Annotated in this window: 114 protein-coding genes (1 of these 114 cut by a window edge); 48 read left to right on the top strand and 66 right to left on the bottom strand. The window is 60.5% G+C overall.

Annotation, left to right across the window (positions count from 1 at the left end):
* Positions 1–17 precede the first annotated feature (17 nt).
* Positions 18–212, top strand: coding sequence for a hypothetical protein (locus tag AC07TV_RS17275; RefSeq protein ID WP_494649597.1), 195 nt, complete (start codon positions 18–20; stop codon positions 210–212).
* Positions 213–330: 118 nt separating this feature from the next.
* Here AC07TV_RS17275 and AC07TV_RS17270 read toward each other — a convergent pair whose 3' ends face one another.
* Positions 331–1086 carry a hypothetical protein gene (locus AC07TV_RS17270; RefSeq protein ID WP_494649596.1) on the bottom strand — a complete coding sequence of 252 codons (756 nt, stop codon included), beginning with the start codon at positions 1084–1086 and terminating at the stop codon, positions 331–333.
* Positions 1087–1150: 64 nt separating this feature from the next.
* Here AC07TV_RS17270 and AC07TV_RS17265 point away from each other — a divergent pair, with 64 nt between their 5' ends.
* Positions 1151–2776: a hypothetical protein gene (locus AC07TV_RS17265; protein WP_494649595.1), complete on the top strand. Its 1626-nt coding sequence runs from the start codon at positions 1151–1153 to the stop codon at positions 2774–2776.
* Positions 2777–2828: 52 nt separating this feature from the next.
* Here AC07TV_RS17265 and AC07TV_RS17260 read toward each other — a convergent pair whose 3' ends face one another.
* The gene (locus tag AC07TV_RS17260) at positions 2829–3443 is read right to left on the bottom strand and encodes a DUF2202 domain-containing protein (RefSeq protein ID WP_494649594.1); all 615 of its coding nucleotides are present in this window, start codon (positions 3441–3443) and stop codon (positions 2829–2831) included.
* A gap of 234 nt (positions 3444–3677) precedes the next feature.
* Here AC07TV_RS17260 and AC07TV_RS17255 point away from each other — a divergent pair, with 234 nt between their 5' ends.
* A complete protein-coding gene (locus AC07TV_RS17255) occupies positions 3678–5087 on the top strand; it encodes an EAL and HDOD domain-containing protein (protein WP_494649593.1) in 1410 nt (469 codons plus the stop codon).
* Between the two features lie 15 nt (positions 5088–5102).
* Here the strand turns inward: AC07TV_RS17255 and AC07TV_RS17250 are convergent, their stop codons facing one another.
* The 4 genes from AC07TV_RS17250 to AC07TV_RS17235 form a co-directional block, all read right to left on the bottom strand.
* Entirely contained in the window at positions 5103–5915 is an 813-nt protein-coding gene (locus AC07TV_RS17250; protein WP_494649592.1) for a hypothetical protein, read from the bottom strand.
* A 184-nt stretch (positions 5916–6099) separates the two neighbouring features.
* Positions 6100–6597 carry a hypothetical protein gene (locus tag AC07TV_RS17245; protein ID WP_494649591.1) on the bottom strand — a complete coding sequence of 166 codons (498 nt, stop codon included), beginning with the start codon at positions 6595–6597 and terminating at the stop codon, positions 6100–6102.
* 13 nt (positions 6598–6610) lie between these two features.
* Positions 6611–7258: a toll/interleukin-1 receptor domain-containing protein gene (locus AC07TV_RS17240; protein WP_494649590.1), complete on the bottom strand. Its 648-nt coding sequence runs from the start codon at positions 7256–7258 to the stop codon at positions 6611–6613.
* A gap of 15 nt (positions 7259–7273) precedes the next feature.
* Positions 7274–8110: a hypothetical protein gene (locus AC07TV_RS17235; protein ID WP_494649589.1), complete on the bottom strand. Its 837-nt coding sequence runs from the start codon at positions 8108–8110 to the stop codon at positions 7274–7276.
* On the opposite strand from AC07TV_RS17235, the gene AC07TV_RS17230 reads away from it, so the two are divergent.
* A complete protein-coding gene (locus AC07TV_RS17230) occupies positions 8109–8333 on the top strand; it encodes a hypothetical protein (RefSeq protein WP_494649588.1) in 225 nt (74 codons plus the stop codon). The two genes, AC07TV_RS17235 and AC07TV_RS17230, sit on opposite strands and share 2 nt — an antisense overlap.
* 12 nt (positions 8334–8345) lie before the next feature.
* Here AC07TV_RS17230 and AC07TV_RS17225 read toward each other — a convergent pair whose 3' ends face one another.
* The 4 genes from AC07TV_RS17225 to AC07TV_RS17210 form a co-directional block, all read right to left on the bottom strand.
* On the bottom strand, positions 8346–11057 hold the full coding sequence (locus AC07TV_RS17225; protein WP_494649587.1) for a bifunctional diguanylate cyclase/phosphodiesterase: 2712 nt from the start codon (positions 11055–11057) through the stop codon (positions 8346–8348).
* A 36-nt stretch (positions 11058–11093) separates the two neighbouring features.
* Complete coding sequence (mutL, locus tag AC07TV_RS17220) at positions 11094–12941, bottom strand: DNA mismatch repair endonuclease MutL (protein ID WP_494649640.1); 1848 nt, start codon at positions 12939–12941, stop codon at positions 11094–11096.
* A gap of 139 nt (positions 12942–13080) precedes the next feature.
* The gene (locus AC07TV_RS17215) at positions 13081–13554 is read right to left on the bottom strand and encodes an RES family NAD+ phosphorylase (protein WP_494649586.1); all 474 of its coding nucleotides are present in this window, start codon (positions 13552–13554) and stop codon (positions 13081–13083) included.
* A complete protein-coding gene (locus AC07TV_RS17210) occupies positions 13551–14099 on the bottom strand; it encodes an Xre family toxin-antitoxin system antitoxin (RefSeq protein ID WP_494649585.1) in 549 nt (182 codons plus the stop codon). Before AC07TV_RS17210 ends, AC07TV_RS17215 begins: the two co-directional genes overlap by 4 nt.
* 168 nt (positions 14100–14267) lie before the next feature.
* Here AC07TV_RS17210 and AC07TV_RS17205 point away from each other — a divergent pair, with 168 nt between their 5' ends.
* Genes AC07TV_RS17205 through AC07TV_RS17180 form a run of 6 tightly spaced genes read left to right on the top strand, consistent with a single transcriptional unit; the run spans position 14268 to position 19783 of the window.
* Positions 14268–14909: a DedA family protein gene (locus AC07TV_RS17205; protein WP_494649584.1), complete on the top strand. Its 642-nt coding sequence runs from the start codon at positions 14268–14270 to the stop codon at positions 14907–14909.
* Positions 14909–15613, top strand: coding sequence for a hypothetical protein (locus tag AC07TV_RS17200; protein ID WP_494649583.1), 705 nt, complete (start codon positions 14909–14911; stop codon positions 15611–15613). The genes AC07TV_RS17205 and AC07TV_RS17200 overlap by 1 nt, the downstream gene beginning before the upstream one ends.
* A complete protein-coding gene (gene purN, locus AC07TV_RS17195; protein WP_494649582.1) occupies positions 15610–16257 on the top strand; it encodes a phosphoribosylglycinamide formyltransferase in 648 nt (215 codons plus the stop codon). The genes AC07TV_RS17200 and purN overlap by 4 nt, the downstream gene beginning before the upstream one ends.
* A gap of 6 nt (positions 16258–16263) precedes the next feature.
* The gene (locus AC07TV_RS17190; RefSeq protein ID WP_494649581.1) at positions 16264–17247 is read left to right on the top strand and encodes a DUF3108 domain-containing protein; all 984 of its coding nucleotides are present in this window, start codon (positions 16264–16266) and stop codon (positions 17245–17247) included.
* On the top strand, positions 17244–18506 hold the full coding sequence (locus AC07TV_RS17185; protein WP_494649580.1) for an RsmB/NOP family class I SAM-dependent RNA methyltransferase: 1263 nt from the start codon (positions 17244–17246) through the stop codon (positions 18504–18506). Before AC07TV_RS17190 ends, AC07TV_RS17185 begins: the two co-directional genes overlap by 4 nt.
* Positions 18503–19783, top strand: coding sequence for a mechanosensitive ion channel family protein (locus AC07TV_RS17180; RefSeq protein WP_494649579.1), 1281 nt, complete (start codon positions 18503–18505; stop codon positions 19781–19783). The genes AC07TV_RS17185 and AC07TV_RS17180 overlap by 4 nt, the downstream gene beginning before the upstream one ends.
* An 84-nt stretch (positions 19784–19867) precedes the next feature.
* Here AC07TV_RS17180 and AC07TV_RS17175 read toward each other — a convergent pair whose 3' ends face one another.
* From AC07TV_RS17175 to AC07TV_RS17165, 3 genes are all read right to left on the bottom strand, one after another.
* Positions 19868–20014 carry a hypothetical protein gene (locus AC07TV_RS17175; RefSeq protein ID WP_226497987.1) on the bottom strand — a complete coding sequence of 49 codons (147 nt, stop codon included), beginning with the start codon at positions 20012–20014 and terminating at the stop codon, positions 19868–19870.
* Positions 20015–20117: 103 nt separating this feature from the next.
* Complete coding sequence (locus AC07TV_RS17170; RefSeq protein ID WP_494649578.1) at positions 20118–20846, bottom strand: cytochrome c biogenesis CcdA family protein; 729 nt, start codon at positions 20844–20846, stop codon at positions 20118–20120.
* A gap of 5 nt (positions 20847–20851) precedes the next feature.
* The gene (locus tag AC07TV_RS17165) at positions 20852–21232 is read right to left on the bottom strand and encodes a thioredoxin family protein (protein WP_494649577.1); all 381 of its coding nucleotides are present in this window, start codon (positions 21230–21232) and stop codon (positions 20852–20854) included.
* Between the two features lie 336 nt (positions 21233–21568).
* Between AC07TV_RS17165 and AC07TV_RS17160 the strand changes: the two genes are divergently transcribed.
* The gene (locus AC07TV_RS17160; RefSeq protein WP_494649576.1) at positions 21569–22360 is read left to right on the top strand and encodes a PEP-CTERM sorting domain-containing protein; all 792 of its coding nucleotides are present in this window, start codon (positions 21569–21571) and stop codon (positions 22358–22360) included.
* A gap of 69 nt (positions 22361–22429) precedes the next feature.
* Here the strand turns inward: AC07TV_RS17160 and AC07TV_RS17155 are convergent, their stop codons facing one another.
* The 4 genes from AC07TV_RS17155 to AC07TV_RS17140 form a co-directional block, all read right to left on the bottom strand.
* Positions 22430–23194 (bottom strand): HvfC family RiPP maturation protein, encoded by a 765-nt coding sequence (locus tag AC07TV_RS17155; protein WP_494649575.1) that lies wholly within the window; start codon positions 23192–23194, stop codon positions 22430–22432.
* A complete protein-coding gene (locus tag AC07TV_RS17150) occupies positions 23191–24036 on the bottom strand; it encodes an HvfB family MNIO-type RiPP peptide maturase (protein WP_494649574.1) in 846 nt (281 codons plus the stop codon). Before AC07TV_RS17150 ends, AC07TV_RS17155 begins: the two co-directional genes overlap by 4 nt.
* Before the next feature lie 65 nt (positions 24037–24101).
* Positions 24102–24428, bottom strand: coding sequence for an HvfA family oxazolone/thioamide-modified RiPP metallophore (locus AC07TV_RS17145; protein ID WP_494649573.1), 327 nt, complete (start codon positions 24426–24428; stop codon positions 24102–24104).
* Between the two features lie 32 nt (positions 24429–24460).
* On the bottom strand, positions 24461–24640 hold the full coding sequence (locus tag AC07TV_RS17140; protein ID WP_494649572.1) for a zf-HC2 domain-containing protein: 180 nt from the start codon (positions 24638–24640) through the stop codon (positions 24461–24463).
* A gap of 118 nt (positions 24641–24758) precedes the next feature.
* Between AC07TV_RS17140 and AC07TV_RS17135 the strand changes: the two genes are divergently transcribed.
* Positions 24759–25328, top strand: a complete 570-nt coding sequence (locus AC07TV_RS17135; protein ID WP_226497994.1) for a sigma-70 family RNA polymerase sigma factor — start codon at positions 24759–24761, stop codon at positions 25326–25328.
* 23 nt (positions 25329–25351) lie between these two features.
* Here the strand turns inward: AC07TV_RS17135 and ovoA are convergent, their stop codons facing one another.
* The 4 genes from ovoA to AC07TV_RS17115 all read right to left on the bottom strand — a co-directional run bounded on the left by ovoA (position 25352) and on the right by AC07TV_RS17115 (position 30223).
* Positions 25352–27469 (bottom strand): 5-histidylcysteine sulfoxide synthase, encoded by a 2118-nt coding sequence (gene ovoA, locus AC07TV_RS17130; protein WP_494649571.1) that lies wholly within the window; start codon positions 27467–27469, stop codon positions 25352–25354.
* 182 nt (positions 27470–27651) lie between these two features.
* A complete protein-coding gene (locus AC07TV_RS17125) occupies positions 27652–27831 on the bottom strand; it encodes a hypothetical protein (RefSeq protein WP_494649570.1) in 180 nt (59 codons plus the stop codon).
* 261 nt (positions 27832–28092) lie between these two features.
* Positions 28093–29529 carry an ATP-binding protein gene (locus AC07TV_RS17120; RefSeq protein ID WP_494649569.1) on the bottom strand — a complete coding sequence of 479 codons (1437 nt, stop codon included), beginning with the start codon at positions 29527–29529 and terminating at the stop codon, positions 28093–28095.
* Positions 29516–30223 carry a winged helix-turn-helix domain-containing protein gene (locus AC07TV_RS17115; protein ID WP_494649568.1) on the bottom strand — a complete coding sequence of 236 codons (708 nt, stop codon included), beginning with the start codon at positions 30221–30223 and terminating at the stop codon, positions 29516–29518. Before AC07TV_RS17115 ends, AC07TV_RS17120 begins: the two co-directional genes overlap by 14 nt.
* 149 nt (positions 30224–30372) lie before the next feature.
* Here AC07TV_RS17115 and AC07TV_RS17110 point away from each other — a divergent pair, with 149 nt between their 5' ends.
* The gene (locus tag AC07TV_RS17110) at positions 30373–30870 is read left to right on the top strand and encodes a disulfide bond formation protein B (protein WP_494649567.1); all 498 of its coding nucleotides are present in this window, start codon (positions 30373–30375) and stop codon (positions 30868–30870) included.
* Between the two features lie 53 nt (positions 30871–30923).
* Here AC07TV_RS17110 and rpmG read toward each other — a convergent pair whose 3' ends face one another.
* From rpmG to radC, 3 genes are all read right to left on the bottom strand, one after another.
* Positions 30924–31091 carry a 50S ribosomal protein L33 gene (gene rpmG / locus AC07TV_RS17105; protein ID WP_226400983.1) on the bottom strand — a complete coding sequence of 56 codons (168 nt, stop codon included), beginning with the start codon at positions 31089–31091 and terminating at the stop codon, positions 30924–30926.
* Positions 31092–31109: 18 nt separating this feature from the next.
* Positions 31110–31343, bottom strand: coding sequence for a 50S ribosomal protein L28 (rpmB, locus tag AC07TV_RS17100; protein WP_226498001.1), 234 nt, complete (start codon positions 31341–31343; stop codon positions 31110–31112).
* Between the two features lie 81 nt (positions 31344–31424).
* Positions 31425–32105, bottom strand: a complete 681-nt coding sequence (radC, locus tag AC07TV_RS17095; protein WP_494649566.1) for a RadC family protein — start codon at positions 32103–32105, stop codon at positions 31425–31427.
* Positions 32106–32152: 47 nt separating this feature from the next.
* On the opposite strand from radC, the gene coaBC reads away from it, so the two are divergent.
* The 3 genes from coaBC to AC07TV_RS17080 all read left to right on the top strand — a co-directional run bounded on the left by coaBC (position 32153) and on the right by AC07TV_RS17080 (position 34474).
* Positions 32153–33343 (top strand): bifunctional phosphopantothenoylcysteine decarboxylase/phosphopantothenate--cysteine ligase CoaBC, encoded by a 1191-nt coding sequence (gene coaBC / locus AC07TV_RS17090; RefSeq protein ID WP_494649565.1) that lies wholly within the window; start codon positions 32153–32155, stop codon positions 33341–33343.
* A complete protein-coding gene (gene dut, locus AC07TV_RS17085) occupies positions 33343–33792 on the top strand; it encodes a dUTP diphosphatase (protein ID WP_494649564.1) in 450 nt (149 codons plus the stop codon). Before coaBC ends, dut begins: the two co-directional genes overlap by 1 nt.
* Before the next feature lie 67 nt (positions 33793–33859).
* Complete coding sequence (locus tag AC07TV_RS17080; protein ID WP_494649563.1) at positions 33860–34474, top strand: c-type cytochrome; 615 nt, start codon at positions 33860–33862, stop codon at positions 34472–34474.
* A gap of 245 nt (positions 34475–34719) precedes the next feature.
* Here AC07TV_RS17080 and AC07TV_RS17075 read toward each other — a convergent pair whose 3' ends face one another.
* From AC07TV_RS17075 to AC07TV_RS17065, 3 genes are all read right to left on the bottom strand, one after another.
* The gene (locus tag AC07TV_RS17075; protein ID WP_494649562.1) at positions 34720–35853 is read right to left on the bottom strand and encodes a response regulator; all 1134 of its coding nucleotides are present in this window, start codon (positions 35851–35853) and stop codon (positions 34720–34722) included.
* 195 nt (positions 35854–36048) lie between these two features.
* On the bottom strand, positions 36049–37326 hold the full coding sequence (locus AC07TV_RS17070) for an FCSD flavin-binding domain-containing protein (RefSeq protein ID WP_494649561.1): 1278 nt from the start codon (positions 37324–37326) through the stop codon (positions 36049–36051).
* 12 nt (positions 37327–37338) lie between these two features.
* A complete protein-coding gene (locus tag AC07TV_RS17065) occupies positions 37339–37644 on the bottom strand; it encodes a c-type cytochrome (protein ID WP_494649560.1) in 306 nt (101 codons plus the stop codon).
* A gap of 190 nt (positions 37645–37834) precedes the next feature.
* Between AC07TV_RS17065 and AC07TV_RS17060 the strand changes: the two genes are divergently transcribed.
* From AC07TV_RS17060 to AC07TV_RS17010, 11 genes are all read left to right on the top strand, one after another.
* Entirely contained in the window at positions 37835–38191 is a 357-nt protein-coding gene (locus AC07TV_RS17060) for an ArsR/SmtB family transcription factor (RefSeq protein WP_494649559.1), read from the top strand.
* Between the two features lie 18 nt (positions 38192–38209).
* The gene (gene soxC, locus AC07TV_RS17055) at positions 38210–39556 is read left to right on the top strand and encodes a sulfite dehydrogenase (RefSeq protein WP_494649558.1); all 1347 of its coding nucleotides are present in this window, start codon (positions 38210–38212) and stop codon (positions 39554–39556) included.
* Positions 39540–40586, top strand: a complete 1047-nt coding sequence (locus AC07TV_RS17050; RefSeq protein ID WP_494649557.1) for a c-type cytochrome — start codon at positions 39540–39542, stop codon at positions 40584–40586. The genes soxC and AC07TV_RS17050 overlap by 17 nt, the downstream gene beginning before the upstream one ends.
* 24 nt (positions 40587–40610) lie before the next feature.
* Entirely contained in the window at positions 40611–41078 is a 468-nt protein-coding gene (soxY, locus tag AC07TV_RS17045; RefSeq protein WP_494649556.1) for a thiosulfate oxidation carrier protein SoxY, read from the top strand.
* Between the two features lie 150 nt (positions 41079–41228).
* Positions 41229–41540, top strand: a complete 312-nt coding sequence (gene soxZ / locus AC07TV_RS17040; protein WP_494649555.1) for a thiosulfate oxidation carrier complex protein SoxZ — start codon at positions 41229–41231, stop codon at positions 41538–41540.
* 107 nt (positions 41541–41647) lie between these two features.
* Positions 41648–42463: a sulfur oxidation c-type cytochrome SoxA gene (gene soxA / locus AC07TV_RS17035; protein ID WP_494649554.1), complete on the top strand. Its 816-nt coding sequence runs from the start codon at positions 41648–41650 to the stop codon at positions 42461–42463.
* Positions 42464–42477: 14 nt separating this feature from the next.
* On the top strand, positions 42478–43125 hold the full coding sequence (soxX, locus tag AC07TV_RS17030) for a sulfur oxidation c-type cytochrome SoxX (RefSeq protein WP_494649553.1): 648 nt from the start codon (positions 42478–42480) through the stop codon (positions 43123–43125).
* 101 nt (positions 43126–43226) lie between these two features.
* A complete protein-coding gene (soxB, locus tag AC07TV_RS17025; protein ID WP_494649552.1) occupies positions 43227–44948 on the top strand; it encodes a thiosulfohydrolase SoxB in 1722 nt (573 codons plus the stop codon).
* A complete protein-coding gene (locus tag AC07TV_RS17020) occupies positions 44948–45559 on the top strand; it encodes a rhodanese-like domain-containing protein (protein ID WP_494649551.1) in 612 nt (203 codons plus the stop codon). Before soxB ends, AC07TV_RS17020 begins: the two co-directional genes overlap by 1 nt.
* Before the next feature lie 136 nt (positions 45560–45695).
* On the top strand, positions 45696–47048 hold the full coding sequence (locus tag AC07TV_RS17015; protein WP_494649550.1) for an NAD(P)/FAD-dependent oxidoreductase: 1353 nt from the start codon (positions 45696–45698) through the stop codon (positions 47046–47048).
* Positions 47049–47061: 13 nt separating this feature from the next.
* Positions 47062–47409, top strand: coding sequence for a DUF5368 domain-containing protein (locus AC07TV_RS17010; protein ID WP_494649549.1), 348 nt, complete (start codon positions 47062–47064; stop codon positions 47407–47409).
* A gap of 133 nt (positions 47410–47542) precedes the next feature.
* Here AC07TV_RS17010 and AC07TV_RS17005 read toward each other — a convergent pair whose 3' ends face one another.
* From AC07TV_RS17005 to aceK, 8 genes are all read right to left on the bottom strand, one after another.
* On the bottom strand, positions 47543–47902 hold the full coding sequence (locus AC07TV_RS17005; RefSeq protein WP_494649548.1) for a NifB/NifX family molybdenum-iron cluster-binding protein: 360 nt from the start codon (positions 47900–47902) through the stop codon (positions 47543–47545).
* Positions 47903–47992: 90 nt separating this feature from the next.
* Positions 47993–48778 (bottom strand): tRNA nucleotidyltransferase, encoded by a 786-nt coding sequence (locus AC07TV_RS17000; RefSeq protein ID WP_494649547.1) that lies wholly within the window; start codon positions 48776–48778, stop codon positions 47993–47995.
* A 109-nt stretch (positions 48779–48887) separates the two neighbouring features.
* Positions 48888–49985 carry a YeeE/YedE family protein gene (locus AC07TV_RS16995; RefSeq protein WP_494649546.1) on the bottom strand — a complete coding sequence of 366 codons (1098 nt, stop codon included), beginning with the start codon at positions 49983–49985 and terminating at the stop codon, positions 48888–48890.
* A 45-nt stretch (positions 49986–50030) separates the two neighbouring features.
* The gene (locus AC07TV_RS16990) at positions 50031–51251 is read right to left on the bottom strand and encodes a methyl-accepting chemotaxis protein (protein WP_494649545.1); all 1221 of its coding nucleotides are present in this window, start codon (positions 51249–51251) and stop codon (positions 50031–50033) included.
* A gap of 106 nt (positions 51252–51357) precedes the next feature.
* Positions 51358–52728, bottom strand: coding sequence for an NAD(P)(+) transhydrogenase (Re/Si-specific) subunit beta (locus tag AC07TV_RS16985; protein WP_494649544.1), 1371 nt, complete (start codon positions 52726–52728; stop codon positions 51358–51360).
* Positions 52729–52730: 2 nt separating this feature from the next.
* Positions 52731–53012 (bottom strand): NAD(P) transhydrogenase subunit alpha part 2, encoded by a 282-nt coding sequence (locus AC07TV_RS16980; RefSeq protein WP_226400950.1) that lies wholly within the window; start codon positions 53010–53012, stop codon positions 52731–52733.
* Positions 53012–54139 (bottom strand): NAD(P) transhydrogenase subunit alpha, encoded by a 1128-nt coding sequence (locus tag AC07TV_RS16975; protein WP_494649639.1) that lies wholly within the window; start codon positions 54137–54139, stop codon positions 53012–53014. Before AC07TV_RS16975 ends, AC07TV_RS16980 begins: the two co-directional genes overlap by 1 nt.
* Positions 54140–54306: 167 nt before the next feature.
* Positions 54307–56082: a bifunctional isocitrate dehydrogenase kinase/phosphatase gene (aceK, locus tag AC07TV_RS16970; RefSeq protein ID WP_494649543.1), complete on the bottom strand. Its 1776-nt coding sequence runs from the start codon at positions 56080–56082 to the stop codon at positions 54307–54309.
* 220 nt (positions 56083–56302) lie between these two features.
* Between aceK and AC07TV_RS16965 the strand changes: the two genes are divergently transcribed.
* Together AC07TV_RS16965 and icd are read left to right on the top strand one after the other, a co-directional pair.
* The gene (locus AC07TV_RS16965; RefSeq protein WP_494649542.1) at positions 56303–58540 is read left to right on the top strand and encodes an NADP-dependent isocitrate dehydrogenase; all 2238 of its coding nucleotides are present in this window, start codon (positions 56303–56305) and stop codon (positions 58538–58540) included.
* A 250-nt stretch (positions 58541–58790) separates the two neighbouring features.
* A complete protein-coding gene (gene icd, locus AC07TV_RS16960; protein ID WP_494649541.1) occupies positions 58791–60032 on the top strand; it encodes an NADP-dependent isocitrate dehydrogenase in 1242 nt (413 codons plus the stop codon).
* A 122-nt stretch (positions 60033–60154) separates the two neighbouring features.
* On the opposite strand, the gene AC07TV_RS16955 is transcribed toward icd, so the two are convergent.
* Positions 60155–60487 carry a hypothetical protein gene (locus tag AC07TV_RS16955; RefSeq protein WP_494649540.1) on the bottom strand — a complete coding sequence of 111 codons (333 nt, stop codon included), beginning with the start codon at positions 60485–60487 and terminating at the stop codon, positions 60155–60157.
* A gap of 24 nt (positions 60488–60511) precedes the next feature.
* Positions 60512–60823 (bottom strand): hypothetical protein, encoded by a 312-nt coding sequence (locus AC07TV_RS16950; protein ID WP_494649539.1) that lies wholly within the window; start codon positions 60821–60823, stop codon positions 60512–60514.
* 227 nt (positions 60824–61050) lie between these two features.
* Here AC07TV_RS16950 and AC07TV_RS16945 point away from each other — a divergent pair, with 227 nt between their 5' ends.
* From AC07TV_RS16945 to AC07TV_RS16925, 5 genes are all read left to right on the top strand, one after another.
* Positions 61051–61623, top strand: a complete 573-nt coding sequence (locus AC07TV_RS16945; RefSeq protein WP_494649538.1) for a hypothetical protein — start codon at positions 61051–61053, stop codon at positions 61621–61623.
* 27 nt (positions 61624–61650) lie between these two features.
* Positions 61651–62154, top strand: coding sequence for a hypothetical protein (locus tag AC07TV_RS16940; protein ID WP_494649537.1), 504 nt, complete (start codon positions 61651–61653; stop codon positions 62152–62154).
* A gap of 2 nt (positions 62155–62156) precedes the next feature.
* A complete protein-coding gene (locus AC07TV_RS16935; protein WP_494649536.1) occupies positions 62157–62651 on the top strand; it encodes an RNA methyltransferase in 495 nt (164 codons plus the stop codon).
* Between the two features lie 107 nt (positions 62652–62758).
* Positions 62759–63544, top strand: a complete 786-nt coding sequence (murI, locus tag AC07TV_RS16930) for a glutamate racemase (RefSeq protein WP_494649535.1) — start codon at positions 62759–62761, stop codon at positions 63542–63544.
* 1 nt (position 63545) lies between these two features.
* Entirely contained in the window at positions 63546–64760 is a 1215-nt protein-coding gene (locus AC07TV_RS16925; protein WP_494649534.1) for a CaiB/BaiF CoA transferase family protein, read from the top strand.
* Between the two features lie 112 nt (positions 64761–64872).
* Here AC07TV_RS16925 and AC07TV_RS16920 read toward each other — a convergent pair whose 3' ends face one another.
* The 5 genes from AC07TV_RS16920 to AC07TV_RS16900 all read right to left on the bottom strand — a co-directional run bounded on the left by AC07TV_RS16920 (position 64873) and on the right by AC07TV_RS16900 (position 71198).
* The gene (locus AC07TV_RS16920; protein WP_494649533.1) at positions 64873–65742 is read right to left on the bottom strand and encodes a pirin family protein; all 870 of its coding nucleotides are present in this window, start codon (positions 65740–65742) and stop codon (positions 64873–64875) included.
* A 21-nt stretch (positions 65743–65763) separates the two neighbouring features.
* Entirely contained in the window at positions 65764–67290 is a 1527-nt protein-coding gene (locus AC07TV_RS16915; protein WP_494649532.1) for a SpoVR family protein, read from the bottom strand.
* On the bottom strand, positions 67287–68552 hold the full coding sequence (locus tag AC07TV_RS16910; RefSeq protein ID WP_494649531.1) for a YeaH/YhbH family protein: 1266 nt from the start codon (positions 68550–68552) through the stop codon (positions 67287–67289). Before AC07TV_RS16910 ends, AC07TV_RS16915 begins: the two co-directional genes overlap by 4 nt.
* Positions 68553–68597: 45 nt before the next feature.
* On the bottom strand, positions 68598–70520 hold the full coding sequence (locus AC07TV_RS16905; RefSeq protein WP_494649530.1) for a PrkA family serine protein kinase: 1923 nt from the start codon (positions 70518–70520) through the stop codon (positions 68598–68600).
* Between the two features lie 141 nt (positions 70521–70661).
* The gene (locus tag AC07TV_RS16900) at positions 70662–71198 is read right to left on the bottom strand and encodes an energy transducer TonB (RefSeq protein WP_494649529.1); all 537 of its coding nucleotides are present in this window, start codon (positions 71196–71198) and stop codon (positions 70662–70664) included.
* A gap of 79 nt (positions 71199–71277) precedes the next feature.
* Between AC07TV_RS16900 and AC07TV_RS16895 the strand changes: the two genes are divergently transcribed.
* Together AC07TV_RS16895 and AC07TV_RS16890 are read left to right on the top strand one after the other, a co-directional pair.
* Complete coding sequence (locus AC07TV_RS16895) at positions 71278–72264, top strand: ankyrin repeat domain-containing protein (protein ID WP_494649528.1); 987 nt, start codon at positions 71278–71280, stop codon at positions 72262–72264.
* 77 nt (positions 72265–72341) lie between these two features.
* A complete protein-coding gene (locus AC07TV_RS16890) occupies positions 72342–72680 on the top strand; it encodes a hypothetical protein (RefSeq protein WP_494649527.1) in 339 nt (112 codons plus the stop codon).
* Between the two features lie 31 nt (positions 72681–72711).
* On the opposite strand, the gene AC07TV_RS16885 is transcribed toward AC07TV_RS16890, so the two are convergent.
* From AC07TV_RS16885 to AC07TV_RS16860, 6 genes are all read right to left on the bottom strand, one after another.
* Positions 72712–73320 carry a response regulator transcription factor gene (locus AC07TV_RS16885; RefSeq protein ID WP_494649526.1) on the bottom strand — a complete coding sequence of 203 codons (609 nt, stop codon included), beginning with the start codon at positions 73318–73320 and terminating at the stop codon, positions 72712–72714.
* Complete coding sequence (locus AC07TV_RS16880) at positions 73313–75676, bottom strand: PAS domain S-box protein (RefSeq protein ID WP_494649525.1); 2364 nt, start codon at positions 75674–75676, stop codon at positions 73313–73315. The genes AC07TV_RS16885 and AC07TV_RS16880 overlap by 8 nt, the downstream gene beginning before the upstream one ends.
* Positions 75677–75718: 42 nt before the next feature.
* On the bottom strand, positions 75719–76447 hold the full coding sequence (locus tag AC07TV_RS16875; protein ID WP_494649524.1) for an LrgB family protein: 729 nt from the start codon (positions 76445–76447) through the stop codon (positions 75719–75721).
* Positions 76444–76803 (bottom strand): CidA/LrgA family protein, encoded by a 360-nt coding sequence (locus AC07TV_RS16870; protein WP_494649523.1) that lies wholly within the window; start codon positions 76801–76803, stop codon positions 76444–76446. The genes AC07TV_RS16875 and AC07TV_RS16870 overlap by 4 nt, the downstream gene beginning before the upstream one ends.
* Positions 76804–76913: 110 nt before the next feature.
* A complete protein-coding gene (locus AC07TV_RS16865) occupies positions 76914–78776 on the bottom strand; it encodes a diguanylate cyclase (protein ID WP_494649522.1) in 1863 nt (620 codons plus the stop codon).
* A gap of 270 nt (positions 78777–79046) precedes the next feature.
* Positions 79047–79937 carry a LysR family transcriptional regulator gene (locus tag AC07TV_RS16860; RefSeq protein WP_494649521.1) on the bottom strand — a complete coding sequence of 297 codons (891 nt, stop codon included), beginning with the start codon at positions 79935–79937 and terminating at the stop codon, positions 79047–79049.
* 111 nt (positions 79938–80048) lie between these two features.
* Between AC07TV_RS16860 and AC07TV_RS16855 the strand changes: the two genes are divergently transcribed.
* Both AC07TV_RS16855 and AC07TV_RS16850 read left to right on the top strand, forming a co-directional pair.
* On the top strand, positions 80049–80816 hold the full coding sequence (locus AC07TV_RS16855; protein WP_494649520.1) for an SDR family NAD(P)-dependent oxidoreductase: 768 nt from the start codon (positions 80049–80051) through the stop codon (positions 80814–80816).
* A gap of 12 nt (positions 80817–80828) precedes the next feature.
* The gene (locus tag AC07TV_RS16850) at positions 80829–81824 is read left to right on the top strand and encodes an aldo/keto reductase (RefSeq protein WP_494649519.1); all 996 of its coding nucleotides are present in this window, start codon (positions 80829–80831) and stop codon (positions 81822–81824) included.
* A gap of 150 nt (positions 81825–81974) precedes the next feature.
* Here AC07TV_RS16850 and aceB read toward each other — a convergent pair whose 3' ends face one another.
* Positions 81975–83573 carry a malate synthase A gene (gene aceB / locus AC07TV_RS16845; RefSeq protein ID WP_494649518.1) on the bottom strand — a complete coding sequence of 533 codons (1599 nt, stop codon included), beginning with the start codon at positions 83571–83573 and terminating at the stop codon, positions 81975–81977.
* A gap of 113 nt (positions 83574–83686) precedes the next feature.
* Between aceB and AC07TV_RS16840 the strand changes: the two genes are divergently transcribed.
* Complete coding sequence (locus AC07TV_RS16840) at positions 83687–84589, top strand: LysR family transcriptional regulator (RefSeq protein WP_494649517.1); 903 nt, start codon at positions 83687–83689, stop codon at positions 84587–84589.
* A 7-nt stretch (positions 84590–84596) separates the two neighbouring features.
* The gene (locus AC07TV_RS16835; protein ID WP_494649516.1) at positions 84597–84950 is read left to right on the top strand and encodes a YbaN family protein; all 354 of its coding nucleotides are present in this window, start codon (positions 84597–84599) and stop codon (positions 84948–84950) included.
* 131 nt (positions 84951–85081) lie between these two features.
* On the opposite strand, the gene aceA is transcribed toward AC07TV_RS16835, so the two are convergent.
* Complete coding sequence (gene aceA, locus AC07TV_RS16830; RefSeq protein ID WP_494649515.1) at positions 85082–86380, bottom strand: isocitrate lyase; 1299 nt, start codon at positions 86378–86380, stop codon at positions 85082–85084.
* Between the two features lie 326 nt (positions 86381–86706).
* On the opposite strand from aceA, the gene AC07TV_RS16825 reads away from it, so the two are divergent.
* Complete coding sequence (locus AC07TV_RS16825) at positions 86707–88503, top strand: methyl-accepting chemotaxis protein (protein WP_494649514.1); 1797 nt, start codon at positions 86707–86709, stop codon at positions 88501–88503.
* 31 nt (positions 88504–88534) lie between these two features.
* On the opposite strand, the gene rraA is transcribed toward AC07TV_RS16825, so the two are convergent.
* The 3 genes from rraA to clpS all read right to left on the bottom strand — a co-directional run bounded on the left by rraA (position 88535) and on the right by clpS (position 91665).
* Positions 88535–89029, bottom strand: a complete 495-nt coding sequence (gene rraA / locus AC07TV_RS16820) for a ribonuclease E activity regulator RraA (protein ID WP_494649513.1) — start codon at positions 89027–89029, stop codon at positions 88535–88537.
* Between the two features lie 66 nt (positions 89030–89095).
* Entirely contained in the window at positions 89096–91357 is a 2262-nt protein-coding gene (clpA, locus tag AC07TV_RS16815) for an ATP-dependent Clp protease ATP-binding subunit ClpA (protein ID WP_494649512.1), read from the bottom strand.
* On the bottom strand, positions 91357–91665 hold the full coding sequence (gene clpS / locus AC07TV_RS16810) for an ATP-dependent Clp protease adapter ClpS (RefSeq protein ID WP_226498051.1): 309 nt from the start codon (positions 91663–91665) through the stop codon (positions 91357–91359). The genes clpA and clpS overlap by 1 nt, the downstream gene beginning before the upstream one ends.
* Positions 91666–91937: 272 nt before the next feature.
* Here clpS and AC07TV_RS16805 point away from each other — a divergent pair, with 272 nt between their 5' ends.
* Positions 91938–92141: a cold-shock protein gene (locus AC07TV_RS16805; RefSeq protein ID WP_066880803.1), complete on the top strand. Its 204-nt coding sequence runs from the start codon at positions 91938–91940 to the stop codon at positions 92139–92141.
* A 73-nt stretch (positions 92142–92214) separates the two neighbouring features.
* Here AC07TV_RS16805 and soxZ (AC07TV_RS16800) read toward each other — a convergent pair whose 3' ends face one another.
* The 3 genes from soxZ (AC07TV_RS16800) to moaC are packed head-to-tail and all read right to left on the bottom strand — an operon-like array spanning position 92215 to position 93501.
* Positions 92215–92526: a thiosulfate oxidation carrier complex protein SoxZ gene (gene soxZ, locus AC07TV_RS16800; RefSeq protein WP_494649511.1), complete on the bottom strand. Its 312-nt coding sequence runs from the start codon at positions 92524–92526 to the stop codon at positions 92215–92217.
* A gap of 2 nt (positions 92527–92528) precedes the next feature.
* Positions 92529–93002 carry a thiosulfate oxidation carrier protein SoxY gene (soxY, locus tag AC07TV_RS16795; RefSeq protein WP_494649510.1) on the bottom strand — a complete coding sequence of 158 codons (474 nt, stop codon included), beginning with the start codon at positions 93000–93002 and terminating at the stop codon, positions 92529–92531.
* 16 nt (positions 93003–93018) lie between these two features.
* Positions 93019–93501: a cyclic pyranopterin monophosphate synthase MoaC gene (gene moaC / locus AC07TV_RS16790; RefSeq protein ID WP_494649509.1), complete on the bottom strand. Its 483-nt coding sequence runs from the start codon at positions 93499–93501 to the stop codon at positions 93019–93021.
* A 64-nt stretch (positions 93502–93565) separates the two neighbouring features.
* On the opposite strand from moaC, the gene AC07TV_RS16785 reads away from it, so the two are divergent.
* The 3 genes from AC07TV_RS16785 to pabB all read left to right on the top strand — a co-directional run bounded on the left by AC07TV_RS16785 (position 93566) and on the right by pabB (position 97050).
* Complete coding sequence (locus AC07TV_RS16785; RefSeq protein ID WP_494649508.1) at positions 93566–95014, top strand: beta-barrel assembly-enhancing protease; 1449 nt, start codon at positions 93566–93568, stop codon at positions 95012–95014.
* Positions 95015–95056: 42 nt separating this feature from the next.
* Entirely contained in the window at positions 95057–95284 is a 228-nt protein-coding gene (locus tag AC07TV_RS16780) for a sulfurtransferase TusA family protein (RefSeq protein ID WP_226400887.1), read from the top strand.
* A 122-nt stretch (positions 95285–95406) separates the two neighbouring features.
* Entirely contained in the window at positions 95407–97050 is a 1644-nt protein-coding gene (gene pabB, locus AC07TV_RS16775; protein WP_494649507.1) for an aminodeoxychorismate synthase component I, read from the top strand.
* Positions 97051–97106: 56 nt separating this feature from the next.
* Here the strand turns inward: pabB and AC07TV_RS16770 are convergent, their stop codons facing one another.
* From AC07TV_RS16770 to AC07TV_RS16745, 6 genes are all read right to left on the bottom strand, one after another.
* Positions 97107–97586: a hypothetical protein gene (locus AC07TV_RS16770; protein WP_494649506.1), complete on the bottom strand. Its 480-nt coding sequence runs from the start codon at positions 97584–97586 to the stop codon at positions 97107–97109.
* Between the two features lie 11 nt (positions 97587–97597).
* Positions 97598–100432, bottom strand: coding sequence for a valine--tRNA ligase (locus AC07TV_RS16765; protein ID WP_494649505.1), 2835 nt, complete (start codon positions 100430–100432; stop codon positions 97598–97600).
* Between the two features lie 62 nt (positions 100433–100494).
* Entirely contained in the window at positions 100495–102036 is a 1542-nt protein-coding gene (locus tag AC07TV_RS16760) for a glycosyltransferase family 39 protein (RefSeq protein ID WP_494649504.1), read from the bottom strand.
* Positions 102037–102079: 43 nt separating this feature from the next.
* On the bottom strand, positions 102080–102460 hold the full coding sequence (locus AC07TV_RS16755; RefSeq protein ID WP_494649503.1) for a hypothetical protein: 381 nt from the start codon (positions 102458–102460) through the stop codon (positions 102080–102082).
* Between the two features lie 9 nt (positions 102461–102469).
* Positions 102470–102892, bottom strand: a complete 423-nt coding sequence (locus tag AC07TV_RS16750; protein ID WP_494649502.1) for a DNA polymerase III subunit chi — start codon at positions 102890–102892, stop codon at positions 102470–102472.
* On the bottom strand, positions 102889–104385 hold the full coding sequence (locus AC07TV_RS16745; protein WP_494649501.1) for a leucyl aminopeptidase: 1497 nt from the start codon (positions 104383–104385) through the stop codon (positions 102889–102891). Before AC07TV_RS16745 ends, AC07TV_RS16750 begins: the two co-directional genes overlap by 4 nt.
* 72 nt (positions 104386–104457) lie before the next feature.
* Between AC07TV_RS16745 and lptF the strand changes: the two genes are divergently transcribed.
* Both lptF and lptG read left to right on the top strand, forming a co-directional pair.
* Positions 104458–105534: an LPS export ABC transporter permease LptF gene (gene lptF / locus AC07TV_RS16740; RefSeq protein ID WP_494649500.1), complete on the top strand. Its 1077-nt coding sequence runs from the start codon at positions 104458–104460 to the stop codon at positions 105532–105534.
* A 4-nt stretch (positions 105535–105538) separates the two neighbouring features.
* Positions 105539–106624 carry an LPS export ABC transporter permease LptG gene (lptG, locus tag AC07TV_RS16735; RefSeq protein ID WP_494649499.1) on the top strand — a complete coding sequence of 362 codons (1086 nt, stop codon included), beginning with the start codon at positions 105539–105541 and terminating at the stop codon, positions 106622–106624.
* Here lptG and AC07TV_RS16730 read toward each other — a convergent pair whose 3' ends face one another.
* The 4 genes from AC07TV_RS16730 to AC07TV_RS16715 are packed head-to-tail and all read right to left on the bottom strand — an operon-like array spanning position 106625 to position 108508.
* On the bottom strand, positions 106625–107038 hold the full coding sequence (locus AC07TV_RS16730; protein WP_494649498.1) for an RDD family protein: 414 nt from the start codon (positions 107036–107038) through the stop codon (positions 106625–106627).
* Positions 107038–107595 (bottom strand): DUF3106 domain-containing protein, encoded by a 558-nt coding sequence (locus tag AC07TV_RS16725; RefSeq protein ID WP_494649497.1) that lies wholly within the window; start codon positions 107593–107595, stop codon positions 107038–107040. The genes AC07TV_RS16730 and AC07TV_RS16725 overlap by 1 nt, the downstream gene beginning before the upstream one ends.
* A complete protein-coding gene (locus tag AC07TV_RS16720) occupies positions 107565–107948 on the bottom strand; it encodes a DUF3619 family protein (RefSeq protein ID WP_494649496.1) in 384 nt (127 codons plus the stop codon). The genes AC07TV_RS16725 and AC07TV_RS16720 overlap by 31 nt, the downstream gene beginning before the upstream one ends.
* Entirely contained in the window at positions 107945–108508 is a 564-nt protein-coding gene (locus tag AC07TV_RS16715) for an RNA polymerase sigma factor (protein WP_494649638.1), read from the bottom strand. The genes AC07TV_RS16720 and AC07TV_RS16715 overlap by 4 nt, the downstream gene beginning before the upstream one ends.
* A gap of 117 nt (positions 108509–108625) precedes the next feature.
* Between AC07TV_RS16715 and ilvB the strand changes: the two genes are divergently transcribed.
* Positions 108626–110126, top strand: the 5' portion of a protein-coding gene (gene ilvB, locus AC07TV_RS16710) for a biosynthetic-type acetolactate synthase large subunit (RefSeq protein ID WP_494649495.1). The gene runs 200 nt beyond the window's last position; the window shows 1501 of its 1701 coding nt (coding positions 1–1501); its start codon is at positions 108626–108628; the stop codon falls past the right edge of the window.

The raw sequence follows: 110126 nt of genomic DNA, 5'->3' as shown, positions 1-110126 counted from the left end.
CATATCGGGGATATTCCATGCTACTCGTTCCATGCCGCGCCTGCGGTCATCAGGTCGATACGTTTTTTGTCACCTGCCCCGGTTGCCGGGCGATCAATCCCGGGCACAAGATGAGCAAGCAGCAGGCGGGTCTCAGCGTCCTGCTGATCCAGCTCATTGTCGGGCTGGTGCTGGGCGTGGGCGTGTGCATCTATGCCTGGAACACGGTCTGACCGATGGTCAAGACGCAACTGGCCAAGCCGGCGCGTTGGGGGGGGCTCGATACGGCATGGTCGGCCGATGCCACGGTCAACCGGAAAAAACGGCCAAAAATGAAATGTCACGCCGGGCTCAGGGCAAGGCGCTTTCCAGCCGGGCGGCCGCCGCCATGTAATCGCGACGGACTTCCTCCGGCGTTCCTCGCGCGGTACGGCTGAGCGGCCGCCACAACGCTTCGGGGATGCCGGCCAGTGTCGCGTGCATGCCGATCAACTGGGTGGCGGGAATCGGCATGACATCGCCGGGGGGCGATTCCAGTGCCGCGCTCATCGTGCCGACATGGGCAGCGAGCAGGAAAACATGGCGCAGGCGCGGCGAGCCCACTTGTTCGATGCGCCCGGCAACCCCGTCCGGATCGTCTTCAATGCGCTGGGTCAGACCGCTGAAATCGGCCGCTGTACGCACCGGCAAACGGCTGATCGGGGCGACACCGAGCTGAACGGCCGTTTCGTCGAGGCGGCGGATGTGTGCTTCGACCGGCCGCGACAACTGCGCCATGATGTCGGCCGGTTGTTGTCCGTAGCCGCCCAGCCACTGGCTCAGGTAGCCGTATTCGAAACCGAGTTGGAAGACGCGGCGGGGAAAGCGCGGGGCGAGCCCCTGCTCGCGTTCCCGGGATTTTTCCGCGATCGCGGCTGCTTCGTCGGCGTAGGTTCGGGTCGGGTCGTTGACCGTCCAGCCAACATGCGCCAGCTCAGCCGCACCCCACATCCAGAATGCCTGAATGCCGAGGTAAAGCAGGGTGATCGCCACGGTTGCCAGCAGGAAGCGGCGCGACTCGCGCCAGCGCGTGCGGCGGTCGGTTGTCTCGGGAAGCGAAGTGGTCATGACAGTTTCCTGAAAATGACATTGGCAGTAGGCTAGCACTGTTGTGGCCTGTCGGGAGCGAGCGATGCATGGCGGCGAACCGAGTGTGCATTTCATCAACAGCGTGCTGGTCACGGTCGTTGTCGCGCTGATCGTGCTCTGGCGTTACCGGCTGGCCATCCTGGGCGGGATGATGCAGGGCGATGGCGCTGTCTTGCCTCTCCCGACAGAGAAAGCGTCTGCTCAGAAAGTATTGATGGCCGGCAACCTGTTTGCCCGCGAGCGCTCGATGCGCCAGCGAATTGCTGCAGCCTGGTTGCTGACTACCGCCGTTTGCGGCCTGCCGATGGCCGTGCTCTACATGATTGCCGGGGAAATGAGCGCCTCGCCGACCTATGCCCTGGCGCTGACCTGCAGCTACATGATCGCCGCCTTGCCGATGATTGCCGTCTCCCTGGCCTGGCCGCCCTGGCGCATGGTTGTCGCCTTTGTCGTCATGATGCTGAGCTTCGCGGCGCTCTGCCTGCTCGCCGGCATCGTCGAACGCAGCCTGCTAGGCCGGCCCCTGAGCTGGAAGATTCTCGGCCTGGTCCCGCTGTTCTTCGACATCGCCTGGAACCAGCTGTGGATGGCCGGCCTGTTCTGGCTGATGTCCTGGCCGAGCCGGCTGCGCGGCGTCGTGCCGATCACCTTCGCCGCCGTGCTGGTCTTTGCCGCGGCGCCCTTTGCCGGCTCCCGCCTGACCGCCGTGCTCGCTGCCACCGAGGTCGGCACGCCATGGGTTTATACGCTGGGGCTGAATGGCGTATTCATGCTTATCGCCCTGCCGGTCGGCTGGCTGGCCTGGCTGCGTCTGCGCAAGTTGGCTGCCGATTACGAAGCCAAGCGCTTTTCCGACGCCCAGTTGCTGGCCCGTACTTGGTGGCTGATGCTCGTCGTCACCATCGGTTTCGACATCCTGGCCGGCCGCGAGCGCCCGATCTTTGCGCTGTTGCTGGTTGTGGGCGAGATTGTCCTCTTCCCGCTGGTCAACCATGGCGTCATGCGCTGGCTGGGTGTGGCCAAACTGGCTGCGGCCAAGCCTGCCCCGACGCTGCTCCTGCTCCGGGTGTTCGGCTACACCGCCCGCACCGAGCGTCTGTTCGACCGCGTCGCATCACGCTGGCGTCTGCTGGGTCCGGTCACCACGATCGCCGCACCTGACGTCACAGCCAGCACCATCGATGCCGGTGACTACCTGCGCTGGCTGACCGGGCGCATCGACGAGCTCTTCGTCACGACACGCGCCAGCCTCGACCACAAGCTGGCGACGCTCGATCTTGCCCCCGATCCCGACGGGCGTTTCCGCATCGGCGAATTCTGCTGCCGCGACTCGACCTGGCAGGCCACCGTCGTCGAACTGATGTTGCGCGCCGACGCCGTGATCATGGACGTGCGCGGCATCAGCGCAGGGCGGCTGGGTTGCGAATTCGAACTGGAGCAACTGGCAAAGCGCCTGCCGCCGCAACGGCTGGTGCTGGTTGTCGATGAAACGACGGACAGCAAGTGTCTGAAAGCGCTTTTCGGCCCTACTCTCGATCAGGTCAGGGTGATTGACATGCGCCGGCGCCGCGATGCTGACAGGGTTTTTAACGCGCTTGTCGATGCGGCTGGCGGGGCGGGGGCATCTCTCTGTTCTGCACCTGCCGAAAAAAATGACGGCGCTTACTAAGCCGCGCCATGGCCAGCTGCCCGCTGTCACGCGGCTGGCCATGGCTTCCGCCCTAAATTCGCTTGCTACGGCGTGCCATGCCCGCGACGATGGCGAGGCCGGCCAGCAGCATGGCGTAGGTTTCCGGTTCAGGGACTGCCGGTACAGGCGTCCTGGCCAGCCAGGTATTGAACGCATTCAGGTGGTTGTAGGAGGCATTCATCAGGCTTCCATAGGATGCGTAAAGGGCCGAGTCCGTTGGAATCAGAGCCCTGGCTGCAGTCAGGTCGGCGATGTCGAGCAGTTCGATATTCTTGCCGACGGTCAGCGCGGCAAAGCTCGAGGTGCTGCCTTGCGCCACCAGGTTCAGGTAGAGCGATTGCAGTGCCGGATTCTCGAACTGGCCGGCCGCCAGCGAGGTCAGGTCGCTGACATCAAGCCCGATGGCGTTGGCTTGACCAACCAGTGTGGCCACGTGCATGTCTTCTGATCGGGGGATATTCCTGAACGGCATGATTGTCGGGTAGAGGACGCCGAACGAGCGGTACACGTCGCCAGCCAGCTTTTCCTCCTCGATCATGTAGCGCAGGTTGTCGATTGCCTCGGGCGAATAGCTCTGGGCTTGTGCGACCGTGGTGCCGGTCATGTAAATGGCCAGCGCGGAAATCAGAAGCTTGAACGCGTTCAATGTGTTACTCCCTGATGATTTAATTATTGAAATGGCGCCTCAATGTTCCCGCACAGCCTGTCTGGCGAACTGGACGGGGTGCCAGGCCGGGTGATCATAAGGAAAATCTAATACTTTCGGAATGTGTCAAATTGCCGCATGTCATGGCGCTTGTCTGGCGCAGTGGCGGCGGAAAACGAAGGGAAAAGTAGCTAATTGCCGTGTCGCCGTTTGTCGGTCGATTTGATGAATATAATGTCTCTGTTAAATCGGCTTGTTCCGGGCAATACAGGCCTGGCCGCCGATTCCTTCATCTCGGGGCTTGGCATCATGTTCGGTTTCATCAAACGCGTTTTCGGTATGGGGGGCGAAGAAGCCGCACCCATCAAAGGCGGCAGTTCGTCGCCCGATGTCCAGGTTATTTCGGCACCAGTTGTCGCCGTTCGCAAGGCTTCGCCGGTGGTTCTGCTGCGAGACGAGATCATCGATGCCCGGACACGCATAGCCGGCTACCGTTTCTCAGCCCGCCGGCCGGATTCGGAGCAGGTCGCCGATGCCTCGGCGACGCTGGAAATCCTCACCGCCAACAACGTCGCGGCCTTCGCCGCACGGCGCCTGGCGCTGATTCCACTGAGCCAAGATGACTGGACGCAGCACGACTACACGCCGCTGATCGGCCCGATGACGACCTTTCTGCTCGCCCTGCCCGATGGCACCAAGGTATCCGACGACTGGAACGCAGTTGCCGCCGCCATTCATGGCGCCGGGGCGAGGATAGCGCTGGCCGCCGGCGACATCGTGACGCATCGGCAAACGATCCTCGAACACGCCGATTATCTACTCCTCGATTTTTCGGCGCTTTCCTTGTCCAGTCTTGAGGTTCTGCTGCGCTCCCTGCGCCAGGAAAAGCCCGGCCTTGAGCTGATTGCCGACAAGGTCAGGCGCTGGCCGGAGCATCGTTACTGCGTTTCGCATGGCATTGCCTATTGCCTTGGCTCATTCACCACCGAGCCGGACGAGGAGCTGCAGGCCAAGGAAATCGGCCAGAGCCAGCTGGTCCTCATTGAAATGCTCAACCAGCTGCGCAAGGACGCAGAGCTGGCCGACGTCGCCCAGATTGCCAAACGCGACCCCGGCGTCATCGTCAAGGTGATGGCCATGGCCAACTCGCCGATGGTTGGGTTGGCGCAGCCGGTGACCAGCATTGATCAGGCCATCATGGTGCTAGGCCGGGAACAGCTCTACCGCTGGCTGTCGATCGGCATGTTCCGCGCAGGCGCCGCCTCGCCGCGCGACGAGGTGTTGCTCGAACTCGCCCTGGCGCGCGGGCGTTTCCTCGAACTGCTCGGTAAGGAGAAGCACAGCAAGCTGGAGTGTGATGAATTCTTCCTGCTCGGCCTGCTTTCGCTGCTCGACAGCTTGCTCGGCCTGCCGATGAGTGCGGTGGTTGGCAAGCTCAATCTGCTGCCGGCGCTGAGCGAAGCTTTGCTCAACAGCAGTGGCCCGCTGGCGCGCTATCTGATGCTGAGCATCGCCGTCGAAAAGGGCCGTGTCCAGAACGTCGCGCGTCTGGCCGACGAGCTGGGCTATTCGCTCGAAGCCATCGAGTCGGCCTCGGTCGAAGCGATTGGCTGGGCGGAGGAAGCGGTCAATCTGACCAAGTGAGCCGGGCGGCGAGGCTCAGCAGGCCCGACCGCTGGCCCGGGTGAAGCCGAAGCCGCCTTCGCCGGAGCCGGCCGGATTGATGCAGATGCGCATGGTCAGCGAGCGGGCCGCCCTGTCGAGGTCGACCGGGAAGGGCGAGAAGGGGATGGAGCGTTCGACGACGGCCTTGACGAAGGCGATCTCGTCGGCCTGATCGCCGGCATTGATGACCTTGAAGGACTTCATAGTGCCGTCCGGATTGACCTTGAACTCGATGGAAGCCGGATGCATGCCCTTGGCGCGCGGGTCATTCTTGACGAAGCTGGCGCTGCGATTGAGGCGTCTAAGCATGCCTTCGAGGTACATTTCCAGACTGAACGGGTCGGGTGGGGTGGCGTTGGGGCGCAGGTCGAGCAGGGCGCTGCCGGCGGATTCTTCCCGCGCCTGCTTCCACGCTTCCTCGCGCGCCATGGCTTTTGAACGCTGGGCCAGTGTCGGCTTGGGGGCGGATTTGGCGTTGTTGTCGAGCTCGTCGAGAAAGCGGTTCATGTCCGTTTTCTCTGCCGCCGTCCATTGCGGCGCACTGGCCACCGAGGTTTTGTTCCGCTTGTTGGTGGTCAGCAACCGTGGGCGTTCCGGCTTGATTTTCGCCGGCTTCTGGCGCGCCTCGGGAGCGCTCGCCGTTTCGGTCGATACCGGCTTGCGCAGGCGGGCTTCCATGCGCGGTGGACTTGAGGCTTCGTCCGGATCATGCCGGGGGATCATCAGGATCAGGGCATGAATCAGGAGCGAGGCAGCAAACGCGAAAAGCGGTGCTCGCCGGGCCGGAGAGGGATGGGACACGAACATCGCCGGTATTTTAGGCGGCGCAGCCGATGATTGGCTGTAACGATGTGTGGTTTTGTGCGCTGTCAGCGCTTGTTTTGCGGTGGCGCCGGTTGGCGCGAGCAGGGTGGTACTGGTTATTGCTGGCCGTCAGACCTTTCAATTTTGGCCAAAATTTCCGGTCGACCGTGGGATTCCCTGGCTGGCGTCATTTCTCGCAGCCTTTGCGCCATTTGGTGGCCAGCAGGTATAGGGCCCCGGTCATGAAATTGGCGATCAGCAACCATTTGCCGGTCGCCACCAGGCCGGCGATCAGGTAGACGGCCGGGGCGTGGCTTGTCGTATCGGAAATCAACTGGAGGTGAAGCAGGTTTTCGATGGCATCGAGCACTGCGGCACCTGGCATGGTCCAGCTCGAAAGGCGCCGGGTCGCCTGGTCGAGTTGCCGGAAAAGGCAACCGTAGCGGACGAGCAGGTAGCCGAAGAGGCCGTAGCTGGCGAGCACCGGAAAGTCGATGCGCAAATGGCGGCGGAAAAGCTCGATACCATCCGGGCCCCACTGGGCAAGAATGGCCTTGAAGGCCGCCTCGTCAAAGGTGAATTGCAGCGCCGGAATGCCCGGTGACAATGGCGCCGAGTGGACGGCCATGGCGATGAACAGGCCGATGGTCAGCGCGCCGGACAGCCAGAGCAAAATGGACGCCATTTGCCTCGTCAAATTACGTCACCCGCTTTTTGCGTTTCCACCACAGGAAACCTTCGACGCCGGTATAGAGCGCCAGCAGGCTGACGATGACGCCACGCGCCAGTTCAAGCTGGTTGTCGGCGTTCGGGGCCAGGGCGCCGATGGCGTATTTGGTGGCCACCACCGCCGCGACAATGAAAATCAAGGCGCGCAGCATCAGCCGCCGCCAGTCGTAGGGACGGCCGATGGCGTCGGCGAGGCGGCCGGCATCGGCGATCCACGCCTCGTCGCGCAGGTTGATGGCTTGGCGATTGACGAGGGCGCGCAGATCGTCGGGCAGGGACGCCGCACTCGGCAATTCGGCGCCCTGGAGCAAAACCGGGATGACCCGCTTGCCGAGTTTTAGCGCGGTGGCGATCTCGATGCGCACGAAGTCAGGGTTTGGCTGGTTGAGTCGGTGGTTCAGTTCGGCCAACCATTTCTTGCCGATGAGGACGACGGTGACCTCGGTCCCGGCCAGTTCGCGCTGCAAAAAGACCTCGAAATCCTCGCCGGCCGGAATATCGTCGGCATCGCGAAAGACGCAGGCCGCGCCGAGCAGGTTTTCGAGCGAATCGGCCAGCCGCCCGGCCTCACCCGTCGTGTCGCTGCGCCGGTAGCTGATGAAGACGGGATTAGCCATGTGCGCGCTCTACGTTCAAAGGATGCTCAGGGGTTCCCAGATGCCCCCCTTGTCGAGATGGGCTTCTCCGGAAACCGGGCTGGGCAGCAGGGTTTTCGCCGGGCCGGATTCGCCCTTCTCGAACTCGTAGATAAGGGCGCGGGCGCGATAGTCAGCGCCATACGGCAAGGCGCCGATGGACGCCGGCAGCGCGTGCGCTCCGCCACCGGCCCAGCTCCTGATCTGTTCATCACTCGGAACTGTGGCGGACTGCACCCAGGGTGCGTCGGTCACCACGAAGACAATTGCCCGGTAATAACCGGCCGGCGCAAAGGCCAGGGCCTTGATGAAACTGGCCAGCGACAGATTGCTTACCGACGGCGTGCCGATCTTCCAGCGATCCGCCCCGGGCATCGGCGTGCCATCGGCCTTGATCTGCTCAAGTTGGGTCGCCAGTGCAAAACCGCGCGGCACGGCGTAATAGCTCCGCTGCTCGTAGTGGGCCAGACGCAAGGCCTTCTCGAACTTGTCGGCAACGTCGGCCAGCCGCGTTGCCGGGCCGGTGCGCAGCCATTTGTCGGGTATCGACTCTTCGGCCGAAGCCTTGGGCGGCGGCCAGTCGAAATGCGGGATCGGCGGCGATTCGCGGCCAATGGCCGCTGTCTCGGGGTGCGTCGTGCCGCCATTCTTGGCAGCGGGTGGCGGCTCTGCGGTGGCGGCCGGTGGCGGTGGCGGCGGTGCGGCTTCCACCGATGTCTCGAGCGGGGCGCTGGATTTTCCGCAGGCATTCAACCCGGCCATTAGCAGAAGCGCAAAAAACAGCCGCCATGCATTGCGGCGTCCGAAACCGGAGATGGAAAACAGATTGAGCATGGAAGCCTCCCTCGGTCGAAAGTCTGCCGGCGAAGCAGCCGGCCATCATGGAGCGCTTCCCCTCAAAAAAGAGGGGCTGATCAGCAGCCTACGAACTTTTCAAATGGGATGCAAGCATGTTGTTTGCATGGTGGCGGGAGGTCGAGCCGGCGCCGGATTTCATTTTTTGACCAATTTTCCGGTTGACCGTGGTATCGGCTTTGCGCAGAGCGGACAGCGATGAAATTTACGGGCATCAAACGGCAGTGTCGACGGGCCGCATCGGGAGGTATCCGCCGTGCAGCAAGACGGCTTCGATGGCGACCGCCGAGGTCGGGCGGCCGAAGTGGTAGCCCTGCATCAGGCGGCAGCCGTGATCGAGCAGGAAGGCGGCCTGGTGGGCCTGTTCGACGCCTTCGGCAATGACCTCCTTTTGCAGGCTGTCGGCGATGGCGATGATCGCCCGGACGATGGCGACGTCGTCGGTGTCGCCCGGCAATTCGCGGACGAAGGACTGGTCGATCTTGATGCGGTCGAAGGGCAGACGCTTGAGGTAGCCGAGGCTCGAGTAGCCGGTGCCGAAATCGTCGATTGACAGCTTGATGCCCAGGGCGCTTAGTTCGTCGAGCACGGCGACGATGCGCTCGGTGTCGTGGATGAAGGCGCTTTCGGTGATTTCCAGCTCGAGCCAGCAGGGCTCCAGACCCGTCTCGGCGAGGATGGCGATGATCCGTTGGGCGAGGTTGGCCTGGCGCAACTGAACAGCGGACAGGTTGACCGCCATGACCACGGGCGGCAGGCCCTGGTCCTGCCACTGGCGGGTTTGCCGACAGGCTTCGCGCAGCACCCAGTCGCCGATCTGGTTGATCAGATTGCTTTCCTCGGCGATGGGGATGAAGCGGGCGGGCGGGATGTTGCCTTTTTCCGGGTGGTTCCAGCGGACCAGCGCTTCGAGGCCGATCAGGCGGCCACTTTGGGCGTCGACCTGTGGCTGGTAATTGAGGTAGATGTCCTGGCCGCGCAAGGCCCGGCGCAGGGAGTTTTCGAGCATCACCCGTTCGGAGATGCGGGTGTTCATTTCGGGCGTAAAGAAACGGTAGGCGTTGCCGCCGGCGGCCTTGGCCTGGTACATCGCGGTGTCGGCGTTCTTCAGCAGGCTGCCGATGTCCTTGCCGTCCTCTGGGTAGGTGCTGATGCCGATGCTGGCGCCAACCCGCAATTCGTGTCCGGCCACCATAAAGGGCTCGCCCAGTGCGTCGATCAGTCGTTGGGCGATGCTGGCCAGACGTGAGGGCGAACCGTAGCCCTGGATGAGCATGGCGAATTCGTCGCCGCCCTGACGGCTGACCGTGTCGCGCGCATCGAGGCTGCGGCTCAGGCGCTGGGCTGCCTCGCGCAGCAACTGGTCGCCGATCTCGTGGCCGAGCGTGTCGTTGACGTTCTTGAAATGGTCGAGGTCAAGGAACATCAGGGCGACCTCGGCTTGCGTGCCGAAGGTCAGCGCCAGCGCCTGTGACATCAGATCGGCCAGCATGCTCCGGTTGGGGAGCCGGGTCAGCTGGTCGTGTTCGGCCAGGTAGCGGATGCGCTCCTGGTCCTGATGCAGTTGCGTGATGTCGCGGGCAACGCCGGCGACGCCGGTCAGTTCGCCGCGTTCGTCGAGGACCGGGGTCGAGATGAACTCGAAATGACGGATCTCGCCGTCGGCCAGTTGCTGCGTGTCGGTCCGCCGCTGTTGGCGTTGTTCGGACAGCGCGAGGGTATCCTGCCGGACCAGCGGTTCGGCGGCTTCAGCCGGCCAGATGGCAGCCACGGTCTGCCCGGGCAGGGTGTCGGCCGGCTTGCCGCAGGCCCGCGCGTAGGCGTCGTTGACGGCGATCAGACATTGCTGGCGGTCGCTCAGCCAGGCCGGGTCGGGCAGGCTGTCGAGGAGGGCGCGGGTTTGCCGCGTGGTGTTCTCGTAGGCCCGGGTCATGTCTTGCGCCAGCGCATGCGCCCGGTCGTAGGTGCGCAGCCAGACAGCGATCCAGCCACCCAGAACGAAGGCCAGCAGCAGCGTGCTGAGGACTGACCACTGGACTTGCTGGTACCAGTTGGCCAGATAGTTGCTGGGCGCGTGCCCGATCACCACGTACAACGGGTAGTGGGCGACCTGACGGGCGACATAGAGCCGCTTGATGTCGTCAACCGACGAGCGGTGGGTGAAGCTGCCATACCCCTGCTGGTCGGCGATCAGCGCTGTCAGTGGTGTATTTTCGAGGACTTTGCCCTGGCGCTCGGGGGCGGCCGGGTAACGGGCGATCAGCCGGCGTTCGCGGTCGACCAGGGCAACGCTCTGGCCCGGGCCGAGCTTGAGGCTGGTGAAGAACTCCTGAAAATGATCGGCCCGCACCGCCGCCTGGACGAGGCCGGCGAAATGACCTTGCCGGTCATTGAGGCGGCGGCTCAGAGTGATTACCCAGTTGCTGGTGATCTTGGCAAAGAGCGGCTCGGAGACGACCAGCGCGCTGGCGCCATCGCGATTGCGCTGGAAGTAGTCGCGGTCGCGAATGTGGACGCTGGCGATCTTGCCCGAAGCGTCATGCGTGAAGTTGCCCTCGGCATTGGCCACGCGCAGGCTTTGCGATTCGCTGGCGATCAGCGCCAGATAGCTGGCCAGCGCGGCATTGATCGCAGCCGCATCCGCGGATTCGCCGGCCAGCGTGGTATTCAGGCGTAGTTGGCTGGCCAGCAGCACGGTGTCGATCTTGTCCACAGTGTTATGGGCATGTGCCTCCAGAACACGGGCTAGATTGTCGAGGTTGCGCAGGGTGAACTCGTTTTCACGGTCCAGTGCCACTTTCAGGCCACCGGCAATGAGCCCGATGTAGGTCAGGAGGGCGAGGAGTCCCAAACCGATCAGGAAGTTGCGACGTCCACCGGGGGTTGCCGAGGAAGGTCGGAGTAACTGCCTGAGGGATGAGATCATGGGGGCGCGGGCCGGGACGGGTTTGAGGCCGCCGAATTATTGCCCGCGCAGAAACAGTTTGTCGAGATCGTTGAGTGATAGTTCCGTCCACGTCGGTCGGCCGTGGTTGCACTGGCCGGCGCGTTCGGTTTCTTCCATCTGGCGGAGCAGGGCGTTCATTTCCGGGACGGTGAGCAAGCGGCGGGCGCGGACGGCGCCATGGCAAGCCATGGTAGCGAGCAGTTCGTTGCGCCGGGCGGTGGCGAGTTGGGTGATGCCGTGCTCGCGCAGTTCGGCGATCAGTGACTTGGCCAGGGCGGCGGGGTCGCCAGATTGGAGCAGGGCGGGGACGGCGCGCACGCCAAGCTGATTGGGGCCGAGCGGCGCGATCTGGAAGCCGAGATCGGCCAGCGCCTCGGCGTGTTCTTCGACGGCGGCGATGTCGAGCGGGTCGGCCGAGAAGACGGCCGGGATGAGCAGCGCCTGGGTGGCGATCTGGCGGTTGTCGAAGGCGGTTTTGAGCCTTTCGTAGAGGATGCGCTCGTGCGCCGCGTGCATGTCGATGAGGATTAGGCCGCGGGCGTTCTGGGCCAGGATGTAGATGCCGTGCAACTGGGCCAGGGCGTAGCCGAGCGGCGGGCCGGCGCTGTCGGGCTGCGGGCTGTCATTGCCACGGTCAACCGGAAAATTGGGCTGAAATTGAAATGTTGTGGCCGGGCCGGCGGACGACGGCGTGACCTGTTGGGCTGCGCGGGCGAAGGCGAGGTAGGCCGCGGCGGCCGGTTCGGCGACGCCGAGGCTGCCTTGATGACGGAGCGGCGGGGCGTATTCGGAATTTGGCCGATATTCCCGGTTGACCGTGGAAGTCGGGGCTTCGCCGCTCGCTGCGCTGCGCTCAACCAGCGCCGGCACTGCTTCGGCCTGCACCGGCGCGGCCAGCGTACGCTGGATGGCGTGGAAGACGAACTGGTGCATGGCGCGCGAATCGCGGAAGCGGACTTCGGTCTTGGCCGGGTGGACGTTGACGTCGACCAGCGCCGGGTCGATGTTCACGAACAGACAGACAGCCGGCTGGCGGCTGCCGTGCAGCACGTCGCGATAGGCTTCGCGCAGGGCGTGGCTGATCACCTTGTCGCGCACGAAACGGCCGTTGACGAAGACGTACTGGCCATCCTTGGCATCGGTGGCGCGCGTCGGGTCGATGGCGAAACCGACGATAGCCAAAGGGCCGGCGCCGGCATCGACAGCGCGGGCGGCACCGAGAAAATCGTCGCCGAGAATGTCGGCGATGCGCCGTGGCGCGTCGGCCGGGGCAAGCTGGAACAGGTTGCGGCCGTTGTGGGTCAGGCTGATCGCCACATCCGGCCGGGTCAGCGCCAGGCGCTTGACGGCGTCGGCGCAGTGGGCGAATTCGGTGCTTTCCGATTTCAAAAACTTGCGGCGGGCCGGGGTGTTGAAGTAAAGGTCGCGCATTTCGACGACGGTGCCGGCCATCAGGGCGGCGGGTTCGGGCTCTGCCCCCGGCTCGCCGCGCAGTTTCCAGGCATGCGCCGCGCCGCGTTCGCGACTGGTGATGCTCAGGCGGGCGACGGAAGCGACCGAAGCCAGCGCCTCACCACGAAAGCCAAGGGTGCCGACGCGCTCAAGGTCGTCAAGGCTGGAAATCTTCGAAGTAGCGTGCCGGGTCAGGGCCAGCGCCAGTTCATCTTTTGCGATGCCGCAGCCGTCATCGGTGATGCGGATCAGCTTGACGCCACCTTCTTCGAGATGCACCTGAATCGCGTTGCTGCCGGCGTCGAGGCTGTTTTCGAGGAGTTCCTTGAGGACGGAGGCAGGTCTTTCGACCACTTCGCCAGCGGCAATCTGGCTGATCAGCAGGTCGGGGAGGCGGGCGATGGTCGGCATGCCCGAATTATCCCAGATTGCACCAGCGGAGGCGCGGTCGACGATGCCAAGAGGTCGGCCCGCGGTTTCAGAAATGGCTTCGTAGCCACGGTCCAATCTTCAACTTCAGGACTTTGGCAATAGATGAACGCACCCAAGCCTAGAGGCGAGGGTCGTATACAAACTGTCTGATCACGCTGGCCTTGATCCTCACTGCATCGGTATGTGCTGGATTGATGAGTACGTTGAATTCCTCATGAATGATGACAGAGGGTACTTCCAGGAGAGCTGCGGTATTCCCTTTGATCCAGGCATCGCCAGGCGAGATGGTGGCCAGCCCGGGGGGTTCCGAAACCCAGCTCGGGTCGAGCCTGGTGACATCCAGTGTTTCTCGCGCCTTCCAAACATCGTCCGGTACTTCAATCTGGATCAGGAAGCGATTGCGCGCGGCGATTTCATCACCGATATGGGCAAGGGTCTCAAGGGTAGCCAGGGCGATTGTCGGCGAGGTGTAGATGACTGCGCTGCCTTTCGAGTTCCAGCGGCCGCCAACGGTCTTGGCACCACCGCCGGACATGTCGTTAGCTTGATACTGAGCCGTGTTCTTGGCAATTCGCCAAAGATTGACGGTCATGCCGCGATGCCATATTCGATCCGGCCGAGTGTATCCATGACGAGATCCACGCCGGCGTCGGTATCGAGCAGGGAAAGCGGGGTGACGCCGCCGAGAGAACGGATTCGATGCTGTATCCAGGCGGTGGCTGCGGCTTCGTCCTCAAGGACCTCGGTAGCACGAGCCAGGACTTTTTCGACGCGGTACAGGCGATCGGTTTCTGTCGTGGTGAGCAGCTTGTTCTCGGCAAGGCGGCGTTCAATCGTGCTCTGCTTCATGTCGATCTCGCCGAGAAATAGGGTGCGAGACATGCCGAGCCGCTTGGCCATGACATCGACTGTGCTCGCAGGCAGGCCAATTCGACTAACGCGAACTTGCTCTGACGCAGCCATGCCCACCACAAAGTTCGTGGGCTGGACAACGAAAGCCTTGGCGGTTCCTGCGCGTTGGCGCTTGATCCCGCGGCCTTTTGGGGCGAGTGCGGTGTTTGCGATTTCCGCCACGGACATCGACGGTTGCCGGCCTTTTGCGGCCTTGCCAAGCATTCCGGTGATGGGTTTTGACATGGTTTCTCCTCATGTGATGGGTTTTATAGCTTCATTATATGGCGACATGGTGCCGGTCGAAAGGGGAATTTTGTTTGCCGTCCTGGGGAGCTGATGCAAAATCCTCCGTCACAGTCTCTAACCTGCCATGAGGTAAAATGCGCCGTCATTCAAACCCCGGCGCCCCGCATGGAACTCCTCACCCAATTCATCGATATCGTCCTTCACCTCGACAAGCATCTGGCCGTGATGGTGCTGGAGTACGGGCTGTGGATCTACGGCATCCTGTTCTTCATCATCTTCGCCGAAACCGGGTTCGTTGTGACGCCCTTTCTGCCGGGCGATTCGCTGCTTTTCGTGGCTGGTGCGCTGGCTGCCATCGGCGAGGGGGGCATGGATATCTTCACGCTGATGGGCGTGCTGATTGCGGCGGCGGTGCTCGGTAACACGGTCAACTACCAGATCGGCCGTTTTCTCGGGCCCAAGGTTTTCCAGTGGGAAAATTCGCGTTTCTTCAACCGCGACGCGCTGATCAAGACGCACGCCTTTTATGAAAAACATGGCGGCAAGACGCTGATCATTTCGCGCTTCCTGCCGTTGTTCCGGACCTTCGCGCCCTTCGTCGCCGGCATCGGCTCGATGACCTATGCGCGTTTCACGATATTCAACCTGATCGGCGCCGTTGGCTGGGTCGTTTCGCTGTGTGTGGCCGGCTACTGGCTGGGCAACATGCCGTGGGTCAAGGCCAATCTGTCGGTGATTATCATCGGCATCATCGTTTCCTCGCTCATCCCCATCGGCTGGGGCTACCTGAAGAGCAAGGAAGCCTGATGCGCTGGCTGGCCGTCATCCTCGTGCTGACGTTGGCGGCCTGCACGACGAAGATGGACAAGGCCGGCCGGACGGAATCCACGGTCGACCCGAAATATCTGCTCAAATCGGAAGTCGACCGCATCGCCGATACCAATCGTGCCGAGGTGGTCACTGGCCTGCTGCTGATTGCCGACAAGCTCTACAAACGCAATCCGAAGGAATGGAAGAAGAGTGGCGCCGTCAGTCGTGAGGCCGCAGTCGAGCGCCTGCGCCAGCGCCAGTTCCGTAGCTGGCCGGAGTTCACCGGCCTGCGCGAGGGGGCGGTGGCTTCGCTGGCGTTCACCGAGGTGTATGCCGGCGACCGCGTCATGGCCCTGATGTTCGGGCTGCTCAGCATGGTCGACGCCGCCTTCGAGCACAAGGACGAGTTCTACATCCTCGACAGCCTCAACGAAATGAAGCTCTACAACAGCGCCCGCAACATGGATGTCGCGATCTGGAAGCTGGGCCACGACCGCAATGCAGCCGGCGAACTGTTCCTGCTCTCCAACGAGCTCGACCCGACCAACCGCAACCTTTCCTACGAGCGCGAATTCGGCCGCGTCATGGGCCTCCTCGATTTCATGGCCAAGGTCGTCGCCGACCGCAATGGCCGCACTTTTTCCCGGCTGAGCCAGTCCGTGGCCAGCGCCATCTTTTTACCCGTGAGTTTTTTGAAATGAAGAAGATCGTCATCCTGATTTCCGGCCGTGGCAGCAACATGGAGGCGCTGATCGCCGCCCGCGACGCCGGAACGCTGCCCGTCAATATCGTCGCCGTGATCAGCAACCGGGTCGAGGCCGAGGGGCTCGAAACAGCGGCAAAATCGGGCATCACGACGCACTTCATCAATCACAAGGCCTTTGCCGGGCGCGAGGCTTTCGACAGCCGGCTGGCCCAATGCATCGACGAATTCGAACCCGACCTCGTCGTTCTTGCCGGATTCATGCGCATCCTGTCCGACGGTTTCGTCCGTCACTACGAAGGTCGGCTGATCAACATCCATCCCTCGCTGCTGCCGTCCTTCCCCGGCCTGCACACGCACCAGCGGGCGCTTGAAGAAGGCGTGCGCATCCACGGCTGCACCGTGCATTTCGTCACGCCGGCCCTCGATCATGGTCCGGTCATCATCCAGGCCGCCGTACCGGTGCTCGATGGCGACGACGAGGCCAGCTTGTCGGCCCGCGTCCTGCGCCAGGAGCACCTTGTTTACCCGCAAGCCGTGCGCTGGTTTATCGAAGACAAGCTGACGCTGGAAAACGGTCGCGTCCGGATCGCCGCCGAACTGGCCGAGCCGCCCGTGCTGATCTCTCCCGAAATCCGCTGACTGGTCGTGCCGCTCGCCCTCGTCATCGCGCTCGCCGCTTCGCTCGGCATTCATGCCGCAGCGCTGTTCGGCACCGATGTCGAGATCTTCGGCGGGGCGGATGAGCCGGTTCCCCTGCGCGCCGAGTTGCAGCCGCCACCTCCGCCGCCGGCAGCCGAACAAAAGCCGGTCGTCAAACCTCGCCCGAAACCCGCCAAGCCAGCCCCGCTGGCCTCCGCCAAGCCTTCGCCAACGGCCGAAACCGTGGCGCCGGCGCCGGAAACCAAGCCTTCCGAAATTGCCCCGAATTTGCCGTCGACCCTAGGGCCAGCCGTTGATTCTGTGGTCGTGGCAACGAAGGAGCAGGAGCCGGCCAAACCCCTGCTGCCGGCCAAAGGCCGCATGCGTTTCGTCATCTATTACGGCACGCAGGGATTCCAGATCGGCCGCGCCGAACACAGCTGGGAATTCACCGAGGACGGCCGTTACCGGCTGACCGGCATGACCGAAACGAGCGGTTTGGTTGCTCTCTTCAAGCCGCTCGTTTTCGAGAACGAAAGCAGCGGTCGGCTGGTCGCCGGCGGCCTGCAGCCGGAAACCTACCGGACGCGCAAGAACGGCAAGGACGCCAATGAAAACGCCGATTTCGACTGGTTGACCGCCGAAGTCCGCCTGTCGCGCAGCGGCGCCGTGCAGCCGGTCAGCCCCGGCTCGCAAGACATCCTGTCGCTCAACTACCAGCTCGCCTACCTGCGCAAGCCGGAAGACGGGGCGACGGTCGGCGTCGTCACCGGCAAGAAATACGACCGTTTCGCCCTCGACTCGCTGGGCGAAGAGGAAATCGACATCCCGGCCGGCCATTTCCGCACGCTGCACCTGCGGGCGATGGGCGATACGGTCACCGAAATCTGGATTGCCCTCGACCGTCACCGCCTACCGGTTAAAATTCGCTACACCGATAAAAAAGGCGACATCTTCGAGCAAGTCGCGACTGAAATAGGATCACCATGAAAGCCCGCTTCACACCCGCCCTGTTTGCCCACGCCGAAGCCGTTCTCGGCCTGCTGCTGCGCTTCGATTACCCGGCTGACGCTGTCGTTTCGCGCTATTTCCGCGAGCATCGCGAGCTCGGCCACGCCGACCGCGCTTTCGTCGCCGAGACGGTTTTTGCCGTGCTGCGCCGTGGGCGCAGCCTCGAAGCGCGCTGCGCTGGCAAGCTCTCCGACCGTCGCCGTTTGCTCGTCGCCTTGGCCGTTACCCGCGGCTGGAGCCAGCGTGAACTCGCCCCGGTGTTGAAGGCCAGCGAAGAAGAATGGTTGGCCGCCGCCAAAGCCATGCCGGAAGCCGACTTCCCGCCGGCTGTTCGCTGCGACCTGCCGGACTGGCTGTACAACCGCCTCGAAGCCCAGTTCGGCGCCGAGCAAACGCTGGCCCTGGCCCACGCCCTCAACCAGCCGGCGCCGCTCGACCTGCGCGTCAATACGCTCAAAGCAAATCGCGAAGACGTGCTGGCCAAGCTGGCCGCCGACGACATCGCCGCCATGCCCGGCCCGCTCTCGCCGATCGCCGTCCGCTTGCGCGACAAGCCAGCGCTGGCCAAGCATCCGCTGTTCATCGAAGGCGCCGTCGAAGTGCAGGACGAAGGCAGCCAGTTGCTCGGCTACCTGCTCGAACCGAAGCGCGGCGAAATGGTCGTCGATTTCTGCGCCGGCGCCGGCGGCAAGACGCTGCTGCTCGGCGCCCTGATGCGCAATACCGGCCGGCTCTATGCCTACGATGTCTCCGACAAGCGCCTGGCCAATCTCAAGCCGCGTTTGGCCCGTTCCGGTCTGTCCAATGTCCATCCGGCCCGCATCGAGCATGAGCGCGACACCAAGATCAAGCGTCTGGCCGGCAAGGCCGACCGCGTGCTGGTCGATGCGCCGTGTTCCGGCCTCGGCACGCTGCGCCGCAATCCTGACCTCAAGTGGCGTCAGGACGAAGCCTCGGTGGCCGAACTGACCGTCAAGCAGCTGTCGATTCTCGAAGCCGCATCGACCATGGTCCGCCCGGGCGGCCGTCTGGTTTATGCCACCTGCAGCCTGTTGACCGCGGAGAACGACGACATCGTCGCTGCTTTCCTGGCCAAGCATCCTGATTTCACGCTGGTTCCGGCCTCGGCCATTCTCGCCAAGCAAGGCATCGCCTTCGACGGCGACATGCTGCGTCTGCTGCCCAATCAGCACAACACCGACGGCTTCTTCGCCGCGGCGCTGGAAAAGAAGGCATGAGCGAAAAAAGCCAGGCCTTGCGCCTGATCAACGACCTGGTAGCGGATTTTCGCGATCCGGATTTCGTCTGGCAGGTCGTCGCGCTGGTTGCCTGTATCGGCCTCGCCGCGCTGATCGCCCGCTGGTGGCGCGGCCGCCACGAAGAGGGGGCCGGCCGCCTGTCCGACGCCAGCTCCCGTCTGGCTTTCCCGCTCACCGGTATGGTCCTGACCGGCATCGCCATCGCCACGCTCGGTTCGCTCATTCACGTCAATCTGCTCAAGCTGGCCATGCCGCTGCTCGGCTCGATGGCCCTCGTGCGCAGCGTTATTTTCGTGCTCCGTCAGGCTTTTCCGCGAGCCACCTGGCTGACTACCTGGGAACGCATCATCGCGGCCATCGTCTGGGGCTGGCTGGCGCTCTACATCACCGATCTGGCCCCATTCGTCATCGAGGCCATGGAGTCGGTGGAGTTTCATATCGGCAAGCAGCACGTCGATTTGTGGACCGTGCTGCGCGGCGTGGCGACCATTTTCCTGACCGTCGTCTTCGCGCTGTGGATCGCCGGCGTCATCGAAGCCAGGCTGATGCGCGTCCAGACCATCGACGCCAACCTGCGCATCGTCGGCGTCCGCGTTGCCAAGGCCGGCCTGACGGTCATCGCCATCCTGACCAGCCTCGGGCTGGTCGGCATCGACATGACAGCGCTCTCGGTATTCACCGGCGCCCTCGGCGTCGGCCTCGGTTTCGGCCTGCAGAAGATCGCCAGCAATTACGTTTCCGGCTTCATCATCCTGCTCGACCGTTCGATCAGCATCGGCAACGTCGTCCAGGTCGGCACCGATGCCGGCGAGGTGACGCAGATCACGACGCGCTACACCGTGCTCAAGAATCCGGGCGGCAGCGAGTTCATCGTGCCGAACGAAACGCTGATCAGCAGCACGGTGCAGAACCAGACCTATTCCGACGCCCAGTTGCGTCTGACCACCACGGTTGGCGTCGCTTACGACAGCGATCTCGATCTGGCTGTCCGTCTGATGACCGAAGCCGCCGCCGCTCAGGAACGCGTGCTGGCAGAGCCGCCGCCCAAGGTTTTCCTGACCCAGTTTGCCGACAGCAGCATCAATCTCGAACTCGGCTTCTGGATCGACGACCCGGAAAAGGGCAAGGGCAATGTCATCTCCGACATCAACTTCGCCATCTGGCGCGCCTTCAAGGAAAACGGCGTTTCCATTCCTTTCCCGCAGCGCGAAGTTCGCATCCTCAACGAAGCGCAAGCGCCCGTCGCCAGCGCATGAAAAATGGCGCGGGGTGAGCGCGCCATTTCATTTTTGGTCATTTTTTCCGGTTGACCGTGGAATCCCGGTTCCGGAACGAGAGGGCTAGCTGAGCAGCATCATCTGCCGCTCGTAGTTGCGCAACAGGCGTTCCTTGCGTTGCTGGTCGAAAGCCTTGCTGGCGTGGGCAATGCGCTGCCCGAGCTTGTCCAGTTTGAAAAACTTCTTGAGTTTGCGCTTCGTCTTTTCCATTGTGATGTCTCCTTTGGGGGTGAGGACGAATTCACTTTATCGGGCGCGGCCAGCGGCGTCTGTGGCGGTCGTTTGCATAATTTGTAACCAATTCTGACGCCGCTCAGAACAGCGTTGTCGCCCGCACCCAGGCATCCGGCAGCACGTTTACCACCTGCGCTTCCAGCCATTTGTCGGCGCCGGACAGGATGGCGATACCGGTGAGCAGGATGATCACGCCGAAGGCTTTCTTGATCCCGTCGATACGCTGCAACACCCAGCCCCTTGCCGCATTGAAGCCCTTGCGCGAAGCGTAGGCGACCGCGACCAGCGGAATCGCCGCACCAATCCCGAACAGGCCGAGAATGACCCCGCCGCGCAGCGCACCGCCCTCGCTGGCGACCAGCGTCAGCGCCGAGGCGAGCAATGGGCCGGAACACGGGCTCCAGACCAGCCCGAGCACGCCGCCGAGCAGCAACGCGCCGCCCAGCGAGCCGCCGTCGAGCTTGGCCGAAGCCGCATTGGCGCTCGAGGCGATGGGCAGCATCCATTCGGTGAAACGGCGGTTGAGCACCGGCACCAGCATGACGAGGCCGAAGGTGATCAACATCCAGGCGCCGAACAGCCGCACGCTGTCCGAATCGATGCCGAGCGCCGGGCCGAGGGCGCCGAGGACGATGCCGATCAAGGCAAACGAAATCGCCATGCCGGCGCCCATGGCCAGCGGCGCCAGCCGGTTGGCCTGCACGGCACCGCCAAGCACCAGTGGCAGAATGGGAAAGACGCAGGGCGACAGTGTTGTCAGGCTGCCGGCGATGAGGCTCAGCCCGAGATGGGCGAGGGGGATGTCCATGATGCCTACTTCGTGCTCTCGAGCACGGCGCGCAGCGCCTTCGGGTCAGTATCACCGGCCAGTCGCCCGGTTTCCTTGCCGCCCTTGTAGGCAATCACCGTCGACTGCGTGCGCACGCCAAGCTGGCGCTTGAGTTCGCGCTCCTTGTCGTAATTGACGATGAGCAGCGTGCCGGGCACCGCGGCGTCGCCCTTCCAGCCGTTGAACACCTTTTCCTGCGCACGGCAGGTTGGACACCAGTCGGCGTGGAAATGCAGGGCGACAGCTTCGCCAGCTTTCTGTTTGGCCGCCAGCGATTCAGGCGAGTAGGGCTGGATGTCGAGGGCGACGGCGAGGCTGGCGGAGGCTGCGAGGGCAAGGCCGGCGAGAAGCTGGATGGTTTTCATGATTATTCTCCGTTGAGGTGGGGTAATCATTAGTCGCGGGGGTGGCGAAAAACTTACAAGGCAACGGGTAATGGCTTCAGCCGTGGAGAATTCGTGCTGCTGGCTGTTCGATCACATCGGCTGAATGGCTCAAAGGTGCCCGTTGCTACAGCTCCGTTTTTTAGACTCCAGCGACAGCAATGCAGCGTAGGCGGGACACTTGACTACGATTACTCGACATGGCCTTCAAATAATCTAATCGGGCTACAAAATATCCATTGAGACTGAATGCTTCGTAATATTTGAATTCCATAATTGCTTAGGAAATCTGGTCAGGGAGAGGTTGCAGTGAAACAAATGGCACTCGCGATATTTGTTGTTCTGGTCCTAGCAAGTGGTGCCGCGCAAGCGGCGTTAAACGACCGTGGTGGCGGTCTGCTCTACGATGACGTACTTAACGTTACGTGGCTGCAGGATGCCAACTACGCCAAGACCAGTGGTTACGATAACGACGGATTGATGGACTGGAATGCGGCCAACACCTGGGCGGCGAATCTGACTTTTTACGACAGCGTGCGCAACGTCAACTACAGCGACTGGCGACTGGCCAGCAATAGCCCGGTGAATGGAGCGAACTGGAACTACATCTTCGCGGACAACGGCAGCACTGATGTTGGCTACAACATCACCAGCCCACATAGCGAAATGGGCTATATGTACTACGTGAACTTGGGTTTAAAGGGTTTTCTCTCGTCTAGTGGTATCGCACAATCGGATTATGGTATTTTCGGCAATGGCAAGACTTATGGTCAGAATAACTTAGGGCCGGTCAAGAATCTCCAGGGTTTCAGTTATTGGTCGGGTACGGCGGCCTCGCAGAATCCGGCACCCAATGCGTGGCGCTTCTATACCGACAAAGGAAACCAGCGCAGTAGCTATCAAGGCAATTCATCCTTTGCCTGGGCTGTTCGTCCTGGCGATGTAGCCGCCGTTCCGGAACCGGAATCCTACGTGCTGCTGATGGCTGGGTTGGGGCTTCTGAGTGTTGCCGCACGTCGTAGGAGACAGACGGCAACAAAATCAAAGGGGCCAGGCTCGAATTTTCACCGGTGCCCGAACCGAATAACGCCGGAAGCATACACGCAGTAGTCGATTGTCCGCTTGAGAAAACAGTGGTCAGCGATTGCTCGTGGCCGATTGTTGTCTAATAAAACCCGCTCAGGACAACGAAATCGCGCTGATCAAACTGCCCAGCACGATACCCTGCCGGTGCAGATCGTCGAGCAGCGCGGCGCCGTGGGCGAGGAGTTGTTCGGGGGCGGGGTGTTGCAGTTCGGTGGCGATCTGGCGGATGGCGGCTTCGCCGGTGGTCGGTGTAGCGGCGAGCAGGCTCAGCAGGCGACTGGTGACGGCGTTGATCTGGCTGAATTGCACCTCGTCGTCGGCGTCGCGGTAGACGGCAAGGCAGGTCGGCTGCGGCTTGCGCGGCCGGTAATCCGGGCCGATGCGGTGTACTGGCCAGGTGTAGGTCAGGCTCAGCATTGTCGGGTTTAGGGCGACCGGCTTGGTCAGCAGATTGCCGGCCGGGTCGTGTGCGGGTGTCGCTACATCCATGATGTCGAGCGCCAGTTCGGCCCATTCGTAATGCGCCAGCTCGGCCAGCCAGGCGGGGAGCGGCTGGCTGATTTCTGCCTCGGCCAGATAGCGGACGAATTCGCGCGGTATCTCGCGGAACCATGGCGTGTGGCTTGGCCAGTCGCGGAAGAAGCTGCGGTTCAGGCGGCGCCAGCGTTTTTCACCTAGCGTTTCACGGCTGACCGGGAAGCAGCTGTCGAGAAAGCCGCAGATATTGTTGAACAGCAATTCGTTGTAAACGGCCATGCGGCGGGCCGGAACGCCGGCCGGCCGGGGGGCTTGTCGCGGGTCGCGAATATGCCGCCCGAAGGCGCGCTGGAAATCCTGGAAATCCGGGGTGCTCATCATGCAGCCTTTGCTTCTGTCGCCGGGATTGCCGACTGCAGGCGGGCGATGGTGCGGACTTCTGCGGTCAACCGGGAAAGATCGGGAATATTGAAATCGCGCTCCAGGCAGGTCGGCACGTTGCCGGTGTGCCGGTAGGCGGTTTCGAGCAGCGACCAGACCGGGTCGATGACCTCGGTGCCGTGCGTGTCGACGAGCAGGCCGTCCGGCTCGACGTAGTGGCCGGCGACGTGGATGTAGCAGGTGCGTTCGAGCGGCAGCGCGGTCATGAAGTCGACCGGGTCGAAGCCGAAATTCCGGCTGTTCACGTAGATGTTGTTCACATCGAGATGGAGCAGGCAGTCGGCTTCGCGAATGATGTGGCTGATGAATTCGGTTTCGCTCATGTCGGCGCCGGGCGGGGCGACGTAGTACGAGGCGTTTTCGATGCCGATGCGCATTTCCAGGATGTCCTGCGCCTGCCTGATGCGGTCTGCGGTCCATTTGACGGCTTCTTCGGTCATCGGGATCGGCAACAGGTCGTAGAGATGGCTGTCGTCGGCGCACCACGAGAGGTGCTCGGTGTAGAGGCTGACGCCGTGTTCGGCCATGAAGGCCTTGATCCGGCGGAGCAGCGCAACGTCCAGCGGCGCAATGCCACCGAGCGACAGCGATAGGCCGTGACAGACGAAAGGATGGCGTTCGGTGAAATGGCGCAAATCCTTGCCAGACCTGCCGCCCATGCCCGCCCAGTTTTCCGGGGCGAGTTCGAAGAAGGCGATGTCTTCCGGAACCTGCGATTTGAGCGGGGCGATCAACTCACGGCGAAAGCCGAGACCGGCGCCGCGAAGGGGACGATGTGTCATGCTCTTGCTCCTGGCAAGGGGGCGACGGGCAGGCCAGAGCCTGCACCGCCGGCCGGATGCAGAAATTACTTCTTGTCAGCGCCGCACTTGGCCTCGCCGCACTTGCCATCCTTCATCTTCTTTTCGCCGGCCGCCTTCTTGTCAGCGCCGCACTTGGCTTCGCCGCACTTGCCGTCCTTCATCTTCTTTTCGCCAGCGGCCTTCTTGTCGGCACCGCATTTGGCTTCGCCACACTTGCCGTCCTTCATCTTGGTGTCGGCCTGGGCCAGCTGATAACCGGCTTCGAGCTTGGTCGCGCCAAACGGGTTTTCGGCGGCGTGGGCGATCGGGGTCAGGGCAATGGCGGCGAAGGCGGAACCGACAGCGAGGGAAACTAGATTATGTTTTTTCATGATTTTCTCCGTTGAGATTGAGGTTGGTTGGATCAGTCTTTGTGACTCATCCAGGCACTCGTCGCCTGACGCATGAACTCGAACTGCTTTTCAGCCCTTCGGCAACCCACACAAAACGCCAGGTGAAACCGAAACTGGACGCGCTCCCATAAGCTGAGTTTGCGTTCCAGTTGTAACGAGGCGAGGCGGGTGGATTCCTTGCAGCTGATCATTTCAGTTCCTGTTTTACGTGTCCGGCTTGGTGGCCTGCTCAATTAGTCGGGGCGGTCATAAAAACCTTACAAATTTTTTTTAAAGTATGATTCTTCGCCATAACCTGATCGAGTTGCCATGGCTTCTGACCCCTTGCACGACCCTGAGTTTCTCACAAGCCTGCGCCGCGACATGTTGCGTTTCGCCGACATGCAGCTACGCAACCAGGCGCAGGCCGAGGATGCCGTGCAGGAGGCGCTGGCCGGCGCCCTGGGCGGACGCGAAAAGTTCGCGTCGCGTTCATCGCTGCGCACCTGGGTACTCTCCATCCTCAAAAACAAGATCGTCGATGTGCTGCGTGGTCGTGTTCGCGAGAATGCGACGGTCAACCCGGAAAATGATGAAAATTTGCAAGGCTATTTCAACGACCGCGAGCACTGGGCCGAAGACACCCGCCCATCAGAATGGGAAACGCCGCAGCAGGCCATGGAAAACAAGCAGTTCTGGGAGGTTTTCGAGGCCTGTCTTTATCGCCTGCCGGAAGCCAGTGGACGGATTTTCACCATGCGCGAAGTGCTTGGTTTCGATACCGACGAAATCTGCCAGACCCTGGGCATCACTACCAACAACTGCTGGGTACAACTGCACCGGGCACGGCTGGCCCTGCGCGCCTGCCTCGGTGCCAACTGGTTTGGCGAAGCGGCCTGAGGTTATCAGGCCGTATCAGTCGGCTAAATTCGCTCCCAGACGGTGACTTCCGACAGCGTGTGCTGGAATTTGCGTTTCGTTTCACGAATGACGAAAGGCACCGATTCGGGCCCGCGCACCAGGCGGAAATGCTCGCCCAGCATGGCTTTCAGGCCATCGAAGGTTGTCACGTTCTCGCCATCCTTCTTGAAACCGCCAATCCATTCCTCGCGTTTGGTGTGTTCCGGCAGCCAGGTGTAGGGCGAGGTCAGCATCAGCAAACCGCCCGGGTTCAGGCGTTCATGGACGGTTTTGAGGAAGAGCGCCGGGCTGTACAGGCGGTCGATCAGGTTGGCGGCCAGGATAAGGTCGTAGCCTGAGAAAACCGGTTTCAGGTTACAAGCATCGCCCTGGAAGAACTCAACCTTGGCCGCCACGTCGCTCAAGCCCAGTGCGCCCAGTGAGCATTCCTTGTAGCTGACCAGTTCGCCTTCTTCGGTCAGCGTGTAGCGCAGCCGGCCTTGTTCCGCCAGTTGCGTGCCAACGCCGATGAAGCGGGCCGAGAAGTCGATGCCGGTGACCTGGTCGAAATGGCGGGCCAGCTCAAAAGTCGCCCGGCCGGTGGCGCAGCCGAGATCGAGCGCCTTGCCGGCCGGCTTGTCGCCCATCGTTTCGATGGCCAGTTGGGCCAGTGTTTTCGGGAAATTGGCGACGCCAAAATAGTCGTCGCCGTAATGGAATTCGATGTATTCCGAAATCAGCCGGTCGGTTTCGTAGTGTGAAGTCGGCTGGGTTGCCATCGCATCGGCCACGACATAGCGGAAACCGGCGTGCTGGAAGAAGTGGCGGCGGAAGGCGTAGCGCGATACCGGTGCCGCTTCGTTGCCGCAGGAAATCCACGAGCCGCCCTTGAACAGGTTGTGGCGCTCGTCGAAAGTCGGCGTCGTGAAATCGTCGTAAATCGGATGGACTTCAAAGCCGGCGAACGGGTAGATCGGCGTTTCCAGCCATTGCCAGACATTGCCGATGACGTCGAAGAGCGGGCCGTGCGCAAAACGATTGACCGGGCAGCTCGACGCCTCATGGCTCAGGCCGATGTTGGCTGGCGGGCTGGCGTGCAACTCGTCGGGCAGGTCGGCAATGCCGGCGAACTGGCGCAGTGCATGCCATTCATCCTCGCTCGGCAGACGCACGGTCTGACCACTCTCGCGTGCCTTCCAGTTACAGAAAGCCTTGGCCTCGTGATAATTGGTTTCGACTGGCCAGTCCCAAGGCATGGCGATTTCTTCGAGCATCAGGCGCAGGCGCCATTGCGTGCCATCCTTGATCCAGAAAGTCGGGTGCTCGGCCTTGGCGAATTTCTTCCAGGCCAAACCTTCCTCCGGCCACAGTGAATCGTCGGCATAGCCGCCGGCCTCGACGAAGGCGAGAAACTCGTGGTTCGACACCAGATAACGGCTGGCCTGGAAGGCTGCGGTCGACGCCTCGTGACGGCCGAATTCGTTGTCCCAGCCGTAGATTTTCGGGTCGCCTCGGTCGCGGCCGAGGCGCAGTTCGGCGGCGGGAATGTCGACCAGCGCGTTCTCCGGCGCCGGCCCGCAATCGCGGCAGGGCGCCCAGGCCGGATGCTTCTGCACGTATTTGAGCTGATGCTGGCGGATTAGCACCGACGAGGTTTCGAGGTGGATGCGCTCATGCTCGATGCCCATGATGATGATCCAGAACGGATCTTCCCAGCCGATGGGCAGCGTTAGCGATTTTGTGCGAATTATCCGGTCGACCGTGGCGCGCACGCTTTGCCGATAGGCGCGCACCTCATCGACACGCGGCCAGTCGTAACGCTGATCACTGAGGTCGTCCCAGCTCATTTCATCGACCCCGATGGCGAACATCGACTCGAAACCCGGGTTGATACGCTGCTCGATCAAGCCGGCCAGGACCAGCTTGTTGATAAAAAAAGTGGCGGTATGGCCGAAGTAGAAAATCAGCGGATGACGCAGCGCAATCGGTTTGACGTAGTAAGCCTCGTCGCAGGTCAGCACTTCGAACAATTGCTCGTAGCGGTCGAAGGTGGCGTGAAAGTAGTCGAGGATCTGCTGGCGCTTCTGTTCGGCGTCGGCGCCCGTCAACAACGGCGTGGCGGGAAAAGTGGCTTGCTTCATGCGGTTACCGGTCGAGAATGTGTTCACTGGTCGGAAATGATGACCTTGCTGCGTTACGGCCAAAAGGCGAGTGGGTGATTAGACAGGGATATTGCTGCGAAGGCAAAAAAAACCCCGCCACGAGGGCGGGGTAACAGGGAGTTTCTCGAATCGGGGGAAATTCGAGAGGAGGGTAAATCGGTTCAGTCTCGTCGGTGTTTCTTCAACCAGTAGCGGGCAACGGCGATAAGCGCGCCGGCAGCAACTGCGGTAACAGCGGCCTTGAGCGGTTCAGCCTGACCTTCCGACAGCCAGTCGAATCCTGTGATGCCAATGAAGACACCGAGTGATTCGCTGATCGGCAGGTTGTCCGCAAAGGCCATCAGCGATCCGCGCGGACGGGAATCGGGACCAGTGCCGGCTGGACTTGGGCAGTAGCCAGTTCGAACAGGTAGTGGCGGGTGGCTTCGATGAATTGTTTGATGTTCATTTTGATCATTTCCTTGTTGTCCTCTTGATGGGATTGGTTTGCTTCCATGCCTCGCATTCTAGGGACGCACCGGACCTGCGTCTGTGGCGCAAGCGTGGCTTGGAGGTAACAGGTTTTGATCTTGTGTGACGCTTTGTGACGCCGCCGAAATCGCCTATTGGCGGCCTTTCCAGGTCAGCGTGAAGCGGGCGCCACCGAGTGGCGAGGCGTCGGCTGTGGCGGTGCCGCCATGCAGCTCCAGAACGCGACGGGCGATGGCCAGGCCGAGGCCGTAGCCACCGGTCGACCGGTCGCGCGAACGGTCCAGGCGGGTGAAGGCCGAGAAGATGTGTTCGCGCTCTTCCGGCGGGATGCCGATGCCGTCGTCGTCGACGTGGATCCGGATGGTTTCGCCGACTTGCTCGGCATCGACCGAGATTCGCGTGGCAGCGTACTTGAAGGCGTTGCGCAGCAGGTTGCGCAAGGCATAGGGCATGGCCTTGCGGTCGAGGTCGACAAACAGGTTTTCCGGCAGTTTTTCGGTGTTGACCGTGACATCAAGCTTGCGGCCGAGCAGGCGGACGGAATCGACCTCGTCGGTCAACCACTCGGCCAGCTTGACGCTGGAAAAATGCGCTTCCGGCGCTTCGCGTTCGAAGCGGGCGTAGGTCAGGCTGGTGTCGATGAGCTGGTCGAGTTCGTCGAGATCGGCTTCCATCATCGCCCACAGGCGTTCGCGTTCTTCTCGTTGCTCGGTTTCGGAGAGCATTTCCAGGGCAAAACGCATGCGGGCGATCGGCGTGCGCAATTCGTGCGAAATGCCGCAGGAAAGCTCGCGGTGGGTGGCAAGCAACTGACGGATCCGCTCCGCCATGCTGTTCATCGTGTCGGAGAGCGGTGCGAAAAGCTGCGTGCGGACAGGCGGCGAAACGGCATCGAAATGGCCGTCGCCAAGGTCGAGCGCGGTCTGGCGCAGGCCTTCGAGATCGCGCCAGACCGGGCGAATCCAGAACCACAGCGCAACTGCAAAAATAAGTCCGATCAGGCTCCAGGTCAGCAGGCGCAGCCGCAGTTCGAGGGGCAGGCGGTCCTTCAACTCGGGGTTGCGGTTGGCGGCGAGCGGGCCGACCACCAGCACTTGGCTGGAAGTGCCGAGGCGGTGATACATGATGTCACCGTCGTGGTCGATGGCGATGTCACCGGCGTCGAGTTTGATGACCTGGCTGGGTGTCAGCATGCGGTCGAGGCTCATGCGCTCGACGATGCCCAGTTTGTAGGAAAACTTGTCGTCGATTTCCTTGAGCCGCTTTTGCCACTCGCGGCGCGGCTGACGGAAGAGTTCATCCTCGATCAAGGTGATCGTGCCGCGCATGAAACGGCGCGCGTAGTCGTCGGTAATGCCGCGCTGGGCTGTGGAAATGACGAAGTCGGCGGTGAAGGCAATGGCCACGAAGGAGCCCATGGCCAGCAGGTAGAAATTGAAGAACAGCTTGGACAGGCTGTAGCGCTTGCCGCGCCAGCGCGGCAGGGCAACACGGATCAGCGAGCGGGCCAGACCCTCGTTCTTTTCCTTCGGTCTTGCCGCCCCGGCTTCGGGTTCAGTTCCAGTCATGCTTGCTGAAAAGGTAACCCTTGCCACGCACGGTCTTGATACGTGTCGGATTTTCCGGGTCGTCGTTCAGCTTTTTGCGCAGGCGGGAGATGCGGGCATCGATCGAGCGATCCAGCCCGTCGAAGCCGATGCCGCGCAGCTCCTGCAACAGATCGTCACGCGACAGCACATTGCCGGCGTGCGAGGCGAGCAGCCAGAGCAGGTCGAACTCGGCGGTGGTCAGGTCGATGGTCTGCCCGGAGAGCGAGGCAGTACGCGTCGCCTGGCTGATCTTGAACTGGCCGAAGACCATGCTCTCCGATTCGCTGTTGCTGCCAGCTTCGCCGGCCGTCGGCAGACGCCGCAGCAGGGCCTTGATGCGGGCGAGCAGGACGCGCGGCTGGACCGGTTTGGCGATGTAATCGTCAGCGCCCATTTCGAGGCCGAGAATCTGGTCGAAGTCCTCGTCGCGCGCCGTCAGCATGAGGATCACGCCGCGATACTGTGGTCGGACGGCGCGGCAGACTTCGAAGCCGTCCTTGCCGGGCAGCATCACGTCAAGAATGACCAGGTCGGGCTGCTCGGCCAGAATACGCGCCTCGGCGGTGTCGCCGCGGGGCTCGATGCTGACTTGCATGTCGTTCTTGGTCAGGTATTCAGCCGTCAGTTCGGCCAAGCGTTCGTCGTCTTCGACTAGCAGGATGCGTGTATTCATCCGCCAATCTTAACCACCTGCCGGGCAGCGGTCCACCTTCCCGTGTCTTGGCCCGGTTTCCACGGTCAACCGGAAAAAAGGCCAAAATTTCAAGTCTCGCCAGCGATGGCATAGAATCCCGGCTCATCGTCACTTGAGGAATTGCCTTGATGAATTGGTCTAAAGTGCCCATGCGGGCCTGGTTCGCGACATTGGGGCTGGGTTGCCTGGGACTCGTCGCGGTGGGTATGGAGTTGCAGACGCTACTGCGTCTGGCGCCGTGCCCGCTCTGTATTTTCCAGCGCCTGCTCTACATCGTGATCGGCATCATCGGCCTGCTTGGCTTCATCTGGCCGGCCGGAAGAATGGTGTGGGCCGCGCTGGCTGGTGGACTTGGCGTATTTGGCTTTGGCGTTGCCGCCTATCAAACCTGGATGCAGGCTTTTCCCGACCTGGCGCCGGAATGCAGCTTCACCGATCCCAACGCCATCGAGCGCCTGGTCGACTGGCTCGGCATGGAATGGCCGTCGATGTTCCTTGCCACCGGCTTCTGTACCAGCCGGGACTGGGAGTTCCTTGGCCTGTCGATGGCTAACTGGTCGGTGGTGATGTTTGCCGGCATCGTGGTCTATGCGGCATTGCTTTTCAGGCACAAACAGCAGGCCTGAAAAAACAAAACCCGCCGAAAGGCGGGTTTGTCGAATGCTCGGGAGAAGCTGAATTACTTCAGCTTGACTTCCTTGTAAGCAACGTGCTTACGAGCCTTCGGGTCGTACTTCATGAACTCCAGTTTGGCAGGCGTCGTGCGCTTGTTCTTGGAGGTGGTATAGAAGTGACCGGTGCCAGCTGTAGATTCCAGCTTGATTTTTTCGCGACCGCCTTTAGCCATTTTATATTTCCTTCTTTATCAGACTTCGCCGCGAGCACGCAGGTCGGCGAGGACGGCATCGATGCCGTTCTTGTCGATCAGGCGCAGACCGGCGTTGGAAACGCGCAGACGCAGGAAGCGGTTTTCAGATTCGACCCAAAAACGACGGTACTGCAAGTTCGGCAGGAAACGGCGTTTGGTTCTATTGTTGGCATGGGAAACAGTATTCCCAACCATCGGGCCTTTACCCGTTACTTGGCAGACACGCGCCATGATGGTGCTCCAGAATTCGCTAGAAGAGAGCCCACAAGTATAACCAAAAGTACTTAACCGTTTCAAGGGGTTTATTGAATTTTATAGCAAGCCCCGTTCGGCGAAAGAGAGTGGCAGGATGTTGCCGGCCACGATGAAGTGATCGAGAACCTTGACGTCAACCAGCGCCAGAGCTTCTTTCAGTGATCGTGTGAGCATCTCGTCGGCGCGTGAAGGCTCGGCAATGCCGGACGGATGATTGTGGGCCAAAATTACGGCCGCCGCATTGTTGGCCAGCGCCGCCTTGACGACTTCGCGCGGGTAAACCGAGGTCTGGGTCAGTGTGCCGGAGAACAACTCGTCGGCTTTGAGCAGGCGGTTCTGGGCATCCAGCCACAAGGCCATGAAGACTTCATGGCCGCGGCTGGCCAGCTTGAGGCGCAGCCAGTCGCGGACCTTGCCCGGCGAGGTAAAGCTGTCGCGCGTTGCCATGTCCTGAGACAGGGCACGGCGGGCCAGTTCGAAACTGGCTTTCAATTGTGCGGCCTTGGCCATGCCGATACCCGATACGCTGGCCAGTTCATCAAGCGACGCTTCGGCCAGGGTGCCGAGTTGGCCGTCGAAACGTTGCAGCAGATCGCGCGCCAGATCGACGGCGCTTTTGCCACGGACGCCGACCCGCAAATAGATGGCCAGCAGTTCTGCGTCGGAAAGGGCTTCCGGGCCATGTGCCAGCAGACGTTCGCGCGGTCGTTCACCTTCGGGCCAGTCGGTAATCGCCATATTCTTTTCCGTTAGAATGTGCGGAGTCCAATTCTAATGGCAAGACAATGGAATTACAGGGAAAACGCATCGTTCTTGGCGTCACCGGCGGCATCGCTGCCTACAAGGCGGCTGAACTGGTTCGCCTGCTCGGCAAGCAGGGCGCCGAGGTGCAGGTGGCGATGACCGAAGGGGCGACGCATTTTGTGACGGCGACGACCTTTCAGGCCTTGTCGGGCAAGCCGGTCTACCTTGATCAGTGGGATGCCAGGATGCCCAACGCAATGGCCCACATCGACCTGTCGCGGCAGGCTGATCTGATTCTCGTGGCGCCGGCTTCGGCTGATTTTCTCGCCCGCATCGCCCACGGCATGGCCGACGATCTGCTGGCGACCATGGTGCTGGCCCGCGATTGTCCATTGCTGGTGGCGCCGGCGATGAACCGCCAGATGTGGGAAAACCCGGCGACCCAACGCAATGTCGTTCAGTTACAGGCTGATGGCGTGCAGATGCTCGGCCCGGCCAGTGGCGAGCAGGCCTGTGGCGAGGTTGGCGCCGGCCGCATGCTCGAACCCGAGGAGATTCTCGAAGAAGTCATCGCCTACTTCACGCCAAAACTGCTGGCCGGCCGCAAGGTTTTGATCACCGCCGGGCCGACCTTCGAAGCCATTGACCCGGTGCGCGGCATTACCAATCTGTCGTCCGGTCGCATGGGTTATGCCGTCGCCCGTGCGGCGCGGCAGGCCGGGGCAGAGGTGACGCTGGTCTCCGGGCCGGTCGGGTTTTCGGCTCCGCAGGGCGTCGACCGTATCAACGTGCAGAGTGCGCTCGACATGTACGCTGCCGTGATGGCGCGTGCTGCTACGTCGGATATATTCATCGGTGTCGCCGCGGTCGCCGATTACCGCGTCGCCAATTCGGCTGAACACAAGCTCAAGAAGGATGCCGGCGGTATTCCGCCCATCGAGTTGATCGAGAATCCGGATATTCTGGCCGAAGTGGCTGCCATGTCGGGTGGCCCGTTCTGCGTCGGTTTCGCTGCAGAGAGCCGCAATCTGGAAGAGTATGCGCAGACCAAGCGGCGCAAGAAGAATATCCCGCTGATTGCCGGTAACCTGATTCAGGATGGTTTCGGCGGCGAGGACAACCGGCTTGTGTTGTTTGACGACACCGGTGTCCATCCGCTGACGCCTGCCCCCAAGGCAGCGCTGGCGCGCCAATTGATTGAACACATTGCCACCCTGATGGGGAGAAACTGATGCATCAAATCGACGTGAAAATTCTCGACAACCGCCTGCGCGAAACGCCCCCGCACTACGCCACGCCCGGTTCGGCCGGCCTTGATCTGCGCGCCTGCATCGAGGCACCCATTCATGTGGCGCCGGGCCAGACCACGCTGGTGCCGACCGGCATGGCGATCCATCTGGCTGATCCGGGACTGGCCGCGATGATCCTGCCGCGTTCGGGTCTGGGCCACAAGCACGGCATCGTGCTCGGCAATCTGGTCGGGTTGATCGACAGCGACTATCAGGGCGAACTCATGGTGTCGGTCTGGAATCGTGGCAGCGTGACCTTTACGCTCAATCCGCTGGATCGCATCGCGCAGTTGATCATCGTTCCGGTCCTGCAGGTTGGATTCAATATTGTTGACGATTTCGACGCGAGTCACCGTGGCGAAGGCGGTTTTGGCAGCACGGGCCACGCCTGACGCTTGCAAGCACGCCGTAAGAAAATCATGATTTAATGATTTACTTTTTTGCGGGGAGGTGGGGGAAATGAAAAAAATTGCAACACAGATCGCCGGGGTTGTTCTTGCTGCCCTCTGTTCCATGTCTGTGTCGGCTGCCGAGGCGGTCGATCTGGCTCGCGCCGAAGAGATCGTTTCCGGGCGCTGTTTTCTCTGTCACGGCCTGGAAGGCGAATCGGCCAGCCCGGTTTTTCCGCGCCTGGCCGGGCAACATGGCGAGTACATCGCCAGGCAACTGGCTGATTTCAAATCCGGCAAGCGCAACAGCGACACCATGAAGCCGCAGGCTGAGGAGTTGACGCCAGCTGAAATGAAAGCGCTCGGCGCCTTCTTCCAGGCCAAGGTGGTCGGGCCTCGCGCAGCAAGAGATCAGGAACTGCTCGCTGTTGGCAAATTCGTCTTCAACCGCGGCAATCAGTTCACCGGCTTGCCGGCGTGTTCGACCTGCCACGGTGCCAAAGGACTCGGAACGCCGCAGTTGCCGCGTCTGGCCGGCCAGCATCCGCGTTACATCGAGGATCAGTTGAAACAGTTCAACAAGCGCGAGCGGACCAACGACAACGCGGTTATGCACACGATCGCCTCGAAGCTCTCCGAGCTCGAGACGCACGCTGTTGCCGAGTACATCGCGACGCTGGACTGATTTTCCCCTCCGGCAAAGCAAAAGGCCGCCTGATTGGCGGCCTTTTGCTTTCGGTGGTGCGTTGTTGTGGCAAACCACGTTTCAATTTCAGGCAAAATTCCCGGTTGACCGTGGAAGGTACGCCCGGTACTCAAACGGCCGGGTACGGAAGGTCAAATCATCCCGACCATGGTTGCCGTGATTTGCTCATCGCGATCGACTCTGTTTGTTGTGGCTGCTGGCAGCGTACCCAATGGCAAGGCGGCTTATTGGGCGACATCCACGTTGCCAGCGATCGTATCGAGGGCGGCGAGGACAATATTGAGTTGCTCGTGAACCTCCCCGGGGCGACCGACGATATCCGAAATCTTTCGGCGCAGATCGACCAGGTCGCCGATCAACTGGTTTTCGATGGCGGGCTGGATGCCGGTATGCAGAAAGGCTTGCTCGAACTCGTCGATGACTTGGCTGATTAGTGTCCGCGAATGGGTCAGGTCCTCCATTTGGCGGGCGTGAAGGTTCTTCACGGAATTGCGAATTTCGTAGGCGGCGTAGCGGATCCCTTGCTGCTTCAATGTGTTGTCATGTTCGAGCAGCAGGCCGGTGATGCGCGACTCGATTCCCTCGGCCAGTGTCGCGATGTTGTCGCGGATTCGACCGAGCCGCTGCGCATCGTCTTCCGGCAGATTGCTCACCAGTACAGTGACGTGGTCGAAATTGACCACCAGATTGCGGTCGATTTCGAGGATGCGGCCAAGCATGCGTCGCTGCTCTATGAGGCTGCGCTGCGTTTCAGGAAGGGCCGTACCTTCCGTGGTCAACGCGATGCCATCGCCTTCCCAGATGACATATACGGCGCCCTGCAGTTCGTATTGCCGGAGCGATTCGATAGCCAGTGCGGTGATCGACTGGATGTTGTGGCAGGCAAAACTCTTCGACAGGAACTGCATCACGACGCCGAGTTCGCCCATGGCGGACATTGAGGTAAAGGCGACGTTCTGGGCGAAAGCCATCTGGTCGCGGACCGCCGCTTTTTCTCCGAAAGTCTTGCCCAACAGGGTCAATTTGTACCGGAGCATCTGATCATCGACCGGTTTGACCAACAGGTCATCCGCCTCGAAACCGTCCCGGGCAATGTCGTCCACCGTGCAGATCAGCACTTGGTAGAGGTCAGCCAGCTCGAAGTCGTCCCGCAACTCGCGGTGCAGTTTGAAGCCCTCATCATTGGGCAGTCCGGTGTCCAGCAGGATCAGGTCGGGGCGCCGCGAGGCCAGGGCACTGCGACAGTCCGCGGCGCTGCGATGGACATTCAGGTCAACTTCGCGCGAAAGAAGTGCCTTGTGCTGCGCAATGAAGGCCTCGTCATCACTGACCAGAAAAACGAATAGTTTTATGTTCATGGGGCGCCTTGGGTCGTCCTGGTTGCCGCGAATATCCGCAAGCCGATTGCGAAGCTGCTGTGCGAAATGTACTGGAGAAAAAGCGAACAGATGGAAAAACGGCATGGAGTATGCGCCGCGTCGGTTCCATTGCAGATGACAAGCAACAAAAAAGGCCGCCAGATTGGCGGCCTTTTGCTTTTTGTTGCCGGAATATCAGGTCAGCATGTCGGCCCATATATTCTTAGCCCAGCCCATTGCCACCTTGCCTTCGAGTTCGTTGCGGGCCGCAGATACGCCGCCGGCGCCCTTGACCGGTTGTACGGTCTTGGTTGCAGCGTCGTACTGGTGTACCGACGAGACGTGGATGACGTTCTTGGCATCGACGAAGCTGTAGCAGGTGTTCATGACGACCGGTTCCGGATTCGGCTCCAGGCCGGCCAGCTGGTTCAAGATTGCTGCAGCGGCCAGCTTGCCGTGCTGGTTGGCCATGTGACCCGACTTCGGCATGGTCGGCGCCGGGAAAACGGCATCGCCGAGCACGTGGATGCCCGGTGTGCTGGTCGATTCCATGGATAGCCAGTTGATGTCCACCCAGCGATTGTTGATCAGCTTGATGCCCGATTTGGCGGCAATGTCGCCGGCGCGGTGCGGCGGAATGACGTTGAGCACGTCGGCCTTGAACTTGTCGAATTCGAGCACGGCGGTGTTGGTGCCGACTTCAACATCCTTCACTTCGCTGTTGTTGCGGTATTCGATCATGCCCTTGTAGAGATCGGTCCAGGCTTTGGTGAACAGGCCTTTCTTGGACATCACGTCTTCGTTGGCATCGAGGATGACAACCTTGGATTTCGGCTTGCTCTGCTTGAAGTAGTTGGCGACCAGACAGGCGCGCTCGTAGGGTCCGGGCGGGCAGCGGTAGGGTGCCTTGGGGATGGCGATGGCGTAAGTGCCGCCGTCCTTCATCGATTCCAGTTGCTTGCGCAGGGCGACGGTCTGGGCGCCGGCCTTCCAGGCGTGAAGAATCTTCGACTGGGCATCGGCGTTGTTGAGGCCGGGGATCTGGTCGAACATGAAATCGACGCCCGGTGAGAGGACCAGACGGTCATAGGACATGGCGCCGCCAGCCTTCAGCGAAATGGTCTTCTTGGCGGCATCGACCGCAACAACGTCGTCCTGGACTACACGGACGCCCCATTTGCTCTTCAGGCCGTCGTAGCTGATCGTGATGTCTTCCATGGTCTTGGTGCCACCAATGACCAGATTGGAGATCGGGCAGGAAATGAAGGTCGGGTTACGCTCGATCAGCGTCACTTGCACGCCGCCTTCGCTCCACATGCGCAAGTACTTGGCGACTGTGGCGCCGCCATAGCCGCCACCAACGACGACGACATGGCCGCTGGCCTTGCCACCGCCGGCGCAGCCGTAAATCGAAGCCATTGCGCCGGCTGCCGCACCGACTTTCAGGAAATCACGTCTTTTCATCAGCATCATGGTCATCTCCCCTTATTTTTGTGCGGCGAAATAGCCGGCGATCAGGTCCAGCTGGGCTTCGGTGTAGCCCTTGGAGATCTGATGCATGATCGAAGCAGGCTTGTCGCCGCTCTTGTAGTCAGCCAGTTTCTGCAGGATCTTGGCTTTTTCCATGCCGGCCAGGGCGTCCATGCCGGAGCCTTTGAGTGCATTGCCGTTGGTGCCGTGACAGTTGGCGCAGGTGGCGGCCAGATTGCGGCCGAGATTTGGATCGGCCGCCTGCGAGGCGCTGGCAAAAGCCAGCAGGCACAGGGCGGCTATGGGAGCAAACGGTTTCATCGATACATCTCCTCTAGTGTTGTCGATACGCCATATATAGCCAAAATTATTTTTGATTTGCCCGTATCAGCGTAGTGCCAAGGTTATAAGCCTTTGGCACAAATTGCATGCTGCATTGCAACAATATTAGTAGTTGACTATATAAGTACGCAGTTATACATTGATTCTTGATTGAAATCAAAAGAACGAATTGGACGAGACATTGGACGAGACATTACAGGTTTTCGAACAGGTGGCGCACTACTTCGGATTGCTCGCCGATCCTACCCGTTTGCGCATCCTTTCGTGCCTGTGCGCAGAGGAGCGTCCGGTTCATGAAGTGGTGGAAAAAATTGGGCTGACACAAGCCAACATTTCGCGGCATCTGAATATCTTGTACCGGGCCGGGGTGGTCGACCGGCGGCGCGAGGGGAGTTCGGTGATGTACCGCGTGATCGATCCGAATTTCGTCGACATCTGCCGAACGGTCAGCATCTCGGTGGCAAGCCGTGATCTGGGCGATGAGTTGGGGGTGTCGCCGGCGAATTGCAGTACTGACGTCAAATAAGCAGAGGGGTTTCTCAATATGGGTGACATCGTTAAACAACCGGGGCGTCTGCGGCCCGCTCCGGAAAACTTCCTGACGGAAGAGCAGGTTCAGGCCGTTGCTGCCGGGCGCCGGGATTTTCTCCGCAAGAGCCTGTTCGCAGCTGGTGCCGCACTGGCTGTCCCGAAGGTCGTTCGGGCCAGCGAGGGTGACGTCAATATCCTGGAAAATCCGGCGTGGACAACCTCGCTCGGCCAGCCAGTTGCAACCAACCCCTACGGCATGCCGTCGAAGTACGAGAGCCAGTTGCTGCGCCGTGAGTCGCCGGGCCTGGCCCGCGTTGGCGGTGCCTCGGTATCGTTTGCGCCGTTGCAGGGCCTGTTCGGCATCATCACGCCGTCCGGCCTGCACTTCGAGCGCCATCACCAGGGCTGGCACGATATCGATCCGTCCAAACATCGCCTGATGGTCAATGGTTCGGACGATTCGCTGCTCAAGAAGGCCAAGGTTTACACACTCGACGAGCTGATGCGTCTGCCCTCGGTGTCGCGCATCCACTTCATTGAATGCGGTGCCAATACCGGTCTGGAGTGGGGCAATGTTGCGGTGCCGACCGTTCAATACACGCACGGCATGCTGTCCTGTTCCGAATTTACCGGTGTGCCGCTCAAGGTGCTGCTGGAAGATTGCGGCGTTGATTACAAGAAGGCCCGCTACGTGCTGGCCGAGGGGGCAGATGGCTCCTCTATGACCCGTACCATTCCGATGGAAATGGTCGAGTCGGGTGAAGTCTTTGTCGCCTACGGCCAGAACGGCGAAATGCTGCGTCCGGAAAACGGCTACCCGCTGCGTCTGGTCGTGCCGGGCGTGCAGGGAGTGTCCTGGGTCAAGTGGCTGCGTCGCATCGAAGTCGGCGACAAGCCTTATGCCACCAAGGATGAGGCCGTGCATTACATCGACCTCCTGCCGAGTGGTTTGCATCGCCAGTACAGCTCGATTCAGGAAGCCAAGTCGGTTATCACCACCCCGTCCGGCGGCCAGACGCTGCTCGACAAGGGCTTCTACAACGTTTCCGGCCTCGCCTGGTCCGGTCGCGGCAAGATCAAGCAAGTTGATGTCTCCTTCGATGGCGGCATCAACTGGCAGACGGCGCGTCTTGAAGGGCCGATCCAGAACAAGGCCCTGACCCGGTTCAACACCAATTGGGTGTGGGACGGCTCACCGGCCATCCTGCAGTCGCGGGCCATCGACGAGACCGGTTTTGTCCAGCCGAGTTATGGCCAGCTGCGTGCCGTGCGCGGTACCAAGTCCATCTATCACAACAACGCCATCCAGTCCTGGAAAGTGGTTGAAAGCGGGGAGGTCAGCAATGTTCAGGTTCTCTAAGCCTCTTTTCGTTTTTGCTCTTTTTTCCGCGTCGACCGCAGCAATCGCCTTCGAGAATTATCAGGGCGTCGGCCGTCCGGCCACCTCGGCCGAAGTGAAGGCCTGGGACATCGACGTTCGCCCGGACTTCAAGGGCTTGCCCAAGGGATCGGGCAATGTCGAGCGCGGCAACGAACTGTTCGAGGAAAAGTGCGCTTCCTGCCACGGCTCTTTCGGTGAGTCGAACGAAGTGTTCACGCCGTTGGCCGGTGGCACGACGGCCGATGACATCAAGACCGGGCGTGTCAAGGGTTTGTCCTCCGGCGAACTGCCGCAGCGCACGACCTTCACCAAGGTTGCGACGATTTCGACGGTGTTCGACTACATCCAGCGCGCCATGCCCTGGACGGCGCCGAAGTCGCTGAAGCCGGATGAGGTGTTCGCCATCCTGGCTTACCTGCTGAATTTGCAGGAAATTGTCCCGGCTGACTTCGTGCTGTCCGACAAGAACATCGGCGAAGTCCAGAAGTTGCTGCCAAATCGCAACGGCATGACGACCGACCACGGCATGTGGCCGGGGGCGCCGGCCAAGAAGGGTGGCATCGGTAACGGTGGCAAGCCGGATACGGCCAACAAGGCTTGCATGAAGAACTGCAAGCCGGAAGTGCTGATCGGCTCGACCCTGCCGGAATACGCCCGGACGGCGCATGGCGAATTGCGTGATCAGAACCGTTCATTCGGTCCGGTTCGCGGCACTCAGACGCTTGGTCCGGAAGCCGCCAAGAAGGCGGCCGATGCCGGCACACTGGAGCTGGCGACGAAGAGTGGCTGCATGGCCTGTCACGGCATCAAGAGCAAGATCGTCGGCCCCGGCTACAACGAAGTCGTGGCCCGCTACAAGGATCAGACCGATGCTGAGTCGCGTTTGATCGCCAAGGTCAAGGCCGGTGGTCAGGGGGTCTGGGGTTCGATCCCGATGCCGCCGAATGCTCATATCAAGGACGAGGATCTGAAGACACTGGTTCAGTGGATTCTGTCCGGCTCGAAGTAAACCAATTTCTACAGAGGAGAAGTCATGAACAATCAACGTCGCACCGTACTGAAATCCGGCTCCGGCGCCGCCCTGCTGGGCATGCTGGCTGCCGCCGGCATCATCACCCCGGGCATGGCCCTGGCTGACTGGAACAAGGCTGCTTTTGACGCCAAGAGCATGGCCGATACGCTCAAGGCGCTTGGCGCCGGCACGCCGGCCGACAGCAAGGACGTCCAGGTCACCGGTCCGGACATCGCCGAAAACGGCGCTGTCGTGCCGGTTGGCGTGGCTTCCACACTGCCCAACGTGACCATGGTCGCCATCTTGATCGAGAAGAACCCGAACGCGCTGGCCGCTTCCTTCGTGCTGCCGGAAGGCACCGAAGCCAACGTCCAGACCCGCGTCAAGATGGGCCAGACCTCGAACATCTACGCGCTGGTCAAGTCGGACGGCAAGTTCTTCATGGCGACCAAGGAAATCAAGGTCACCCTTGGCGGCTGCGGCGGCTAAAAACGGGGTTATGGCTACTGCGCTCGGCATAGCTGTGTTACGCCCGGTCGCCGTGCAATTTGCACTGTCTCCCGGTCGCGCCTTGCTCTGCCTTCGCTCGCTACGCCATTCCTCCCGTTTTCACACTCATAGAATTTAGGAGAAATACTCATGGGCAATCCAATGAAAATCCGCGCCGCCAACAAGGACGGCGTTACCGAAGTCAAGGTTCTGGTCAGCCACGAAATGGAAACCGGCCAGCGCAAGGACTCCGCTGGCGCCATCGTGCCGGCCTGGTTCATTACCGAACTGGTTGCCAAGCATGGCGACAAGGTCGTGCTGACCAGCGAATTCGGACCGTCCGTCTCGAAGAACCCCTACCTGGCTTTCAAGTTCAAGGGCGGCGCCAAGGGCGAAAAGGTTACGGTCAGCTGGAAGGACAACAAGGGCGATACGCGAACCGACGAAGCTGCCATCAACTGATAGTGCGCAATGGTCTGGATCGTCTATTGGCGATGCAGACCATGTTACGGCAGTCAGGTGACACAGATCGCCGCTGCCGTTGCTTTTACCCCGTGGAGGAGTAATCAATGATTCGACGTTTGATGAAAACGCTGGTTGGGGCTGCCGTTCTGGCTGCCTTTGCCGGTGGTGTTGCGGCCCAGGACAGCAAGGTGGCCGATGAACTCGCCAAGTATCGCGAAGCCTTGGCCGACGGTAATCCGGCCGACCTGTTCGAAGTCAAGGGCGAAAGCCTGTGGATGGAGAAACGCGGCCCGAAGAATGCCTCGCTTGAGCAGTGCGATCTTGGCCAGGGGCCGGGCAAACTGGACGGTGCCTATGCTGCCTTGCCAAAATACTTCAAGGATACCGGCAAGGTCATGGACGTTGAGTCCCGCCTCGTCCATTGCATGATGACCCTGCAAGGTTTCACGCTGGCCGAAGCGACCAAGCAGTGGTATTCGAAGCCGGGCAAGGATTCCGACATCGAGGCGCTGGTTACTTTCATCGGCGCCAAGTCGAACGGCAAGCCGATCAATGTGCCGGCGACGCATCCTGAAGAAGCCAAGATGGCCAAGATGGGCGAATACATTTTCTTCCGTCGTTCAGGTCCGCAGGATTTTTCCTGCTCGATCTGCCACGGTCAGGAAGGCAAGCGTATCCGTCTGCAGGATCTCGGCAACCTGACGACCAAGGAAGGCGCCGGCTTTGCCATGAAGACCTGGCCGTCTTACCGCGTGTCGCAGGGCACGGTGTGGACCATGCAGCGTCGCCTGATTGACTGCATGCGCCAGGCCCGCTGGCCTGAGCCGAACTATCTGGCCGATTCGATCATCGCGCTGGAAACCTATCTGCAAAAAACTGCGACCGGCACCGTAATGGAAACGCCGGGAATCAAGCGCTGAAAAAGGGGACGACCATGAATTTCAAATTTGCCCTTTTTTTCGGGTTGACCGTGGCAATCGCAACGCCGGCCCTGGCTCAAAAAGCCGTTGAGGCACCGGGCGGCAAGTACGCCAAGGACGCCGAACAGATGTTCCGCGCTTCGTTCAAGGCCGAGAATCCGAAATACTGGATGACCCGTCTGGAGCAGGATGAAACGATGAAGACCTGCCAGCAATACCGCGACAACCCGCCGCGCAAGGTGGGTGAGAAGCTGGAAAAGCTTAACGCAGCGACCATTCGTTACCCGGTGGACGGCAAGCTGATTGGCGACTGGAAGGAAGGCGAGAAGCTCGCTGCTGTCGGCACCGGCGGTCACATCGGTTTCATCCAGCCGGACAAGGCTGGCCGGGTCCGTGGCGGCAACTGCTACGCCTGCCACGAACTGGCCAAGAAGGAAGTCGCCTACGGCACGATCGGCCCGAGCCTGCGCAATTTCGGCAAGATCCGCGGTAATTCGGAAGAGAACATCAAGTACGTCTACGACAAGATATACAACTCCAACGCCTTCACGGCGTGTACCAACATGCCGCGCTTCGGCCTGCATAACTGGGTGACGCCGGAGCAGATCACCCACCTCGTGGCTTTCTTGATCGATCCGGAATCGCCGGTGAACAAAGACTAGAACTTGCGTGATTAGCCCGGCCGGGAGACTGGCTGGGCATTTTTTTGGCCTCGCCCGTCGCCTCGCGGGTTTTGCCAGAATTTCATTTTCAAGGAACAAAAATGAGCATGAATCGTCGGGAATTTCTTCAGGTCATGGCCGTCGCGGCGGCCGGTGGCATGTCACTGCACAGCGAATTGGCGCAGGCTGAAAAGGGTGCGGCCAAACTGTACGACCTGCCCAAATTCGGCAACGTCAGCCTGCTGCACATCACCGACTGCCATGCCCAGTTGCTGCCTATCTATTTCCGCGAGCCGAACGTCAATCTCGGCTTTGGCGACCAGTTCGGCAAGGTTCCCCACCTTGTCGGCGCCAACCTGCTCAAGCATTTCGGCTTCAAGCCGAATACGCTGGAGGCTCATGCCTACACCTATCTGAATTTTGAAAAAGCCGCCCAGACCTACGGCAAGGTCGGCGGCTTTGCCCACCTCGCGACGCTGGTCAAACGCATGAAGGCCAATCGCCCGGGGGCGTTGTTGCTCGACGGCGGCGACACCTGGCAAGGTTCCGGCACGGCGCTGTGGACCAATGCCCAGGACATGGTCGATGCCTGCAAGGCACTCGGCGTCAATGTCATGACCCTGCATTGGGAATCGACCTACGGCGAAGCCCGGGTCAAGGAAATCGAAGAAAAGGATTTCGCCGGCCAGATCGACATCGTCGCCCAGAACGTCAAGACCACCGATTTTGGCGATGCTGTCTTCAAGCCCTTCGTCATGAAGAACATGAACGGCGTGCCGGTCGCCATCATCGGCCAGGCCTTCCCTTATACGCCGATCGCCAACCCGCGCTGGCAGACGCCGAACTGGAGCTTCGGCATCCAGGAAGAGAACATGCAGAAGACCGTCGACGAAGCCCGCGCTGCCGGGGCGCAGGTCGTCGTCGTGCTCTCGCACAACGGCATGGACGTCGACCTCAAGATGGCCTCGCGGATCAAGGGCATCGACGCCATCCTCGGCGGCCACACCCATGACGGCATGCCGGCCCCGGTCGTCGTCAAGAATGCCGGCGGCCAGACGCTGGTGACCAACGCCGGCTCCAACGGCAAGTACCTCGGCGTGCTCGATTTCGACGTCAAGAACGGCAAGATCGCCGACTTCCGCTACAAGCTGCTGCCCGTCTTCGCCAATCTGCTGCCGGCCGACAAGGACATGCAGACGCTGATCGACAAGGCCCGTGCGCCTTACCTGTCCAAGCTCAACGAAAAGCTGGCCATCTCCGAAGGTACGCTCTATCGCCGCGGCAACTTCAACGGCACTTTCGATCAGGTCATCCTCGACGCGCTGATGAAGGTCAAGGACGCCGAAATCGCCTTCTCGCCTGGCTTCCGCTGGGGCACCTCGCTGCTGCCCGGGCAGCCGATCCTCATGGAACATGTGCTCGACCAGACCGCCATCACCTATCCGTGGACCACCGTCAGCAACATGAGCGGCGAGATGATCAAGACGGTGCTCGAAGATGTCTGCGACAACCTGTTCAATCCGGATCCGTACTACCAGCAGGGCGGCGACATGGTGCGCGTCGGTGGCCTGCAATGGACCTGCGATCCGACCGCCAAGATGGGCAACCGCATCCAGAACATGATGCTCAAGGGCAAACTGATTGACCCGGCCAAGACCTACAAGGTTGCGGGCTGGGCTCCGGTTTCGGAGGAGGCGAAGAATTCCGGCGAACCGATTTGGGATGTCGTGGCAAAATATCTGCGCGACATAAAGACCGTCAAGCCGGTCAACCTCAATCTGCCGACGCTCAAAGGCGCGGCCAACAATCCGGGGATTGCCTGATGAAAACCATACACAAGCTTTTCGTAGCCGCTGCGCTGGTCTTTGCCACGCAAACCTTCGCCGCCGACTGGGCGCCCGGCAGCACCGACTGGGACAAGCTGCCCGACGTCAAGAAGTCCAAGGTCGGCCTCTACCTGACGCCGCAGCAGGCTTACGACATGAAGAAGGCCAACCCGAAGGGCGTCGCCTTCTTCGACATCCGGACCCGCGCCGAAGCCATGTACGTCGGCTGGCCGAGCGATGCCGATGCACTGGTGCCCTACGTCGAGCATCCCGAGTTGATGAGCGACTGGGACGACAAGCGCCACATGTACAAGCTCGAACCGAACCAGGATTTCGTGCCGGAACTGGAGCGTCGCCTGAAGGAGATGGGGCTGGGCAAGGATGCCACGATCATTCTGATCTGCCGCTCCGGCGACCGCAGCTCGAAGGCTCAGGATCGCCTGCAAGCGGCCGGTTACACCAAGGTTTACGGGATCGCCGAAGGGGTCGAGGGCGATACCGCCAAGGACGGTCCGAAAGCCGGCCAGCGCGTGGTCAATGGCTGGAAGAACGCCGGCCTGCCCTGGACCTACAAGCTGGACAAGGCAAAGATGTATTTCGCGCAGTAAGGCTTGCCGAAAGTGCCGGTCCGGGTGGCCGGCATTTTTATTAAGTTAAATATAAGAATATAAGAATATGGTTGTGTTTTGCGGGGTTCCGGCAACAACGGATGCCCGAAATTCGTGGTGCCAAGGAGGAGACAAAATGACTGAGCAAAGGGAAAAGGAGTTCGCGGCTATATTGAAATTACCCGGAGTGGGGCGACGGAACTTTCTGCGCCTGGGGGCGGCAGGGACCGGTGCCCTGCTGTTGCCGGCAACGTCGGCGAGGGCCACCGACAAGCTGGCCAGCAAGGCGCGAATCGTCATCGCCGGGGCCGGGGCGGCCGGCCTGGCCGCCGCATCGCGGCTGGCCGAGCAGTTGGACGGGGCGAGCATCACCCTGGTCGATGGCCGCAAGGAGCATTTCTACCAGCCCGGCTACACGCTGATCGGCGCTGGCTTGAAGCCGGCTTCCTACGTTGTGTCGACGACCGCCGAGTACGTGCCGAACGGCGTCGACTGGATTGAGGAAAGGGTGGCCGAGTTCGATCCGGAAGGCAATAAGGTGGTGACCGATAGCGGCAAGGCAATCCCTTACGATTTCCTGCTCGTCGCTACCGGCCTGAAACTGGACTATGCGGCGATTCCCGGGATGGATGTCGCCCAGATTGGCAAGAACGGCCTGGGCAGCGTTTACCACAGCGCGGCGGCGGCCGAAGCTACCTGGCGGTCAATGTCCGACTTCGCCGACAAAGGGGGCATCGGCCTCTTCTTGCGGCCGGGTACCGAGATGAAATGCGCCGGCGCACCGCTCAAATACACCTTCATCACCGACGACTATCTGCGTCGGCGGGGCAACCGGGGCAAGGCGGAACTGGTGTACAACGCCAATAACAAGGCGCTGTTCAGCGTGCCCATCGTTTCGGAAAAAGTGCGCATGCTGTTCGACGATCGCAAGGTCAAGGTCAACTACGAGCGCATCCTCGAATCCATCGACCTTGGCAAGCGCATCGCTGTCTTCAAGACGCCGATCGGCCCGGTCGAGCATCCCTACGATTTCATCAATGTCATTCCGCCGATGCGGGCGCCCGATGCCGTGCGCAACAGCCCGTTGCCATGGCAGGAAGGTGGCTGGGCCAAGGACGGCTGGATCGAAGTCGATAAACACAGCCTGCGCCACAAGCGTTTCGACAACGTGTTCGCAGTCGGCGACGTGGCCGGCGTGCCCAAGGGCAAGACGGCAGCGAGCGTCAAATGGCAGGTGCCGGTCGCCGTCGATCATCTGCTGGCCAGCATCGCCGGCAAGGAGTCGAACTCGGTCTACAACGGCTACACCTCTTGCCCGCTGATAACCCGCCTAGGCCAGGCCATGCTCGTCGAATTCGACTACAAGGACAATTTGGTGCCGTCCTTCCCCGGTGTCATCGCGCCGCTCGAAGAACTGTGGATCACTTGGGTGATGAAAACCATGGCTTTGAAACCGACCTACCTCAGCATGTTGCGCGGCCGCGCCTGAAGGAGAAAAACTCATGAAAGAATTTGATCCTCTGATTTTTCTGGTGGTGTTCCAGGAGATGCTCGGCCCCTTGCTGTGGTTGCTGATCCTGCTTGCGGTGGGCGGCACTCTGGCTTTCCTGAGCCTGCTTATCAAGGAAAAAGGCATTGTCGCCCGGCGCTTGGTGCGGGCCGAACTGGCCGGGTTGGGCGGCGGCGTGCTCGCCCTGATTCTGATGGCCAAGGTGTCGTCGTCGGGTTTTACCGATGCCGGAGGCCCGGCCGACTGGTTCCTGATCGCGTTGGTTTTTGGCATGGGTCTGATCGGCAGCGCTATCGTCGTCTATTCCTTTCTTGGCTGGCGAACACTGGTCAAGCGCTAAGCTATAGCGGTGGTGTCGGTCGAGTGGAGGATTGGCCTGACCGGCGCCGCAGCAGATTTCAATTCTTGCCGTTTATTCCGGTTGACCGTGGGATAGATCTGCCAACCGGAACAGCTGCTGTCCAGCGACTATTTCACCCGTTACGACTGGTCAGCCAGGCGGCAATCGATGGCTCCGGGGCGCCGTAGGGGTAATCGTCCACCGGCTCGATGCCTGCTTCGCGCAGCCGGGTGCCGGGGCCGCCGCCGATGCGGGCAACAAACAGCGCCCGGCAGTCGGCAAGGGCGCGCAGGATGACTTCGCGTTTGTCCTCGTCGCCATGGCCTCCTTGGCAGTAATGCTCGACCTCGCGCTTTTCGAGAAAGGTCACCACGCCGTCACATACGGCGTAGATGGCAAAGTCGTCGGCGTGGCCGAAGTGCATGTCGATCTGCTGGCCGGTCTTGGTGGCCACGGCAATCAGGCAGTCCGGGGCGAGAGGGGCGGTGGTCATCGTTGGTCCTTTTAACGTTCGTGGTCGGTGCCGGAACGCAAGGCAAGGGCGACGGCAATGGTGCGCCGTTCGTGCAGCGCGGTGGCCTCGTCATCGTCCTCGTCGGGGTCCGGCAGTGCCAGGCAAGCGACCAGGGCTTGCTTGAGCAGGGTGGCTTTGGGATAGGCCGGCGTGGTGTTGCCCGGGTAGGCGAAATAGTCGCAGGCGCAGACGGTCCAGATCCTCGAAGCGCCCGGGGTCGGTAAAGGCACCGACGCGTTCGAGCAGCGCGGCCATCGAGCCGGCGCGCATGCGTGTCGCGCGATGGACGCGCTCCAGTTCCATGGCGACGAGGATGGCGAAGTCCTCGAGCTCGGCGGCGATGCCGAAGCGGGCGCAGACGTTGCGGATGCGTGGCAGGCAGCGGTCGATGTGGCGATAGTGCGAGGGTAGATGCTGCGGCGGCGAGTCGGCCTTGCCGAGATTGCAGAGCAGGACCGCCAGCCGGACGCGCAGCGGCGCGTTGCCAGCGGCTGCAACGTCGAGTACCCGACCCTGGTGTCGCCCGATATCGACCGGCTCGCCATCGAAGCCGGTCTGGAAGTGGCCGAACAGCGCGGTGAATTCCGGCAGCAGGCGCTCCAGCGCGCCGCAGGCGGTCAGAGCCGCCAGCATGCGCGAGGGCTGGTCGCCCATCAAACCTTCGGCCAGCAATGGCCAGACGAGTCGCGCGTCGAGGTCGGCCAGGGCACCACCGGCAACCTGCGTAGCCATGTCGTCGAGCGTTTCTTCGCCGAGTTCGCCGCCGGCCATGGTTGCCCCGGCTGCCACGGCGAACAGCGACAGTCGCGGGTCGAGCGACAGCGAATCGAGCAGGGCTTGTGAGTTTTCTGACATCGTCGGCACAAATTGGGAGGGTATCTGCGCTCAGAGCGAGAAACGTTCCAGACGGCCGTTGCCGGGATTCGGGTCGGCCAGCACAGGGCGGCTGGCCGTTGAAGAAGGATTACGGTGAGGTTGCCGGCGAGCTGCCGGCACACTCCGGTGTCGACTGTTTGGTCGGTCGGTCGATGAGTCGGTCGGCCACGCCGGCGCCGATCCACATGCCGATCAGCGAAATCCACGCCGTCAGCGCGAAAATCGCTGCGCCCGAGACGCCGGCACCGACAGCGCAACCGCCGGCCAGCATGCCGCCGAAACCCATGAAGACGGCGCCAGCCATGTAGCGCCGCATGCTGTGGCCGTCCTTGAAACCTTCCAGCTTCAGTTCGCGGCCCCACAGGGCGGCGAGGAAGGAGCCGAGGACCACGCCGGGGACCAGTCCGATGTTGAAATCCCACGGCTGGCCTGGCGGGGAGAGGACCAGCATGAGCACGTCGGCCGACGGGCCGGTGAAGCTCAGGCTCTGCACGGGGATAATTTCGAAGGATTGGGTACCGACCTGATAGGTGACCAGCCAAGCCAGCGCGACCATCAGGCCGACGCCGCTGCCGCCCAGCCATTCGCGCCGGGCGAGGTGGGCGCGGCGGGCGAAGTGGATGGCCGCGGCCAGCCAGACGAGGCCGAAAATCAGGCCGCCGATATTGCCCAGACGGAGGAAGGCAAGCAGGTCGCGGGCAGTGCCGCCGTCGATGGTCAGCCAGCCGGAAACCCAGGTGCGTAGCGGCGAGAGCAGCCCGTTCAGCGAGGCCTGGGCGGCGACGGCAAAAATCAGCCCGGCGAGCAGGGCGCGCAGGTTGCCGTTGGCGGCCAGTACCAGCATGCGTGACGAGCAGCCGCGGGCCAGGATCATGCCGACGCCAAAGAGCAAGCCGCCAACCAATGCGCCAGACAGGCTGCCCTTGGCGGCCAGTTGGCGGGCCTGCGAGACATCGAGCCAGCCTTGGGTGATGAAGAGCTGGGTGGCGATGACCGCAGCCGAAAAGGCGAAGAGCCAGACGGCGAGCTTGCTGCAGCCGCTGCGGTTCCAGAATTCGACGACGGCGGAGCGCAGACAGAAACGCGAGCGCTGGGCAAAAATGCCGAAAAAGATGCCGATGGTCAGGCCGGCCAGGGTGACTGCGGTCTTCTCGCCCAGGGTTTCGATCAGGCTGGACAATTCCATTTTTGGCCTAAATTTCCGGTTGACCGTGACAATGCAAAACCAGCGTCAGAACAGCTCGATGTCGCCGTCGCTGCTGCTCATCGCACTGGCGCCGGCATGGCTGGCCTTCATCGCATCGCCCTGAACGTGCGAGTTCACCAACAGCGCGACCAGTTTCTGGCTGCGCGAGCGGAAGCGTTGCAGGCCGTCAGCTTCGTTGTCGTACTGCAGGGCCAGGAAGGCGTGCATGTAGTCGCCGACGTTGGTCGTCCGCTGGCTGATGCGCGACATCATCTGCGTCACGATGTCTTCGAACTGCATGGCCATGACGCCTTCCTCGGTCATCTCGTGCATCTGTTCGGTGATGGCCGTGATGTGGTCGGAATGCTCGCGCGCCTTGCTGGTCAGCGCCAGCAACTCGCTGCCCAGATCCTGCAGGGTTGTACGGGATTTTTCGGCCAGGCTCATGTCGATGCTGGTCGCATCGGCCACCCGGGCCCCGACCTCCTGCAATGACTTCATGATGTCGCTGAGCGACGTGCGGATATCGACATTGAATTCGCCGGTGCGGGCAGCCAGATTGCGCACTTCGTCCGCCACTACGGCAAAGCCGCGGCCGGCTTCGCCAGCCCGTGCCGCTTCAATGGCAGCATTGAGTGCCAGCAGGTCGGTCTGCTTGGTAATGCCGGCGATGTCGTTCAGTGAGCGGTTAATCAGTGCAACCTTGCCCTGCATTTCTTCAAAGCTGGCGGCAATGCCCTGACTGGTCGACTGGATCTGGGTCATCTTGCTGACAAATTCGGCAATCAGGACATTGGTTTCGTCGAAGAAGCGTTGCAGGCTGACCTGTTCCTGTGCCGACGCGTTCTGGCCCGTCATGTTAAGCATCTGGTCGATCAGCGAGCGCAGGATCTGGCGCTGGTCAGATGACTGGGATTCAAGACCGGTCAGGCTGCCGGAAAGCTTGCTGACTGAAGTGCGAATGATCTCCTGGGCCTCGCGCATGTCGTTTTCGAGCGAGGAGAACTGCAGTTCGGCGTGCGCCATTGCCTCGTCGGAAAGCACCTGGTATTCCGACATGACGTCCTGCAGTTCAGCGACGTGGGACCGCTGCTTGTCCTTCCAGCGCCGCCGTTCGCCGTAGGAAAACAAAATGGTGCCGGCGAGCAGGACGGCAACTACTATCAGGAAGTGCGGAGAAACAGGGCCGACAGCCAGCGACCACAGCCATAGTCCAAGGCAGGCTGCTGCAGCCAGCCAGATCAGAAGGTCATCAATGCGCTTCATTCACCGGTTCCGGGGGAATATATAGCCTGATATTGTACGGCCGCGCTGGCGCGGCCGTTACAAAATTCTGAGCCGTGAGCACCTATTTAGTGCAGATTTTGCGGCTCTACCCCATCGCCTTCAAATGCTGGATGATCTCGCCCGCCATCGGCTGGGCGTCGCCATAGAGCATCCGGCAATTGTCGGTATAGAACAGGGCATTCTCGACGCCGGAATAACCGGTACCTTTGCCGCGCTTGATCACGATGACGTTCTGCGCCATGTCGGCATTGAGGATAGGCATGCCGTAGATCGGGCTGGTCTTGTCGGTGCGCGCGCTCGGGTTGACCACGTCGTTCGCGCCGATGATCAGCGCCACGTCAGCTTGGCCGAATTCGCCGTTGATCTCTTCCAAATCGAAGATCTTGTCGTAAGGCACACCCGCTTCGGCCAGCAGCACATTCATGTGCCCCGGCATCCGGCCGGCCACCGGGTGAATGGCGAACTTCACCTCGACCCCGGCTTCTTCGAGAATCGAGGTCATTTCCCACACCTTGTGCTGGGCATGCGCCACGGCCATGCCGTAACCCGGCACAATGATGACCTTGGAGGCGTAGCGCATCATGGCTGCCGCATCGAGTGCTGAGAGTTCCTTCATCGAACCGCTGATCGCTTCACCCGGGCCGCTCGCTACCATCGGCGTAAACAGGATGTTGGAGATCGGCCGGTTCATCGCCTTGGCCATGAGCTGGGTGAGCAGCGTACCGGCCGCCCCGACGACGATACCGGCGATGATCAGCGCCGGGTTGCCCAAGACATAGCCTTCGAAACCGACGGCCAGACCCGTGAAGGCATTAAACAGCGAAATCACGACCGGCATGTCGGCGCCGCCGATGGGCAGTGTGACGATCAGGCCAAGGACGAGGGCCACGGCGAAGAAGCCGAAGATCAGTTCCGGTTGGGCCGGGGCCATGACGACCATGGCGCCACCGAGGCCGATGGCGATCAGGGCGAGAACGATATTGACCGCATTCTGGGCCGGCAGGCGATGCGCCTTCTTGAGCACACCCTGCAGCTTGGCCCAGGCAACGCAGGAACCGGTGAAGGACACCGCCCCGATCAGTGCGCCGATGACGGCGAGCACCGTCGTCGCCAGGCTGTGGGCATCACCCTTGGCGAACTCGATGGCGGCGATCGCAGCGGCCGCACCGCCGCCCATGCCGTTGTAGATGGCGACCATCTGCGGCATGTCGGTCATCTTGACCTTCTTGCCGGAAATCCAGGCAGCCGAACCACCGAGGGCGAGAGCCAAGGCCATGAGAGCGATGTTCTGCAGGCCGGGAATGAGGAAGGTGGCGGCGATGGCGACCAGCATGCCGTAGCCGGCGATGATGATGCCCTTGCGAGCCGAAGCCGGCGAGCTCATGCCCTTGAGGCCGAAGATGAACAATGCGGCGCCGAGGAACCAGGCGCCTTGAACGTAAACGGGGATGGTCATGTTCAACCTTCTTTCTTCTTGAACATGGCGAGCATGCGTTCGGTCACGACATAACCACCGGCGGCATTGGCCGCGCCGAGGGCGACGGCGAAGAAGCCGATGGCTTGCTGAACGGGGGTGTCCGCCGTGCCGAGCATGAGCATGGCACCGACCACGACGACGCCGTGAATGAAGTTGGAACCGGACATCAGCGGCGTGTGCAGGATGACCGGCACCTTGGCGATGATCTCGTAGCCGGTGAAGGCGGCGAGCATGAAGATGTACAACGCGAGCAGGCCGTCCATCATGCTTCTCCCATGACTTGTTTGACCACGCTGTGAACGGTGATGCCATCCTTGCAGAGCAGCGTACCGGCAACGACATCATCGCTCCAGTCGAAATTGAGTTCGCCATCCTTGATCCATGGCGAGAGGAAGTTGTAGAGGTTCTTGGCGTAGAGCTCGGAGGCGTGGGTCGGCATGCGGGAGGGCAGATTCAATGGGCCATGGATGTTCACGTCGTTGGCGACGACGTGTTCGCCGGGCTGGGTCAAAGCGCAGTTGCCACCGGATTCGGCGGCCATGTCGACGATGATGGCGCCGTACTTCATGCGGCCGATCATGTCGGTGGTGATGATGATCGGTGCTTTTTTGCCGGGAATGGCGGCGGTGGTGATGACGACGTCGGACAAGGCGACGGCCTTGGCGAGTTTCTCGGTCTGGGCGGCCTTCTCTTCGGCCGTCAGTTCGCGGGCGTAACCGCCGACGCCATCAGCTGCAACGCCGGTGTCGACGAACTTGGCGCCGAGCGATTCGATCTGCTCGCGGGCGGCGGAACGGACGTCGTAGGCTTCGACCATGGCACCAAGGCGTTTGCAGGTGGCGATGGCCTGCAGGCCGGCGACGCCGGCACCGATGACCAGCACACGGGCCGGGCGGATGGTGCCGGCGGCGGTGGTCAGCATCGGGAAGAACTTGGTGCAGCGGGCGGCGGCGATCAGGCCGCATTGGTAGCCGGCGCAGGCGCCCTGACTGGACAGGGCGTCCATGCTTTGGGCACGCGAGATGCGCGGCAGCAGTTCGAGTGCGAAGGCGGTGATCTTCCTGGCGTTCAGGGCGGCGAGACGGGCTTTGTCTTCGAAGGACTTGAGCAGACCAATCAGCACGGCGCCTTCTGGGATGCGCTCGATTTCAGCCAGGCTTGGCGGGGTCACGCGCAGGATCAGGTGGGCATTGGCATAGGCTTCGACCAAGCCATGCACGAATTCGACGCCGGTGTAGTCCGGGTCGAGAAAGTGGCTCTGGATGCCGGCGCTTTGTTCCATGCAAAGCTTGGCGCCGAGGGCGGCGAATTTCTTGGCTGTCTCGGGCGAGAGCGCCGTACGGTATTCACCGTCGGCGCTTTCGCGAGCAACCGCCAGGGTAAGCGGCATCATCACTCTCCTTGAATTGTGGGCGATGTAGGTTTTTAAAAGCACCGAACCTGACCTTGAATGACGGTGAGGTCATGATTCGGTTAATGTATTCGACCTGAAGATAAGTGAATTGTTATTTCGGCAGAAGTCAGAGTTTCTGACTATCGGGATCAGTGATCACTTACCTATTCGTTGAGCTGTTGGCTGGTATTCACAAAACGCAGTTCCTGCGGGTAGGGGAAGAAGTCCTCGACATGGCCGTCGCGGATTTTCTGCTGGGCATCCTGCCAGAATTTCGGGTCAAGCAGGTCTTTGTGGTACTTGAGGAATATTTTCCGCACCTGCGGCGAGGCGAGCAGGAAGGTGGCGAATTCCTCCGGGAAAATATCGTTTCTGGCCACCGGGTACCAAACCTCGCCCGACATCTCGGTTTCGAAATCGGGGGCAGGCGGAATTTTGCGGAAGTTGCAGTCGGTCATGTACTCGATTTCGTCGTAGTCGTAGAAAACGACACGGCCGAAGCGGGTAACGCCGAAATTCTTCCATAACATGTCGCCCGGGAAGATGTTGGCCTGAGCCATTTCGCGGATGGCGCTGCCGTATTCCCGGATGGCGTGTTCGAGGCCTTCGATGTTGTTGGCGCGTTCCATGCGGTCGAGATGGATGTTGAGGGGCTCCATCCGGCGTTCGATGTAGAGGTGCTTGATGATCAGTTGATCGCCGTCGATTTCGTAGCAGGACGGCGCCAGCTTTTCCAGTTCGGCCATGACCTCGTCGTCGAAGCGCTTGCGCGGGAACAGGACGTTGGAGAACTCGAGGGTGTCGGCCATCCGACCAACGCGGTCAACCTGCTTGACCATCATGAATTTGCGCTTGACCGTGGCGCGGTCCATGTTCTTCGAGGCGCCGAAAACATCCTTGATGATCTTGAAGACGTAAGGGTACGAGGGCAGCGTGAAGACCAGCATGACCAGTCCGCGGATGCCGGGGGCCATGATGAATTGGTCTTCGGAGTGGTGCAGGTGATAGATGAAATCGCGGAAGAACATGGTTTTGCCCTGCTTGCCGAGGCCGAGCATGATGTACAGCTCGGAGCGCGGCTTGTTGGGCAGGATGGAGCGCAGGAACTGGACGTAGCCGGAGGGCACTTCCATATCGACCATAAAGTAGGCGCGCGACAGCGAAAAGAGCAGGCCGATCCGCCACCCGTCGAGCAATATGGTGTCCAGGTAGAGCTTGTCTTCCTCGTCGTGCAACACCGGGATGGCGAACGGATACTCGTTCGCGCCGTTGATCGCCTTGCCGATGATGTAGGCTGCCTTGTTGCGGTAGAAAGGCGAGCCGAGCACCTGAATCTGGAAATTGACCTCGCGCCGCGGCATGCCGTTGAGATGGCGGCTGACGGCGTCGTAAACACGGTCGACATCTCGCGCGAGGTCGGCGAAGGGGCGCAGCCAGCCGAAGTCGGCGATGATGCTGTGGATTGCCCCGCGCAGGCCGTTTTCCTTGGCGTAGTAGCTGCGGTAGGTCTGGCTGTCGTCGCCCTCGATGTTTTCCGTCGAGATGCTCGGGCGGACGAAAATGAAATCGTTGTGGAAATAATTGCGGTGCAGGATCTTGGTCGTCACCGAATTGAAGAAGGTTTCGGCCAGTTCCGGCTGCTTGTGGTTGAGGAGCAGGCCGATGTAGAGCAGCTTGACCTGCTGCCAGGTGCTGTCGTCGATGTGCTGGGCATCGTAGTCGTCGCGCAGACGTTCGACGCATTCGTCCACGCGGTCATCGTAGAAGCGGATACGCTCGCGCACTGCCCTGTGCACGCCCTGCCAGTCACTTTGTTCGAAACGCGACTTGGCTTCGCGGCTGCTCAGGCGAAACAGCGTGTAGTGCTTGTTGAATCCCTGGATCATGGCCAGCGCAATCTGGTGCGCGCTGGTGCCGTAGAGGCCGACTGAGATTTTCATGTGATCGCTCCGTATGTCGCAGATTTTAGTGGGCCGGAGGCGAAATGACGAGATCGCCGCCATTCGGGGCGTCCGCAGCGGACCACACTGTGAAACCGCATTTCACCGTTGACCGGAAGCGCTGCGTTGCGGATACTCCCGAGACTCTGTAAGCACCGCGCAAGGGTATCGGCGTATCGTCGTCGACTCGCATATTAAAAACCATCACCAAGGGGTTCGTATGTCCGCAGGCAAGTCCAAGATCATCTACACGCTCACCGACGAGGCGCCGCTGCTGGCGACTTGTGCGTTTTTGCCGATCGTCCGCACTTTTACGGGGCCGGCCGGCATTGAAATCGAGAAGGCCGACATTTCCGTTTCGGCCCGAGTTCTCTCAGAATTCTCCGAATTCCTTGCGGACGACCAGAAAGTGCCGAACACCCTGGGCGAGCTGGGCAAAAAGTGCCTGCTGCCGGAAACCAACATCATCAAGCTACCGAACATTTCCGCTTCCGTTGCCCAGCTCAAGGCTTGTGTCAAGGAACTGCAGGAAAAGGGCTACGCCATCCCTGATTACCCGGAAACCGCCGACACCGAAGAAGCCAAGGCCCTCAAGGCCCGCTTCGGCAAGTGTCTCGGTTCGGCCGTCAACCCGGTGCTGCGCGAAGGCAATTCCGACCGCCGCGCGCCGGGCGCCGTCAAGAACTACGCCAGGAAGCGCCCGCACTCGATGGGCGAATGGAAGCAGTGGTCGCAGACCCATGTCTCACACATGGAGCACGGTGACTTCTACCACGGTGAAAAGTCGCTGACCCTCGACAAGGCACGCGAAGTGCGCATGGAACTGATCGCCAAGGGCGGCAAGACCACCGTGCTCAAGCCGAAGCTGTCCCTGCTTGAAGGCGAGATCATCGACTCGATGTTCATGAGCAAGAAGGCGCTGTGCGACTTCTACGAAGCCCAGCTCGAAGACTGCCGCGAAGCCGGCATCCTGTTCTCGCTGCACGTCAAGGCGACGATGATGAAGGTTTCGCACCCCATCGTTTTCGGCCACTGCGTCAAGATCTATTACAAGGATGCCTTCGAGAAGCACGGCAAGACCTTCGACGAATTGGGCATCAACGTCAATAATGGCATGGTCGATCTGTACGAAAAGATCAAGACCCTGCCGGAATCCAAGCGCGACGAGATCATCCGTGACCTGCACGCCTGTCAGGAACACCGTCCGCGTCTGGCCATGGTCGACTCGGCCAAGGGCATCACCAACTTCCATTCGCCGAACGACATCATCGTTGACGCTTCCATGCCGGCCATGATCCGTCAGGGCGGCAAGATGTGGGGTGCTGACGGCAAGCAGTACGACAGCAAGTGCGTCATGCCGGAATCGACCTTTGCCCGCATTTATCAGGAGATGATCAATTTCGTCAAATGGCATGGCAACTTCGATCCGCGGACCATGGGTACCGTCCCGAACGTTGGCCTGATGGCCCAGCAGGCCGAGGAATACGGCTCGCACGACAAGACCTTTGAAGTCGCCGAAGATGGCATTGCCAACATCGTCGATAACGCTACCGGCGAAGTGCTGCTGACCCAGAACGTTGAAGCCGGTGATATCTGGCGCATGTGCCAGGTCAAGGACGCGCCGATCCGCGACTGGGTCAAGCTCGCCGTTACCCGTGCCCGCCAGTCCGGCATGCCGGCTGTTTTCTGGCTGGACAGCTATCGTCCGCACGAAAACGAGCTGATCAAGAAGGTCAACAAGTACCTCAAGGATCACGATACCAGCGGCCTGGAAATCTACGTCATGTCGCAAGTGCGCGCCATGCGCTTCACGCTGGAACGCGTCGCTCGCGGCCTCGACACCATCTCGGTGACCGGCAACATCCTGCGCGACTATCTGACCGACCTGTTCCCGATCATGGAGCTGGGCACCTCGGCCAAGATGCTGTCGATCGTCCCGCTCATGAACGGTGGCGGCATGTACGAAACCGGTGCCGGCGGTTCGGCCCCGAAGCACGTCCAGCAGCTGACCCAGGAAAACCACCTGCGTTGGGATTCGCTCGGCGAGTTCCTGGCTCTGGCCGTGTCACTCGAAGAGCAGGGCATCAAGGATGGCAACAAGCGCGCCATCCTGCTCGCCAAGACGCTCGACGCTGCGACCGGCAAGCTGCTCGACAACAACAAGTCGCCGTCGCCGAAGACCGGTGAGCTGGACAACCGCGGCTCCCAGTTCTACCTCGCCATGTACTGGGCGCAGGAACTGGCTGCGCAGACCGAAGACAAGGAACTGGCCAGCAAGTTCACCACGCTGGCCAAGACCCTGACTGACAACGAAGGTCAGATCGTTGCCGAAATGAAGTCGGTGCAGGGCCGGCCGGTCGATATCGGCGGCTACTACAAGGCCGACGCCGAGAAGACCAAGGCGATCATGCGTCCGAGCCCGACGCTGAATGCCGCACTCAAGGCAGCGCGCGTCTAAGCGAGCGATCTTTCCCGGCGTGTGAGCGCCGCATCAGAAAAAGCGAAGGCCATCCGGTCTTCGCTTTTTTCATTTTCGGGCTTTTTTTCCGGTTGACCGTGCAAGTCTTTCCGCTCGGCCAAATGGCTGACACCGGCCGATGTTTTGCGACATAATCACCTCGCTGTCCGGTGCCGGAGACAAGCGTCGGGCTTTGCTGTTCAACGGAATGCGCGGCTGCGGCCCGTCCGATAAAACTGAAGGAGAGACCATGACTTCTCACATCAAGGTGCCGCAAGGCGGTCAAAAAATCGTTCCGGGGCAGGCCATCCCGAACAATCCGATCATTCCTTTCATTGAGGGCGATGGCATCGGTATCGACATCACGCCGGTCATGATCAAGGTAATCGACGCCGCCGTTGAGAAAGCCTATGGCGGGACGAAGAAGATTTACTGGATGGAGGTTTTCGCCGGCGAAAAATCGACCCGCCTCTACGGCCCGGACGAGTGGTTTCCCCAGGAAACCTTCGCGGCGCTCAAGGAGTACTCGGTTTCCATCAAGGGACCAATGACGACGCCGGTTGGCGGCGGCATCCGTTCGCTCAACGTCGCCCTGCGCCAGGAACTCGATCTCTACCAGTGCGTCCGTCCGGTGCAGTACTTCAAGGGCGTGCCGTCGCCGCTCAAGCATCCGGAACTGACCAACATGGTCATCTTCCGCGAGAACACCGAAGACATTTACGCCGGCGTCGAATGGGCCGCCGATTCCGAGGCCTGCAAAAAGGTTATCGATTTCCTGCAGAAGGAAATGGGCGTCAAGAAAATACGTTTCCCGGCAACCTCCGGCATCGGCATCAAGCCGATTTCCGTCGAAGGCACCACCCGCCTGGTGCGCGCCGCCTTGAAGTACGTCATCGCCAACGACCGCAAGTCGCTGACCATCGTGCACAAGGGCAACATCATGAAATTCACCGAGGGTCTGTTCCGCGACATCGCCTACAAGGTGGCGCAGGAGGAATTCGGTGCCCAGCTGATCGACGGCGGCCCGTGGTGCCATTTCACCAACCCGAACACCGGCCGTGAAGTGACCGTCAAGGATTCCATCGCCGACGCCTTCCTGCAGCAGATTCTGCTCCGTCCGGCCGAATACGACGTGATCGCCACCACCAACCTGAACGGCGACTACATTTCCGACGCACTCGCCGCCCAGGTTGGCGGCATCGGCATTGCGCCGGGCGCCAATATCTCCGACCAGTACGCCTGCTTTGAAGCGACGCACGGCACGGCGCCGAAGTACGCCGGGCTGGACAAGGTGAATCCCGGTTCGCTCATTCTCTCGGCCGAAATGATGCTGCGCCACCTCGGCTGGAAGGAAGCGGCCAACCTCGTCATCAAGGCCATGGAAGCGGCCATCGGCGACAAGAAGGTGACCTACGACTTCGCCCGCCAGATGGATGGTGCCGAAGAGCTTTCCTGCTCGGCCTTCGGCGATGCGATGATCGCCCGCATGTGATTTATGCTTGATTGACGATCTCCCGCCTGAAATCAGGTGGGAGATCGTCACCTTGCGGCGACAAATACTCCTCAGGCTGGGGGGGGGCGTGGCCAACGCCTGTCGACAAGCCGTCTCCTGCTTTAGCGACCTCGGCCGCCGCCCATGCCGCCACCCGGGCCCATGCCACCCATACCGCCACCCGGACCCATGCCGCCGCCCTGTGCTGGTGGTTCATCCGGCAAGGCAACGCCGCGCTCTTTGGCCCGCAGTTTCATTTGCTCATGGTGTTCAAGGCGAACCTGTTCGCGCTCCTGAGTCGTCTTGGCAGCACGAAGCTTGGCCCGATGTTCGATGCGCTCCTGGTTGGTCATGATCTGGCTGCCGTAGATTGGCGCATCGGCAGCCAATGTGCCGGAAGAGATCAGTCCGAAAACCAACGCTGCAAGAGTTACCTTCATGCCATTCGTGTTCATGGTTTTCTCCTCAATGATCAAGGGTTAATTCGAGGCCGGCGATGTCGCCGTCGGGGTATGAATACGGTCGCGGGACTGGGTCCGGTCCTGTTCTTTGGTTTGACTCCGTTCCGGGTCTCTTGTTTGCACCCGATCCTGCTCCCGGGTTCGGTCCTGAGTCTGCTCGTGTGTTTGCGTGCGAGTCTGGTCAACCTGACCGCCCCGGTAGCCACTGCCTGCCGACTGGCCGCCATTTCCGCCCATGCCACCACCCGCTCCTCCTCTGGCGTCGGCCACGGAGGCGGTTAGCGAAATGGCTGCTGCTACCAGCCATGAATGAAGTCTAGGTGCTTTCATGATTTTCTCCAGAAATTGTGAATTGAGAAAAGCCTCACTTCCTTTATAGAACCAAAAATTAGCATTTGCTAATACTGCGACAATCAGCCGCAGCGGCCGTCGTTTGAACAAGGCCGGAGATTTGACGCATTCCTGCCACCCGTCGTCCCGAGGCAGGCGTATGCTGTTGCCAGCCAGTTGGCCAGCGATGCAATCGCCGCAATTCGGGCGAGCGAAAGGAAAGTCCCGTGAGCCCAGCAAAAATTGAAGAACTCTTCGATCTCCTCCGCGCCGCCTGCGCCCGCCAGTTTCGCTTCAATCCGCGGCGCATCACGGCCAGCATGCGCTACGTCGGCAAGGAAGGGCACGGCAAGGACATGGTTCATGTTTTTCGCGACGCCTCGACCCACTCGCAGATCGCACTCGACAGCACCTTCGCCACGCTGCGCGAAAAGCACGGCGACAAGCCGCACTGGACCGAGGCCGAGAAGGCTCATTACCAGAACACCGATGCCGAAATTGACGCCGAGATCGCTGCCAAAAAGGCCGAACTCGAATTCACCCGGAATTCGGCGCTCTATCAGGACCACAAGGCCGAGCTGCTGACGCATTACAAGGATTGGCCCGGCTATGTGCCCGGCGTGACCAATCCGCGCGAAGCCGCACGGCTGCTGATCGCTGCCCTGGCCGAGGCCAAGGATCCCCGGCTGACCGCCTTCGCCGAGCACATGGGCTCGAACGATCCGGAGCATTTGGCGCATCTGCTGCTGGCGCCGTGTCACCTTGAAATCGAAGCCAGCAAGGCTGCCGCCGCCTCCTAGCCCCGCGCCGGGAAGTACAATGCGGGGATGACTGAAAACGCAACGAACGACCTCGTCGAGACCGAAGAGTCCGACGTCATCAACGAGCCGCGCCTGTGGCGCAACAACGGCTGGACGGCACGTGTCATCAAGAATGAAGACGACGAGGGCTGGGCCGTCGAAATGATCAAGGATGGCGAAGCCGAGCCGGCGCTGGTCGGCCCGTGGACCATGGGGCGCGACAAGAAAAATCCCAAGCCGCTCGACGTTTCCGCCTTCCAGACCCTGATCAAGACCGCTTCCGAAGTCCTGCGCCGGCACGAGCATCAACTGCACGCCCAACTGCACCGGAAACTCACGGTCGACCGGGAAAACGGGCCAATTTTGATCTGCCTCGACATCGTTCCCGATGAAGACGACCCCTACGCCACGCTGTCGGCCGAAGATGCCGATGGCGAGCAACTGGCCAAAGTCCGCGTCGGCCCGAACTTCAAGCTCAGCCCGGCCAGCGCCAACGCCTGGATAGACGACGAATTCCGCCAGCCCGAGTAACGATGAGCATCGAAACGATCACCAGAAAGCAAGCCGTTCAGAGCTACACCGGCTATTCCTGCATCGGCCTCTACAACCCGAAAGGCCCGGAAAATGTCGGCTCCATCATGCGCGCCGCTGGTTGCTACGGCGTCAACACGGTTTTCTACACCGGCAAACGCTACGAGCGCGCCGTCGAATTCCGCACCGACACCAAGCAGGTCCACCTGCAACTGCCGCTGATCGGCGTCGACGACCTGCAGCAGGTCATCCCCTTCGGCTGCGTCCCGGTCGCCATCGAAGTCCACCCGGACGCCAAGCCGCTCACCGAATATCAGCACCCCGAACGCGCTTTTTACATCTTCGGCCCGGAAGACGGCAGCCTGAAAAAGAACGTCACCTCATGGTGCAAGGACATCGTCTACATCCCCACCCACGGCTGCATGAACCTGGCGGCGACGGTCAATGTCGTGCTTTATGACCGGATGTTGAAGGCTGGGTGGGCTACTGCCAAGTAACACCGCAGAACATTAGAGGTCTTGCCCTGTTGTTCAAGGCTGAGCGTTTTGGGTAGGCAACGGACAAAGACTAAAATCAGACATTTGCCGAATATCCGGAAACACCTTTGACCTCTCATCCCATCGCTGTTTTCGACTCTGGCCTCGGTGGCCTGACGGTGTTGCGCGCCTTGCGCGAGCGACTGCCCCAGGAAGATTTTTTCTATTTTGCCGATACCCGCTTTCTGCCCTATGGCGACCGGCCGGAGGTGTTTCTGCGCGAGCGTGGTGTGCTGATCGCCGAGGCCTTGGTCAAGCGTGGGGCGAAGGCGTTGGTGATTGCCTGCAATACGGCGACTGCCGCGGCCGCAGAGGCGATTCGGGCGGCGATAGCTGTGCCGGTGGTGGCGCTGGAGCCTGGCGTCAAGCCGGCGGTGGGGCTGACCAGGACGGGTGTCATCGGCGTGCTGGCGACGACGCGGACGTTGGCCAGCGAGCGTTTTCAGCGACTGGTTGGCAATCACGCCAACGGCCATCGGGTCATTGCCCAGCCGTGTCCGGGTCTGGCCGAGGCGATTGAGGCCGAGGGACCGGACAGCGCTGCCGTGGCGGCCTTGCTTGATATTTTTGTCGCGCCGCTGGCTGCGGCGGCGGCCGATGTCGTGGTGCTCGGCTGCACGCATTATCCGTGCGTGTCGGCGGCGATTGCCCGGCGAATGCCGGCGGGGACCGTGTTGCTCGATACCGGCGAGCCGGTGGCGCGTCAGCTTGAGCGGCTGTTGGCGGCGGGCAGTCTGCTCGGCGGCGGCGAGGGCCGGCTGACGGTGGCGACGAGCGGGGCGCCGGCTTCGGTGATTGCTACGGTCGACCGGATTTTTGGGCAAAAATTAAAAATCGAACACTGGGAGCCTTGAGATGACAGAGGCGCAAAAAGACTTGGCGCAAAAGCCGCTAGCCGGGCTCAAAGTGGTTGAACTCGGCACGCTGATCGCCGGGCCGTTCTGCACGCGGATCATGGGCGAGTTCGGTGCCGAGGTGGTCAAGGTCGAATCGCCCGATGGCGGCGACCCGCTGCGCAAATGGCGCAAGCTCTACGAAGGCACCTCGCTGTGGTGGGCTGTGCAGGGGCGCAACAAGAAGTCGGTGACGGCGAATCTGAAGCATCCCGAGGGCGTCGCTTTCGTTCGCCAGCTCATTGCCGAAGCCGACATCCTTGTCGAAAACTTCCGCCCCGGCGTGCTGGAAAAGCTCGGGCTGGGTTGGGAAACGCTGAAGGCGGACAACCCGGGGCTGGTCATGGTGCGCCTCTCCGGCTTCGGCCAGAGCGGGCCGTACAAGGATCAGCCGGGTTTCGGCGCCGTTGGCGAATCGATGGGCGGCCTGCGCTACATCACCGGCTTTCCCGACCGGCCACCGGTGCGCACCGGGATTTCCATCGGCGATTCGATTGCCGCGCTGTGGGGCGCGATTGGCGCGCTGATGGCGCTGCGCCACAAGGAAGTCAATGGCGGGGCCGGGCAGGTGGTCGATGTCGCGCTCTACGAGGCAGTCTTCGCCATGATGGAGTCGATGGTGCCGGAGTTCGACGTTTTCGGTTTCGTCCGCGAACGCACCGGCAACATCATGCCGGGCATCACGCCGTCGAGCACGCACACGACGAAGGACGGCAAGCACGTGACCATCGGCGCCAATGGCGACGCGATTTTCAAACGCTTCATGCTGGCCATCGGCCGGACCGATCTGGCCGATGATCCGACCCTGGCCGACAACGCCGGCCGCGATGCGCGGCGCGACGAGATTTACGGTTTGATCGACGCCTGGTGTGCCGAACACGATGAGGCCGAAGTGCTGGCCATGCTGGCCGCGGCGGAAGTGCCGTCATCGCGCGTCTATTCTGCGGTCGATATGTTCGCCGACCCGCAATTCATCGCCCGCCAGATGTTCGAATCGGCTCGCTTGCCGGATGGCAAGGAATTCAAGATTCCCGGCATCGTGCCCAAATTATCGGAAACGCCGGGCAGCACGGAATGGCTGGGCGCGGCGCTCGGCGAGCATACCGATGCGGTGCTGGCCGGGTTGGGTTACGCAACGGAGCGCATTGCCGCGCTGCGCGCCGGCGGGGCGATCTGAGCGGCCATGGCTGCGTGGGGCAGGTTTCCACGGTCAACCGGAAATTTTGGCCAAAATTGAAATGATTCCCGGGGCAGGGCTTTTCTTCCCTTAAGGCTGGGGCCCGCCTGATTCAGCGCTCCGGCAAGGGAATGAACTCGGTCTCGCCGGGAATGACGCCCATCCTTTGCTGGCGCCAGTCTTCCTTGGCCGTTTCGATCCGTTCGCGGCGCGAGGAAACGAAGTTCCACCACATGGCCCGGCGTCCATCGAGTGGCGCACCGCCGATGACGACGAAGCGGGCGGATTGCTCGGCGACGATGACTACCGGCTGGCCATCGCTCAGGACCGCGAGCAGGCCTGGCTCAAGAGCCTGGCCATCGACCGCCAGACGGCCCTCGATTCCGTAGACGGCGCGTTCTTCGGCGACGCAATCCAGATGGAGGACGCCGCCCGCTTGCGCCGCCACATCGAGGTAGAGCGTCGGGGCAAAGGTATGCACCGGCGAGACGAGAGCGAAGGCCTGGCCGATCAGGACACGGACGGCAACCAGGGGATCCCGCCAAACCGGAATGGCCTCGGCCGGTGTGTGGGAGAAGGCCGGCTCGGCCTCTTCGAAGGCCACGGGCAGGGCGGCCCACAACTGCAGGCCGTGGATGGCATGGACTTGCTGCCGCAGGTCATCCGGGGTGCGTTCCGAATGCACGATGCCGCGTCCCGCTGTCATCCAGTTGATGGCGCCGGGTTCGATGCGCTGCACGCTGCCCAGGCTGTCCCGATGGAGCATGGCCCCTTCGAACAGGTAAGTCACCGTGGCCAGACCGATGTGGGGATGCGGCCGGATATCGGTATTGCTGTCGGGCTCATGCCAGACCGGGCCAAAATGGTCGAAGAACAGAAACGGCCCGACCGACTGGCGACCGGCCGACGGCAGCAGGCGGCGCACCGTCATGCCTCCGCCGAGGTCGGTGAAATGAGGCTGAAGCAGGGTCTGGATGGGCATGGCGCGTCTTTCAGGAAGAGGCTAGGGGATTTGGCGGTTGCGCTTTTCGCTGCGGTATTCGGCGACCGGCCGCAGATTCCCGTCCGGCATCTGCGTTTCGAGACGCACCGTGAAGCCCCAGAGGGTGGCCAGATGTTCGATGACGCGCTCCGTTTCGGGGCCGAGCGGGCGGTGCTGATGGGAAAAGTGGCGCAGGGTCAGCGAGCGGTCGCCACGCAGGTCGACATTCCAGACCTGGATGTCGGGGTCGGCGCTGCCCAGGTTGTATTGCTCGGCGAGCGCGCGGCGCAGGGCGCGATAGCCCATGTCGTCGTGAATGGCATTGACGCGCAGCTTGGGGTTGGCCTCGTCGTCGAGGATGGCGAACAGGCGGAATTCCCGCATCAGGCGGGGCGACAGGTACTGGGCGACGAAGCTCTCGTCCTTGAAATTGCTCATCGCGAAATTGAAGGTTTCGCGCCAGTCCGAGCCGGCAAACTCGGGAAACCATTCGCGATCCTCGGCCGTCGGTTCCTCGCAGATGCGCCGGATGTCGCGCCACATGGCAAAACCCAGCGCGTAAGGGTTGATCCCCGAGTACCACTTGCTGGTGTACGGTGGCTGGTAGACGACATTGGTATGCGACTGCAGGAATTCCATCATGAAGCCGTCGGTCAGCTTGCCTTCGTCGTACAGCGTGTTGATCAGGGTGTAGTGCCAGAAGCAGGCCCAGCCCTCGTTCATGACCTGGGTCTGGCGCTGGGGATAGAAATACTGGCCGATCTTGCGAATGATGCGGATGATCTCGCGCTGCCAGGGTTCGAGCAGCGGCGCGTTCTTCTCGATGAAATAGAGCAGGTTTTCCTCGGGCTCCTCGGGGAAGCGCCGTTCCTCCTCTTCGGCGACGGCCGCGGCATGACGCGGCAGCGTTCGCCACAGATCATTGACCTGGGCCTGCAAATATTCCTCGCGCTCCTTCTGGCGCAGCGTTTCCTTGTCCAGCGACAATCGCGGTGAACGTTTGTAGCGGTCAACGCCCAGATTGCTCAGGGCGTGGCAGGCATCGACCAGTTGCTCGACCGCCGCGAAGCCGTGGCGTTCCTCGCACTGGGCGATGTAGTTCCGGGCGAAGACGAGGTAGTCGATGATGGCGTCGGCGCTGGTCCATTGCTTGAACAGGTGGTTGCCCTTGAAGAAGGAATTGTGGCCGTAGGCGGCATGGGCGATGACCAGGGCCTGCATTGTCAGCGTGTTTTCCTCCATGAGGTAAGCGATGCAAGGGTCGGAGTTGATGACGATCTCGTAGGCCAGGCCCATCTGGCCGCGCTTGTAGCGGTTCTCGGTTTCCAGGAAGTGCTTGCCGAACGACCAGTGGTGGTAATAGACCGGCATGCCGATGGCGGCGTAGGCGTCCATCATCTGCTCGGCGGTGATGATTTCGAGCTGGTGGCGGTAGCAGTCTAGACCGTAGGCCTTGGCGACGCGGCCGATCTCGGCGTCGTAGCGGTCGATGGCTTCGATCGTCCATTCCGAGCCCTCGGCAATCGGGCGAGTGCGCTTTTTGCTCATGCCAGTCGCTTTCGGAAGAGTTCGCGGAACACCGGGTAGATGTCGGCCACCGCAGCGATGCGCTGCATGGCAAATAACCCGGGATGGCTGTCGAGCAGGCGTTCGTACTCGAGCCAGAGGTTCTGCGGTTCGGCGTCGGCGATCTCGATGTAGGCGAAATACTGGACGAGCGGCAGGATGGATTCGCTGAGCAGCTCCCGGCAGGGCGGCGAATCGTTGTTCCAGTTGTCTCCGTCCGAAGCCTGGGCGCCGTAGATGTTCCAGGCGCTCGATGCATAGCGGGCGACGACGATCTCGTGCATCAGCTTGAGGGCGCTGGAAACGATGGTGCCGCCGGTCTCCCGGGAGTGGAAGAAATTCTCTTCGTCGACCTCCTCAGCCACCGTGTGGTGGCGGATGAAGACCACCTCGATATGTTCATAATTGCGGTTGAGGAAGAGGTAGAGCAGCATGAAAAAGCGCTTGGCGATCTGCTTCTTCGACTCGTCCATCGACCCGGAAACGTCCATCAGGCAGAACATCACGGCCTGCGTTGAGGGCTGGGCGATGCGAATGCGGTTGCTGTAACGCAGGTCGAAAGGGTCAATGAACGGAATGGCCTCGCGCCGTGCCAGCAGGCTGGCGATTTCGCGCTCGATGCGGACGATGTCCGGGTCGCCCGGGCAGTCGCGGCGCAGGCGTTCCAGTTCTTCACGAAGTTCGCGCAGCCGGGCGGCAAAGGGGGCGCCGACGGCGATGCGCCGCCCGGCCGCGCCGCGCATGGTGCGCACCAGATTGATGTTGGTCGGCACGCCGCTCTGCGTGTAGCCGGCGCGCACCCGCTTGTATTCGTCGATGCGGGCCAGCTGGCGCTTGACCAGGTTGGGCAGGGCCAGTTCGTCGAAGAAGATGTCGAGGAACTCGTCGCGGGTCAGCGTGAAGACGAAGTCGTCGATCCCCTCGCCATCCTCGCTCGCCCCGCCCGGCCCCTGGCCGGAACCGTCGAGGGGGCGGTCGACGCTATCGCCGGTATTGAAGCGGTCGTTGCCGGGATGCACGATCTCCCGCTTGCCACCCTTGCCATGGCGGAAATGCGGCTCGGTGATGTCCTTGCCGGGAATGCCGATCTTCTCGCCGTTGTCGAGATCGCGGATGCCGCGATGGGCAATGGCATCGGCCACCGCTTTGCGGATCTGCCCCTTGAAGCGCTGGATGAAACGGCTGCGATTGATCGAACTCTTGTTCTTGCTGTCCTGCCGCCGATCGACGATGCGTACCGTCATGGGTGACCTCCCGTTGCGCGGCGAAACCGCCCCGCCTTTCCACCATCACGAAGACTTGCGAACCCGCAAGTACCAGTCGCAGAGCAGGCGAACCTGCTTCTCGGTGTAGCCCTTGCTGGTCATGCGCTCGACGAAGTCCTTGTGCTTCTTCTGCTCGTCGGCGCTGGCCTTGGTATTGAAGGAAATGACCGGGAGCAGCTCCTCGGTGTTCGAGAACATCTTCTTCTCGATGACCGCCCGCAATTTCTCGTAGCTCGTCCACGCCGGGTTCGTGCCGTCGTTCTTGGCCCTGGCGGGCAGCACGAAATTCACCACCTCGTTGCGGAAGTCCTTGGGGTTGCTGATGCCAGCCGGCTTCTCGATCTTCTCCAGTTCATCGTTGAGGGCGCCGCGGTCGAGCATTTCGCCGGTATTCGGGTCGCGGAACTCCTGATCCTGAATCCAGAAATCGGCATAGGTCACGTAGCGGTCGAAAATGTTCTGGCCGTATTCGGAATAGCTCTCCAGGTAGGCCGTCTGGATTTCCTTGCCGATGAATTCGGCGTAGCGCGGGCTGAGAAATTCCTTGAGGAAGCGCAGGTAGCGTTCCTCGATTTCGGGCTGGTACTGTTCCTGTTCGATCTGCTGCTCGAGCACGTACATCAGGTGCACCGGATTGGCCGCCACTTCGCGGTGATCGAAATTGAATACCTTGGACAGGATCTTGAAGGCGAAGCGGGTGGATAGCCCGGTCATGCCCTCGTCCACCCCGGCGAAGTCGCGGTATTCCTGATAGCTCTTGGCCTTGGGGTCAGTGTCCTTGAGATTCTCGCCGTCGTAGACCCGCATCTTGCTGTAGATGCTCGAATTCTCCGGCTCCTTGAGACGTGACAAGGCCGAGAACTGGGCCAGCATGCGCAGCGTGTCGGGGGCGCAGGGGGCGTTGGCCAGCGAAGAGTTGAAGAGCAGCTTTTCGTAAATGTGGATTTCGTCAGTGACACGCAGGCAGTACGGCACCTTGACGATGTAAATGCGGTCGAGGAAGGCCTCGTTGTTGCGATTGTTCTTGAAGGCCTGCCATTCCGCCTCGTTGGAGTGGGCCAGCACCAGACCGTCGAAGGGAATCGCACCAAAGCCCTCGGTGCCCTTGTAGTTCTGCTCCTGCGTGGCGGTGAGCAGGGGGTGCAGCACCTTGATCGGCGCCTTGAACATTTCGACGAATTCGAGAATGCCGCGATTGGCGACGCACAGACCGCCGGAGTACGAATAGGCATCCGGGTCATTCTGCGAATAGCTTTCCAGTTTGCGGATATCGATCTTGCCGACCAGCGATGAAATGTCCTGGTTATTCTCGTCGCCCGGCTCGGTCTTCGAGACAGCGATCTGGGAAAGCACGGAAGGGCGCAGCTTGACGACGCGGAACTTGGTGATGTCGCCGCCGAACTCATGCAGGCGCTTGACCGCCCACGGGCTCATGATGGTCCCGAGGTAACGCTTCGGAATGCCGAAATCCTCTTCCAGTATTTCGCCGTCCTCGAGAACGTTGAACAGGCCAAGCGGCGACTCATGGACCGGCGAATCCTTGATGGCGTAGAAAGGCACTTTCTCGATCAGGTATTTCAGGCGTTCGGCGAGCGACGACTTGCCGCCGCCAACCGGCCCCAGCAGATAGAGAATCTGCTTCTTCTCTTCCAGTCCCTGGGCAGCATGGCGGAAGTAGGAAACGATGTGCTCGATGACCTCTTCCATCCCATAGAACTCGCGGAAGGCCGGGTAGAGCTTGATCATCTTGTTGGCGAAGATCCGCGACAGGCGGGGGTCGAGCCGGGTATCGACAAGTTCGGGCTCGCCGATTGCGATGAGCATGCGTTCGGCGACACTGGCGTACGCGGTCTTGTCACTCTTGCACAGATCCAGATATTCCTGGACCGACATTTCCTCTTCCTGCTGAGCCTCGTAACGACTCTGGTAGCGGGCAAAGATCGACATGGCAGACTCCTTCCGGAAAATCCCTATCGTTGTTGATGCTTCCCTGAGTTTGAATGCGCTTCCCGCCAACGGTTCAATCTCTCTCGGTGCGCCAGGCATTGGCCCGCCGATCAAGCGCGCAACCGAGCCTCAGTCAGCCGATCAACGCAACCGGAAGCGCACCGGCAGAACAACCTGGCGCGGTGCGTCGGCCGGCAGCGATTGCAGCGAACGGACTGCGCGCAGGGCGGCGTCGTCGAGCAGCGGCTGGCCGCTGCCTTGTTCGACGCGGGCGGCGCTGACTTTGCCGGCTTCGTCGATGATGAGCAGGACGAGGACTTCGCCCTCTAGCCCGCGAGCGATGGCTTCGGCCGGGTAGAACTGGCCGGCGTTGTCGAGTTTCTTGAGGTGGTCGCGGACGGCCTGGGTCCAGGTTTTCTGGGCGCCGGTTTTTTCGGGCGGTTTTGCCAACGCTGGCCTGGGTGGCTTGGGCGTTGGCTCACTGGCCGGTTTGGGCTGCTCCGGCAGGCTGAGCGGTGGCGTTGCGGATGCGGCCGGGGGCGGGCGCAGCTCGGCATTCAGCGGTGCCACGGTCGACCGGAATTTTTGGCCAAAATTGAAATCCGGCAGCAGCGGCAAGAGATGCAGGGAGAGCGACAACGCCAGCGCCGCAAAAAGCCGGTAATCGATCCGGGTCATGAGAAAATGGGGGCTGGCCTGAGGCAATGGATACGCAATGAAACTAACTGTAAAACGACGGCTTGCCATGATAAGCGCGATGGGGTTTTTGCTGTCGGCTTCGGCGCCGGTTTTTTCGGCCGATGCCTTGCCCGACCCGGTGCGCTTCACTGTCAGCATGGAGCTCGGCGATGTAGGCCAGGCGGAAAGCTGGCTCGATGCCGGCCTGCCGCCTGATTTCATGGGCAGCCGGATCGGTTCGGGTCTGATGATCGGTGCCTGGGAGGGCAAGCCGGACCTCATGCGTCTGTTTCTGTCGCGTGGTGCCGATATCAACAAGCTCAATTCGAATGGCGAATCGGCGATTGCGCTGGCTGCCTGGCGCGGCAATCTGGATACGGTCAAATGGCTGCTGGAGCGCGGGGCGCGCATCAACGCCCCGGCCCGGCAATGGTCGGCGCTGCATTACGCGGTGTTCGCCGGGCGCAGCGACGTGGCCGATTTTCTGATCGATCAGGGGGCGGACATCAATGCCCTGAGCACCAACGGTTCGAGCGTGCTGATGATGGCGGTGTATGAAGGCCATCAGGGGCTGGCCCGCAAGCTGATCGAAAAGGGCGCCGACCGGATGCCGAAGAACGACTGGGGCGATGGTGCGCTGGAGTGGGCGATGCGCCACGACCGGCTGGAACTGGCGCGCATGGTGACCAATCCGGAAGAGTTCAACATCGCGGTCAGCCAGCCCAAGGAAAAATGGGGAGCGCCGGTGCGTTCGATGCGTAGTTCGAAGGAGCTCGAAGACTTGCTCAACATGCGCGAAAAGCTCGTCGAGCGGAACATGTCGACGGATGTCATCGACAAGCGCATCGCCACCGAACGGGTGCGCATCGTGCGCGCTGAAATGGATCGCCCGATGCCGGCACGGGCGGTGGCGATGGAAATCACCGCCAGCCGCAAAAAGCCGCAGGAGCAGTCGGCGACGATCGTCACCGACCAGAAAGGCAAGGCGGTTGGCTTCAAGGCGCCGCCGGCGACCTATTTCGGAACGCCGAAAATGCCGATCAAGGCGCCGGTCAGGAACTACTGATACTGGGCCTTTCCGGCCCGGATCAATTGCAAATCACGATCAGCTAATGCAGACTGCGTCGATCAACCGAGAGAGGAATGGGCATGCTTTACGTGGCAAGAGACAGCAAGGGCAATATTTGCGAAGCGCATCCGATGCCCCTCGGCGATGCCAGTGAAGCCTTGCCGGCCGATCATCCCGATGTCTTGCAGTTTATCCACGAACGCTGGCGGCAGAACGAGCTCCATGAACTTGACCGAGACTTTGTCCGGGTTATCGAAGACACGATCGAACTACTGATTGCCAAGGATCTGATCATGTTCACCGACCTGCCGCCCAAGGTGCAGGAAAAGCTGCTGCGCCGCAAGGAAGTTCGCCAGCTCAAGCATTACGAAGGCCACTTCGGCACCGGCGGCGACGACATCATCCCGCTTTGAGTGTCTGGCCCGGCGCGTCCGCCGCGCGTTTTCAGTTAACCGTCACCACGGCCTTGACCAGTTCGGCCAAGGTGCGCACACCCATTTTCTCCATGACCCGCGCCCGGTGGGCTTCGACGGTTTTCATGCTGATGTTGAGTTCGTCGGCGATCTGCTTGTTGAGCTTGCCGGCGACGACCAGTTTCATGACTTCGCTTTCGCGCTGGGTCAGCTGATCGAGGCGGTGGCTGATCGCCCCGTTGCGCTGGCGGCGGGCTGATAGCTGGGCGTCCAGCTCCAGGGCGCGGACGATGCGCGAGAGCAGATCCTCGTTGTGGAAGGGCTTTTCGATGAAATCGCAGGCACCGCGCTGCAGCGCCGAGACGGCCATCGGTACATCGCCGTGACCGGTGACGAAGATGACCGGCAATTCGGAGCCGAGAGCATCGAGCTTTTCATGCAGTTCAAGGCCGCTCATTTCCGGCATCCGCACATCGAGTATCAGGCAGCCGCGCATGTCGTCGCGGCGCGCCTTGAGAAAGCTCTCGGCCGAATCGAAGCAGGCCACAACGTAGCCTTCGCCCTCGAGCAGCCAGGTCATCGAGTCGCGCATGGCCTCGTCGTCATCGACGACGTAAATTGTCTGCGTCAGATCATTCATTGCTGTCCTCGCCTAACTCTTCGATCGGTACAGTGAAGTGGAACACGGTACCACCTTCGCGCCGTGGCTCGACCCACAGCCGCCCCTGGTGAAATTCGATGATCGAGCGGCAGATCGCCAGACCGATGCCCATGCCTTCGGCCTTGGTCGTGTAGAACGGCGCAAAAATCTTTTCGATGTCTTCTTCGGCCAGGCCGTGCCCCTGGTCGGCCACAGTGATTTCCAGCATCCGCTCGTCGACACGTCTCGCCTGCAGGGTCAGCAGCCGGCGCTCGACCGGCACGTCGCTCATCGCTTCGATGCCGTTCTTGAACAAATTGAGCAGCACCTGCTCGATCATGATGCGGTCGACGACGATTTTCGGCAAATTATCGGGCAGGTCGACGACGATCTGCGTGCCGGTGCGCTGGGCATCGATGTCGGCAAAGGCGCGCGTTTCATCGACCAGTTCTTCGAGGGCGATGGGTTGCCGGTTGGGGTCGCCCTTCTTCACCATGTCGCGCATGCGGCGGATGATCTTGCCGGCCCGCTCGGCCTGGTCCGAGGCCTTCTGCATGGCGGCGAGGATGTCATCGATGCGATAGTTGCCTGCCTGCATGCGCTTGACGCAACCGGCGCAGTAATTGGCGATGGCCGACAGCGGCTGGTTGAGTTCATGGGCCAGCGATGAGGCCATTTCGCCCATGGTGATCAGGCGCGAAGTCTGCTCGAGCCGCTTTTGCTGCTGCAGATTGACCTCATCGATATGCTTGCGGTCGGTGATGTCGGCGCCGATCTGGACGCGCACGGTACGCCCGTCGACCCAGCGGATGGCCCGTTCATGCAGGTGATACCAGTGGCCGGACAGGGTGTGCTGGAGTTCGCCGTCGAACAGCTCGCAGGGCAGTTCATCGGCGCCGATCTGCTGCGGGTCGCGGGCTAGCTGTTCAGGTGGCGGCCGGCAGGCGGCGGTAACCTGCGCCGAGTTCTGGCCGACCGCGTCGAAGCCGAAGATGTTCTGGAAGGCGCGGTTGGCAAAGAGGATTTCACCGGTCTGAACGTCGGCGACGTGCACCGCCGAGTCGAGGCCGTCGATGACCGTGACGAAGCGTTCATGGGCGCGTTCGAGTTCGACGCGCACCCGCTTCGGTTCGGTGATGTCGTTCATCGAGGCCATCCAGCCGATCTGCTGGCCATTAGTGCCGATCAGTGGTGAAAAGTAGAGGCGGACATCGAAGCGCTCGCCGCTCTTGCGCATGATGCGCATCTCGAAGCCACTGGCCGGCGCCTTACCGGCCAGGGCGGTGTCGATGTTGTTCTGCAGGCGATCGAATTCTTCTGGTGGCCAGTATGGGTAGGGCGGCTTGATGCCGACCAACTCGCTTTCGTCGAAGCCGGTCATCCGGCAGAAAGCGGCGTTGACGAAGGTGATCCGGCCTTCGAGATCGATGGCGCGGAGGCCGGTGATCAGCGATTGCGACATGGCTTGGCGGAAGGCGTAAGCGGTGCGCAGTTCCTCCTCGGTGTCGGCCCGATGCTGGGCGTGCCGGCGCAGCTGGATCAGCGTCACCGACGCGATCAAGGTCAGCACGATAATCAGCGCCGCTGGCACGAAGGGCAGCCAGGCGCCGCCGACGCGGTAGGCGACGATATTGAGGCCGAGGCGGTTGTTGGGCAGATCAAGGCTGATCTGGCCGGAAACCTGGCGGTCGGTCGGCTTGACCGACGAATTGCTGAGAACCTCGCGATTCTGCGCATCGACCACGGTCAGGCTGTAGCGGGTCGTGAACACGGTCGGCAGGGTGGTGCGCAGCAACGCTTCAATCGACTCGACGGCGATGAATGCGCCGAGGTCGGCACTGCCGCGCTGGACCGGCAGGATGATGTCGTGCGCCGGGCGTTGGGTGGCATCGCGGTAGTCGGCTGAAACGACCTCGGTGCGGACGCGCAAGGCTTTCTGCAGGGCGGCCAGACGCTCGCCGGTCAGTTGTTCGCCAACAAAGACAGCGGTTGATTCGTTGGGGGCAACCCACTCCACCTTGCCATCGGTATCGACCCAGATGATGGCCTGGATTTCCGGCGCCTCGCGCGCATAACGGCCGGCCTTGACCTGGAAGGCCTCGTAGGTGAGCTGCTTGAACTCCTGCTCGCGACCGAGTTCGCCGAGAAAATCCTGATGCGCATGCAGGCGGTTTTCGATGGTCCTTTCCGCCCAGTGCATGTCGCCCTCCAGGGCCGATCGGGCAGTGTCCAGTTCGCGCCACTGGAGCAGGGCGGTAAGGATCAGCATGGCCAGCGCGAAAACGCCAATCGCGACATAAGGTGCGAGCCAGAGTCGGGTATGTTTCGGCTGTGGAAGAGGGGGGCGCATGAGCATGGCCAAATTCTTCGCTGCCCGGGCGGCATCGGCCATAGGTACTTACCCTATGTTGATCAGATAAGCGGCGATCCAGGGCACGAGCAGGGCGGTGAGTGCGCCGTTCATGCCCATGGCCAGGGCGGCAAAGGCGCCGCTCTGCTCGTTGACCTGAAAGGCGCGAGCCGTGCCGATGCCGTGCGAGGCGATGCCGATGGCGAAGCCGCGGATGGCCGGGTCGCGCACCTTCATGGCGTCGAAGACGAAGCGCGCGCCAACAGCGCCGAGGATGCCGGTGACGATGACCAGCACGGCGGTCAGCGACGGAATGCCGCCGATCCGTTCGGCGATGCCCATGGCGATTGGCGTCGTCACCGACTTGGGGGCGAGCGAAAGCTGGGTCGAGTCGCTGGCGCCGAGCAGGCGGGCGACCAGCACGGCCGAGACGATGGCGGTCAGACTGCCGGCGAGCAGCCCGGCGAGCACCGGCAAGAGCATCGAGCGGACGCGCTTGAACTGCGTGTACAGCGGGATGGCCAGCGCGACGGTGGCCGGGCCGAGCAGAAAATGCACGAACTGGGCACCGGCGAAGTAGGTTTCGTACGATGTTGCGGTCAACGTCAAAAACAGCACCAAAATGAAAACGGCGATGAGCACCGGGTTGGCCAGCGGGTTGTTGCCAGAACGCCGGTAGAGGGCGAAGGCGGCCTGATAGGCAAGCAGCGTGACGGTCAGCCCGAGCAGCGGCGAGGCCGAGAGGTAGACCCAGATCTGGCTGATTTCCTGGGTCATGGCGTTTCTCCGGTGGCGGCCGGGTGGCGCTGGCAGAGTTTCATGACCAGCGCGGTGACGATCAGGGTGGCCAGCGTGCTGACCAGCAGCGAAACGAGCAGCGGCAGCCATTCGTCGGAGACCCGGTGGAGATGAACCATGATGCCGGTGCCGGCCGGGACGAAGAGCAGCGACAGGTGTTGCAGCAGATTCTGGCTGGTCGTCTGCAACTCTTCGCCGGGGCCGCCGCGCAGCACGAGGGCGACAAAGAGCATGAGCATGCCGATGACCGGGCCGGGGATGGGCAGACTGAGCGAGCGGGCGAGAACTTCGCCGGCCAACTGGAAAACGAGCAGGGCGGAGAGGGCGGAAATCACGGGCAGCCTCCAGAAAGAATCAGAAGGTTGCCAGTGTATTGCCTCAGTTAAGTTTTGATAACGGGTGAAAAAGTCGCTTTATCTTGTATCTGTGGTAATGGATAAAGTGTTCAGTATTCCTTGTTATCGCTCCACATCGCCGGATTGAAACGGACGACCCGATTGCGTCCCTGGTCCTTGGCCTGGTACATCGCGACGTCGGCAAACTTGACGGCCTGCCAGAAGGTGTCGCTGTCGGTCGGGAAATCGGCAATGCCGATCGAGATGGTCTTTTGCAGGGTGATGCCGGCGACCTGAACCTTGAGGCTTTCGACGGCGAGGCGGATTTTTTCAGCGACGTGGTCGGCGGCCTCGCCTTCGCTGTCGACCAGGATGATCAGGAATTCTTCACCGCCATAGCGAATGACCAGATCGGAAGCGCGCACCGACTGCTTGAGCAGCGAGGAGAGTGCTTTCAACACGGCATCGCCGGCATCGTGGCCATAGGTGTCGTTGACCATCTTGAAGTAGTCGAGATCGAGCATCAGGATGGCGACGTGGGTGCGTTTGCGGTGCACGCTGGAAACCAGTGTCTCGACGTATTCCTCGAGGAAGCGGCGGTTGTTGAGGCCGGTCATCGGGTCGCGCAGCGTCGAGTCACGCAGGTTTTCCATGAGCCGCTTAGTTTCGAGTACCGGTGCCGTTTCGCGCAGGTAAACGTTGATGAAGGGAATCTGGCTGAGTAATTCGGCTGATTTTTCCGGGGTCGTCATCAGCTGAACGACGCTGCCGACGGCACCCGACTGGATGACCGGGAAGCAGACATGACGGCGTTCGCCCAGTTCGGCCGGCGGCTGGAACGAGTAACAGATGCCCGGACTGCTGATGCTGTCGACGAGGTGGCCGGTGCGCCGAACACGGCAGGCTTCGGGGCGGATCAGAATCTGCGGGTCGCACCAGCGGCAGGTGTCGGCCATTTGGCCATCGACCATGATGGCTTTCATCTGCTTCTTGTTGCTGCTGACTTCGTAGAGCGAGAATTCCTGCAGCTTGAATTCCTCTTGCAGCGCGCCGGAAAGGCGCTGGTAGATCTCGTTCTTGACTTCATCTTCCTCGATGGCCTGCTTGAAGTGGGCTGCCTTGGTCAGTCCGTCGACCATGTCGATGGTCGCTGTCAGCAGGTTTTCACCGGGGGCCGGGGTGCGTTCGGTGAGACGGGCGACATTGGTGCCGATGCGGTTGAGGCCGTCGTCGAGGAAGGTCAGCAAGCGGTTCATGTCGGTCGCGATCTGGCCGATTTCGTCGTTGGTCTTCTTCTCGACATGCGCCTTGAAATCGCCGCGCAGGGCACGTTGAACGGCATCTTCGACGGCGTTGGCGGTATCCGAAATGGGGCGCAACAGGCGGCGCAGCAACAAAACGAGCAGTAGCGCGAAGAAGGCGACGACGAGGCCGATGCCGGCCACCGTAATCAGTGCTTTCTCGCGCAAACCTTCGATCGACATGCTCATGCTGACGGCGCCAAGTACAGCGCCTTCGCTGACCTGGTGGCATTGCAGGCAGTTCGGATTGCCACTGGCCGTGGCGATATAGGGAATGATGCCGCGGAAGACGGTTTCATCGCCTTGGGTGATGACCTCGAAGCGGGGCTTCCCTTCCTTGAGAACCTGCCGTTCCAGATCATCGACGGCGGCCTCCTGGATCAGACCCTTGCCAAATTGTTTTTCGACTTCGGTCGAGCGGATGACGCGCGCCGACTTCAGTCCCTGGACTTCGACCAGGCGGCGCAGAAAGCTCTCGCGCTTGTCGATGACGCCGTTGATCATCGATTCCGTCAAGTGCACGCGGACGATTTCACCGGCGGTCCGGATGTGATCCGTCGCCGAGGCAATGGAGAAGTTGCGGAAAGCGTACAGGCTGATGGCGAGGAGTACGGCCAGCAAGCCGGCAAAAATACTGACAAAAAAGAAAGTGACTTTTGCGTTGAGATTCACGGCAGTGATTTCCGGACGGGGAATTTTTCAGTGCGTGATTATGGCTTACGGAATATTTCGGGCAATCCAGACTAATACGATTTGACTAAGAGATGGCAGGTTGTTTGATCAAGGTCAACTTGGACGGCGGCAGAGAACGTCCAAGGCCTTGAATATCATCAAAAAGTGATGAATCGGATTTCATTTTTGGCCGATTTTTCCGGTTGACCGTAGGAGTTGGCTACTTGCGTCCCGGACTCCCTCGCTGCTCACGGGATTGTCCTGGCAGGGTCAGGGCAATATCCGCAGCATGTCGACAAAGGCTTTCAAGCCAGCCGGCATCAGCTTGCGGCTCGGGTAGTACAGGTAAAAGCCGGGGATTTCCGGGCACCAGTCGTCAAGCACTGTTTTCAGCCGGCCGTCGGCTACTGGCGCCGCCGCATACTGGGCATATACATAGGCCAGCCCGAGGCCTTGTTCTGCGGCCGTGATCATCAGCGGCATTTGGCCGACGGCAACCGGCCCGTCGACTTCGATTTCAAACTGCTCGCTATCGCGGGCAAATTCCCAGCGATAAAAACTGCCGTTGGGGAAACGGATGCGAATGCAGCGGTGTTGCTGCAATTCGCGCGGGCAAACTGGTGTGCCGTGTGCCGCCAGATAGTCGGGCGAGGCAACCACGACAAAACGCTGGGCCGGGCCGAGCGGCACGGCGACCATATCCTGCTGCAGACTTTCGCCGAAGCGAACGCCGGCATCGAAGCCGGTGGCGACGATATCGACGAAGGCATCATCGGCCACCAATTCGACGCGCATGCCCGGGTTGGCTCCCAGAAAGCGCCCGAGCATCGGCGCCAGGACCAGCTCGCAAGCGGCACGCGGCGCGTTGATGCGCAGCGTGCCGAGTGGCGAATCGCGAAAGGCATTGACCTCGTCCAGCGCGCCGTGGATGTCCTGCAAGGCGGGCGACAGCCGGTCGAGCAGGCGTTGGCCGGCCTCGGTCGGCGCCACACTGCGCGTTGTCCGGTTGAGCAGACGGACGCCGAGCCGGGCTTCCAGACCGCGCAAGGCATGGCTCAGGGCTGACGGCGAAACGCCAAGTTCGGTGGCTGCCTTGCGAAAGCTGCGCAAGCGCGCCACGGCGGCAAATGACTGGAGATCGGCAAGACTGGCGGGGTTCATGATTGGTGAGAATAGCTCAATAGCTTATCAAACAATATGCGGATTGTTGCACAGTGGGCCCGGGAGTAGGCTGCTTGCTGTCATATCCCCAACCCCGCAATGGAGAACAACATGCAAAATATTCTGGCCGACCTGTCGGGCAAAACCATCCTCGTTACTGGTGCTTCGTCCGGCATTGGCGCCGCCACCGCCCTGGCGCTTGGTCGGGCCGGGACCAAGGTGGCGCTGGCCGCCCGCCGTCTGGATGCGCTGGAAAATCTGGTGATGCAGATTCGCGCTGCCGGCGGCGACGCCATCGCCATTCGCACCGACGTCACCGTCGAAGCCGATATCCAGAACGCCGTGGCGACGACCGTCGCCCACTTTGGCAGACTGGACGGTGCCTTCAACAACGCCGGCGTGCTGGGCAAGGTGGCACCCATCCACGAATTGACCAGCGCCGATTTCGCCGAAGTCATGCAGGCCAACGTATACGGCGTGTTCTGGTCGCTCAAATACGAAATGGCCGCGATGCTGAAAACCGGCGGCGGGTCCATCGTCAATACCGCTTCCGTCGTCGCCCAGATCGGTTTTGCCAATTTTTCACCTTACACGGCCAGCAAGCATGCCGTACTCGGGCTGACCCGCAGTGCGGCGCTCGAAGGTTTCCAGCAGGGCATCCGGGTCAATGCGGTCAATCCCGGTCCTGTCGTCACGCCGATGGCCGAAATCGGCTTCGGCGGTCTGGAAAATCTGGAAGCCACGCTCAAGACCAGCCCGGCGGGCCGTCCCGGTCAGCCCGAGGAAATCGCCAACCCCGTGCTCTTCCTGCTTTCTTCGGCGGCCAGCTACATTAATGGCCAAGGCTTCGCCATCGATGGCGGCTACACCGTTCAGTAAAGGGCCATCAACATGCAAACACGCTTTCTTGGTCCGCAGCAGCAACCTGTCTCCGCCATCGGACTCGGCTGCATGGGGATGAGCGAGTTCTACGGCGCCAGCGACGATGCCGAATCCCTGCGCACGCTGGCCCGGGCGCTCGAGCTCGGTATCAATTTCTTCGACAGCGCCGACACCTACGGCTTTGGCCACAACGAGAGCCTGCTCGCCCGTTTTCTCAAGGAAGGCGGCCCGACACGCCGGCAACAGGTGGTGATTGCCAGCAAGTTCGGCATTGTCCGCCAGCCCGGCACGTACGAGCGGCACGTCGACAACAGCCCGGCCTACATCCGGAACGCCTGCGACGCCTCGCTGCAACGCCTCGGCGTTGAGCAGATCGACCTCTATTACTGCCATCGACGCAACCCGGAAGTGCCCATCGAGGAAACGGTGGCTGCCATGGCCGACCTGGTCGCAGCTGGGAAAGTCTGCCAGATCGGTCTTTCCGAAGTCTCTGCCAGGACGTTGCGGCAAGCTAGCGCCGTGCATCCGATCGCCGCCGTGCAAAGCGAATATTCGTTATGGACGCGTGATCCTGAGCGCGACATGCTCGCTACCTGTGCTGAGCTGGACACGACTTTTGTCGCCTACAGCCCGCTTGGTCGCGCCTTTCTGACCGGTACGGTCAAGCCAGAGGAGCTGGCCGACAATGATTTCCGCAAAACCAATCCGCGTTTTCAGGGCGAAGCCGAACACGCCAACCGACTGCTTGTTGAACAACTTGCTGCCTTCGCCTCGGCGCGTGGCCTGAGCAATGCCCAAGTCGCCCTGGCATGGCTGCTCTGCAAACATCCGCACGTCATCCCCATTCCGGGCACCCGACGTATCGCCTACCTCGAACAAAATGCTGAAGCCGCCAACCTCACTTTGAGCTCGTCGGAAATCGCCGAGCTTGATCGGCTTTTCGATCCGGCCCAGGTCGCCGGCCGGCGCTATCCGGATGCCGGTATGGTGGGGCTTGAGTCATAGGAAGCGGCTCGGCTCTCGGTACTCAAATGGCGAACGGAGTTGCCTTCTAAGCGCATCCGGGTCAACAAAAAACGCCGGGTTTTCCCGGCGCTTTTCTTCCAGCTTCTCTGTCGGAGTCGGGTGTCTGCGCACCGTGTTCCGGGTACCGCTTTACTCCATTGCCTCGTACAGCGGCAGGGTCAGGAATTCCGGGTATTCCGGGGTCAGCGACATCTTGTCGAAGATTTCGGCGGCCTGGTCGTAGGTTGCCGTGTCTTCGCCCTGGGCGGTAACGGTGACCTTAACCTTGGCCAGTTCCTCGGCGATCATCGGGCGGACCATTTCTTCGGTGACCTTGCGGCCGTCGTCGAGGATACCCTTCGGCGAAACCACCCACTGCCACACTTGCGAGCGGGAGATTTCGGCGGTGGCCGCATCTTCCATCAGGTTGTGGATGGGCACGCAGCCGTTGCCGGCCAGCCAGGAGCCGAGGTAATGGATGCCGACGTTGATGTTGTTGCGCAGGCCGGCTTCGGTGATCGGAGTTTCCTGCTTGAAATCGAGCCACTGGGCCGGGCCGAACTTGCCTTCGACCTGCTTTTCGAACTGGTTCGGCTTGTCGCCGAGGACCTTGACGAACTCTTCCATGGCGATCGGCACGAGGCCCGGGTGGGCCACCCAGCCGCCGTCGTAGCCGTCATTGGCGTCGCGGGTCTTGTCGTGGCGGATGCCGGCCAGGGCCTTTTCGTTGGCGACCGGGTCGTTCTTGATCGGGATCAGGGCCGACATGCCGCCCATCGCCGGGGCGCCGCGCTTGTGGCAAGCCTGCACCAGAGCCAGGGCGTAGGAGCGCATGAAGGGCACTTCCATGGTGATGGCGCTGCGCTGGGCCAGGCAGAAGTCCTTGTTCTTCTTGAACTTCTTGATGCAGCTGAAAATGTAGTCCCAGCGACCGGCGTTCAAACCAGCCGAGTGTTCGCGCAGTTCGTAGAGGATTTCTTCCATCTCGAAGGTGGCGAGGATGGTTTCGACCAGCACGGTGGCCTTGATGGTGCCTTGCGGCAGGCCGATGTGGTCCTGGGCCATGACGAAGATGTCGTTCCACAGGCGGGCTTCGAGGTGGCTTTCCATCTTCGGCAGGTAGAAGAAGGGGCCGGCGCCGCGGGCGATCTGTTCCTTGGCATTGTGGAAGAAGACGACGGCGAAGTCGAAGATGCCGCCGCCGACGCGCTGGCCGTCAACGAGCACGTGCTTTTCGTCGAGGTGCCAGCCACGCGGACGGATCTGCAGGGTGGCGATCTTGTCGTTGAGCTTGTATTCCTTGCCGTTCTCGCCCTTGAACGAGAGTTCGCGGCGGATCGCCTTGTACAGGTTGATCTGACCCTGGATCTGGTTGTCCCAGTTCGGGGAATTCGAATCCTCGAAGTCGGTCATGTAGGAATCAGCGCCGGAGTTGAAAGCGTTGATGATCATCTTGGCTTCGACCGGGCCGGTGATTTCAACGCGACGGCAGTGCAGGGCTGGCGGCACCGGGGCGACCTTCCAGTCGCCGGCGCGGATGTGGGCCGTTTCCGGCAGGAAGTCGGGCATTTCACCGGCATCGATGCGGGCCTGGCGGGCAACGCGGGCCTTGAGCAGTTCCTGGCGACGGGCTTCGAAGGCGCGGTGCAACTTGGCGACCAGTTCGAGGGCTTCGAAGGTGAGAACGGATTCGTAACCCGGCTTGATCGGACCGGTAATTTGCACGCCTTGCGGTAGATTGAGGGCCATGAGGAACTCCTGTGTGAAGGATGAATGAATGCTGCGATGCAATGAATTCTATGACTCTTCTATAAGACTTGAAAGACGGATAGAATCAATTCATCTTTTACTTCAGGTATCAAATGGACCGCCTAAAACAGATTGAAGCCTTTGTTTCGGCCGCTACTCGGGGCAGTCTTTCCGCGGCAGCGCGGGTTGAGGGCGTCACGCCGGCGGTTATCGGCCGGCGGCTTGATGCGCTCGAAGCGCGGCTCGGCGTCAAACTATTGCTGCGCACCACGCGCAAGCTGACCATTACTTTCGAGGGCCAGGCGTTTCTCGAAGATTGCCAGAAAACGCTCAATGATCTGGCTAATGCCGAGGCTGCGGTATCGCTGGGCAGCGTGCGGGCCAGCGGTCAGTTACGGGTCTCGGCGCCATCCGGCTTCGGGCGACAGCATGTCGCGCCACTGGTCGGCGATTTCATGCTGGCCAACCCGGAAGTGCGGGTCAATCTGAACTTGAGCGACCGGCTGGTTGATCTGGTCAACGAAAACATCGACTGCGCCATCCGTATCGGCGAACTGACCGATTCCAGCCTGATCAGCGTCCGCCTCGGCGAGATGCGCCGGATGGTCGTCGCCAGCCCGGCCTACTTGGTCGCCCACGGCGTCCCACGCCAGCCGGCCGATCTGGCCAACCACGAATGCCTGTCGCTCGGCCAGCAGCGCGGTTGGGTCTTTCGCGATCCGGATAGCAATCAGGTCGATACCATCAAGGTCGGCGGCAGTTTCGAATGCAACGATGGCGCGGTCCTGCACGAATGGGCGCTGGCCGGCCGCGGCCTGGCCTGGCGTTCGCTCTGGGAGGTTGGGCAGGATTTGAAGGAGGGCCGGCTGACCTCGGTACTCGACGCCTGGCAGGCGCCGCCGATGGGCATCTACGCCGTCTTTCCACAACGCCGACATTTGCCGCTGCGGGTCAGGCTGTTTATCGATCTGCTCAAGGAAACCTACAGCCGGCCGAGTTATTGGGAACTGCGCTGAGGTTGCCATGAAAACCCCCGTCTATCGTGGCCTTGGTGTCCTTTGTGTCGTGCTCGGCGTGATCGGTGCCGTGCTGCCCCTGCTGCCGACAACGCCTTTCCTGATCCTCGCCGCCTATTTCTTCGCCCGCTCGCATCCGGAATGGGAGGCCAGGCTGCTGGCGCACCCGAGCGCCGGGCCGGCCATTCGTGCCTGGCGCGACCATGGCGCCATTCCTCTCGTTGCCAAGCGGCTGGCGACGGTTCTCATGGCGATCAGCGCCATCGGCGGCTGGTTTGGCCTGCCGGAGCCATGGTGCTATGTGCCGCTGGTAGTTGCCGTTACGGTGTTGAGCTGGATGTGGACGCGGCCATCGGTTTGAGCATTTCAATTTTGGCCGTTTTTTCGGGTTGACCGTAACAGTCGCTTCTCACAACGAAAAAGGCCGACACCTCGTGAGTGTCGGCCTTCGCTTGCCACCCGGTCGGGCGGCAATTCAAAGCGGTGAGCTTCTTAGTGGAACTGTTCTTCTTCGGTCGAGCCGGTCAGTGCGGTGACGCTGGACTTGCCGCCCTGGATGACGGTGGTGACGTCGTCGAAGTAACCGGTACCAACTTCCTGCTGGTGCGAGACGAAGGTGTAGCCACGGTCACGAGCAGCGAATTCCGGCTCCTGAACCTTCTCGACGTAGGCCGACATGCCGCGCTTGGCGTAGTCCTGAGCCAGGTCGAACATGTGGTACCACATGTTGTGGATGCCAGCCAGGGTGATGAACTGGTACTTGTAGCCCATGGCGCCGAGTTCAACCTGGAACTTGGCAATGGTGGCGTCGTCCAGGTTCTTCTTCCAGTTGAAGGAAGGCGAACAGTTGTAGGCCAGCATCTTGCCCGGGTGAACCTTATGCACGGCTTCGGCGAACTTGCGGGCAAATTCCAGATCCGGCGTACCGGTTTCGCACCACACCAGGTCGGCGTAGTCAGCGTAAGCGATGGCGCGGGAGATAGCCTGGTCGAGACCCTTCTTGGTCTTGTAGAAGCCTTCGGCAGTACGCTCGCCAGTCAGGAACGGCTTGTCGTTTTCGTCGTAGTCGGAGGTCAGCAGGTCAGCTGCTTCCGCATCGGTACGGGCGATAACCAGGGTCGGCACGCCATAGACGTCAGACGCCATACGGGCAGCGATCAGCTTTTGGATGGCTTCGGTGGTCGGAACCAGCACCTTGCCGCCCATGTGACCGCACTTCTTGACGGAAGCCAGTTGGTCTTCCCAATGCACGCCAGCAGCGCCAGCGCGGATCATGGCCTTCATCAGTTCGTAGGCATTGAGCACGCCGCCGAAACCGGCTTCAGCGTCAGCCACGATCGGCAGGTGGTATTCAACGTGGCCAGCATCGCCAGCGTTGATGTTCTTCGACCACTGGATTTCATCAGCGCGGTTGAAGGCGTTGTTGATGCGCTCGACAACCTTCGGCACGGAGTCAACCGGGTACAGGGACTGGTCCGGGTACATGGCGGCGTATTCGTTGTTGTCGGCAGCAACTTGCCAGCCGGACAGGTAGATGGCCTTGATGCCAGCCTTGGCTTGCTGAACGGCTTGACCGCCGGTCAAAGCGCCCAGGCAGTTGACGTAGGGGGTGTTGTTGACCAGATCCCAGAGCTTCTCGGCGCCGCGACGGGCCAGGGTGTGCTCGACCTGGAAAGAACCGCGCAGGCGGACGACGTCAGCAGCGGAGTAGCCGCGCTTGATGCCTTTCCAGCGGGGGTTTTCAGCCCAGTCTTTTTCGAGGGCGGCGATTTGCTGTTCGCGAGTGCTCATGTGAATTCCTCAGGTAATTTGGTTTGGGGGGGTCGGCGAAGAACCGGGTGTCTATGGTGCAGTGCCGATGGAAGAAAGTATAGTGATTTTTTTGCGGGGCAGCAACAGTCTTATATAAGACATAAGACAAAATTTATCACCATAAAAACATATACGTAGTTGCAAAGTTTCACGATGTGAAATATTTGTTGTTGTCGTGAAACGCAATGCACCATTTTGCCCTGCGGGGGATCGCAAGCCGCAAGCATATGGAGGGATTTCCATAACTTGACCACTTTATGGAACCGGTATTGAATTCAACGAATTTTGAATTTTTGGATAATAAAATGGAATTTTTTCGACAGCTTTATGACTGGAACGAGAGAACTTTCTGGAATTCGCTGACCAAGAAGCTGATGAGCTTTTTGCTGCTCTTCTTCATCGACATCGGCTATCTCGGTATCTATTTTCACCAGAAGTCTGTCGTTGCCGAAGAGTTTGCCAGGGTCGGAGCTGGTGTTGAGGTCCTGCAGCGGATTTCGGCTAGCCTGGACCATGGTCTGGTGTTAATGATTTCGCTGACCGTATTCGCGCTTTTCTGGAATGTCCTGCAAATCGTCTACATGCGCCACCTGATATTGAGGCCGATTCGCCTGATCTCGACGATCTTCGACGAAATCGCGCGGGGCGAAGGCGATTTCTCCCGCAACCTTCCGACCATCACACATGACGAATTGCGCACGCTGGCTGAGGCCTACAACCGCTTTGCCGACAAGATGCGGGAGATTATTAGCGAAGTGCGCAAGATGAGCGTCAACATCGCCCGCGAGGCAGTGGTCGTCAAGAAAACGGTTTCGGTGACGGCGGAGCGGGCCGGCAAGCAGGGCGAAATAGCCAACGCAGTCTTTGGCGCCAGCAGTGAAGCTATCCAAGCAATTCAGGAAGTGTCGGCGTCGACCGAGATGATTTCCCATTCGACCGATGCCAACCTGGCGACGGCTCGTTCTTCCCTGTACGAAATGCACGACATCGTCAGCAAGGTGCATCTGGTCAGTGACAAGCTGGCAACGTTCAACGAGACTGTCGATCACCTTGCGCAACGTTCAGACAGCATTCGAAAGATTGCCGACTTGATCAAAGACATTGCCGGGCAGACAAATTTGCTGGCGCTGAATGCCGCAATCGAGGCGGCGCGGGCCGGCGAAATGGGGCGAGGCTTCGCCGTGGTGGCTGACGAAGTGCGGAAGCTGGCGGAGCGGGTCAACGTCGCCACCCAGGAAATCACCGACAACATCAGCAATATGATTTCGCTGGTCCGTGAAACGCAGAACGAAAACGAAATGATCAATAACGACATCCGGCAAACCCGCCTGGTGGTCGAGCGTTCGTCCGGGGAATTCCAGCGCATGGTAGGCGATTTTGAACGTACCGGTGACCAGTTGAATCAGATTGCTTCAGCCATGGAGCAGCTGACGGCGACCAATGGCCAGGTTCATGAGGCCGTGGCCCAGGTGCATGATCTATCGAACACCGTCTGCGGCAGCATGAAGGATTCGGAACAGTCGACGCAGACCCTGTGCCAGGCGACCGAGAGCGTTCAGGAACTGGTCTCGCGATTCAAGATCGGCCGTGGCTCGTTCGACATCTATGTTGATCGCGTACGAACTTTTCGTGATCAGCTTCAGACCTGCCTCGAAGCAATGCTTAAACGTGGCGTCGATGTCTTCGATTGCGACTACAGGCCTATACCAGGCACCAATCCAAAAAAATATTCGGTCAAGTACGAAGACGCTTATATCAGGGAGTGCCAGAAATTGCTCGACGATACCCTGGCTGATCTGAAGGGTGGTGCCTATGCGGTCGGTGTCGACCTCAATGGCTATCTGACCGCACACAACACCAAGTACTCGCGGCCGATGACCGGCAATTACGATGCCGACCTGGTCGGCAACCGGACGCGCCGCAAGTTCGAGGCGCCCACCGAATTGCGGGCGGCGCGCAACACCCAGCCAATGCTCTTGCAAACCTATATCCGTGACACTGGGGAGGTGTTGTGCGATATCGCCATGCCGATCCAGGTGGCCGGCAGGCACTGGGGCAACGTGCGCGTCGGCTGCGACAGCACAGCCCTGCTCGATGTCTGAAGAACGGGCGCAGGTGGGCGCCCTTTAGCGCTCAGCCAATCAATGGCTTGACTGAGACCAGAATGCCATCCTCATCGGCGTAAAGGTGCTCGCCTGGGTTGAAGGTGACGCCACAAAAGGTCACAGCCACATTCTTGTCGCCAACACCCTTCTTAAGGGTTTTCTGAGGGTGCGTATTCAGCGCCCGGACGCCGATATCAATACCGTTGATATCGCCCGAATCGCGAATGCAACCGTATACAACGACCCCGGCCCAGCCATTCTTGGCTGCCAGTATGGCGAGTTGGTCGCCAACGAGTGCGCAGCGTAGCGAGCCGCCACCATCAATGACGAGAACCTTGCCTTTGCCATCCTCGGCGAAGGCTTCGCGGACCAGCGAGTTGTCCTCGAAAATCTTGAGCGTGACGATCTCGCCGGAAAAGCTTGTACGGCCGCCATAACGCTGGAACATCGGGGCGACGACGCGGACGGTCTTGCCCAGTTCGGCTTCGAATTCGTCACAAAGGTCAGGGGTCTTGAAGGTCATGCTGGAGTCCTCGAAATAAAAAAAGCCGTGCAATGTTGCACGGCTTTTGGGGTGGATGGCAATCGTTCAGACGGTGGCTTCGGCTTTTTCTTCCTCGAAGTCGAGTTTGATTTTGCCATCCTTGTCGAGGTCGACCGTGACCCGGCCACCGCTCGACAGCTTGCCGAACAGCAACTCGTCGGCCAGTGCAGAACGGATCGTGTCCTGGATCAGTCGGGCCATCGGGCGGGCGCCCATGAGTGGATCGAAGCCCTTTTCGGCGAGCAGTTCCTTCACGGCATCGGTGAAATGGGCTTCCACTTTCTTCTCGTGCAACTGTTCCTCGAGCTGCATGAGGAACTTGTCGACTACGCGGAGGATGACCTCGTGATCGAGCGGACCGAACGAAATCGTCGCATCCAGCCGATTGCGGAACTCCGGCGTGAACAGACGCTTGATCTCGACCATCTCGTCGCCGGTCTGCTTCGAGCTCGTGAAGCCCATGCTCGATTTCTGCAGGTCGGCAGCGCCGGCATTGGTGGTCATGATGATCACCACGTTGCGGAAATCGGCCTTGCGCCCGTTGTTGTCGGTCAGCGTGCCGTGATCCATGACCTGCAAGAGGATGTTGAAGATATCCGGATGCGCTTTTTCAATTTCGTCGAGGAGCAGCACGCAATACGGCTTCTTGGTTACGCCCTCGGTGAGCAGGCCGCCCTGTTCGAAGCCGACATAGCCCGGCGGTGCGCCGATCAGGCGGGACACCGCATGACGTTCCATGTACTCGCTCATGTCGAAACGAAGCAGTTCGACCCCGAGGCAGTAGGCCAGTTGCTTGGCTACTTCCGTCTTGCCAACGCCGGTCGGGCCGCTGAACAGGAAGGAGCCGATCGGCTTGCCGGGATTGCCCAGCCCCGAACGAGCCATCTTGATGGCTTTGGCCAGCGCGTCGATGGCCTTGTCCTGGCCAAAGACGACCGCCTTCAGGTCGCGATCGAGGTTCTTCAGCGCACCGCGATCATCGAGCGTGACGTGCTGCGACGGGATACGGGCGATCTTGGCGACGATCTCCTCGATGTCCGTCTTGTTGATGACTTTTTTCTGCTTCGATTTCGGCAGGATACGCTGCGCTGCACCAGCCTCGTCGATGACATCGATTGCCTTGTCAGGCAAGTGGCGGTCGGTAATGTAGCGGGCCGACAGTTCGACCGCTGACGAAATTGCCGTGGCCGAATACTTGATGCCATGGTGGGCTTCGAAGCGCGCTTTCAGTCCCTTGAGAATCTCCACCGTTTCGGCGACGGACGGTTCATTCACGTCGATTTTCTGGAAGCGGCGGGACAGGGCGCTGTCCTTCTCAAAAATTCCGCGGAATTCGGTGTAGGTCGTCGCTCCGATGCACTTCAACTGACCAGAGGAAAGCGCCGGCTTGAGCAGGTTGGATGCATCCAGCGTGCCGCCGGACGCCGAGCCTGCGCCGATCAGGGTGTGGATTTCGTCAATGAACAGGATGGCGTGCGGGTTGTCCTGGAGGGCCTTGAGAACACCTTTCAGGCGCTGTTCGAAATCGCCGCGGTACTTGGTCCCGGCCAGCAGAGAACCCATGTCCAGCGAGTAGATGTTGGCCTTGGCCAGGATTTCCGGCACATCGCCTTCGACCACTTTGCGGGCCAGTCCTTCGGCGATGGCCGTCTTGCCAACGCCGGCTTCGCCGACCAGCAGCGGGTTGTTTTTGCGCCGGCGGCACAATGTCTGGATAACGCGCTCCAGTTCCTTGTCGCGGCCGATCAGCGGGTCGATCTTACCCTGCAGTGCCAGTGCATTGAGGTTGATCGTGTATTGCTCCAGCGGTCCGGCTTCAGCTTTTTCGCCATCGGTTTCAACTTCGCCTTCCGGCGCGGCCTTGGCTTGCTGCGGTACCTTGCTGATGCCGTGCGAGATGTAATTCACCACGTCGAGCCGTGTCACTCCCTGTTTTTGCAGGAAATAGACGGCGTGTGAGTCCTTCTCGCCATAGATGGCGACCAGCACGTTGGCACCATTGACTTCCTTCTTGCCCGAAGACTGGACGTGCAGGATGGCGCGTTGAATGACACGCTGGAAACCGAGCGTTGGTTGCGTGTCGATGTCGTCCTCGCCGGAAACGGTCGGCGTGTGCTCGTCGATGAAATTGGTCAGATCCTTGCGTAGCGTGTCGGTCTTGGCGCCACAGGAGCGCAAGGCTTCAGCCGCAGAAGGGTTGTCGATCAGCGCCAGCAGCAGATGTTCGACGGTAATGAACTCGTGGCGTTTTTGACGCGCCTCGACGAAGGCCATGTGCAGGCTGACTTCGAGTTCCTGGGCAATCATCAATTTTCCTCCATGATGCAGGCAAGCGGGTGTTGGTGCTGGCGTGCGAATGCAATGACCTGTTCAACTTTGGTTGCAGCGATATCCCGCGGGAAAATCCCGCAGACGCCACGACCTTCGTTGTGAACTTTGAGCATGATTTGCGTTGCTTGTTCAGTATCCAGAGAAAAAAACCGCTGCAGAACGGTGATCACGAAATCCATCGGCGTGTAATCGTCGTTCAACAACAGCACCTTGTACATCTTCGGCGGCCCCAGCTTGCTGCGCTGCGCCGCTAGTTGTCCGCCTTCCTGTGCCTTTGTCGCCATGCATTCGATTTTATACAGTCCGTCTTAATCCGCAATACAAAATATTGGGACGAATCTGCCGATTTCCAGATCAGGATGAATATTTGCTGACCCTTGATTTGCTGCGGCGCCGCATCGAAACTTGTTGACGATAAAATTCGATTGGCGTAGAAAGCAATCGTGTTTGGCTTCTAGCTGTATCGAGGTTGCTGTAATGCACCGGGTCACTGAGTTCAAACAGGGAGTCGGGGAGACCCGTAAATTTGTTCGTCTTTTGTAAGAAAGTTGCAAACATGGCAATCGGTACAGTCAAGTGGTTCAATGATTCCAAGGGTTTTGGCTTTATCACTCCTGATGATGGTAGCGAAGATCTTTTCGCACATTTCTCCGCCATCAACATGAATGGTTTCAAGACTCTGAAGGAAGGTCAAAAAGTTTCCTTCGACGTCGTGCAAGGCCCCAAGGGCAAGCAGGCTTCCAATATCCAGAGCACCTAAGCTTCGGATAACAGCACGTTAAAAAGCCCGTCTGATTCAGACGGGCTTTTTTCTTTGATGGGCTGGAAAATATTCAGGCGACAGTGATTTCGTCCTGGCGCCGGTCGCCGCTGTTGTCCACCCAGGCCACCGACAATTTGTCACCGGTCTTGATGCCGCGTGCCTTGAAGGTGAATAGCGGGTTCCTGGAAATCGATGTGTTCAGTTGTCCGTCGATGATCGGCTTCCCGTTCAGGCTGACCGTGAAGGTCTGGATGAAGAGCATCGGAAAGCTCTGCCCCTTGTCATCCTTGCGTTGCCCGGTTTCCATCGGGTGCTGCATGAGGATGCGAATGTCGGTGGTTTCACCCTGGTTCTGGGCGCGAATCTTGATTTGATCTGCCATGCTTAACCTCCGCAGCCGCCCAGCGTTACCTTGACCTCGCGGAACGCAACGTAGGATCTACCGTCCGTGGCTTTCGCCACGGCCCGGACGCGTGTGGTTTCGGCCATTTTGATCTGGGCTCTGACGTATGGCAGGACGGGTCCGGAAAATTCGATCACCGAGCACAGCGGCATCGGATTTTTGTCGGCAAAGATGGCCAGGCTGCGGGTGTTGGGGATGTTGCAGGTAATCTCGACTTCCACCTTGGCGCCGTTTTCGGCGATCTCCGGCGCGTTGATGACGATGTCGCGCGATTCGACTGCACTGGCGCTGCCGTAGGCCTTCAGCGCGTCATTGACGGTACGGGCGGTAAAGGCGTTCTTGCTCCACTCGGCGGCCAGAACGCGGGTTGGCGTGAGCAAGCCGGTGCCGATCAAGGGCGATAGCAGGGCTACCGAGACGCTGCTTTTGAGAAGTTTTCTGCGAAGTTCGGACATGTTCTTTGCGGGAGGGTTATTCGGCCAGCCAGTAGCCTGATTTGCCACCGGACTTTTCCTGCAGGCGGATGTTTTCGATGCGCATGCCGCGGTCTACAGCCTTGCACATGTCGTAAATGGTCAGCAGGCCAACCGATGTCGCGGTCAGTGCTTCCATTTCGACACCGGTTCGGCCGAAACATTCGGCGACGACTTGGCAATGCACTGCATTTTCGGCTTCGTCGATGGAAAAATCGGCAGTGACGCGGGTCAGGGCGATTGGATGGCACAGCGGTATCAGGTCGCCGGTTCGCTTTGAGGCCTGGATGGCGGCGATGCGGGCGATGCCCAGGACGTCGCCTTTCTTGGCGGAACCGGCGCGAATCAGCGCCAGCGTCTCGGGCTTCATGAAAATGCTGCCTGCGGCGCGGGCGACGCGGGCGGTTTCTGCCTTGGCGCCGACGTCGACCATATGGGCCTGGCCGGCGTTGTCGAAATGAGTCAGGGTCTGGTTGGTCACGGGATTTACGATTGGTTACGATGCGCCGGGAGGGCGCTTTTCGTGGCTGCGGTATCATAGCACCATGCACCTGAGCCAACGATTCGTCGCCGCCCTTCTCGCCTGTACGCTGGCTTTGCAGCCCGTTGCAGCCGACGAGTTGCCGGAGTTGGGGGACGCTGCCAGCAATGATCTGTCGCTGAGTACCGAGAAGAAAATCGGTCAGCAGATCATGCATGAAATCCGCTGGCGCGAGCCGTCATATCTCGATGACGCAGATGTCGAGGCGTATCTGAATCAACTGGGTGGTCGATTGGCCGCCGTTAGCAACGATCCTGGTTTCGGGTTTTATTTTTTCCCGATCAACGATCAGAATATCAATGCCTTTGCCATGCCCGGCGGCTACATCGGGGTACATACCGGCCTCATCGTGTCCGCCCAGACCGAGTCGGAGCTGGCCGGCGTCCTGGCGCATGAAATATCGCACGTGACGCAGCGCCATATCGCGCGTCAGGTCTTCCAGTCGAAGCAGATTGGCATGGCGTCGATGGTGGCGATGGCGCTGGCCTTGCTGGCCGCGCGCTCGAGCGGACAGATGGCCGGGGCGGCGATTGCTTCGACACAGGCCGGGGCGATTTCGGCGCAACTGGCGTTTTCCCGGGATTTCGAGCGGGAGGCTGATCGGCAGGGTTTCGATATTCTGGGCAAGGCAGGTTTTGATGTACGCGGCATGGGGGTATTTTTCGAGCGTCTGCAAAAATCGGTTCGCCTGTACGAAAACAATGCGACAGCCTACCTGCGCACCCATCCCCTGACCGGTGAGCGGCTGACCGATATGCAGAACCGCGAGCAGGCAGTGCCTTACCGGCAGGTTGCGGACAGCGTCGATTTCCAGCTGGTGCGCGCCAAGGTGCGTGCTATGCAGGGAACCCCGGTCGATGCGGTGAAGGATATGGCTGGCTTGTTGCGCGAACGGAAGTTTGCTTCTGAAGCGGCCATTCGCTATGGCCTGGCCTTCGCGCTGTACCGGAATCGCGATTGGCTGGGCGCTGAGCGGGAAATCGAAAGCATCCGCCGCCTCAAGGTTTCGGCGCCGATGCTGGAGCATTTACGGGCCGATATCCGGATTGCTCAAGGCGATCCGGCTGGCGGACTGACGATCTATCGCGATGCGATGGTGCGTTTTCCGCTCAATCACGGCTTGCTCTACGGTTACGGTGCGGCCCTGCTTGGCGCCCGTCGTTACGATGAGGCGCTGCGTTTTGTTGAAGGGCGCCTGGGCACTACGCCGGACGACGTTCGTCTGCACAAGATGCGGGCAGAAAGTTACGCCGGACTGGGCAAGCAGGCGATGCAGCATCGGGCGCTGGCCGAGGTTTTTGCCTTGCAGGGCCAGACGGCGGGGGCGGTTGAGCAATTGCAGCAGGCGCAGAAGGCCGGCGACGCCAATTTTTTCGAGATGTCGTCCATCGATGCGCGCTTGCGCGAGTTGAAGCAGCGGCTGATCGATGAACTGAAGGAAAAGCGCAATTAATCGAGGTAAAATCGTGCCTCTAATCCATTTGGCCGAATGAACATGGAATTTAATCGCGATCTCGACGTTAAGGGGCTCAACTGCCCGCTGCCCATCCTGCGTACCAAAAAGACGCTTGCCGAGATGGAGTCTGGCCAGATCCTGCGCGTACTGGCGACTGATCCGGGTTCCCTCAAGGATTTTCCGGCTTTTGCCAAACAGACCGGTAACGAACTGGTTGAGCAAAAAGAAGAAAATCGCGTTTTCGAGTTTTACCTGAAGCGCAAATAAGCCCTGAATTCACCGCATTTTTCGAGGACAGGCGGGCGCCGGCTGGCGAACCCGCCGCTTGGCTTTTCGACGGGCTGATCGATTGCCTCGAGGCCAGCGACGCGGCGTCGCTGGAAGCCGCGTTGCAGACGCTGCAGGATGATCCGCAGTGGACGGTGGTTGGTCTCGACTATGAACTCGGCTATCTGCTGGAGCCTAAGTCGGCGCCGCTTGGCTGGCAGCCGGATGGGCGAGCGCTGGCCCGCTTCTGGCGCTTCTCACAGCGGATTTTGCACTCCGCGGAGGAAGCTGAGGCCTGGCTGCAGGAGCATGGCCATGGCGTGGCCGGCGTTGGCGGCTTGCAGCCGGCGATTGATGAAGAAGACTACGTTGCCACGGTCAACCGGATAAAACAGCTGATTTTTGAAGGTGACTGTTATCAGGTTAATTTGACCTTCCCGCTCGATTTTGAATGGTTCGGTTCGCCGCTGGCGCTTTATGCCCGGTTGCGTGAGCAGCAGCCCGTTCGCTACGGCGGTTTTGTCGGCGATGCCCGGCACGGCTTGCTTTCGCTGTCGCCCGAGCTGTTTCTCGAACGCCGCGGCGACCGGTTGCTGACCAAACCGATGAAGGGCACGGCGCCACGTAGCGCGCCGCCTGAACAACTGCGCAATTCCGAAAAGGATAGGGCGGAAAACCTGATGATCGTCGACCTGCTACGCAACGACCTCGGCCGGGTCGCTGACCAAGGCAGCGTCGTCGTCGACCGGCTGTTCGATATTGAGGAATACCCGACGCTCTGGCAGATGGTCTCGGAGGTTTCGGCCAATGTTGGCGGGCGGAGTTTCGGCGAAATCCTGCATGCGCTGTTTCCCTGCGGGTCCATAACCGGGGCGCCGAAAATCAGGGCGATGCAGATTGCGGCCGAACTGGAAAACGCCGAGCGTGGCATTTACACCGGCGCGCTGGGCTGGCTGGCGCCGGATGGCGATATTCGGCTCAACGTGGCGATTCGTACGCTGGAGTTGGGTGGAGATGGCCACGGCAAGCTGGGCATCGGTAGTGGCATCGTTGCCGATTCGCAGCCGGCGGCCGAATGGCAGGAATGCCTGCTCAAGTCGCGATTTCTGCAGGACTGCGATGCCGGCCTGCTGTTGATCGAAACGCTGCGCCGCGAAGACGGGCAATATCCGCGGCTGGTCGGGCATCTCGAACGTCTGCAGCGGTCGGCGGCTTGGCTCGGTTTTGCCTGTGACGAAACGCGTGTTGCTGAATTGCTGGCGGCACAGCCCGTTGCTGGCGTGTGGCGGGTACGCCTGACTTTGGCCAAGGATGGCAGCATCGACGCCCAGGCCTTTCCGCTGAGTGCCGAGCAGAGCGGGCCACGTCACGCCGAGCTGGCGACCACGCCGATTGAGTCAGGCTATCCGCTGCGTCGCCACAAGACCACGGACCGGGCGCAGTACGACACGGCGCTCAATAGGCTGGACGGCGATCCGCAACTCTTCGACGTGGTTTTTCTGAATGAACGCGGCGAGGTGGCCGAAGGGGCTCGCAGCAACGTTTTTGTCGAGCGAGATGGTGTGCTGCTGACGCCGCCGCTGGCATGTGGCGCCTTGCCCGGCGTGTTGCGGGCGGCCTTGCTGGCGACCGGACAGGCGCGTGAGGCGGTGCTCTATCCGGCCGATCTGGCCGATGGTTTCTGGCTGGGAAATGCCCTCAGGGGGCTGGTGTGGGTATCGCTACGGTCAACCGGGTTTACTACGCAAAGCGTAAAAAAAGCCTGAATTTCAATTTTGGCCGTTTTTCCCGGTTGACCGTGGGAATGCCTGGCTGGGCTTGATCAGCCGCGCAGGCGGCGCAAATAGAGGCCGAGCATCGAGAACAAGGCGGCGGCAACGCCGTAATAGAAGGCTCTCGGGACATCGATGTCCTGATAATCGAGGAGGATCGGCACTTCGTTTTCGACCGTGTAACGGATCGTCGTCTGGAAGTGCCAGGACGAAGCCTTGACCTCGAAAACGCCGTTTTCGATCTTCCATTTAAGCCAGTTGTTTTCTTCCTGAATGTCGCCGGCCGGCGCGGTTGGCGTCAGCGTGGTGTACAGACCCTTGGCCTTGGCATCGGCCAGGTCCTTGTAGGCGAAGCCGCAGGGTTCGTTGTTGGCGCAGATGGCGACGAGGCGGAATTCCGGCTTCCAGACGTCGGTCTTGTCTTTCGGCCAGGAGATCATGAAAGCGACGCTCCAGGCGCCAACCAGCGCAGAGAAAATCATCAGGGCGATGAAAATCTGCGAGAGGAGGCCGCGTTTGTCTTGGGACATGTAAATCCTTATTAGTTACCCAGCTTGGCAAGCTGGGGCTTGAGTTGTTCCAGCGTCGCCGTGAAATCGGCCACCCGCTGCTTTTCCTGATCGATCACGGCGGCCGGGGCGCGGGCGACGAAACCTTCGTTGGCGAGCTTGCCTTGGGCAATCGAAATCTGCTTTTCGAGCTTCTCGATTTCCTTGGCGAGGCGCACGCGTTCGGCGGCAACGTCGATTTCCACCTTGAGCATCAGGCGGGTTTCACCGACCACGGCAACCGGCGCCATCGCATCGGCCGGCATGTCGGAAACGATTTGTACCTCGGAGAGCTTACCCAGAGCTTGCAGGATGGCCGCGAACTCGGAAATCTCGGCGCCACCACCGGCGACCAGCAGCGGCATGCGCAGGGCGGGCGAGACATTCATCTCGCCACGCAGGTTACGGCAGGCGTAGGCCAGGGCCTTGAGGCGCTCGACCTTGGCTTCCGAAGCCGGGTCGAGCTTGTATTCCTCGGCGCGCGGGTAGGCGGCGAGCATGATCGAGTCGTGCGTCTTGCGGCCGGCGATGGGGGCAACGGTCTGCCACAGTTCTTCGGTGATGAACGGGATCAGCGGATGGGCCAGGCGCAGCACAGCTTCCAGCGTGCGCACCAGCGTCCGGCGGGCACCGCGCTGCTGGGCATCGTTGCCGGTCTGGATCTCGACCTTGGCGATTTCCAGATACCAGTCGCAGAACTCGTCCCAGATGAATTTGTAGATGGCCTGGGCGACGAGGTCGAAGCGGTAGTCGGTGAAGTGCTGCTCGACTTCCTTCTCGACGCGCTGCAACTGGCTGACGATCCAGCGGTCGGCGAAGCTGAATTCAAGCGGGGCATTGCCGCCGCAGGCCGGGCCATTCTGCTGATGTTCGAGGGCCAGATCGTGGCCTTCGACGTTCATGAGCACGAAGCGCGTGGCGTTCCACAGCTTGTTGCAGAAGTTGCGGTAACCGTCGCAGCGGTTCAGGTCGAACTTGATGTCGCGGCCGGGCGAGGCGAGGCTGGCGAAGGTGAAGCGCAGCGCGTCAGTACCGAAGGAGGCGATGCCTTCCGGGAACTCCTTCTTCGTCTTCTTCGCGATGCTCTCGGCCTGCTTCGGGTTCATCAGGCCGGTCGTGCGTTTTTCGATCAGCGCTTCGAGGCCGATGCCGTCGATCAGGTCAATCGGGTCGAGCACGTTGCCCTTGGACTTCGACATCTTCTGGCCTTCGCCATCGCGGATAAGGCCATGCACATAAACGTGCTTGAACGGGATTTGACCGGTGATCTGCTTGGTCATCATGACCATGCGGGCGACCCAGAAGAAGATGATGTCGAAACCGGTGACCAGCACGGTCGACGGCAAATATTGCTGCAAAATCGGGTTGGCGGCGTCGATGGCCTCGTCGCCGGTCCAGTCGAGTGTCGAGAATGGCCACAGGGCGGATGAGAACCAGGTGTCGAGGACGTCCTCGTCACGGCTCAGGGCGCCGGTATAGCCCTGCTTGGCGGCTTCGGCCTTGGCTTCGGCTTCGCTGTGGGCGACGATAATCTGGCCGTTGTCGCCATACCAGGCCGGAATCTGGTGGCCCCACCAGAGCTGGCGGGAAATACACCAGTCCTGGATGTTGTTCAGCCACTGGTTGTAGGTATTGACCCAGTTTTCCGGATAGAACTTGATTTCGCCGGAATGGACGACGTCGAGCGCCTTCTCGGTGATCGACTTGCCGTCGTCGCCCGGCTTGGACATGGCGACAAACCACTGGTCGGTCAGCATCGGCTCGATGACGACATTGGTCCGGTCGCCACGCGGCACCTTGAGCTTGTGCTTGTCGGTCTTTTCCAGGATGCCGAGGGCTTCGAGGTCGGCGACGACGGCCTTGCGGGCGTCGAAACGGTCGAGGCCACGATATTTTTCCGGGGCGTTCTCGTTGATCTTGGCGTCGAGCGTCAGGATCGAGATCATCGGCAGTCCGTGACGCTGACCGACTGCGTAGTCGTTGAAGTCATGCGCCGGCGTAACTTTGACGCAGCCGGTGCCGAATTCGAGATCGACGTAGCTGTCGGCAATGATCGGGATTTCGCGGTCGGTCAGCGGCAGCTTCACCATCTGGCCGATCATGTGCTTGTAGCGCTCGTCTTCCGGGTGGACCATGACGGCGGTGTCGCCAAGCATGGTTTCCGGACGCGTCGTGGCGACGACCAGGCTGTCCGAGCCATCTGCCAGCGGATAGCGGATGTGCCACATGAAGCCGTCTTCTTCTTCCTGCACGACTTCGAGGTCGGACACGGCGGTATTCAGCTTCGGATCCCAGTTGACCAGGCGCTTGCCGCGGTAAATCAGGCCTTCCTTGAACAGGCGGACGAAGGTTTCGGTGACGACCTTGTTGAGGCCGGCATCCATCGTGAAGCGCTCGCGCTTCCAGTCGGGGCTGGTGCCCATGCGGCGCATCTGCTTGGTGATGGTGTTGCCGGAGTATTCCTTCCATTCCCAGACTTTTTCGAGGAACTTCTCGCGGCCGAGGTCGTGGCGCGAAATGCCCTGAGCGTCCAGCTGGCGCTCGACGACGATCTGCGTCGCGATGCCGGCGTGGTCGGTGCCCGGCTGCCAAAGCGTGTTGTGGCCGCGCATCCGGTAGTAGCGGGTCAGCGCGTCCATCAGGGTCTGGTTGAAGCCGTGGCCCATGTGCAGCGTGCCAGTCACATTGGGCGGCGGCAGCAGGATGCAGAAGTTTTCATCAGCTGCCTTGCTGCGGTCAACGCCGGCAGCGAAGTAATTCTGGGCTTCCCACTCGGGGTACCAGCGGCGTTCGATATCGGCTGGTTCAAAGGCTTTGGCGAGTTCCATGGGCTTGTCGGAAAAGGGGAAAACCCATGATTATACCCGCGATTGTTAGCCTTCCTTGCCTGCTAGTTGGATGTCTCCATGATCGCCGTGCCCCAGCTCGAAGTCCGGTAGCCGAGCGGTTTCCACAGGTGCTGCCAAGGCAACTCGACGATACCCGGTGGCACTAGTATCTGGGTGGCGGCCGTGGCATTGCGCAAGTCGGCCGGCATCTCGGCGTTCTTGTCCGATACCGGCCAGACGACGGCGATTTTGTTGCCGTCACCAGCCGGGGTGGGCAGGCCGGGCATCACGACGCGGGACTCGGGGAAAAAGCGACGGAGGTTGCCGCCGACATGGGGGTCGTTGACGATGATCGTTCCCCGGTCAAATCCCTGCTCGCGCAGCTTGTCGGCAAGTTCTGGATAGGGTACGGCCCAGCGGCAGCGCGAACAGAACGGCTCGTAGACGAACAGGTTGCCGCTGCGCACGGCGTAGGCAGTAATCGTGAACCCGAGCAGGACGGCCATGAAGACTTGCACCCGGCGTGGCGTCGGGTTGGTTTCGCGGGCTTTCTCGGTCAGCCAGGGAATGGCGATGACGAGCATCGGCAGGATGCTGTGCACCGCGTAGTTCGAGCGCGAGTAGAGGAGGCCGTTGAAGAGGACAAGTCCGCTCAGTTCGATGAGCAGAATATGGAACAGGTACAGCTTCGGATCGAAGGTGAGCGGATCGGTCGAGCGCAGCCGGGATTGCCGGAAAATGGTCCGGAATATGGCCGGAAAGACCATCGGCAGGATCACGGCATAGGGGGCCAGTACGAGCAGCGGAAAGGTCAGGGCATCGCGCAGGCCACGGGCAATCCCGGCTGACGAATGGGTGGGGATTTCGGGGAACAGGTTGGTTCCGAGAGAGATTAAACGTTGCGGATCGGCTGCAACCCAGAGCGCGTACGGGGCCACGATCAGCAGGGTGACCGGTAGCGACGCCAGCATTGGCAGGGAGAACACCGTTTTCCGCATGGACGGCTGTAACCAGGCGGCGAGCAGGGTGGCGAACAGGGCAAAGGCGTAGATGTGCTCGGTGAGCAGGCCCAGCCCGATCAGTGCTGCCAACAGGAGGTAGTTGCCACGATTCGGTCGATCAACAAGGCGAAAGACGGCCCAGACGGTAGCGACGGCCAGCACCATGGCGCCGACGCGATGGGTAAAGCCTTCGTGAAATCGCCAGAAAATCTGGTAGACCGTGGCCATCGATTCGACGGCGATGAACGCCCAAAGTGCGCTTTGCGTGATTTTTTGGGTGATTTGAAAAAGGCAGCCGGCCATGCCGACCAGCAAGGCGTACTTGAGGAACAGAAAGCCTTGCAGGCCGCTGCCGAAAACTTGCTGCACGAGCCACAGTGCCCAGTCGTAAAGCGGACCGTGCTGTGTGTTGTAGCCCGCCGTGAGTGTCTGGGCGAGCAGGTTGTCGAGCGGGTCGTCTTCGCCGAGATTACCTGATGAAAACAGTCGGGTCAGCGCGTGAATCGTTGTGTAGATGGCGACAATCAGGATGACGCCAGACAGCGTGAAAGGAAAGCGGGGGGCTGCCGTCGGGGCAGGGCTGAATGAATTGCTCTGTTTCATGAGGATTCTGGGTGATGGCCTTACGGCCGCGGTCGGCAGCAGACTAACCGTTCTCGATCATTTCCTGTTCGGCCAGAAATTCTCGGATGGTCGAACTGATAATTTCGGGCAAAGCGGCCTTTATTCGGTCCTCAATGCGGCTGGTGAGTTCATAAATTAACTCGTCACGCAAGGCCGAAGAGTCTATGGCCGATGGGGCCTCTTGCGATGCCGGCAGCGAAATATCAGCAACTGGTTCGATGGTTGTTTCGATCTGCTCCGGAAAGTCTTCCATTTCCGGCTCTGGCACAATTTCGGTCAGAACTGGAATGTCGTCAATTTGATCGATGCTGTCGGTCAGGATCGGAATGTCGTCAAATTCGTTGTCGCTCTGGCGTCTGCGCTGCATCAGTGCATCTGCTCGGGCGATGATGGGGCTGGGCACGCGGTTTCCTTAGCGGTCGCTGAGATCGAAGTAGCGGACTTCGTAGCCGCGATCCTTGTAGAACTTGACGCGCTCTCTGGCCGCCGTGCGGTCGCTCTCTTCCTGACCAACGACTTCGATCAGGCTTTCGAAACGCGAAAAACCGGGCGGGATTTCCTGGCTCAGGTTCATCAGGCGTTCGTCCTGGGCGATTGTTTCCAGGTTGTCCGTGATCAGGATTGGCGTTTCAGCAGCCAGTGGCGAATCGGCCCGGCAATGCGGCACGAAACTGAGCGCGGAGTGCGTCCACAGCATGCGGTCGACGCTGCTGGCGACGGTGTTATCGAGGGCATAGACCAGCATCGGCTTTTTCTTGGCGTAGGCCCCGCTCAGCAAGGCGCAGGCCGCGGCGATCTTGTCCGTCGCGCCATGATAGAAAAAAACCTGGGTCAATTGAGCTTGCCTGCGCGTTGCAGCAGGTAATGCGTCAACAAGGGTACTGGCCGGCCCGTGGCGCCTTTGTTGGTGCCGGATTTCCAGGCTGTACCGGCGATGTCGAGGTGGGCCCAGTCGAATTTCTTGGTGAAACGCGACAAGAAGCAAGCTGCTGAAATGGCGCCGCCCCAGCGTCCGCCAATATTCGCCATATCGGCAAACGGGCTTTTGAGCAGTTCCTGGTAGTCATCCCACAGCGGCATGTGCCAAGCGCGGTCGTAGGCCTCGTCACCGGCATCGAGCAGTTCGCGGGCAAGGGCGTCCTTGTTGGCGAACAGGCCGGTGGCGACGCTACCCAGCGCAACGACGCAGGCCCCGGTCAGCGTGGCGACATCGATCACCGTATCCGGCTCGAAACGCTCGGCATAGGTCAGTGCATCACACAGGATCAGGCGGCCTTCGGCATCGGTGTTGAGGATTTCGATGGTCTGGCCAGACATCGAAGTGACGATATCGCCGGGGCGTGTCGCCTTGCCGTCAGGCATGTTTTCGGTAGCCGGAACGATAACAGTCAGATTGATCGGCAATGCCATCTTCGCAACGGCATGCATGGTGCCGAGCACGCTGGCGGCACCGCACATGTCGTACTTCATTTCGTCCATTTCGGCGCCAGGTTTCAGCGAAATGCCGCCGGTGTCGAAAGTGACGCCCTTGCCAACGAGTACGACCGGTTTATCGGCGGCCTTGCCGCCCTTGTAGCTGAGAACGATGAGCTTGGGCGGTTGGTGCGAGCCATGGGCAACGGCAAGCAAGGAATGCATGCCCAATTTTTCCATGTCGGCGCGATCCAGAATTTCGCAGCCCAGCTTGAACTCCTTGGCCATGGCTTGCGCCTGCTCGGCCAGATAGGTCGGATGGCAGATATTTGGCGGCAGATTGCCCAATGTTTTGGTTATGGCAACCCCTTCAGCGATGGCCAAGCCCTGGCTCAGCGCCTCTTCGGCAGACGCCAACTCATTGCGTCTTTCAACGCTGAGCGTCAGCTTGCGCAAAGGGCGCCGAACATCTTCCTTCTTGCTCTTGAATTGTTCGAATTTATAGGTCGAATCCTGCGCGGCCAACGTTGCCTGACGAATACGCCAGCCGATACTACGTTTTTTGACGGCAAGTTCGGTCAGGAAGATGGATGCATCAAAAGCGCCGGTTTCGTTGAGAACTTTGACGGAAGTGCTGATGGCACTGCCGAATTCCTTTTCGCGAAATTCTTTTTCCTTGCCGAGGCCGACGAGCAGGATGCGATCGCACAACGTCCCGGGAACGTTGTGCAGTAACAGGGTGCTGCCGGATTTTCCTTCCATGTCGCCGCGCCGGACAATATCGGCAATGTATCCGCCGGATGCCTTGTCGAGCAGTTCGGCCGGAAGGGTAAGTTTTCGCGATTCGAAAACGCCGACGACGACGCAGGCGGTGCGCTGTTTCTCCGGGCTGCCACTTTTTATGCTAAATTCCACAAGCTGCTCCTGATCAAGGAAATATCAGTTTCCGAGGGATTATCCTCGCATTTTTTTCGGTTTCGTCAAAGCATGATATTCGAACGCGCCGCACGGCGCGAATTTGCTCAGGCAGCCGCCGGCATCAGCGTTGCGCTGCTGGCAATCCTGGCTTCCATACTGTTGATTCGCCTTTTGAAAGAGGCCGTCGGTGGGCGCATTGTGCCCGAGGCGGTAGCCTCGCTGCTCGGCTTCGCCTTGTTGAATTTCATGCCGCTCGTACTGAGCTTGATGCTTTTTGTGTCGATTCTACTGAGTTTGACGCGCGCTTACCGCGATTCCGAAATGGTTGTCTGGTTTTCTTGCGGCTTGCCGCTTACGGCATGGTTGCGACCGGTACTCATTTTCGCTCTGCCTTTCGTGCTGGTTATTGCAGCCCTGGCTGGGTTTCTCTCGCCGTGGGCCAATTTCAATACTGCGCAGTATCGGCAAGTCCTGTCAGCACGCAGTGATGTTTCGCAGGTTTCTCCGGGTGTTTTTCAGGAATCCAAAGCAGGCAAGCGTGTTTTCTTTGTCGAGGCGCTCGATGAGGGAGAGGCTCTGCTCGGAAATATCTTTGTGGCGAGTTTCCAAGACGGAAAACTGGGTGTAGTGGTCTCGGATCAGGGGTATCAGGAATTTGCAGAAAACGGTGACCGCTTTGTTGTTCTGGAAAAAGGGCGCCGCTACGAAGTCGAGCCGGGTTCTCCCGAGTTTCGTGTCATGGAATTCGAGCGCTACCGGGTGCGCACGGAGGATGGTGAGGCCAAGCCTGCGGAGCCTTTGCCTAATCGACTGTCGATGCCAGAACTCCTCAAGGACGACAGTAACAAGGCCCGTGGCGAACTGCTTTGGCGTATCGGGATACCTGTATCTGCACTCATTCTGGCTCTGCTGGCCATCCCCCTTTCCTATGTCAATCCGCGTGCTGGTCGCTCGGCTAACATGCTGATTGCAGTGCTTATCTACGCCATTTACAGCAACCTGTTATGGGTTGCCCAAGCCTGGGTTGCTCAGGGCAAGCTCTCTTTCTGGATCGGTGTTTGGGCCATCCATGCCGTCATGCTGGTGCCGCTTTTGCTGCTGTTTTACCGGCGCATTGCCGTGCGCATGCCTTGGCAGGGGAAGTAGTCCAGTGTTTAAGGTAAATACGCACCAACGCTATCTGATGCGAGAAGTCCTTGCAGCAGTGCTTCTTGTCTTGCTTGCCTTTTTGGCCTTGTTCAGCTTTTTTAACTTTGTTGATGAGCTAAGGAACGTGGGACGGGCCGACTACACCGCAGGGCGAGCCGCGCTATTTGTGGCGCTCGGCTTGCCGGGGCTGGTCTACGAACTGATTCCGATAGCCGCCCTGATCGGCACTTTATACGCGCTGTCTACGCTGGCCAGGCATTCCGAACTCACCGTGTTGAGGGCCTCTGGTTTGGCCACATCGGACCTGCTGATGACGCTATTTCGCACAGCTGCCATGCTTGCCTTGTTAACCTTTGTGTTTGGTGAGGTTCTGGTGCCGTTTACCGAGCGCTTGGCTCAGGAAATCAAGGCCAAGGCACTAAGCAAGGTTATCGCCCGCAGCGGTTTGGAGAGCGGTTTGTGGATCAAGGATGGGCGCAGTTTCATCAATATTCGCAAGGCCAATCCGGACGCTACGCTGGAGGGGGTGCGGATTTATCGATTTACTGCGGAAAACACGCTGGAGTCGGTGACTGATGCACGGGAGGCGAGCTTTCAGTTGCCTGACCGTTGGCTCCTAAAAGGGGTGGTCAGGACGATTCTCGATGCCGATACCTCTCGCGTCGAATCGAGCGATGCATCTGAGTGGCATTCTGCGGTCAACCCGGATTTATTGGCTATTTTGACCGTTGCCCCGGAGCGGATGTCGCTCTATGGTCTGTTCAACTACACCCGGCATCTGGTCGAAAACAAGCAAAAGGCCGAGCGCTACCAGATTGCGCTCTGGAAAAAGCTTGTCTATCCGCTGACCGCGCTGGTCATGGTCGCTCTGGCGCTTCCGTTTGGCTATTCCCATAACCGGGTTGGTGGTGTCAGCCTGAAGATTTTTGCCGGGGTCATGCTGGGCATACTTTTCTATGCCCTGAACGGTCTGTTCTCGAATCTTGGCGTGATTAACTCGTGGCCCCCATTCGCCAGCGCAACCGCACCCGCAGCGCTGTTTTTGGTTGCAGCCATGGGGATGTTGTGGTGGGTGGAGCGCCGCTAATTAAGGCGCGCTGACAATTCGCGTTCCGGCAATTCTGTCATGCAGGAACTGACCGTCCTTGTCGAAGAGTGCCCAGAAAATCCCGATGCCGAGCAAGAGAATACTTGGCCATGCAGCCAGGTAGCGAAGCACAGCCTGCAAAGGGCGGAGAGTTGTTCCCTCGGCGGAAACAATGCGAAGTTTCCACGTCTTCATTGGCAGGGTTTGCCCGCCATTTAGCCAGCACCACGCAAAATAGACCAACAGCAACAGCAAAACGTGAAGCCAAAGCAACCTGGGCGATAGCTCGAAATGGAACCCCGAAAGGGCAATTTGCGGTAGTAGAAAGCCAATCAGCAGGATGGAAAAAATGACCAGGCTTTCATACAGCATACAGACCAGTCGGCGTCTGATGCCGGGGAGTGAAGTTTGCATCAGCGCTTGCTTGTTTCTACGGCTGGCGGCTGGCTTGGAATGCCGGCTGCGGTTGTGGACGGGGTGGTCGTGACGTTTGTCGCTGTAGTCGCTGAGTCAGTTGGCGGCACCAGCAACTTCGACGACTTGCTGTTTTCACGGAGCAGTTGCCGTTGTTCGGGCGGCAGATTCGTATAGGCATCCCACTTCTGCTTGACCACCTGTTTTTGCTCCGAAGGCAATTGATTGAAGTCCCTGTATGAACTTCTCACCTTGGCGCGTTGCTCCGGTGTCAGGTTGACCCATTCGCGCATTCGATACTGCATGCGTTGTTGTTCGTCCGGCTTCATGTTCGGGTAGCGCTCGGCGATTCCCAGCCATTTTTTCTTGCGGATGTTCTCCATGCTGTCCCAGTCCTTGGCGAGCGGGGCGAGAATGTCCTTTTGCTGGGTACTTAACTGGATCCATCCGGGTTGTGGCGGCGTGCCAATGATTGCCGATGTGGGCGGTTCTGCGGCAACGACGGTAGTCAGGCTAAAGCAGAGGATTATTCCTCCGAGGAGTCGTCTTTTAACCATTCGAAGAAGTCGTTATCCAGAAAAGCATCGGGGGGAAGGTCGTCAGTGAGCAAGGCGCTATCCACATCTTCCAGTTCAGTGACGTACTGGATGCTATGCCAATAGAAAGAAATCCACATGCCGAGCAGCAAGGCCAGAACTGCAAGAGCTTGCTTGAGATGGGGGGTGTAGGCGCCGCTTCGGAATGACCAAGTGCCAGCGTTGGCAGTCACCAATTCTGGCTCGGCCTGTTTTTGATGTGCCAACGCCAGATGGCGAGCTGCTTCCAGCCTCCGCGACGCAGCCGGCGGAATGTCGTTCAAACCAAGATTCAGCGCTTGCCGAATCCGATATGCGTAACGGTCTTCGTTCATAGTTTTATACCTCTTGCCGACAGGGCGGCTGCCAGCGCGTGAGTGGCGCGCGAGCAATGGGTTTTGACGCTGCCTTCCGAGCAACCCATCGCCACCGCGGTCTCTGCGACGTCCATGTCTTCCCAATAACGCATGAGGAATGCTTCACGTTGACGTGCAGGTAGTTTTTTTATTTCCTCATCGATCAGATTGAGTGTCTGGGCCTGTTGCAACTTGCTTTCCGGTGTTCTCGGGCCGGCATCGTCTTCATCGGCGGCCAGTGTTTCGAGCGGGTCGTAGTCCTCGTCGCCGTCCGGGGAGAAGGCTGATAGCAGCGTTGTCCACATTGAGCGGACCTTGCTCCGGCGGTAAAAGTCGCGAATGGTGTTCTGCAGGATTCGCTGGAAGAGCATCGGGTACTCTTCGTCGGGTCGGTCGCCATACTTTTCCGCCAGCTTGAGCATGGAGTCCTGAACGATGTCTAGTGCAGCATCTTCATCGTGGACGGCAAACATCGCCTGTTTAAAGGCGCGGCGCTCGACGGATTCAAGAAAGCTGGAAAGTTGTTGGGGTGATGACAGGGTCGTCTCTTCCGAAAGTTCTTGAGCATTATAGGGAAATGCCGGGAAACCTTGACCGAAAATGGTCGGTCGATTAAGGTTACGCCCTTTTACGCGATAGCTTTTTTGGGCTCAAGAATGATGATCAGCGGTGCAGAAATTGTAATCAGGTGCCTGCAAGAAGAAAAGGTCGATTGTGTTTTCGGATACCCCGGTGGTTCCGTTTTGCATATCTACGACGCCCTTTTCAAGCAGGATCAGGTCAAACACATTCTTGTTCGCCACGAACAAGCGGCTGTTCATGCTGCGGACGCCTATTCACGGTCTTCGCAGCGGGTTGGCGTTGCGTTGGTGACGTCGGGGCCTGGTGTGACGAATACCGTGACCGGTATTGCCACGGCCTACATGGACTCCATTCCGATGGTGGTGTTGACCGGTCAGGTGCCGTCGTTCTACATCGGCCAGGATGCTTTCCAGGAGTGCGATACGGTCGGTATCACTCGTCCTTGCGTCAAGCACAATTTCCTGGTCAAGGACGTCAAGGATCTGGCGATAACCATCAAGAAGGCTTTTCACATCGCCTCGACCGGTCGTCCCGGTCCGGTGGTGGTTGATATCCCCAAGGATATTACCGCCCAGATGTGCGAGTTCGATTACCCGAAGACGATCCAGATGCGCTCCTATAACCCTGTGGTCAAGGGGCATCTGGGTCAGATCAAGAAGGCTGTGCAGATTCTGCAGGAAGCCAAGCGTCCGGTGATCTATACGGGGGGCGGGGTCATCCTTTCCGATGCGGCCGAGCAGTTGACCAAGCTGGCGCACAAGCTGAACTTCCCGGTGACCAATACCCTCATGGGCTTGGGCGGCTATCCGGCGACGGACAAGCAGTTCATCGGCATGCTCGGTATGCATGGCACCTTCGAAGCCAATAACGCGATGCACTATGCCGACGTGATTCTGGCCATTGGCGCCCGTTTTGATGATCGCGTGATCGGCAATCCGGAGCACTTTGGCGAAGAGAAGCGTCGTGTTATCCATATCGATATCGATCCTTCCTCGATTTCAAAGCGTGTCAAGGTTGATGTGCCCATCGTCGGCAATGTGCCGGATGTGCTGGAAGAGATCGTCAAGCTTATGGACGGCGGTTTCAAGACCGATCCCGAAGTAGCCAACTGGTGGAGGCAGATCGACGAGTGGCGTGGCCGTGATTCCCTGCGTTACAAGCAGTCCGAGCACATCATGCCGCAGTTCGTTATGGAAAAGCTCTATGAGGTGACTGGCGGAAATGCCTTCATCACTTCGGACGTCGGCCAGCACCAGATGTTTGCTGCGCAGTACTACAAATTCGACAAGCCTCGCCGCTGGATCAACTCCGGCGGTCTGGGCACCATGGGCGTCGGCCTGCCGTATGGCATGGGCGTGCTGATGGCCAATCCGGATGCGCAGGTGGCCTGTGTGACAGGCGAAGGTTCGATCCAGATGTGCATTCAGGAACTGTCGACCTGCAAACAGTACGGCTTCCCGATCAAGATCATCAACCTGAACAACGGCATGCTGGGCATGGTCCGGCAGTGGCAGGAAATGTTCTATTCCAAGCGCTACTCGCAGTCCTATGTCACCTCATTACCTGATTTCGTCA

The organism is Azonexus sp. GW821-FHT04F04, from assembly GCF_059420025.1.
This window is presented reverse-complemented; position numbering and strand designations above follow the sequence as displayed.

What these genes read in the sequence shown, in the direction of transcription:
- AC07TV_RS17275 (WP_494649597.1), top strand. Translation starts at nt 18, where the DNA reads ATGCTACTCGTTCCATGCCGCGCCTGCGGTCATCAGGTCGATACGTTT.
- AC07TV_RS17270 (WP_494649596.1), bottom strand. Translation starts at nt 1,086, where the DNA reads ATGACCACTTCGCTTCCCGAGACAACCGACCGCCGCACGCGCTGGCGC.
- AC07TV_RS17265 (WP_494649595.1), top strand. Translation starts at nt 1,151, where the DNA reads ATGCATGGCGGCGAACCGAGTGTGCATTTCATCAACAGCGTGCTGGTC.
- AC07TV_RS17255 (WP_494649593.1), top strand. Translation starts at nt 3,678, where the DNA reads ATGTCTCTGTTAAATCGGCTTGTTCCGGGCAATACAGGCCTGGCCGCC.
- AC07TV_RS17250 (WP_494649592.1), bottom strand. Translation starts at nt 5,915, where the DNA reads ATGTTCGTGTCCCATCCCTCTCCGGCCCGGCGAGCACCGCTTTTCGCG.
- AC07TV_RS17245 (WP_494649591.1), bottom strand. Translation starts at nt 6,597, where the DNA reads ATGGCGTCCATTTTGCTCTGGCTGTCCGGCGCGCTGACCATCGGCCTG.
- AC07TV_RS17240 (WP_494649590.1), bottom strand. Translation starts at nt 7,258, where the DNA reads ATGGCTAATCCCGTCTTCATCAGCTACCGGCGCAGCGACACGACGGGT.
- AC07TV_RS17230 (WP_494649588.1), top strand. Translation starts at nt 8,109, where the DNA reads ATGGAAGCCTCCCTCGGTCGAAAGTCTGCCGGCGAAGCAGCCGGCCAT.
- AC07TV_RS17235 (WP_494649589.1), bottom strand. Translation starts at nt 8,110, where the DNA reads ATGCTCAATCTGTTTTCCATCTCCGGTTTCGGACGCCGCAATGCATGG.
- AC07TV_RS17225 (WP_494649587.1), bottom strand. Translation starts at nt 11,057, where the DNA reads ATGATCTCATCCCTCAGGCAGTTACTCCGACCTTCCTCGGCAACCCCC.
- mutL (WP_494649640.1), bottom strand. Translation starts at nt 12,941, where the DNA reads ATGCCGACCATCGCCCGCCTCCCCGACCTGCTGATCAGCCAGATTGCC.
- AC07TV_RS17215 (WP_494649586.1), bottom strand. Translation starts at nt 13,554, where the DNA reads ATGACCGTCAATCTTTGGCGAATTGCCAAGAACACGGCTCAGTATCAA.
- AC07TV_RS17210 (WP_494649585.1), bottom strand. Translation starts at nt 14,099, where the DNA reads ATGTCAAAACCCATCACCGGAATGCTTGGCAAGGCCGCAAAAGGCCGG.
- AC07TV_RS17205 (WP_494649584.1), top strand. Translation starts at nt 14,268, where the DNA reads ATGGAACTCCTCACCCAATTCATCGATATCGTCCTTCACCTCGACAAG.
- AC07TV_RS17200 (WP_494649583.1), top strand. Translation starts at nt 14,909, where the DNA reads ATGCGCTGGCTGGCCGTCATCCTCGTGCTGACGTTGGCGGCCTGCACG.
- purN (WP_494649582.1), top strand. Translation starts at nt 15,610, where the DNA reads ATGAAGAAGATCGTCATCCTGATTTCCGGCCGTGGCAGCAACATGGAG.
- AC07TV_RS17185 (WP_494649580.1), top strand. Translation starts at nt 17,244, where the DNA reads ATGAAAGCCCGCTTCACACCCGCCCTGTTTGCCCACGCCGAAGCCGTT.
- AC07TV_RS17180 (WP_494649579.1), top strand. Translation starts at nt 18,503, where the DNA reads ATGAGCGAAAAAAGCCAGGCCTTGCGCCTGATCAACGACCTGGTAGCG.
- AC07TV_RS17175 (WP_226497987.1), bottom strand. Translation starts at nt 20,014, where the DNA reads ATGGAAAAGACGAAGCGCAAACTCAAGAAGTTTTTCAAACTGGACAAG.
- AC07TV_RS17170 (WP_494649578.1), bottom strand. Translation starts at nt 20,846, where the DNA reads ATGGACATCCCCCTCGCCCATCTCGGGCTGAGCCTCATCGCCGGCAGC.
- AC07TV_RS17165 (WP_494649577.1), bottom strand. Translation starts at nt 21,232, where the DNA reads ATGAAAACCATCCAGCTTCTCGCCGGCCTTGCCCTCGCAGCCTCCGCC.
- AC07TV_RS17160 (WP_494649576.1), top strand. Translation starts at nt 21,569, where the DNA reads ATGGCACTCGCGATATTTGTTGTTCTGGTCCTAGCAAGTGGTGCCGCG.
- AC07TV_RS17155 (WP_494649575.1), bottom strand. Translation starts at nt 23,194, where the DNA reads ATGATGAGCACCCCGGATTTCCAGGATTTCCAGCGCGCCTTCGGGCGG.
- AC07TV_RS17150 (WP_494649574.1), bottom strand. Translation starts at nt 24,036, where the DNA reads ATGACACATCGTCCCCTTCGCGGCGCCGGTCTCGGCTTTCGCCGTGAG.
- AC07TV_RS17145 (WP_494649573.1), bottom strand. Translation starts at nt 24,428, where the DNA reads ATGAAAAAACATAATCTAGTTTCCCTCGCTGTCGGTTCCGCCTTCGCC.
- AC07TV_RS17140 (WP_494649572.1), bottom strand. Translation starts at nt 24,640, where the DNA reads ATGATCAGCTGCAAGGAATCCACCCGCCTCGCCTCGTTACAACTGGAA.
- AC07TV_RS17135 (WP_226497994.1), top strand. Translation starts at nt 24,759, where the DNA reads ATGGCTTCTGACCCCTTGCACGACCCTGAGTTTCTCACAAGCCTGCGC.
- ovoA (WP_494649571.1), bottom strand. Translation starts at nt 27,469, where the DNA reads ATGAAGCAAGCCACTTTTCCCGCCACGCCGTTGTTGACGGGCGCCGAC.
- AC07TV_RS17125 (WP_494649570.1), bottom strand. Translation starts at nt 27,831, where the DNA reads ATGGCCTTTGCGGACAACCTGCCGATCAGCGAATCACTCGGTGTCTTC.
- AC07TV_RS17120 (WP_494649569.1), bottom strand. Translation starts at nt 29,529, where the DNA reads ATGACTGGAACTGAACCCGAAGCCGGGGCGGCAAGACCGAAGGAAAAG.
- AC07TV_RS17115 (WP_494649568.1), bottom strand. Translation starts at nt 30,223, where the DNA reads ATGAATACACGCATCCTGCTAGTCGAAGACGACGAACGCTTGGCCGAA.
- AC07TV_RS17110 (WP_494649567.1), top strand. Translation starts at nt 30,373, where the DNA reads ATGAATTGGTCTAAAGTGCCCATGCGGGCCTGGTTCGCGACATTGGGG.
- rpmG (WP_226400983.1), bottom strand. Translation starts at nt 31,091, where the DNA reads ATGGCTAAAGGCGGTCGCGAAAAAATCAAGCTGGAATCTACAGCTGGC.
- rpmB (WP_226498001.1), bottom strand. Translation starts at nt 31,343, where the DNA reads ATGGCGCGTGTCTGCCAAGTAACGGGTAAAGGCCCGATGGTTGGGAAT.
- radC (WP_494649566.1), bottom strand. Translation starts at nt 32,105, where the DNA reads ATGGCGATTACCGACTGGCCCGAAGGTGAACGACCGCGCGAACGTCTG.
- coaBC (WP_494649565.1), top strand. Translation starts at nt 32,153, where the DNA reads ATGGAATTACAGGGAAAACGCATCGTTCTTGGCGTCACCGGCGGCATC.
- dut (WP_494649564.1), top strand. Translation starts at nt 33,343, where the DNA reads ATGCATCAAATCGACGTGAAAATTCTCGACAACCGCCTGCGCGAAACG.
- AC07TV_RS17080 (WP_494649563.1), top strand. Translation starts at nt 33,860, where the DNA reads ATGAAAAAAATTGCAACACAGATCGCCGGGGTTGTTCTTGCTGCCCTC.
- AC07TV_RS17075 (WP_494649562.1), bottom strand. Translation starts at nt 35,853, where the DNA reads ATGAACATAAAACTATTCGTTTTTCTGGTCAGTGATGACGAGGCCTTC.
- AC07TV_RS17070 (WP_494649561.1), bottom strand. Translation starts at nt 37,326, where the DNA reads ATGATGCTGATGAAAAGACGTGATTTCCTGAAAGTCGGTGCGGCAGCC.
- AC07TV_RS17065 (WP_494649560.1), bottom strand. Translation starts at nt 37,644, where the DNA reads ATGAAACCGTTTGCTCCCATAGCCGCCCTGTGCCTGCTGGCTTTTGCC.
- soxC (WP_494649558.1), top strand. Translation starts at nt 38,210, where the DNA reads ATGGGTGACATCGTTAAACAACCGGGGCGTCTGCGGCCCGCTCCGGAA.
- AC07TV_RS17050 (WP_494649557.1), top strand. Translation starts at nt 39,540, where the DNA reads ATGTTCAGGTTCTCTAAGCCTCTTTTCGTTTTTGCTCTTTTTTCCGCG.
- soxY (WP_494649556.1), top strand. Translation starts at nt 40,611, where the DNA reads ATGAACAATCAACGTCGCACCGTACTGAAATCCGGCTCCGGCGCCGCC.
- soxZ (WP_494649555.1), top strand. Translation starts at nt 41,229, where the DNA reads ATGGGCAATCCAATGAAAATCCGCGCCGCCAACAAGGACGGCGTTACC.
- soxA (WP_494649554.1), top strand. Translation starts at nt 41,648, where the DNA reads ATGATTCGACGTTTGATGAAAACGCTGGTTGGGGCTGCCGTTCTGGCT.
- soxX (WP_494649553.1), top strand. Translation starts at nt 42,478, where the DNA reads ATGAATTTCAAATTTGCCCTTTTTTTCGGGTTGACCGTGGCAATCGCA.
- soxB (WP_494649552.1), top strand. Translation starts at nt 43,227, where the DNA reads ATGAGCATGAATCGTCGGGAATTTCTTCAGGTCATGGCCGTCGCGGCG.
- AC07TV_RS17020 (WP_494649551.1), top strand. Translation starts at nt 44,948, where the DNA reads ATGAAAACCATACACAAGCTTTTCGTAGCCGCTGCGCTGGTCTTTGCC.
- AC07TV_RS17015 (WP_494649550.1), top strand. Translation starts at nt 45,696, where the DNA reads ATGACTGAGCAAAGGGAAAAGGAGTTCGCGGCTATATTGAAATTACCC.
- AC07TV_RS17010 (WP_494649549.1), top strand. Translation starts at nt 47,062, where the DNA reads ATGAAAGAATTTGATCCTCTGATTTTTCTGGTGGTGTTCCAGGAGATG.
- AC07TV_RS17005 (WP_494649548.1), bottom strand. Translation starts at nt 47,902, where the DNA reads ATGACCACCGCCCCTCTCGCCCCGGACTGCCTGATTGCCGTGGCCACC.
- AC07TV_RS17000 (WP_494649547.1), bottom strand. Translation starts at nt 48,778, where the DNA reads ATGTCAGAAAACTCACAAGCCCTGCTCGATTCGCTGTCGCTCGACCCG.
- AC07TV_RS16995 (WP_494649546.1), bottom strand. Translation starts at nt 49,985, where the DNA reads ATGGAATTGTCCAGCCTGATCGAAACCCTGGGCGAGAAGACCGCAGTC.
- AC07TV_RS16990 (WP_494649545.1), bottom strand. Translation starts at nt 51,251, where the DNA reads ATGAAGCGCATTGATGACCTTCTGATCTGGCTGGCTGCAGCAGCCTGC.
- AC07TV_RS16985 (WP_494649544.1), bottom strand. Translation starts at nt 52,728, where the DNA reads ATGACCATCCCCGTTTACGTTCAAGGCGCCTGGTTCCTCGGCGCCGCA.
- AC07TV_RS16980 (WP_226400950.1), bottom strand. Translation starts at nt 53,012, where the DNA reads ATGGACGGCCTGCTCGCGTTGTACATCTTCATGCTCGCCGCCTTCACC.
- AC07TV_RS16975 (WP_494649639.1), bottom strand. Translation starts at nt 54,139, where the DNA reads ATGCCGCTTACCCTGGCGGTTGCTCGCGAAAGCGCCGACGGTGAATAC.
- aceK (WP_494649543.1), bottom strand. Translation starts at nt 56,082, where the DNA reads ATGAAAATCTCAGTCGGCCTCTACGGCACCAGCGCGCACCAGATTGCG.
- AC07TV_RS16965 (WP_494649542.1), top strand. Translation starts at nt 56,303, where the DNA reads ATGTCCGCAGGCAAGTCCAAGATCATCTACACGCTCACCGACGAGGCG.
- icd (WP_494649541.1), top strand. Translation starts at nt 58,791, where the DNA reads ATGACTTCTCACATCAAGGTGCCGCAAGGCGGTCAAAAAATCGTTCCG.
- AC07TV_RS16955 (WP_494649540.1), bottom strand. Translation starts at nt 60,487, where the DNA reads ATGAACACGAATGGCATGAAGGTAACTCTTGCAGCGTTGGTTTTCGGA.
- AC07TV_RS16950 (WP_494649539.1), bottom strand. Translation starts at nt 60,823, where the DNA reads ATGAAAGCACCTAGACTTCATTCATGGCTGGTAGCAGCAGCCATTTCG.
- AC07TV_RS16940 (WP_494649537.1), top strand. Translation starts at nt 61,651, where the DNA reads ATGACTGAAAACGCAACGAACGACCTCGTCGAGACCGAAGAGTCCGAC.
- AC07TV_RS16935 (WP_494649536.1), top strand. Translation starts at nt 62,157, where the DNA reads ATGAGCATCGAAACGATCACCAGAAAGCAAGCCGTTCAGAGCTACACC.
- AC07TV_RS16925 (WP_494649534.1), top strand. Translation starts at nt 63,546, where the DNA reads ATGACAGAGGCGCAAAAAGACTTGGCGCAAAAGCCGCTAGCCGGGCTC.
- AC07TV_RS16920 (WP_494649533.1), bottom strand. Translation starts at nt 65,742, where the DNA reads ATGCCCATCCAGACCCTGCTTCAGCCTCATTTCACCGACCTCGGCGGA.
- AC07TV_RS16915 (WP_494649532.1), bottom strand. Translation starts at nt 67,290, where the DNA reads ATGAGCAAAAAGCGCACTCGCCCGATTGCCGAGGGCTCGGAATGGACG.
- AC07TV_RS16910 (WP_494649531.1), bottom strand. Translation starts at nt 68,552, where the DNA reads ATGACGGTACGCATCGTCGATCGGCGGCAGGACAGCAAGAACAAGAGT.
- AC07TV_RS16905 (WP_494649530.1), bottom strand. Translation starts at nt 70,520, where the DNA reads ATGTCGATCTTTGCCCGCTACCAGAGTCGTTACGAGGCTCAGCAGGAA.
- AC07TV_RS16900 (WP_494649529.1), bottom strand. Translation starts at nt 71,198, where the DNA reads ATGACCCGGATCGATTACCGGCTTTTTGCGGCGCTGGCGTTGTCGCTC.
- AC07TV_RS16895 (WP_494649528.1), top strand. Translation starts at nt 71,278, where the DNA reads ATGGGGTTTTTGCTGTCGGCTTCGGCGCCGGTTTTTTCGGCCGATGCC.
- AC07TV_RS16890 (WP_494649527.1), top strand. Translation starts at nt 72,342, where the DNA reads ATGGGCATGCTTTACGTGGCAAGAGACAGCAAGGGCAATATTTGCGAA.
- AC07TV_RS16885 (WP_494649526.1), bottom strand. Translation starts at nt 73,320, where the DNA reads ATGAATGATCTGACGCAGACAATTTACGTCGTCGATGACGACGAGGCC.
- AC07TV_RS16880 (WP_494649525.1), bottom strand. Translation starts at nt 75,676, where the DNA reads ATGCTCATGCGCCCCCCTCTTCCACAGCCGAAACATACCCGACTCTGG.
- AC07TV_RS16875 (WP_494649524.1), bottom strand. Translation starts at nt 76,447, where the DNA reads ATGACCCAGGAAATCAGCCAGATCTGGGTCTACCTCTCGGCCTCGCCG.
- AC07TV_RS16860 (WP_494649521.1), bottom strand. Translation starts at nt 79,937, where the DNA reads ATGAACCCCGCCAGTCTTGCCGATCTCCAGTCATTTGCCGCCGTGGCG.
- AC07TV_RS16855 (WP_494649520.1), top strand. Translation starts at nt 80,049, where the DNA reads ATGCAAAATATTCTGGCCGACCTGTCGGGCAAAACCATCCTCGTTACT.
- AC07TV_RS16850 (WP_494649519.1), top strand. Translation starts at nt 80,829, where the DNA reads ATGCAAACACGCTTTCTTGGTCCGCAGCAGCAACCTGTCTCCGCCATC.
- aceB (WP_494649518.1), bottom strand. Translation starts at nt 83,573, where the DNA reads ATGGCCCTCAATCTACCGCAAGGCGTGCAAATTACCGGTCCGATCAAG.
- AC07TV_RS16840 (WP_494649517.1), top strand. Translation starts at nt 83,687, where the DNA reads ATGGACCGCCTAAAACAGATTGAAGCCTTTGTTTCGGCCGCTACTCGG.
- AC07TV_RS16835 (WP_494649516.1), top strand. Translation starts at nt 84,597, where the DNA reads ATGAAAACCCCCGTCTATCGTGGCCTTGGTGTCCTTTGTGTCGTGCTC.
- aceA (WP_494649515.1), bottom strand. Translation starts at nt 86,380, where the DNA reads ATGAGCACTCGCGAACAGCAAATCGCCGCCCTCGAAAAAGACTGGGCT.
- AC07TV_RS16825 (WP_494649514.1), top strand. Translation starts at nt 86,707, where the DNA reads ATGGAATTTTTTCGACAGCTTTATGACTGGAACGAGAGAACTTTCTGG.
- rraA (WP_494649513.1), bottom strand. Translation starts at nt 89,029, where the DNA reads ATGACCTTCAAGACCCCTGACCTTTGTGACGAATTCGAAGCCGAACTG.
- clpA (WP_494649512.1), bottom strand. Translation starts at nt 91,357, where the DNA reads ATGATTGCCCAGGAACTCGAAGTCAGCCTGCACATGGCCTTCGTCGAG.
- clpS (WP_226498051.1), bottom strand. Translation starts at nt 91,665, where the DNA reads ATGGCGACAAAGGCACAGGAAGGCGGACAACTAGCGGCGCAGCGCAGC.
- AC07TV_RS16805 (WP_066880803.1), top strand. Translation starts at nt 91,938, where the DNA reads ATGGCAATCGGTACAGTCAAGTGGTTCAATGATTCCAAGGGTTTTGGC.
- soxZ (WP_494649511.1), bottom strand. Translation starts at nt 92,526, where the DNA reads ATGGCAGATCAAATCAAGATTCGCGCCCAGAACCAGGGTGAAACCACC.
- soxY (WP_494649510.1), bottom strand. Translation starts at nt 93,002, where the DNA reads ATGTCCGAACTTCGCAGAAAACTTCTCAAAAGCAGCGTCTCGGTAGCC.
- AC07TV_RS16785 (WP_494649508.1), top strand. Translation starts at nt 93,566, where the DNA reads ATGCACCTGAGCCAACGATTCGTCGCCGCCCTTCTCGCCTGTACGCTG.
- AC07TV_RS16780 (WP_226400887.1), top strand. Translation starts at nt 95,057, where the DNA reads ATGGAATTTAATCGCGATCTCGACGTTAAGGGGCTCAACTGCCCGCTG.
- AC07TV_RS16770 (WP_494649506.1), bottom strand. Translation starts at nt 97,586, where the DNA reads ATGTCCCAAGACAAACGCGGCCTCCTCTCGCAGATTTTCATCGCCCTG.
- AC07TV_RS16765 (WP_494649505.1), bottom strand. Translation starts at nt 100,432, where the DNA reads ATGGAACTCGCCAAAGCCTTTGAACCAGCCGATATCGAACGCCGCTGG.
- AC07TV_RS16760 (WP_494649504.1), bottom strand. Translation starts at nt 102,036, where the DNA reads ATGAAACAGAGCAATTCATTCAGCCCTGCCCCGACGGCAGCCCCCCGC.
- lptF (WP_494649500.1), top strand. Translation starts at nt 104,458, where the DNA reads ATGATATTCGAACGCGCCGCACGGCGCGAATTTGCTCAGGCAGCCGCC.
- AC07TV_RS16730 (WP_494649498.1), bottom strand. Translation starts at nt 107,038, where the DNA reads ATGCAAACTTCACTCCCCGGCATCAGACGCCGACTGGTCTGTATGCTG.
- AC07TV_RS16725 (WP_494649497.1), bottom strand. Translation starts at nt 107,595, where the DNA reads ATGGTTAAAAGACGACTCCTCGGAGGAATAATCCTCTGCTTTAGCCTG.
- AC07TV_RS16720 (WP_494649496.1), bottom strand. Translation starts at nt 107,948, where the DNA reads ATGAACGAAGACCGTTACGCATATCGGATTCGGCAAGCGCTGAATCTT.